The organism is Xanthomonas sp. NCPPB 3569, assembly GCF_041475645.2.
Lineage (GTDB): Bacteria > Pseudomonadota > Gammaproteobacteria > Xanthomonadales > Xanthomonadaceae > Xanthomonas > Xanthomonas phaseoli.
On sequence record NZ_CM192969.1, the window covers coordinates 803456 to 918798 of the forward strand.

Here is a 115343-nt window from a genome sequence, read left to right on the forward strand (position 1 = left end):
GCATCGTGCAGGCCGGCGGCATGCGGCGGGAAATAGTTCGGCGTGCTGAACACCGGCTTGCGTCGTAGCGCGCGGATACCGCGTTGTTCCAGCAGCGCTTCGGCCTTGCGCACCTTTTCCTGGTGGCGCTCGCGCTCGCGCTGCTTGAGCAACTGACGCCGCGCCTTCGGCTCGGGGTGATAGACCTTGGCCACCACTTGATGCAGCCGCACGCGGTCGGCTTCGGGCAGGGTATCCAGCACGCTGCGGTCGGCGTCGATGGCCTCCAGCACGTCCAGGGCCGCGCGCAGGCGGTCGGTCAGGGGCAGCTCGTCGTTGGGCACGGGTGGGACGTTGGTGTTCAAGGCAGATCCGGAATGGGCGGCTGGCAGCGGAGACAGGATGGCGGCAGCCAGCAGGCGAAGACGATGACAGGAGCGGGCGGGCAGGGCGCCGCTGCGCATGGCCGCTGGCCGGGACGTCGGCAGGCGGGCATTTTCGCCGATTGTGGGCGCTTGGCGCCAATCCGGGCGGCTGAGCGGGTCAGCCAGGCTGCTGGCGCGCGCTTGGCTGGCGCTCTTGGGCGCTGCTTGAGCGACGGGCTGTCGGTGAACGTCCCTCAAGCTGCGCGGAGGATGCGACTGGCCGAATGTTTGGGTAATCTCCCGCCACACCGGCGCGGATTGCCGCCCGGGCTTTCAAGGGGACATCGATGAAGACTTCCATGCTGGCCATCGCGCTGGCCGGCTTGCTGTGTGCGTGCACCGTTGTGTCGCCCGATCCGGGGCAGCAGGCCGTGTTGGTGGATAAGCCCATGCTTTTCGGCAAGGGCGGCATCCGCCTGGACGATGTGCGCGACCCAGGGCGCACTTACACGTGGCTGACCACGTCGGCCACCTATGTGGACGTGACGCCGCAGACCGTGCAGGTGGCGTTCGACGATTTTTCCTCCAGCGACAACATCCTGTTGGACTTTTCCACCCAGATCCAATACAGGATTACTGCGCCGGCGCTGTTGTTGTCCAGGTTCGGGCAGGATTGGTTCAAGAACAATGTTGCCAGCCAGTACGCGTCCATCGTGCGCGACCAGGTCAAGCGCTACGACATGACCAAGATGATGAGCGACCCCGACACCGCCAGGAAGATCGACGATTCGGTGACGCAAAATGTCAGCGCCTTGGTCAAGGAGCAAGGCCTGCCGATCCAGATCCAGAACATCACCCTGGGCCGCGCACGCCCGAATCCGGATGTGTTGCAACAGATGAATCTCACTGCCGCGCAGCAGCAGCGGGTCAAGACCCTGGTGGAAGCGACCACCGCAGAGCGGCAGCGAGAGCAGGAGCAAGAAGCCAAGGCCGACGCAGATAACGCGTATCGCAACCGCATGGGGCTGACGCCGGAGCAATACCTGGCCAGCCAGATCGCCGAGCTCAATGTCGAGGCCTGCAAGAAAGCGCAAGCGTGCTACATGGTGCCGTCGGGAACTGCGGTGATTGCAAGATAGGTGCGTCGTTTGCCTGCCCCAGGCGCAAGCGCAGGGTGATGTCTGCCTGCACTCTTGCACGGTGATCGCCTGCCATGCTCGCACCCCATCGCTGCTCACGCAGCCTGCAACATCGGTGGGCTACGGTCACCTGCGCGTGTCGCGGCGGGAGAAAACACGATGGGTCTGTTGGTCGATGGACAATGGCAAGACAGATGGTACGACACCAGCAAGAGCGAGGGCCGGTTCGAGCGCTCGCAGTCGCAGTTTCGCAATTGGGTCACGCGCGATGGCAGCGCCGGTCCGCATGGCCAGGGCGGGTTCCAGGCCGCTCCGGGGCGTTACCACCTGTATGTGTCGCTTGCCTGCCCGTGGGCGCATCGCACGCTGATCTTCCGGCGCCTGAAAGGGCTGGAGTCGATGATCGATGTGTCCATCGTGCACTGGCTGATGCGCGAGAACGGCTGGACCTTCGCCGATGGGCCGGGCGTCGTCGGCGACACGGAGCATCACGCGCGGTATCTGTACGAGGTGTACCTCAAGGCCGACCCGCATTACTCGGGCCGGGTCACGGTGCCGGTATTGTGGGACCGCGAACGCAAGACCGTGGTCAGCAACGAGTCGGCCGACATCATCCGCATGTTCAACAGCGCCTTCGACCAGATTGGCGCCGCAGAGGGCGATTTTTACCCGCAGCCGCTGCGCGCGCAGATCGATGCGGTGAACGCGCGTGTCTATGACACCGTCAATAATGGCGTCTACAAGGCGGGCTTTGCGACCACCCAGGCGGCCTATGAAGAGGCGGTGGTGCCGTTGTTCGAAAGCCTGGACTGGCTGGAGGCGCGTTTGCGCACACAACGCTATCTTTGCGGCGACCGGCTCACCGAAGCCGATTGGCGCCTGTTCACCACGCTGGTGCGGTTCGACGCGGTGTACGTCGGGCACTTCAAATGCAATCTGCGGCGCATTGCCGACTACCCGCAGCTGTCTGGATTCTTGCGCGAGCTCTACCAGATGCCGGGCAATGCCGACACCGTGAACTTCCAGCACATCAAGGGTCATTACTACCAGAGCCACGACACCATCAACCCCACCGGTATCGTCCCGAGGGGGCCGCGACTGGATCTGGATGCGCCTCATGGGCGTGGTGGCTGATGCGCATGGTCGACATGGCGCGGCCGGTGCAGTGGCGTATGCTGCGCACCCACGCAATCAATAGGGCGACGTCATGCTCAATCATGTCGTGGTAGGAACGAACGATATCGCGCGTGCGCGAGCGTTCTACGATGCATTGCTGGGAGGCGTCTTCGGTGCGCCTGCGCCGTTCGTCAATCAGGCAGCGAGTGGGCATACGCGCCTGTTCTACCGGCATGCGGGCAGCACCTTTTGTGTGAGCGAGCCGATCAACGACGAACCCGCCAGCCCGGGCAACGGTGCAACGGTTGGCTTCAAGTGCGACTCGCCGGAACAAGTGCAGCACTTCCACGACAGCGCGGTCGCTGCCGGCGGCATCTCCATCGAAAAACCGCCCGGTCTGCGTGAGAGCAGCATGGGTCCGACGTGGTTGGCCTACGTGCGCGACCCCGATGGAAACAAGCTGTGTGCGATCTATCGCCCGGCGTGAACGTGGCGTGTGGCGCAGTTTGTCGCAGGCATCGCTGGCTGGTTGGTGACCCGCGCGCTCAAGATGGCGCCCAAGCGCTGTGCGGCCATGGCCTGCGCAACCAGTGGCAGGCCGTTAGGCACCGCGCGTGAGCCAATGGAGATGCGTTATCGCTTGGCCGCATCGCGCATGATCAGCGTCGCCGCACCCACCGTGATCGCGTCTTCGACGACGCCGGTGCTGGTTTGGCCATAGCGCTCGATCGCGTGCATCCGCGCATTGAAGGTGAGATAAGCGGCGGCAACCGCGGTCGTCGCGCCAAGTAGCGCAGCGATGCCACGTTGTTGGCGCGGCGCCAATGCCGTGCCGACGATCACACCGGTGGCAATGCGGGCGATCATGCCAGGCAGCACGATGCGGTCGGGAGCGGTCTTCATCTTGTCGCCGGCCAGCTCGCCGCCAGCCAATGCCAGCATGCCGGCCGACGCCAGTGGATTGGCGAGCAAGGCGGGCGCGCCATTGTCGGCAGGCAGCTTGCCGGTGCGTGCAGCATTGGCGACGGCGGCCAGCGGCGTCATCGAGCGCATGCCGGCAACGGCGCTCATCAGGATGGAGTGGATCAAAGCCATGTGCACCTCTGCATGTGCTCGACCATCGCAGGCGAGATGCCTGCGCGTGGCACGCTGTTGTCGATCTGCGCAGACTAGGGCGGGGCGTGTGTGGGAGTTGGCAAGATGTTGTGCACGCCGCGCATCGGTTGTGCTCGCATGCCGGTGGCTGCCGCGGGCAACACGCTGCCGCAGCAACGTGTGGTGTTGGTGGCTCACCTCTGAGCTGCATGCCATCGCCTTGGCGCTTCAATCTCCAGGCGGTACGCCTTGCGTCAGCGCCCGCCCAGGTCGGCCGCCTTGCGCCCGAGTAGCACCTTCAAGCCGTGGGTGATGCCAAGTGGCCCGATGTTCCGGTGATCCTCATCGTGGAAATCTCAAGCGTGAGATGCAACGACGGATCGCCACGCGCCCGCAACGCATGCGCCATGTTCTGGTGTCGATGACGCTGTCTTCGTCTGGCGATAGCGTGCTTGTTCGTACTCGCCGATGTGCATGCACACCGGGGCCGGCAAATCGCCATGCGCGGCGGCAAAGGTTTTTCCTGCGCCGCGATGGCATGTTCGCCATGCCAATCCGACGGGCTGCCCAGGATGTCGCCGGAAACATGTTCGGGCTGCTCAACAGGCGAGGTGATCCGCACCGAGCAACAAGATCGGCACAGAGCCTTCAGTTCAGCCGCCCGATCGCACTTAACGCAGGTGTCTTGGCGATGTCGTTCGGGTTGGTGCCTGGCATGTCTTGTGGCACGGGCATGCCCTTGCTGCGGTAGAAATCGATCCAGTACGGTGAGATCTTGCCGGTCTGCAGGTTCTTGAAGTTCATCGGTTGCAGGGCAAACACGTGATGCGCGCGGAAGGCGCGCTCGATGAAATCCGAGCAGTAATAGCTGTTGTCGTTCTGCACGTAAGTATCGTTATACGGCTTGCCGAGCATGCGCCGTGCCTGGGCGATGGCATCGGGAATCGCAGGGCGATGCGCGCGGCCCAGCCGGTACACGACGATCTGCCGCTGCTTGGCGGTGGCCTCGTCGATGAATGCCTGCAGTGGTTGCTCGCGCGAGCCGTGCTCGTCGGCGTGCAGGACCACTGCCGCATCGCCTGCATGCGCCACCAGCGCGACATGGTCGAAACTGGGTTGGCCCTGTACGCCAGTTGCATCGTCGATGGCGCCACTGAGGCCGGTGCGCGCCGCGGTGACGAACAGCAGATAGCCATCGTGCACCTTCAGAGCCAGCGCCGTGGCGGGCAGTAGGGCGATGAGCAGTAACAACAGCGGTGCGATGCGCATGATGCGAGGCTTCATGACAAAGGGGCCGACATTATCGCTTGCATGTGGGCTTGGGGCGCCAACCGACGCGTGGTCCGCTTGTCGTCACCCACATCGAGCACCGACATGCAGGTGCTTGCCAGTCCTTGGGCCTGGGTTTTGCTGATGCGGGCTGTAGACTGGCCATGCCAGCGGGCGTCGCCGTCGCCATCGCGTCGCGGCAACCCTGTCCGTCTGGAGTGTTGTATGCGTGTGTCTTCTGCGTTGTCGCCGATCGGCCGGCTGTTTGCGTTGGCTGCATTTTTCGAAGGGCTGACCTGGGCCGGATTATTAGAGCTGCTAACAAAACGTAGCGAGCAGCCGTCAGGTGGGCGCGGACGGCGCGCAGGAACCGCAGTGTACGAGTGGTACATGCCGATTCCGAGCACCGGCCGCGCCCGCCTGGCGGCTGCGCAGTAGCTTTGGTAGCTGCTCTTAGTCGGCATGTTTCTGAAGTACTGGCTGCACAGCACCGAGCTTGTGGTCTGGGTGTTGGGGCGCCTGCATGGCGCGGCGTTCCTGTTCTATGTCGCGGTCAGTCTGATTGCCGCCTTGCGGTTGCGCTGGCCGTGGTGGGCATGGGTGTTGAGTCTGCTGGCGGCGTTGCCACCGCTGGTGACCGGTGCCGCTGGAGATGTGGTTCCGGCGTATTGGCTTGCTGGGCCAGCGACAACCTGCGCACTGATCCATTGCGCGCTCGGCGCGCACAGCATCCTTCCAGCACGTTGGCCGGTGACGCTGGCCAAGCGGATCAAGCTGCCGGTGTTTCTTGCGGCCGGTGGCAAGGAGGAGCACGCCGATCGAACACACCAAATGGGTGGGGCGGGCACTCAAGGGTGCCGGCGTGCCGGCGGAATCTCTGTACTTCCCCAAGAAGGGCCACGGGTTCTACACCGAGCCGCATCGACGCGGGGAACCCACGCGCGTGCTGGCGTTTTTGAGTAGACAAGCGAGTGGCAGCACGGCCAAGCCTGTGGCCGCCGTGTCATCCGGGTCTGCCCGGATGACACGTGTGGTCCGGCAACTTGGCGCGGTGACGCATTAGCCACGGACATGGCGCAGCATCGGCCGCCGCACCCTGCACGCCGCTCAATTGGCCGGCATCGGCTTCATCTGGTACTGCGCCGGCGGGGTCGCACCGAGCAGGTACTGCACGAAGTAATCCCAGCGACGGCGGGTGACGTACGGGGTGAGATCGCCGTAGCCGTGCTTGGCGTTGGGCAGCATCAGCATGTCGAAGTCCTTGTTGGCCTTGATCAAGGCATCGGCCACCAGCAAGGTGAGGTACGGCGGCACGTTGTCGTCCAGGGTACCGTGCACCAGCATCAGCCGGCCCTTGAGTTTGCTGGCGTGGTTGGCGTTGGCCTGATCGTCGTAGTTGGAAGTGCCATCCTTGTTGACGATGTGCTCGCCGTGATACTTCTCGGCCCAATCGTCTTCGTAGCCGCGATTGTCGTGGTTGCCGCTTTCCGACCAGGCGACCTTGAAGAAATCCGGATAGCGCAGCATCGCGCCGGTCGAGGCGTTGCCGCCGCCGGAATGGCCCCAGATGCCGACGCGATCCAGATCGATCCAGGGATAGCGCCGACCCAGCTCCTTCAAGCCGGCGACCTGGTCGGGCAAGGTGTTGTCGCCCATGTCGGCGTACCAGGTGTCGTGGAAGGTCTTGGAGCGCCACGGCGTGCCCATGCCATCGATGGCGACCACGATGAAGCCCAGTTCGGCCAGCGACTGGTTGTCGCCGTGGCCGGCCAGGAAGCTGCGCCCGCGCACCGAGCCGGTTTGCGGGCCCGGGTAGACGTAGTCGATGACCGGATACGTGCGCGTGGGGTCGAAGTTGCTGGGCTTGAACATCAATCCGTACAGCGTGGTCTTGCCGTCGCGTGCCTTTACCGTGATCGGTTCCGGCGGTACCCAGCCGGCCGCCTTGAGGCGCGTGATATCGGCGGTGGCCATCGCGCTCACAGTGCGGCCGTCGCCGGCGTCGCGCAGCAACGTGACCGGCGGCGTGACCGAGGTGGAATAGGTGTCGACAAAGCGTGCGCCATCGGGCGACAGCGCGATGCTGTGATTGGCCGGTTCGGGCGTGAGCAACACCGGCTCGCCGCCATCCAGGCTGACTTTCCACAGCTGCTGGTAGTACGGGTCCACGCCTGCGCTGCGGCCGACGCCGACAAACCATGCGGTACGCGTGACCGGGTCCACGCGCAACAATTCGGTGACGTTGCCTTCGCCGGTGGTGATGGCGCGCTTGGGCTTGCCGGTGGCCAGATCGTAGAGATACAGCTGGCCCCAATCGCTGCGTTCGGAGAACCACACGGCCTCGTTGCTGGCCGGCAGGTACGCCCAGTTGGCGGCGACTTGGCCGCTTTCGTAATAGGTCTTGACGGTTTCGTCGAAGGCTGTGCGCACCGCGCCCGTGCCGGCATAGGCAATGCGCAACCAGGTCTGCTTGTGGAAGCGCGAGGTGGAGGCGAACGCCAGCGTCTTGCTGTCCGGTGCCCACTTCACGTCGTCCCACAAGCCGGGCGAGCAACTCACATCGTCGCACAGCGTGGAGCGATGTTGGTCCGACGGTGTTTTCAGGCGCAGCACGCTGCGGGTGGGCACGTCGATGATGACGCGCTCGATCATGGTCACGTCCTTGTCGCCGGCCAGCGGATATTTCCAGGCCTGCAGCTCCGGATGGCCAAGCTTGGTGCTGACCAGGTACATGTCGCCGGTCTTGCGCTGGTCCTGCTGGAAGGTGGCGATCTTGCGGGAGTCCGGCGACCACGCCACGATGGCATTGTCGGTGTGCTGCCAGCCGGCGTTATCGGTGGCGTAACCGAAGTTCTCCACGCCATCGTGGGTGAGCTGGGTTTCCTGGCCACTGGCAAGATCGCGCACCCACAGGTTCCAGTCGCGGATGAAGGCTTCGCTGCGCTTGTCCGGCGACAGCACGCCCGGTTCCGCTTTGTCCTTGGCGTACAGCTTGCTGCAACGCGCACGCGCATCGCAGACCACGGCGGTGTCGCGCACGGTGAGGCGGTAGCGACCATCGGCGGTGCGCTTGACCACCGGTGCGAAGGTGTCGGCCTTGAGCGGCTTGTCGCCGGTCTTCAACAGCGTGTTGAGCGAAGCGACCAGCGCCGCCTGTTTGAAGAGCGGTGCGGTCTTGCCGGTGCTGGTGTCCAGCTGCAGCAGCCGGTTGCCCTTGGCATCGTGATCGACATACACCACGTGCGTGGCGTCCAGCCAGTCGATGCGGGTGAGGGCATGGTCGACCAGCGGCTGTGCGGCGTAGCTGATCAGCCGTTCGGCGCGCGCGTAGTCGGCCTCGGTGACGGCAGGGGCTTGCGCGCTGGCAAGTGCCGGCAGGGCGGCCAGGGCGATGGCGATGAACAGGTGCCGCGGTGGCAGCGGGGTGGTGGGCATGAAGACTCTCCGGGACGAAAGGAGCGCGCAATGCGGTCGGCGCGACCGTGCGATGCTACCGGCCACGTGGGCCGGGTGCCTCTGCCAGAAGTCGTGCCTGCGTGGGGGCGTCCGTCGCGGGCCACACCCGGCTAGGGGGAGGACACCGCGCGGCCCAGAAAGCAGGCCGGCAATCGAGCGGTTGCCCAGTGGGTCGCCCAGGCCCGGCACTGCGTGGGGCCAGCCCGGCCCCCGTCCTGGGCGAAGACACCCACGGCACGTGCGTCGCGACTCGGTCAGCCACCGACTACGCGGCGACGCGACCCGTGCGCGATGCACTACGCTTCTCGCATGTCCCTGCAAGGCCATGCGGCCCGCTGCGGGGTGTCGAATCCACGCAACGTCGACTGGAGGCCGCCCGATGTCCTGGTTTCGCCGCTTGGCACTGTCCCGCTTCCTCAAGGCGCATCCGCCAGGCAAGACGCAGCCTGCCGCAACGGATCTGATTGCCGCATATGCGCCGGTGCTGCCTGCCAGCCTGCTTGAGCTATGGCGCAAAAAAGGGCTGGGGCACTATGGACGCATGCAATTGGCGCTGATCGACCCGCGGCACTGGCAGCCGGTGCTGGATCGCTGGATCGTCTCGCCACCTGACGCGGTGCAGCGTATTCCGATCGCGCTCACTCCCTTCGGCGCACTGCTGTACTACCGCAAGCTCACCGCCACCGACGAAGACGTGGTCTATGTGGATCCGGTCTCCAAGGCCACCGGCGATCTGAGCTGGAACCTGGAGGACTTCTTCAACAAGTCCCTCTGCGATGCGGCATTTTGCGATTCCCTGATCCCATCGGCCCTGCTTGCCGCCGCGCGCAAGGAGTGCGGCCCGCTCGCTGCGGGCGAGGTCTATGAGATCGATCAGTTGCTGTTCTCGATGCAGATGCTGCGGGTCACCAAGGTCGATGCGTTGGCGCTGCACACCCGGCTGCGCGACGCTGTCGACCGCCCGGCACCGGTGGCCGATGTGCCCACCACCAATGCCGATGCATTGCCCGCAGAGCAGCGCTCCGTGTTCGAGGGCATCTTCCCGCAACCACGGGCGAGCGACGACCTGCACGGCCTGTATCTGTCCTCGTATATCGATTGGCATCGCATGCTGGCGCTGGAGCCCGACGGGCAGTATCGCCTGCTGTTTTGGAAGATCGACCATCGCAGTCTTGCACGCTGCGATGTGCGTGCGTATTCGGGGCGCTTCGAGGTGACGCACACCGAGATGGGCGATCAATACATCACGCTGGACATCCGCCTGCGCCGCGATTCGAGCGGTAGCGATGCCAACGATGCGCAACTGCTGGTGATGCGCTCGGGTACCGACATGTTCCTGCTGCGCAGCGACGAACTGGCAGACATGGCCACGGCCATGGATGGCTCGAAAACACTCGGACGCAGCGAGTACTACTTCCGCAAGGTGAAGCTGACCGATGCGTTCGTCCAGGAGCCATCCGGCGGGCGCGCCGCGCCACCGCTTGCCGATCTTCCAAACGTGTTGCAGCAACAGGTGAATGCCGAGCCGATCATCGCCACCATCACCCATGTGGACGAAATCGACCCGGACGCCGAAGACGACGGCGCCGGCACCGTCATGTGCACGCTGGACCGCGGCCAGGACGATGGCCTGCGCATGAACATGCCGCTACGCTCCCCACCAGCGACAGGGCGCGCCCTGTATGGATGGGTATGGGAGATGGACCCTGCCGCGTGTCGTGCCGGCATCAGGTATCAACGCGGCAGCGATGGCAAGCTGGACCATGGCCCGGTGGTCGGCGATGTGTTGACCAGTCGCCTGAGCGGCGAATGAGGCGACAGAGCGCAGCGCCGGCGGCGCGGCAGCCCGCGCGCCTACTTGCTCATGCAGCGCTTCCAGCGCTCGTTCACCCGCTGTGCAAACCAGGCGGTGGTGAGCGTGCGGGTGATCTTGGGGCTTTCCAGGGTGATGCCGGGCAACACGGCACGCGGCAGCGGCTTGCCGGCGCTGCGCTCTGCCAACGCGAACACCTGGCGATACAGGTCGGAGTCGGCGAAATCTGCGCTGTTGCCGTCCTCCAGTGCGCGGCGGAGCTGGCGGTCGCTCATCGCCAACTGGTTGCCCAGGCTGCGTGCGGCACGCTCGGTGCTGCCGGGCGCGTCCAGGCTGGCGCCCGGCGTAAGCAGGTCGCCGTCCAGGGCTAGCGCGATGCCGCTGGCGGTGCTCAGCGCGGCCTGGAAGGCGGCATTGCGGCTGGCGTACCAGCCGGCGTTGAAATCGGCGAAGCGATACAGCAGCGCGTCGTAGTTGGCCGGATAACCCAGCAGATGCTGCGTACCGAACCACAGCCCGCCACGGCGGCTGAAGACGTCGTGGCGGATCGAGTCGCCAGGCGGGTAGGGGTAGCGTTGCGCATGCTGCTCGGCGAAGGCGATGCTCACCTGCATCGGCCCGGCGGTATGCACCGGGTTGAATCCGTCGAACAGGCGCGCGCCCAGCGGCACGCTGCCGGTGAAGTCTTCGAAGATGCGGCTCAGTTCCTGCTCGGTGCGCGCAGCAGCGATGCGCGTGGCATAGCTGCGCCCATCCGGGGAATTCAGACGCAAGGCGGCATCGACCATGAAGCCGGGAATGTGATGCGCACTGGCGCGGCGGTCGATCTCGGCACGCGAGATCTTGCCCAGGTTGGGCACGATCGGGTTGGCCTGGTAGCTCGATTCCTGCTCGGTCACCGCCAGCACTGCGCAGATGTGTTCGGCGCTGGTGTCCAAGGCCTGCGAGGACAGCGCCACATACACATCGCTGGCCCAGCCGGCGCGGTCGGGCAAGGTTGCCGGCAGGCGCCGCGCGATATCGGCCTTGACCGCATCGGGCGAGCGCTGCGGGGCACGCGGGGCCTGTGTGGCGCAGGCCGACAGCAAGGCGATGGCGAGCAGCGTGAGCAGGCGGGGCAGGGGTGAGATCACGGCGTCTCCGGAAAATCGAGGGGCGGCAGCTGCCGTGCGGCAGTTTACGCGGCCACCCCGTGGGAGCTTCACCCCGCTGGCGCGCAAGGCTGCCATGTCCTGGCATACCGAAACCACGGCGATCGGGACAGATGGGTTGGGTTGCTGTCGTGGTGCGTCGGGCGCATGGACCAAGCAAAGCGATCAAGCGGGTCTGGTTGCCTTCTGCGCGCCGGTGCGATGGGCTGCGCTCTATCGTCATCCGAATTCAAGAGTGGCCCGCCTGGGCCGATAACGAACGCGAGCGCTTGGGCCTTGATCGCGTTGGCGGCCGTGTGCGTTGGTCATCATGACGCTCGCATCACATCGGAAGACGGGCGTTTGGCCTGAAATTTCGGTGGATTCCATCGCCATCCAACCGTGGGAGTGCTTGAAATGCCGCAGCAACCAGCAAGCCGCCACGTCTGCGCAGATGGCATCGGCCTGGCGTGCGCACGTTACGGCCCGTCGTCGACGTGATGACGCGATGAGCATGTTCGTGGTCCGGTGGCGGCATGGGCTCGCCGCGTTCGCCTTGCTGCTGGGCAGTGGCATGGTGTCGGCGCAGCCGCAGCCGTGGAAGACGATCGAAGCGGCGACCATCGACGACCCGGTGATGGCGTTGCAGATCGCACAAGGCGCACTGCAGCGGGCAAGCCGCGACCACGACGTGGATGCCGAGTTCTGGGCCTTGCTGGCGCAGGCACGCGTGCTTATTTCACTGGAAGACAGCGAACGCCGCCAGGCGGTGCTGACGCAGGCGCGCGGAAAGCTCGACCAGCTGCACGGCAACACCCCGCAGGCACGGCTGTGGCTGGATATCGTGCAGGCGCTCAGCGATGTGCGCGAAAACCCCAATCGCGTCATGGTGGCGCGGCTGGAAGCGCTGCGCCAACGGGCCAGCGCGCTGGGCCGCAACGATCTGCTGTGCGAAGTGGAGGCGGTCGACATGTGGAGCATGCTCGCCTCCGGCAGCAGCGATGAATCCTGGAGCGCGGCGCAGGCCAGCTATCAATGTGCCGCGCGCGAAAACCTGCTGGGGCTGGAGCTGGATGCGTTGACGCAACTGGGAGCATTGGCCAGCCGCGTCGGTGGTCGCGCCGCCGAAGACAACGAAACCGAAGACTACCTGCAGCGTGCGCTGGCACGCCTGCACGACCAGCCGGCGCGCTTTCAGCGCAGTCTGGTCGAACACGAGTTCGGCACTGCCTTGGCAACACGGCAACCGGAAGCGGCGCTGCCGCATTTCAGGCGCGCATTGGCGCTCAGCCGCGAACTGCGCGACCAGGCGGGCGTGGCTGCAGCGCTGACCAGTGCCAGCGAGGCCCTGATCGAAACCGGCGATGCCGCTTCTGCATTGACGATGGCCCGCGAAGCCCTGCCGCTGATGCAGCAACAAGGCAATATCGGGCGTGTTGCGGCATGTCACGCCGTCTTGCTGCAGGCCTTGATCGCGTTGAAGGCGCAGGGCCTGGACGCGGAAATCGTCGCTGCCAAGGCCGCAGACGATCCCAATCTGACCTTGAACCGTCGCGCGCAATTGGTCGACGCCATCGCCCAGGCACTTGCATTCCAAGGCCGCCATGCCGAGGCCTACCAGGAACTGCAACGCGCCAATGCGCTGCGCGCGCAGAGCCTGGACCGCCAGCGCGATACGGTGATGTTGCGCTTGCAGGCGCGCTACGAAGATGCACGCCGCGGCGCCGAAACGGCCGAGCTGCGCCGCCGCAGCGAGACCGCGCAGCTGGCACTGCAGGCGCGCGAAGCCGGCCAGCGGACGCTGTGGATCGCGTTGTGCGCAGCCTGCCTGTTGCTGCTCGGGGCACTGGTGGTGCTGGCCTTCGGCGCACGGCACCGGCGCCAGTTATCGCGGCTGGCGATGCGCGATGAACTCACCGGCCTGCCCAACCGGCGCGCCATTCGCACCGAGGCGCAGCAGCAGATCGAGCAGGCCTTGCGCTCGCACACGCCAGGCATGCTGGCATTGATCGATCTGGATCACTTCAAGCAGATCAACGACGTGTACGGGCACGCCACCGTCGATGCGGTGCTCAAGGCGCTGGCCAATGCATCGCGGCTGGCCCTGCGTGGGCAAGACCGCCTGGGCCGCCTGGGCGGCGAAGAATTCCTGCTGGTGTTGCCGGGCTGTGGCGAAGAGGAGATTTCCACGGTCTTTACGCGCCTGCGCAGTGCGGTGGCAGCGATCGATATCGCCGGCCTGCCGCCCGACCAACCGGTGCGCTTTTGCATGGGCGCGGTGCGCATCGTCGCCGACACCGGGCTGGATGCGTTGTTGAGCCAGGCCGATCTTGCGCTGTACGCCGCCAAGACCGCTGGGCGCGATCAATGGGCGGTGTGCTGATCCTGGTGCATGCACCTGCGCTGGGACACCGAGGCGATGCTGCGGCACAATCTGCCGGCCGATGGCGACCACCGGTTGCCGTGAACCGATCGAACGAACCCAGGACCGCATGCGCACCGATAGCCGCCTTTCCCGCATGTTGCACGTGCTGCTCCACATGGCCAGAAGCCCGCAGCCGATGACCTCCGAGCAGATCGCCAGCATGCTGTCGACCAATGCGGTGGTGGTGCGCCGGACCATGGCCGGGCTGCGCAGTGCCGGCTATGTGCAATCCAGTCGCGGCCACAACGGCGGTTGGCAGATCGGCTGCGATCTGGCGCAGGTGACGCTGCTGGATGTGCATCGCGCGGTTGGCGGCCCGCATCTGTTCGCGATCGGTGCCGATCACCCGAATCCGCAATGTGGGGTGGAGCGAGTGGTCAACGCGGCAATCGCCGATGCGCTGGCCCACGCCGAAGCGCTGCTGTTGCAGCGCCTGGGCACGGTGACGCTTGCCGCACTGGCGAGCGAGTTCGATGCCTTGTGTAGCGCGAGGGCCCCATCTGGCGGCAACGCGACGGGCAAGCGCACGCGGCAGCGCTGAATCGCGTCACTCGAGACGCAGCACGATGCCCGTGGTGTCTCAGCTGTCAATTAATGTAACATCGAAAGATACATTATTCGACATCGATACCCGGGAGCGACCATGCAGTACGAGGTGATCATCATTGGCGGCAGTTATGCAGGGCTATCTGCCGCCCTGCAGTTGGCGCGGGCGCGACGCCGCGTCTTGCTGGTGGACAGCGGCCGGCGGCGCAATCGTTTTGCCGACACCTCGCATGGCTTGTTGGGCCGCGATGGCGCATCGCCCGCGCGCATTGCCGATGAGGCGCGCGCGCAGGTGCTGTCGTATGCCAGCGTGCAGTGGGCCGACGGCGAGGTGGTCCAGGTCCGCGGGCAGGCAGATGGGTTCGAGGTCGTCTTTGCCGACGGCAGCGTGCATGCGGCCCGGCGGCTGATTCTGGCCATGGGGGTGGTCGATCGCCTCCCTGCGCTGGCCGGTCTGGCCGAACGTTGGGGCAGGCAGGTGTTCGTGTGTCCGTATTGCCATGGCTACGAACTGCAGCAGGGGCGCATCGGTGTGATCGCGACCTCCGCGCTTGCCGCGCATCAAGCCGCCATGCTGCCGGATTGGGGCGCCACCTGGCTGTTCTTGAACGACGCGCTGGTGCCCGATGAAGCCCAGCGGGCCCAGCTGGAGGCACGCGCGGTGCGTGTGGTGGCTGGCGCAGTGGCGGCGCTGCAAGGCGAGGGCGACACGCTGGAGCTGGTGCTGCACGACGGCCAGAGGTTCGCATTGGACGGGGTATTCATCACCACCCAGACCCAGATCAGTCCGTTAGTGACGCAGCTTGGATGTGCCACCAGCGATGGGCCATTCGGTCGCCTTGTGGCCGTGGACGCAATGCAGGCGACGACAGTGCCGGGCATATTTGCCTGTGGCGATATCGCAAACCCGGCCGCATCGGTGGTGTTGGCGGCAGCCAGCGGCGCGATAGCTGGCGTCGCAACGCATCGCAGCTTGATCTTCGGCCTGGGTAGCTGACCGCTGCGTGCGTGGTGATCGCCCCGCACGCCGCTTGGTCTGCGGGATGCTACCCGGCGCCGCATCGTTAACCGACGCAGGTTCTGCATTGGAATCTTGTACCCGGCGAACACCAGAGTGCGAGAGAGATACAGCCGGTGGCGACGACCGCGACGCCCATCTGACGACCGCGCAGAAGTTGGCCGGTCTGACGTTGCGCGGCGTAAACTTCACTGCCATGTCGATCCAACTTCATGCTTGAAAAAACTTCGTCGATCATCGCTGCCGGCCTCTGAACGCAAGAGTTCACGCCTGACCGACTGGCTAGTGCGCGGCGTGGTCGGTATCGCGGTGATCGCATGTTGCGGACGTTTTTGGCTATTGGGTGAGGCAGTCTTCGAAGGACGCTATGTCAACGTGATACGTGGCCGGCCGGCACGGATCTTCCTGGTGGACAGCGACCCGCATCGCTTCTGGATTGCTGTGGGCTGGGATGCGCTGCTGAGCTGCGTGCCGTTGGTGATCGTCGGCGGGTTTGCATATGCGGGTTGGAGGGCGCGCCGTCACTTGCGGTGATGGCACGGTTGGTGGCGATTGCAGTTTTCGTGCTTCATGGCCCGGCGTGTGCCTTGCCGCCGATCATGCGACGCCTATCCATTCGATACGCAGCAGTTGAGGCGGCGGTGCCAGGCAATCGCATGCAACGTGCAATCGCTGGTGTGCAGCGCGAAAGGCGTATTGCGAACGCGCGCTGACCAACACAGGCCAGATTCGTGCCGCTCCCACGGCGCCCGCACAACGATCAATGCGCTTGTTGCTTGCGCGCAGGTCGCCGCGCAGCGTGCCTGGGCCAGGTGTCGTAGCTAGAGACGAACTGCTTCTGGTCGGCCCCTGCGGTCGGGTCGCAATGCCAGGAGCCGGCGACACCGCCGGGTTCCAGCACGCCGCCGATCTCGCGTACCGCTTGCGCTTCGAAGGCGCAGATGGGCCCGTAGACGGCCACGTCCCAGTCCGGTCGCGACGTCGGATGCGCATGCTGTACCAGCACGACGTCGCTGCCATGGAAGCGATGGACCTGCGCGGCATGCCGACGATCGGTGCTGAAGTAGCAAGGTGCGCCGATGCCCAGCACAACGACCTCGTCATCGCGCACTACCGCGCACTTGCCCTGGTGTTCGCCCAGGTGGATCACACGCCCGCCCACCGTTGCGGTAGTCACCGGATAGCGCGTGGTCACTTCCGACATCGGCTGCGATGGTGCGCTTGCCGTTACCGATGCCGTCTGCGCGTGTGCTGGTGCCGCAGTGACCAGCAAGAGCGAAACCAGCAGGGCAATGATCACGTGGGCGCGCATGCAACATCCATGTCGAGGGCGCGGCAGTATCGCAGATCCCTTCGGCGGCACGCTGCAACTGCCGCGGCACCCGTCATGCTGGCCTCGCGCACGCTTCGCGTGATCATGCAGTGCGCATGCGTGCTGTGAGTGCACGCTGCCTTGCATCTGCCGCTCGGTGATCGCACGGAGCGTGTCGCCAGCGTCAATGGCACGGAGGCACCATTCAGCGCCGTGCCGGCAAGTTCGCCAGCACGCCATCCAGGGCAAGTTGCGTGGTGAAGCCGGCCTTGGCCAGACGCTTGCTCACTTCGTTGGGCACATCGCGCCCACTGGTGAGCTTGTTGGGCGCGCCGGTGTAGTGAAACAGCCGCCCGCCTCGGCGCAGCACGCGTGCCAGCTGATCATAGAAGACCTGCGAATACAGCTCGCCAGCAATGCCGAAGCGGGGCGGGTCATGCAGGATGGCATCGACCGAATCGTCGGCCAGCGTGACGATGTGCTGCGCAATATCGGCATGGGTCAGCTGCAGGCGCCCGCCGGCAGCAGCGCCCTCCGGATCCGGCGACCACGGGTTGAGCGTGCGCAGCCACAGCACGTCGGCATTCTTTTCGAACGAGCGCAGCTGCGCGACCCCGGCCTCCAGGCAGCAGGCGGCGAAGTAGCCCAGCCCGCCGCAGGTGTCCAGCACGCTCTTGCCGCGCGGGTCCACCAGCGCCACCTTGCGCCGCGCATCCTCGAACGGCGACAGCTGCGCCGAGGGCAGCATCTTGATGCCATCGATCTCGAACGTGGGCGCGCCCCATTCGGTCGGCACCAGCTTGATCAATGCGCCGCTGTAGCGCGAGATCGGCGCGAAATCCTCGCCATCCCAGAAGTACAGCGTGCGCTCCTTGAGCTTGCCCGGATAGGGATAACCGCGGCCGCGCCATTGCCAGGTCTGTGCATCGAGCTGGGCGGTGTCGGTGCTGCGGCCCAGGTCGAGCGAGCCGGTCCAGTAAGCCAGACCACTGCCGCGCGCGGCAAGCAGCGCTTGGGCATCGGCGAGAACGAGTAAGGGAAGGTCTGAACAACGCGATCGGAGGATGTGGTAAGCCATATCGGTCGCGGTGACCGCGCTCAGATCCTCGGTTTTTCGCCGTTTTTGGCGCTTTTTCGGGGTATCGTCCCGATTACGGGCGCACCTACCCCGCGGCGGTAATGAACTCTTTGCGCTTCAGCCACAGATTCGACAGCGCAAACAGCATCAGCATCTGTGCGGTGTTCTTCGCCAAACCGCGATAGCGCACCTTGACGTAGCCAAACTGGCGCTTGATCACCCGAAACGGGTGTTCCACCTTTGCACGCAGGCTGGCTTTTGTGTGCTCCCAGCGCTTGGCCAACTTCAGTTCGCGCTTGTTCTTAATCTGCTTCAGCTTCGAGGGCTTCTCCGCGATCAGGTAGCGCAGTTTGCGCTTGCGCTTCATCTCCTCGCGTTTCTCAAGCCCGGTGTAGCCGCTGTCCGCGCACAGCGTGTCCTCCTTGCCGTGCAGCAGCTTGTGCGCTTGTGTGATATCGGCCACGTTGGCCGCCGTGCACTCCACGTGGTGCACCAGCCCGGAGTCATCGTCCACCCCGATGTGCGCCTTCATCCCGAAGTAGTACTGGTTGCCCTTCTTGGTTTGGTGCATCTCCGGATCGCGCTCGCCATCCTTGTTCTTGGTCGAGCTGGGCGCAGCGATGATCGTGGCGTCCACGATCGTCCCGCCGCGCAAGCTCTGCCCCTTGCGCGACAGGTGCGCGTTGACCCGATTGAACAGCTTGCGCGCCAAATCGTGCTGCTCCAACAGATGGCGGAAGTTGAGAATCGTCGTCTCGTCCGGCACCTCATCCAGCCCGCCGATCTTGGCGAAACGGCGCATCGACACCGTGTCGTACAGCGCTTCTTCCGCCGATGGATCGCTCAGTGCATACCACTGCTGCAAAAAGTGGATGCGCAGCATGGTCTCCAGCCGATACGGCTGTCGCCCCGGCTGCCCCGACTTCGGGTAGTGCGGCTCGATCAGCGCCAGCAGGTCCTTCCACGGCACGACCTGGTCCATCTCGGCCAAGAACACCTCACGCCGCGTCCGCTTGCGCTTGCCGTTGTACTCCGCGTCGCCGAAGGTCAGCTGCATCGAAATCGTCTACTCGGGTCGTTGATCGATTGTGGCAGATCACGATGGATTGTTCAGAGTTTCCTAAGGGGCCGGAGTAGTGGGGCACGGCTGACAGCTCTGTGTGCGGCGTGCGGAACATGCCGCAGCGCTGCAAGGAAGGGAGCGGCATCGTAACCGACCTGTTGCGGCCAGGCATCTGCCGCCGGGGCGCCCACCGCATGCGTCTGCCACCGAGGTCGACTGCCTGCGCCGTTTCGCTGACACACGCCGCATCGCATACTGCAGGCAGTCCGTATCGACACCTCGTCGGATCGGCGTCAACCGAGGAGCGTGGGTCATGCTGAAGGGTGTGTTGTTGGGGTTCGCCTGTTATGCGGCTTATTCGATCAGCGATGCGTTCGTGAAGCTGCTCGAAGGCACGCTGCCGGTCTATGAAGTGCTGTTTCTCGGCGCGCTGCTGATACTGCTGGCGGTGCCGTTCCTGAAAAAGCCAAACGACCAGCTGCGCGAGCTGGTGATGGCCAAGCAGCCGGCACTGTGGTTGCTGCGTACGCTCACCGGCGCCATCGGCAATCTCACCTCGGTGATCGCCTTCACCACCTTGCCAATGGCCGAAGCATTCGCGCTGATCTTCCTGATGCCGATCTTCGTCACCGTGCTGTCGGTGATCTTCCTCAAGGAAGAAGTGCATTGGCGGCGCTGGTCGGCGGTGATCGTCGGGTTCATCGGCGTGTTGATCGTGCTGCGCCCGGGATTTCGCCATCTCACCCACGGGCATGTGGCGGCAATCGTGTGCGGCCTGGTCGGCGCCATCTCGGTGATCGCCTTGCGCATGGCCGGCCACAGTGAAAAGCGATTGACCTTGTATGGCGCTGGGGTGATCGGCCCGTTGGTGATGGGCGGGATCATGATGTTGCCGAGCTTCGTCTGGCCCACGCTGTCGCAGTGGGGCTTGTTGGCCGGCTACGGCTTGCTCGCCGGGCTGGCGGCCATCTGCATGATGTACGCCACGCGCATGGCCCCGGTCAGCGTGGTCGCACCAACCCAATACAGCCAGATGCTATGGGCCATCGCCTTTGGCTACCTGCTGTTTCATGATCATCTGGACTGGCCGATGGCCGTGGGCATCGCGCTGATCCTGGGCGCCGGTTTGTTCACCCTGGTGCGCGAGGAACAGGTGTCGCGTTGGTGGCGGCGGACGAAGATCGTGTGAGTGCTGCGCAGTACCGGCCGGTTGGCTGGCAGTGGGGCGGGATTCAAAAAAGCCTCGGTCCGTCAGGGGTCCAGACAGCGAGGCAGTTGCGATCCAATCCTGCATCCGGATCCATCGCTGACCAGAACCCGGTGCCGCACGCCGAACGCGCCAGCGCTCGATGAGGCGGGCATCGTCGCCGGCCTTGTTTCGATGCAGTCGCCGCGATAGACGTTTTGCCAATGTGGCCGCAGCGCGCCAGCGTACCGGCCGTTCTCGGGTCGGCGGCGTACCTCAGGGAAATTGTACGTTGCCGGGCTCGAAATACGGCTCGGAGCTACTGTATTCCGTCAGCGCGGGAATCTTGTCCGCGATGACCTTCCCGCGGATATCGGTGATGCGGATGGACAGCGGCTTGTTGCCGAGGTTTGTGCCTACGAAATGGTTGTAATCGGTCTTCGGCAGACTGGTCCAGGTGCTGCCTTGTTTGACTTCGAACTTGACCACCGGATAGGTGTGGTGTCGCACCTGGATCGCGGCCCAGTAGCGTGAACTGCCTTCTTTGATGCGGTACTGCACGTTGCCGGTAATCGGCGCGCGGACGACCTTCCAGCTGATCGGAATGCGCCCGTCTGCCGTGTTGCCGATCGCCGCGAAGGCATTGGGCGACAGATCCAGGCCGCCAGAGGCGCCCCCCGGATACAGGTCGGTGACATAGACGATGGTCTTTCCCCTGGGGCCGGTCACTTCCAGATAGGCGCCAGCCAGCGCGGCCTTGATCCCGCCGAAGTTCAGCTGCGTGGAGTTGAGCGCGGTGATGAAGGCATCGCTCGGAATGGGGTCCAGCAGGAGCGCGCCGCCAGAGTAGCCGGAGCCGGTCATGGTGGCAGTGCCGCTGAAAGTACTATTCCACGACTTCTTCCCGCTCGCATTCTTCGTGCTGTCGCCAGTTGCTGTGGCAATGGCGGGCATGACGGGCAACATGCCCCAGGCATGACGCAAGATCAGCAGTTTGTCTGCGCGGGGGCTGCCATCCGGCGCCAACAGGCCGCCGTTGTTGGCATTGCCAGTTTCCCAACTGCCGAGAAATGCGCTGCGCATTCCAGCGTTTGCCAAATAACCGCTCAATGCGGTTTGCCATGCTGGGTCGCGCGGGTCGCCATCGCCCAGTCCACCGCCGAGGCTGACGGGTACCACTGCATGGTCGAGTGCGAATTGGCCGAAGTCGCGTTGCCACATGGCGGGCAGTGCCTGCGCAAATCCGGGTGCGGCGAAGGCACCGGTCGTATCGCGGTCCGGGCCCGCCAACTTCGGCATCAACACCAGGTGTCGGCGAGCGATGTCCAGCGGCACGCACGCGAACGGCTGAAGATTGCTGCCAGGCGCTTTGCGCCCCGGGTCACTGCACACCGCATTGCTGCCCACACCTTCCACACCCACGAACCAACGCGGTGCCTGCGCCAGCACCGTTGCAGCTGCGCGCGACGCTACCCGGTTCCAATCCTGATCCGCCGCGTTTCCTGTCCAGCTGGCATTGCGGTAGCCGCTGCTGCCAAGGTCGATACCCAGGACATTGGCGTTGCCGCCATAGCGGCGTGCCAGCGTGACCAGGCCGCGCGTCCATGCCTGCCGCTGTGCGCCCAGGAGCGGTGCGCGGTCATCGCAACTTCCATCTGCAAAAGCGAACATCACCTGCATCCCGCGCTGGGTTGCGGCATGCACCACTGTGTCGAGCAGTTGCAAGGAATCTAATCCGCGCAGCGTGGAATCGCCGGCAACTTCTGCAGCTGCCACAGGGGCGCGTTGCAGAACAGCGGCGCAGACCGGCACCCGCACGGCATTAATGTCTGACGCCTGCATCCGATCCAGCAGTTGCGCCAGTGTGTTGTTGCGCATGCCGACGGCCGCCAACCCGGCGCGATCGAAGCCGGGCCAGGTGACCCCGCGAATGTGCAGCGTCTGACCCGTTGCATCGACAAGGGGAGCTTGCGTACTGACCTGCATCGCCGGCGCGGTGAGCGGGACGAGCGTTGCGAGCGCGATCAAGAAATGGATGTGTGACAGCATGGACGTTTCCTAGAGTGTGTCATGTACGTTGAGATGCCTACGAAGCGGCCTGTGCGGTTGGAGACAAAAGGGCACAGCGCCCCGGCAACGCGCGCGATGCAGTCCCGGCGTGCCACAGGCCACTTCCCGCCGGGTTGGCCGGCAGAAGCACGGAGTGGGCGCTGCGCCGCTTGCCGTGGCGCTACCGAGCCTGTGCCATGCAGCGCCCGTTCCGCCGCCGACGGCATCTGCTCCGATGTCATCTCATTCGAAGCGCATGCCGCGTTCCAGACAGAGGTAGAGCAGCACGACAGCGATTGAACTGGCGGCCGCTAGGCGCCGCATCGTTGTTGCAGCGCTCCTCCCGCAGCCGAGGAGCGGTAGAGCACACTAGCCTCTACCGCTCTGTGGCAACGCAGTTATCGCATCACCGATGCGGCGTCGCGCTCACGGTGACCGAGCTCGCGCCTGCACCCGATGGGCCGTTGGCCGTTACCTTGTAGTAGTACGTGGTACCGTTGGTGAGCGCCTGGTCCACATATGAGGGCGAGGTCAGGCCCGATGCGACGGTGATGGGAGCAGCGGCTGCGCCGGCAACACGTTGCACCGTGTAACCCGTGGCACCGGCAACGGGCGACCAGCTGAGCCTGACCTTGCCGTCCGCTGCATTGGCGGTCAGCCCCTTCGTTGCCGTCGGCAAACTGGCGGGCACCGCGTCGGTCGAAGCCGACTGCAGCGCCACCTTGGTCGAGGTGCCGATAGCGGGATACGCGTTGGCGACCAACTGGACGAACTGCGTGTGGAACCAGTTACCGGCGATCGGCGCGTTCGGCAAGGCGCCCGTCAACGTGCCGTCCGGCGTCGTATAGGTCGGGTCGCAGTATCTGTCGAAGCCCTTGCCCTGGTTGTTGGGGATGTACTTGCTGGAGCCGTCGGATTCGCCCGCTCCCTTGCCCCACACATAGGCATGGATATGCCCGCCGGGTGCCGCGGTCGGCGGCATGCCGATCCCCGCACCGCTCTGATTGCACCAGTTGCCGCGATGGAGACGACGGTCCACGCGTCCGGAGTCCACGTAGGTGTTGATGTCATTGCCGCTGGCAGATGCAGGGCGCGCGCTGCCGCCCCAGCCGTTGCGACCGGTGTCGATCAGAAAGCCGATCTTGCTGGGCCAACCCGCGCCGACGAAGCCGTTGTAGAGCGCTTCCGCATAGGTCGATTCGTCGAAGAAACTGTTCCATTGATAGAAGTTGGACGAGCGAATGGGCTGGCCACCGATCGTCAGGTCCGGATTGGGCAGGTTCGGCTCATGAAGCGGCGTGTAATTGGCGGTGTTGGTGATGAAGCCATCCGCACTGGCCAGACCGGCTGCCGTTCCCTGCACGACCCGTGTGTACAGCGAAATCGCAGGGCTACGGTTATTGTCCCACCCCAGCCAGCCGGAATGGGCGATATCGAGGTAATTGTAAACATTGGGAATGGCATGGAGCTTGTCGAGCGCGTACTTGATGGCGGCCTCGTAAATGCCGCTGGATGCCGCCTGGCCGCAGGCGGGCGTGCTTTGATTGGTGACAAGATTCGGAAGGCTGTCCGGCTCGATGATGTTGACGATCCGAAGATCCTTGTATTTCGGATTGGCCAGCGTCGATGCGATGACGTCGATGTATTCGGTCTTGTAGCGCTGCAAGCCGGCTTGCGTCAGTGGCAGCTCGCCGTTGGAGGCCAGCGCATGGCAGTCGCGCCCCGGCATGTCGTAAATGACAAAGCCGACCGTGATCGGCGTGTTGGCCTTTTTCTGCGCCAATGCCGCATCCAAGTGGCCTTGCAGACTTAGGCGGCCGGCGTTGCGCGAGCCGCCATAGATCGCGTTGATCGAATCCAGCCAGACGGAGGTCGGATAGGACTTGACGACCTGCATCTTGGCTTTCAGTTGCACATCCTTGACCTTGACGATCGACGAGTTGACTTCCTTCGAATAATCGGGATTGACATACCCGCTCGCGCCGACGAACGGGTTGTCGACATGGCTCTGGGCGGATGCCGCAACGGGAATGAGCAGCGCGCCGGTCAGCAACGAAACGGCGAGCTTGGACGTGACGCAGGGTCGGAGGTTTGTCAAAGATGACATTGAATTTTGCCTTGGGATGGGAAGTGGTGAAACGGTGTGTAATAGCGAGATATCAAGATGTCGCGTGATTCGCTATGACTGGTGGCTTCTCTCGATTGATGTCCGCTCGGGGTGAGTGATGCACGTGCGCAACCGAACGCGCCCCAGATGCGCGTGTGCATCGGTGGTCCTGCGCCGGGGCGATCGGCGCAGAAGATGGTGCGGCGTGTCGCATTCAAGCGGCTCGCCGTATTCGCGCATCGGTCGGCGCAATGCGTCGATTCCGTTGCCCGTTTGAGCGCAGCTGCAGCGGGGCTTACGCCCACGCGCACTGTGCGATTGTGTGCCGCGTCGTTGCGGCTCATGACCGGTTTCGTCTACCTGCCTGCCACGACCATCGAACGGCATGGTCGGCGCATCGATCGACAATGGCAGCAGGCCTTGCAGGCGGGGTGTGGCTGAAGATGCATGGGAAGCTTTCTGGCGAGACTGAGAACGTAGAAGGCCAGCATTGATGGCACGAATCCGTGCGCGTGCTCTAGAAAGCGAGCGCTACCATAAAAGCAGATGCTGGAACTGTGGACGACTACGCTCACCATCCGAGAAAGGTGTGGCGTTATTGCAGATGCCGATTATGTGGAGAAGAAAACGAAGACGGATACCGATGATTCGGAAATTATATTTACAAAGATAATCTCGAAAGTTATTTAATTCTGACAAAAATGGTTTGTTTTTTATTTTAGGAGAAGGGTGTAAAAGTATATTTTGATGCATTATGTTGGATGTCAGTCTCGGCTGGGGTCGTGGTTCCAGGGCATTGCGCCACAGCTCCAGATGGCCGGTGCCTGGCGGTGAACGTGAACCAGCGCGTCTGACCTAGATGCCGGTGTCAGAAGAACTCGGGACGGTTCGATGCGAGGTCGCTACGGTGGAGATGGCAGGCGTGAGCAGGTACCGGCAGACTGAGCTGCATGCAGTGCGAATTGCCGCCGCCGGGAGTGCGGTACGGCCTGGACGCTGGTTGCGGTCTTGGGGCGGTGCAGGTCTGCGACGCGGGTCTTGCCCAGGTCGTTGCAGAGGACGTGCCCACCGCAGCCTCGCATCAGGCGCCCACTGGCACGCATGGGCGTGATCTCGTATGTTGACCAGCTTGCCCACTCCTCCGGTGCCGTGCCCATGTCTGACCCGTCCGCGCCCGATCATCTGCAACGCAGCCTGTCCAATCGCCACCTGCAGTTGATCGCCATCGGCGGGGCGATCGGTACCGGCCTGTTCATGGGCTCTGGCAAGACGATCAGTCTGGCCGGGCCGTCGATCCTGTTCGTCTATCTCATCATTGGCGCGATGCTGTTCTTCGTGATGCGCGCGATGGGCGAACTGCTGCTTTCCAACCTGGAATACAAGTCGTTTGTCGATTTTTCCACCGACCTGCTCGGGCCATGGGCCGGGTTTTTCTGCGGGTGGACGTACTGGTTTTGCTGGATCATCACCGCCATTGCCGATGTCATCGCGATTGCGGCCTATGCGCAGTTCTGGTTTCCGGGATTGGCGCCGTGGATTCCGGCGTTCTTGTGCGTGTTGTTGCTGCTGAGCCTGAATCTGGTCACGGTGAAATTGTTCGGCGAGATGGAATTCTGGTTTGCGCTGATCAAGATCATCGCCATTGCCGCGTTGATCGTCACTGGCGCCGGGCTGGTGGCCTGGGGCTTCCGCTCGCCCTCGGGCAACGTGGCCTCGCTGTCGAATCTGTGGAACGACGGTGGCATGTTCCCGATGGGCATTGGCGGGTTCTTTGCCGGCTTTCAGATCGCGGTGTTCGCTTTCGTCGGCATCGAGCTGGTCGGCACCACGGCTGCAGAAACCGCCGACCCGCGCCGTAATCTGCCCAAGGCGATCAATTCGATTCCGGTGCGCATCTTGATTTTCTATGTGCTTGCGCTGATCGCCATCATGGCGGTGACGCCGTGGCGGCAGGTGGTGGCCGACAAGAGCCCGTTCGTGGAGTTGTTCGTGCTGGCCGGCGTGCCGGCGGCGGCCAGCCTGATCAACTTCGTGGTGCTGACCTCGGCCACCTCGTCGGCCAATAGCGGCATTTTTTCCACCAGCCGCATGCTCTACGGCCTGGCCGAAGAACAGCATGCGCCCAAGGGCTTTGCCAAGCTCTCGCGTGCGGCAGTGCCGGCGCGCGGCCTGCTGTTTTCCTGTCTGTGCCTGCTGCTGGGCGCGATGCTGGTGTATCTGATTCCCAACCTGGTCACCGCGTTTACGCTGGTCACCACGCTGTCGGCGGTGCTTTTCATGTTCGTGTGGTCGCTGATCCTGTGCGCCTACATCGCCTACCGCCGCAAGCGCCCGGAGCAGCACGCCGCCTCGGCGTTCAAGATGCCCGGCGGCGTGCTGATGTGCTACGTGTGCCTGGCTTTCTTCGCCTTCGTCATCGTGCTGCTGACCCTGCAGGACGACACGCGTCAGGCATTGCTGGCCAGCCCGGTCTGGTTCCTGCTCCTGGCCATTGGCTATGCGGTCAAACGCCGTGGGAACCGGCAGCGCTGAGCGATGGGTGCGGCACGCATCGTGTGCAGCGTGCGGCAGTGACCGCACGCTGCGAGCGGTCATGTCGATGCGCGTGTACGCCGGATCAGTCGCCGTTCGGGTCAGAATGCGCCGCTTCGCCTTCCTCTGCCGGGCGCGGCGGCATTACAGCCGCGCCGGCGGGCAGACGCTGCAACGGGATCTGTTTCTTTGCTTTCCATTGCGGCGTGACCGGTAGACCGTAGTATTGAAAGAGCTTGGCGACGTTTTCGAGATGCTGTGATGTTCGGTCGGCATATTCGCTGAATCGCCCCGAATCGTTGTCGATGCACAGCTCGCCGTCCGGGTTGTAGTACAAGGTACCGCCGAGGCGCGCTTCGGGCAGCATGCGATTTTCCTGCCAGGGAGTCTTGTCCCATGGTTGGCCGCCCACGAGGGTGACATGGCCTTGCGCGTATGGCTGTTTCTTCTTTCGCGCCTGCTTGCTTGTCATCGGCTCGTCCAGGACCACGCCAGGATGCCCTTCGCCGATGACCAGGCTGCCATTACCGGCGATGTTCCACTTGTACTCCACCTTCTTGTTGCGCAGATCGTCCAGGCGCAGCCGCTGAGCCAGTGGCGTACTGGAAGGAGCGCCGGTTTCATTCTGTTCGTGGAACGTGGGGGTGTTCCTGATGCGATCGATGTCGTCCTCGCTCAGCCCGAGATCGTTGGACAGCTTGGCTGGATCGAGACGATGCGGCATCTCCAGTGCCGGAGCAGTGGAGACGAACAGGCGTGTTGGATTGATCTTGACGTGCGCTTGGCCGCCAGCTGGCGTTTCTATTTCCTGAGACTGGCTCGGCGTCGGCTGGACATCTTCTTCCAAGCCGCCAGCGGGCGCTTCTTCTACCTGGGACTGGCTCGGCGTTGGCTGGCTACCTCCTTTCAAGCTGGCAGTGGGCGTGTCTATTTCCTGAGACTGGATCGGCGTCCGGTGGACACCTCCTTCCAGTTGCTTTCCGCGCGCGGGCTGGGTGCTGCCGAACAGCGCATCGAGATGGCGGTTGTCTGCGACGAACGCCGGCGATCGCGCCTTGGCTGATGCGCTCCGGCGCAGGGGAGGCAGCCCGTGGAGCTGGGTGTGGCCGCGGAGTTGGATGTCGTCGCACAGCGATGGAGCAGGTGGCAGATCACCATGGCCAATAGGCTCGTGTAGGCCGCCAGACGCCGAGCCGGAGATTTTCATGCGCGTACTCCTGGGATGCGTGAGCGGAAAATGTAAGGCAGCCAGAACGTGCAGACCGCTCACAGCAGAATCGATGTGCGATTTGGCGAAAGCTGTCGCTGCCTTGCAGGAACCGCACGGCGATTGCGTGACCAGGTACGGCCATCGTCCGTCGCGGCCATCGCCGACGGGCACGTGTCGGCGTTGACGCCATGGTGGACGCGGAGGATGCTTGGGCTCTTTCATCCCACCGTCGATGCATGATCACGATCCACCCGATTGCCGGAACCCGGCACACCCCAGGTTGCTGGGTCGACCTGTGCCAGCCAAGCCCGCAAGAGCTGGCGCAAGCCGCCGAGAAAGTGGGGTTTGCCTTGCCCGATCGTGCGGCGATTGGCGAGATCGAATTCAGTAGCCGGGTGCGTCGCCAGGGCGATGTGTTGTTTCTCAATGTGCCGCGTTTCCAGGACGAGGACGGCCCCACCGCGCCGTTGGGATTCGCGCTGTCGCCCACCATGCTGGTGACCTTGCGCGAGCAGCGCATCGGCTCGTTGGAGGCGCTGACGACGCGGCTGGAACACGAACCCTGCCACAGCTCGGACGACTTGCTGCTACGCATGTTCGACCAGCTGGTCGGGCGTCTGGCGGACCGGCTCGAGGGACTGGAAGCGGCAGTCACCGAAACCACGCGACAAGTGTTCGACAGCCCGCACAAGACCAAGGACCTGGAGCGCATGTTGCACCAGGTCGGCGACATGGGCCGACAGCTTGGCGGCCTGCACAACGCCGGGCAAGGCATGCTGCGCCTGGTCACCTATCTGGATGGCGCCGCCCCGGACTGGTTCGGGGCCGATGCAGCCAAACGCATCACCCTGCTGCACAAGGACCTGACCACCTTGAGCGAATTCCAGCAGCACATGGACGATCGCATCGAGTTCCTGCTCGACAGCGTGCTGGGCATGATCAACATGGACCAGAACAACGTGATGAAGGTGATGGCGGTGGCGTCGGTCGTCGGCATCCCGCCCACCGTGCTGGTTGGCATCTGGGGCATGAACTTCTCCTACATGCCCGAACTCAAGGGGCACGACCACTACTTCTGGGCGCTGGGCATCATCGCGCTGAGCGTGGTGGTACCGCTGGCGTGGTTTCGCAAGCGTGGTTGGGTGTGATGCGCTTTATGCCGGTGCGATGGGGTGATTGGGTGTGAGCGATAGGTGCGTGGTTACAAGTGGCCAGGGCTCGGGAAGCGGCCTGTGAGGCGTTGAGGCTGCTTTGTGCATATACCGCGCGTCACCTGGTGTTTCGCATGTCTTCGACAGTCTTGCTCGCTTCAATAGGGTGATGTGCTCATACGCGTTGCGCGTGTGGCGCTGGATGAGGGGGCATCGCACGGCTGTGTTGGTACTGTGTCGAAAGCGGCCCCCATCCGCCCTTCGGGCACCTTCCCCCGCCATGCGGAGGAAGCGATGCTGATCGTTTGGTTTGAGGGGTATCGTGCGGTCGCACAGCGCGTCGACGGGTACCAGGTATCAGCGTAATCAGCTGCGCCAATTCCCAATCCCCAATCGCAGCCATCAGCCCTTGGACTGCTGGAAGCTGGCTTCTTCGTAAGGCTGCACCACCACCCAGCCTTCGCCGGCAAAACGCATCTGCAGGCTTTCGCCCGAGCCGCGGCCGAATAGCGTGCCGATCGAGACGTCGGTGACCAGCTCCGGCGTCAGCGTGCCGGACCAGGCGACGGTGGCATTGGGGTCGGTGAACACCGGGCCGCTGGCGGCGGTGACCGGCAAGGTCAGCGGCTCGTAGTGCGAGGTGATCGCCACGATGCCGTGGCCACTCAGGCGCACGTTGAACAGCCCGCCCGAGAGCATTCCGGCCACTTTGCGCATCATGGTGATCTTGTGTTCGACGCCCGATTCGAACGCCAGCACATCGTTGCCGTTGACGAAGATCGCCTCGCCGTTCAAGCGCAGCAGCGTGACCATCTTGCCGACATCGGCCAGATACACGCGGCCCTGGCCTTCGGCCTTCATCAACTGCATGCCTTCGCCGCTGACGGCTTTTTTCAGCAGGTTGCCCAGGCCCTGTTCCAGCAGTCCCTCGCGGGTGAACTTGACGTTGCCGGTGCGCGCCACCATGGCGCCGGCCTTGGACCACACCATGCCGTTCAGGCGCACTTCCAGCAGATGCGGGTTTTCCAGTTCGAACGGATCGGGGCTGACGTCCTTTTCCTTGGAATGGGCGAGAAATTCATTGAGCGTGCGTACGGCCATGGGTCCGTCCTGGAGTGAAAGAGTGCGCATGATACGCGGCCGTCTGCGGTGCAGTCGCGGGCTGGCACCGCGAGCCTAAGAGCGGCTAACAAAACGTCGCGAGCAGTTGTCAGGTGGGTGCGGACGGCGCACAGGATCCGGAGTGTACGAGTGCTACATGCCGATTCCGAGCACCGGCCGCGCCCGCCTGGCGGGTGCGCAGTCGTTTGGTTAGCTGCTCTAGGTGCTGCGTATCAGCACACGCGATGACAGCGGCAATCTGGCGATCGGCAAACGCGCTCGACGCATGCGGGCGCACCAGGCGCGGATCGAAGCGCTGCGCTCCACGCGGCGTACACCAGCAGAACGCGTCGCCAGTGCGCAGGATCGCCATGGTGGCCCGTCTGCCACGGCTCGTGCGGGCAATGCCTCATTGCGCGCCTGCTCGCGACGTGTCGCCAGCAAAGGCAGAACGCGTCATATCGCCGCGACGGCGGTGCTGCGCATCGAAGACGTGCGCCGTCCGACGCCCCACGTCCGACACCCGACGCCAATGATCCGACCCCGCCGCTGCCACGCACTGCGCAGCAGCGGCCCCGTCCTCAGCGCGCGGCGGCCTCGGGCTTGCGCACACGCTTGGCAGGGGCGGCGTTGGCATCCTTGCCGGGATACAGGTTCAGCAGCATCAAGGTGACGCCGTTGGTCCAGCCGAAGCCGTCCTGCAAGGCGTATTCGCCGCCGCCGCCGCCGGCCGCATCGGTTTCCAGGCCGTACTTTTCGACCAGCTTGTGCTCGCGTGCGAACAACGCCTGCACCTGGGCGAGGAAACGCTCGCCGATGGTGCGTGCCAGCGCGTCTTCGCCGTAGCGGCGCAGGCCGTCCACGGCCACCCATTGCAGCGGTGCCCAGCCGTTGGGTTCGTCCCATTGCTGGCCGGTCTTCACCGCGGTGGTGGCCAGGCCTCCCGGGCGCAGCAGTGTCTTGCGCACGGTGCTGGCGGTGCGCTTGGCATGATCGTCCGAGGCCAGGCCGGCGAACAGCGGGTACAGCGCGGCGGCGGTGACCTGGTTGCTCAGCGTGCGCGTCTGCCAGTCGTAGTCGGCGTAGTAGCCGGCGGCATTCCACAGATGCGCGTCGATGGCCTGCTTGCGCTGCTGTGCGAGTGCGGCGTAGTCGCGCGTGCAGTCTGCGCCCGGTTGCGCACAGGCCTGGGCCAGGGTGCGCTCCAGATGGTAGAGCAGGCTGTTGAGGTCGATCGGGAGGATGGCAGTGGTGCGGATGGTGCGCAGGTTCTGGCCGTCGGCCAGCCAGCGGCTGGTGTAGTCCCAGCCGCTCTCTGCGCCGGCACGCAGGTCGCGGTAGACCTCGGCGGCCGGGCGGTCTTTCACCTCGGCAGCCGTGCGGGTGTCGTGCAGCCAGGCTTCCGGGCGCGGGGTGTCGCGCTCGTCCCAATAGCGGTTGAGCACGCTGCCATCTTCCAGGCGCACCACGTGGCGCGCGGCCTGGCCGGGCTGCAGGTCATCGCTGCCCTGCATCCAGTAGGCGTATTCCTTTTGCAACTGCGGCAGGTAGCGCTGATACACCGCCTCGCCTTCCACGCCGGCCTGCAGCTCCACCATGTAGGAGAAGAACGGCGGCTGCGAGCGGCTGAGGTAGTAGGTGCGGTTGCCGTTGGGAATATGCCCGTAGGTGTCGATCAGGTAGGCGAAGTTGTCCAGCATCTGGCGGCTGAGCGTGGTTTCGCCGCTCTTCACCAGGCCCAGCATGGTGAAGTAGGAATCCCAGTAATACACCTCGCGGAAGCGTCCGCCCGGCACCACGTACGGGTGCGGCAGCGCCAGCAGGCTGCTGTGCGGCGGCACGCGGTTCTGGCTGCGCACCAGCTTGGGCCACAGCAGGTCGATGTGCTCGCGCAGCGCGGTGTCCTGGCGGATCGCATCGGTCTGCACTGGCGGCGATTCTTCGAAATTGGCATCCACGAACTTGCGCAGGTCGAAGCCGGGGTGATCGTGCTGCGCCAGATAGTCGGCGTTGATCAGCGCCGGGTCGCGCAGCGGCAGGAAGTCGACAAAGTGCTTCTGGTCATCGAACAGCTCACCGCGCTGCACGGCCTGGAACAGTTCCGGGTAGGCCAGGTCGGGCGTGGGCGGCGTGGGCGCCGGCGCATTGACGACCGGAGGCTCCAGCGGCGCGGCGGTCAGCGTGCCCGGCGCAACAAACATGCTCAGCGACAGGCCAAGCAGCGACGTGCAGCACGGGGGCGCGGCAGAACTCATGACATCTCCAGAACGGGCAGTGGCGTAGGGCATGGTAAACGACCGATGTGGCGGGCGGGACCGAGCGAGGTGCCGGCACGCCGACAGGCTTCGCACCGGGACGACTGAATTCAGCAAGCTGATCGGCGTGGTGCCGCAACGTGCGTCGATCCAGGCATATCGGCGCGGCACTCAGGCAGCTTGAATGGTGGTGCGCCGGCGTCCCTGCAGCCTGGCCGTTGCAAGATGCGCGCCACTGGCGTGCCGGAAGACCGCCACCTGCCCGCGTTTGCGTTAGCGCTCCTTCTTGAGCAGGCGCTGCAATTCCAGCGCATTGGAGGTGGCGCACCCGGCTGCGGTGTTGTCGAAGATCACCCAGCGTTCGGGCGGTGGCTGCGTACTGCCCGGATGGCTGGCGCGCACCGCCGCGGCCAGCGCCTGCAGTGCGGTGTGCGGGTAGCTGCTGTAGTAGATGCGCGGGGCGCCATGCCAGCGCCAATACAGCGGTGCAGCAGTCGGGCTCGGCAGCGAGGCTGCGGGCACTGGCGCCGGGTCGGCGGCGCAGTGTGCAATGCGATGGCGCGCCAGCAGCGCCTGCGCAGGTGCGGCGAACCAGCTGGAGTGGCGCGGTTCGCAGACCACGCCGCCGTCCCAGCGCCGGCGCAGCATCGCGAAAAACCGCGCGGCCACCGCGGCATCGAAGGCGGCGCTGGGCGGCAGTTGCAGCAGCAGGCAGCCCAGTCGTGTTCCCAGCGCGCCGGCCTGCGCCAGGAAGGCATCCAGCAGCGGCCCGGTGCCGTGCAGGCGCGCGTCGTGGCTGATGCTGCGCGGCAGCTTGACCGAAAAACGAAAATCCTCCGGGACGCTGTCGGCCCATCGCGCATAGGTGCTGGCGCGGTGCGGGAGATAGAACGAAGAGTTGATTTCCACCGCGTCAAAACGCGTGGCGTAGCGCTGCAATACGCTGGCGCCTTGGTCGAACTGTGCGCGGTCGGCGGCAGGAATCGACCAGCCTGCGCAACCACAACGCACACGTGCAATGGCAGCGGATGGACGAGCTGGCATGGCAGGCAAGCCGAGAGTGGCAGCACTCTATGCATGCGCGTGCGTCAGGATGCCGTGTGCATCGCACTCACGGGCGACTCACGCAGCGCTTCGATACTGGGCGCATGCCAGAAGGTCCCTCACTTGTCATCCTGCGCGAAGACACCCAAGCGTTTGTCGGTCGCAAGATCGTGCGCGTGTCCGGCAACAGCAAGCAGGACATCGCGCGGCTGGACCAGCAAAACGTGCTGGCACTGCGCAGCTGGGGCAAGCACTTTTTGATCGAATTTGCGCATTTCAGCGTGCGCATCCATTTCCTGCTGTTCGGCAGCTACCGCATCAACGAAGACAAGCCCAACGCGGTGCCGCGCTTGTGCCTGGAATTTTCCAAAGGCCAGCGGCTGAACTTTTATGCCTGCTCGGTGCAGTTCATCGAGCGTCCGCTGGACGAGATCTACGACTGGACGGCGGACGTGATGAACCCGCTCTGGGACCCCGCGCAGGCGCGCCGCAAATTACGCGCCGCCCCGGCATTGCTGGTGGCCGATGCACTGCTCGACCAGACCATCTTTGCCGGCGTGGGCAACATCATCAAGAACGAAGTGCTGCATCGCATCCGCGTGCATCCGGAAAGCACAGTGGGCGCGTTGCCGGCGCGCAAGCTCGGCGAACTGGTCACCCAGGCACGCGACTACAGTTTCGACTTCTACACCTGGAAAAAAGCCTTCGTGCTGAAGAAGCATTATCAGGTGCACACCAAGACCAGTTGCCCGCGCGACGGCGCACCGCTGCAGTACCGCAAGCACCTGGGCAAGGCCGGACGTCGCGCGTTTTTCTGCGAGGTCTGCCAGCGCCTGTACCGCGCCGACCAGGCCTGATGGGCGCCGTGCCGTGGCCAGGAAAGCGCTGGTCAGATCGGCGAGTGCCTGCTGATGGACTGCGGTCTGATGGATTGCGGTCACCAAGCAGCGGTCCGTGCGCGCCGAGCTATGTGATCCTGTCGTTGGCCTGCCAGTGATCGGATGGCGATGCGTCGTCGGCGAGCGTGCTGGCGTGACGGTGCATCAGCGTTCGAGGATGTGCATGGCGGTCTCGGATCGCGCGCGGGGTAGGCCGTTTTCGCGGTGCTGGCGCTTGGCCTGCCCATCGCATGGCCAAACGAGTTGCCCGCCATGTTCTCGGAGGCTGTTGTCGAATCCGCTCACCGGCGCGCCCTCTATTCGGCCCGTGGCGCACTGGCAATTCGCTCGCGCCCACCTGCGGCGCAATGTGAATGGCGGCTGGCCCTTCCCAGCCAAACAACGAATTACAAACGCGCGCCGTCGCGCCGCCCGCTAGATTTGCGCGTCGCACACCAGGGTTCGCTGTGTGCGGCGTCGGCACTCTCATCTCATCGGTCTACCGCATTGTGATTACCCGCAGGAAGGAAGCGCTTGTCCCGCATGTCGCCGCTGTCGCATGCACGGGCGCCATCCTGTTCTTTCTTGCCTGCCTGTTGCTGTACATGCCGCCGCCACGCGAAACCCCGCAACACGACGACACGTTGCAGGTGTATTTCGTGCCGCGGCCACAACAGACGCCGCCGACACCGCAGCAACCGCCGCAGGAGCCCGAGCGCAAGCCGCGGGTTGCCTCGGCCGCGCGTGCGGCGCCGCCGGTCACGCACACGCCGCCACCGCCGCGGCAGTCAGCCGCCGCCACTGCGCCTGTCAGCGATTCGATGTCGGCCCAGCTGTATACCCGCGACGGGCGCCTGCGCATGGCGCAGGTGGACCCGATGGCGCAGACCGGCAGCGCGGTGCCACCGGGGATGGCCGACGAACGCGCGCAGGCCAAGGCGCGCAAGATCATGGAGCGGGTCAACCCGGTGCAGTACCAGGAAACCCGCGTCGCCAAGGACTGGAAGAGCGATGGCACCTTGGGCGATGTGGCGGTGCAGGAAATGAATCGCGGCATGAAGAAGTTCAACGACATGCTCAACGGGCCGCAGACCCAGGTCGCCAAGGCGCGTCCGCCGCCGGACGTGCGCTTCAATCCCGCGCTCGCCGGCAATCAGGGCGAGATGGGCAGCGAGGCGACGGGCGATGCCTATAAGTCAGCGCCGATTGCGCATGAAACGCTGCCCGACCTCAAGGGGGAAGCCAGCCGTCGCATCCGCGAGGCACTGGCGGCGCTGGAACAGCGCAGTGCGCGTTGCGACGCCTCCAGGCGCACATCGCTGTTGTCGCCGGTACGCACGCACCTGTCGGATCTGGAACGTGCCGAGCACGCCTTGAACAACGGCGCCGATCCGGTGATGGCCGCACAGATGCTGCCGCGTCAGGCCGACAGCGCCTACGACCTGGCCCGCCGCGCGCTGTGGTACGCCGATCGCCAGTTGAAGCAGTGCGCGCTGGGGTGAAGGGTGCATTTGTGCTGTGGTGCAGACGCAGCTGGGGATGCGGCAGTGTCATCGCGAGATTCGGCGACTCGGTACCGCCGTACCCTTACCCCAACCCCCGTTCCACGCCCCGGCCCGCGCCTGCAGCACGGGCGCTCCAAGGCACGCACGCCAGTGACCTGCAAGCGGTGCGTTTGGAAGGGGGCTTACATCGTTTCCGCCTTGCCTTGCAGTTCAAACCAAGCGGCGAGGATGAATCCACCGCGGAACAGCTGACCGCGGGCGCTTCGCTTCAAGACCCCTCTTCTAGCGGAGAGGGATTCGGGTGAGGGTACGTCTGCGAAGCAGCAGATCGATTCGCAGGCCTCAGGCCAGGCTCTGCCGGTAACGGTCCTTCTCTGCGCTCAGCGCGACTTCGGCGCGCAGAAATACCTGGCCGATCGGCTCGTCAGGGCGTGTGGATTGCGCCTGGCCCAACAAGACGGTCAGGCCCAACGCATGTTGTTGCTGGGCGATCTCGCGCAGGCTTTGCAAGGTGCGCTCGGCGTCGGGGCCGCGCAGCACGGCGATGAATTCCGCACTGTCGGTGACACGGTCGATGCTGTTGCCTGGCCCCTGCACCAGTGCTGCAAGGGCCTGGTCGAGCTGCTGCAGGTTGCGCCCGAGCAAACGTTCGCTCTGGCGTTCGGCCAGTGCGGCCAATTCCTGTACTTCCAGAATCACCAGGTGATAGCCGGTGTCGGCGACGGCCTGGCTGGCGACCGGGGCGACCGGCTGCAGGATGGCGTCGCGTTCGAGTTGCAGCTCGCGCTTGCGCTCGTCGAGCAGCCGCATGGCCACCCGTGCAAGCGCCTGCAGGCCGGTGCGCTGCAGCTCGGTGAGCGTGCGTGGCTCGGTGTCGAGCACGCAGACCGTGCCCAGTGCCACGCCGTCGGAGGTGACCAGCGGCATGCCGGCATAGAACCGCGCACCGGTGTCGCCGGTGACCACCGAAATATCGGCAAATCGCGTGTCCTTGCGCAGGTCCGGCACTTCCATCAGTTGCTCGGGGCTGCGGATGGCGTGGTCGCACACTGCCTGGCTCCGTTCGGTCTGCTGCAGGCCCAGACCCAGCTGCGCCTTGAACCATTGGCGGTCGCGGTCCACCAGCGACATCAGCGCGATGGGTGTGTCGCACAGGGACGTGGCAACCTGCACGACGTCTTGATAAGTGTCCTCCGGCAGGCTGTCGACGATGCGATAGCCATCCAGGACCTGTTGGCGAGAGGCTTCGTCAGCTACGGGCATGTCTTTCATCGAATAAGCCAGGCAAGCGCGAACGCGAAAGCGGCAAGCATACCGGCAGCGCCGGTAATGCGGCGTGGATGCCGCCCTGCGGACAGCGCGAGGTGAGACGCCAGCGCCGCGTGCTGGCAGCGACCGCATGGGTCGTGTTTGCGAGGCGATCAGGCAGGGGATCGGGCAGGGCCACGATGGCGAACGACAGGCGAGGTGTTGGACATGCGCTGCGTGTAACGCACGCTGGCGAATGCGCCTGGACCATCTGCACCACACATTGCATGGTGCCGGCGGTGTCCACCCGGCAGTTGCGCGCCAGGGTCATCGCTGTTTCAACACGACGCGCACGAAGCACGCCCTGCTGTGTCCTTGCTGCTGTCGAGCACGCCTGCAGGCAGCGATCACAGGGCAGCAGGTGCATGTGCGTTGCTGCTGTAGCGCCGCAGCCACGCGGGGGAATACTGCGGTGGCGACGAGCATTCGGGCAGCGACTGACGCGCCGAACCACCACACGCTGCATCAAACATGACCCCTGCCCGCACCGGCAACGCTGCGTGCAGCAGCGCAGCCGGTGTGGCAGGTGCGATCAGCGCTTGACCGGCTTGCCGTCCACGTCCAGCACCTGCACGTCACCCAGCTTGAGCGCACGCACGGGAGCTTCGATCTTCTTCAGGTCGCCGACGATCACCCAGGTCATCGCCTCCGGCTTGATGATTTCCTTGATGGCCTTCTGCGCGGCCGGCTGGTCGATCGCTTCCAGGCGCGGCTTGAGCGTCTGCACGTAGTCGTCGGGGCGGTCGAACTGCACGATGCCCTCGATCGCCCCGAGCACCGCGCCGGTGGTTTCGAAGCTGCCGGGCAGGGCGCGGATGCGCTGGTTCTTGATCTTCTCGATCTCGTCGGTGGTCAGCGGCTTGTCGCCGATGATGGCGGTGGCTTCCTTGAAGATCTCGTTGGCCGATTCGGCGGTCTTGTCGGTCTGCACCGGTGCCGAGAACAGGTAGGGCCGCTGGCCCTGCGCATCCATCATGCGGGTGCCGGCGCCGTAGGCCCAGCGCTTGTTTTCGCGCAGGTTCATGTTCAGGCGCGAGGTGAAGGTGCCGCCGAAGGCGCCGTTGGCCACACCAATGGCCAGGTTGTCCGGCGCCTTGGTGGACGGAGCCAGCAAGCCGGCCAGGATCACCGATTGCGGCGCATCCTGGCGGTTGATCAGGTACACGCGCGGCTTGGGCTGGGCGGCGACGTTGGCCAGGTTCTTCTTCGGCAACGCCGTGGTCGGGACCTTCCAGTCGCCGAAGGTGGCATCGAGCTGGGGAATGATCTGCGCCAGCGTGGTGTCGCCGGCCACCAGGATGCGCAGGTTGTCCGGACGTAGCCACTGGCTGTGGAAATTCTGCAGATCCTGCGCGTTGAGGCTCTTGATCGCCGCCTCGGTCCCGCTACCGGTGAGCGGGATGCCGTACGGGTGCTGGTTGCCGAACAGCAACGGCGGCAGCGCCCGCAGCGCCAGGCTGTTGGGCTGGGTCTTTTCCTGCGCGATGCCGGACAGCCACTGGCCGCGGACGCGTTCGATGTCGGCAGCCTTGAAGGCTGGATTGCGCACGATATCGGAGAACAACTGCAGCGAGGGCTGCAGCTGGTCGTTGAGCGCGTCCAGCGAGGCGCTGCAGCTGTCCAGATCGCAGCCGACCGCCGTGATCGCACCCAGGCGCTGGCGGCGCTGCGCCACTTCCACCGAGTCCAGCGCGGTGGTGCTTTCGTTCATCAGCGCGGCACTGAAGCTGGCGGTGCCGAGCTTGTGGCCCTGGTCGGCGGCGTAGCCGGCGTCGAACAGCAACTCCACCTGGGTGACCGGGATGGTGTGGCGCTCGGCCAGGATCACCTCGATGCCGTTCTTCAACTTGCCGCGCTGCAGCGTCGGAAAGCTCAGGTCCGGGAATCGATCGGTCTGCGGCACGCCCTTGCTGCGGTCCAGCGTGGAGGCGGTGACCTTGAACGCGCCCGCGGCCGGCAGCTTGGGCGCCGGCTTGCCGGGTTCTTCGCCACGTGCCACCACCGCCTTGTCTTCGGCGGCCGGGTCGAAGTCCTTGCCGGCCGGCAGCACGGTGAGCAGGTAATCGCCCTTGCCGAACCATGTGGCCGAGGCCCGCTTGACGCTGTCGGCGGTGGCGGCCTGGGCACGCTGCAGATCCTTCTTGTAGGCGCCCAGGTCGCCGCGATAGACCTGGCCCTCGGCCAGGATCACCGCCTTGCCGGTGAAGCCGCCGACCTTTTCCAGCCCGCGCACGAAGCCGGCGCGGTAGACCACCTGCGCGCGCTGCAGTTCGTCGGCGGTGGGGCCCTGGGCGATGAACTTCTTGAGTTCTTCGTCGATGATCGCCTCGACCTTGGCCGGGTCCACGCCGTCCTTCACGTCGGCCTGGATCTGCATCTGGCTGGACAGCGCGAACGGCTGCACCGAGGCGGAGACGTCGTCCACCAGGTTGTCCTGGTAGACCAGGCGCTGGTACAGCCGCGAGGTCTTGCCGCCGCCGAGCACGGTGGTGGCCAGATCCAGCTGGATGAGGTCGTCGGTGCCCAGCTGCGGTGCAACCCAGGTGCGGTAGATGCGCGGCTGCGAGACATGGTCGTGCTGCACGCCGCGCTTTTGTGTTGCCAGCGGGGTCACCCACGGCTGCTGGCGTGCCACCGGCTTGCCGGACGGGATATCGCCGAAGTACTGCAAGGCCTTGGCGCGCGCCTGCGCCACGGTGATGTCGCCGGCCAGCACCAGGGTGGTGTTGGCGGCGCCGTAATTGTCGTTGAACCACTGTTTGACGTCCGCCAGCGAGGCCGCGTCCAGATCTTCCATCGAGCCGATGGTGTCGTGCTGGTAGGGGTGGTTGGCCGGGAACAGGTTGGACAGGATGTTCTGGTCCACACGGCCATACGGGCGGTTCTCGCCCTGGCGCTTTTCGTTCTGCACCACGCCGCGCTGGGTATCGAGTTCCTGCTGGCCGATCGCGCCGAGCAGGTGGCCCATGCGGTCCGATTCCAGCCACAGCGCGGTATCCAGCGCGGTGGTCGGCACGGTCTCGAAATAGTTGGTGCGGTCGAACCAGGTGGTGCCGTTCATGTCGGTGGTGCCGACCTTTTCCAGCGGCGCGAAGAAGCTGCCCTTGTTGTTCTCCGAGCCGGAGAACATCAGGTGCTCGAACAGGTGCGCAAAGCCGGTCTTGCCGGCCGGCTCGTCGCCGGAGCCGATGTGGTACCAGATGCTCACCGCCACCACCGGCGCCTTGTGGTCTTCGTGCACCACCACGGTCAGGCCGTTGGGCAGGGTGAAGCGGGTATAGGCGATGTCGGGAATGGCGCTGCTGGCCGCGCTCTTGGACAGGCTGGCCGGGGCGGCCGCGACGGCGGGGGCAACGGAACCGGCAGCGACGCCAAGCACACCGGCGATCAACAGGGACAGCGGACGCAGCATGTGACACTCCAGGACAGGGCAATCGGCCGAGGGTAGTGGCTGCTTGCCGGCGCCGCAAATGCGGATGGGCAGGGAACTGGCCTGGCGTCTGGCCGCGTTCAGTGCCGGGCAGGCGCCAGCGCGGGGCTCGCCAGCGCATTGCCACGGCGCGACGGCCAGGCGAACGCAAGCGCCAGCCTCAAGTTGCCCGTCGCCTCGCCGTTACCTGGGTCGACCTATCTTGACCAGACGCCGCCTGCCGATCACCCCATGACCGACCTGTTGCCGCCCGTGCCGATTCCCGTCGACGACGCCTTGCGCGTGGACGCGGTGCGCCGGCTGCGCGTGCTGGACACCGAGTCCGAGGCCGAATTCGACGATATCGCCTGGCTGGCGACGCACGTCACCGGCGCCACGATGGCGCTGGTGTCGCTGCTGGACGCCGATCGCCAGTGGTTCAAGGCGCGTTGCGGCACCGATCTGGAAGGCACACCACGCAGCGCCTCGTTTTGCGCCCACGCGATCATGGGCACCGAGTTGATGGAAGTGCCCGATGCCGAAGCCGACCCGCGCTTCGTCAACAACCCGTTGGTGATTGCTGCCCCCGGCGTGCGCTCGTATGCCGGGGTACCGTTGATCGGGCGCGAAGGCTACGCCTACGGCACCTTGTGCACGCTCAGCACCCAGCCGCGCGTGCTCGACGACAGCCAGAAGCAGGCCCTGATCCGCCTGGCACGCCAGGCCGTCAACCAGTTGGAAGCACGCCGCGACCGGCTGGACGCGCAGGCGCAGCGGCAGACCTTGAGCATGTTGCTGGAAGCCATGCCCGACGGCGTGGTGGCCTGCGGCACCGACGGCTTGCTGCGCGAGTTCAATCACGCCGCCCGGCAATGGCATGGCACCGACCCGCGCGTGCTGCCACCGGCGCAATGGGCGCTGCACTTCGATCTGTACACCGCCGATGGCAACAGCCTGCTGCCCACCGAGGAAATCCCGCTGCTACGCGCCTGGCGTGGCGAACACGTACGCAATGCCGAACTGCTGATTCGCGCCACCAACCAGCCGCCGCGCAGCGTGCTCTGCAATGCGGATCCGGTCATCGGCGACAAGGGCACAGCATTGGGCGCGGTGTGCGTGATGCACGACATCACCCAGCTCAAGGACGCTTCGGCCGCACTGGCCGGCGAACGCGCGCGCCTGCAGGCACTGGTGGACGCCTCGCAGGACGTGGCCATCATGGCATTCGACCCGCAGGGCCGTCTGAAACTCTTCAATCCCGGCGCCGAGCGCCTGCTCGGTTACCGTGCCGACGAGGTGCTGGGCACCTGCCCGGCGCAGTTCCACCTGCCGGCCGAACTGGAGCGGCACATGGCGACGCTGGCGTTGTCGCCCCCCTCGTATCTGAAGCTGGCTGCCGCGGCGGCTGGCAATGTGCTGGCCGAAGAACTCTGGACGCTGGTACGCAAGGACGGCGATCTGCGTCGCGTGCGCCTGTGCTTCAACGTGATCCACGATGCGCAGCAGGGTCTGGCCGGGTATCTGGCAATGGCCATCGATGTCACTGCCGAATTGCAGGCGCAAGCGGCCGCGCAGCTGGCCGCCGAACGTTTCACCGGTGCATTCGAAACCGCGCCCCAAGGCATGGCCATCGTGTCGCTGGAAGGTGAGTGGCGTGACGTCAATCCGGCGCTGTGCGGCATCCTGGGCTATGCGCGCGAGCAATTGCTGCGCACCACCTTCCAGCAGATTACACATCCCGACGATCTGGAGATGGACCTGCAATTGGTCCAGGACCTGATCGACGGCAAACGCGACAGCTACAGCCTGGCCAAGCGTTACATCAGCCAGCAGGGCGCGGTGATCTGGGCGCAGCTGTCGGTGTCGCTGGTGCGCGATAGCAGCGGTGCGCCGGTGCATTTTGTTTCGCAGATCCAGGACGTGACCGAGCGCCATGTCGCCGCCGAACGCCTGGCCGAAAGCGAAGCGCGGCTGCGGGCCATCAGCGACGCCACGCCCACCCTGGTTGCCCAGTTCGATGCCGAGCAGCGCTACCTGTTCGCCAATGAAGCGCATCGCCACTGGCTGGGCGTGGAGCCTGCCAGCCTGGTCGGTCGCCACATTACCCAGGTACTGGGCGAAGACCTCAGCACTGCAGCGCGCGCTGCGCTGGCACAGGCGGTGGCCGGGCAGCGCGCAAGTTTCGAACATCTCCTGGGCGGCGGCAGCACGCCGCGCGACGTGGAAGTCACCCTGGTGCCCGAAACGCAGACTGCCACGCCCACGCAGGGCTTTTTCCTGATGGCGCACGATGTCACTGCGCACAAGACCCTGCACCGCCTGATGCACGAGCGCGCCACCCGCGATGCCTTGACCGGCCTGCCGAACCGGCACGCATGGTCCGAAGCGTTGCAGGTGGCGGTTGCGCAGGCGCAACAGCAGCAACGCGCGGTGGCGGTGATGTTCCTGGATCTGGACGGCTTCAAGCGCATCAACGATGTCTACGGTCACCGTGCCGGCGACGCGGTGCTGGTGGCGTTCGGCAGCTGCCTGCAACGCGCGGCGGGCGAGCGCTATCTGGTGGCGCGTCTGGCCGGCGATGAATTCGTCGTGTTGCTGGACGGGTTGGAAGATGCGCAGGCCGAATGTGCTGCGGTGGCAGAGCGTATCCGCACGCTTGCCGCGCAAGGCGCCACGTTCGGCGATGAGCATCTGCCGATCCAGCCCAGCATCGGTGTGGCCTGGCAACACGGCGCACAGGCCGAGGCGTCCAGCTTGATGCATGCCGCCGACGAGGCGATGTATGCAGCCAAGCGCGCGCGGCAGCCAGAGGGGCAAGCGCCTCGCTCTTAGGCGTGGTTGGGCTGAGGGTGCAGGACAGCGCATGCGCACTGGCGGAGGCTGCTTACTGCTGCTGTTAGGTGCAATCGCACATCGCACATCGCACATCGCAAGCCGCAAGCCGCAAGCCGCAAGCCGCAAGCCGCAAGCCGCACAGCACACAGCCAGTGCCTGATTGCGTGACAGCGGGCGTAGGATCAGCGTGGTAACCAAAGGTTGCGGGCAGTCGTCAGGCAGTTGGACGACGCAGAGCACACAGATTGCCCACGCCACTGGGCGATCGCGCGGCACAGTCTCGCCCGGAAAACGCCGTGTCCGCATTGCAAAAAGGCACCGATACGCGTCCCTGCCTGGAGAATGCGCGAGAGAGCGCGCCGAAACCGACCATGGCACGTCGTACGCCGCTGTTGGTGCTCAGGTACACGGTTCAGTCGCTTTACAGCAATACACCCACGCGTCGCGCAGGCTGGCGATGGCGGGTTCGGCCCGCGATTGCGGCGGACCCAGGCGCGGACGCATGGCAGATGGCGGTGGCGTGTCCCGATCCGGAAACTTCAATCTCCATCATCGCTGCAGATGCCACCGACATCGCCTGCCGCACAGGAGCGAGCGCTCGTGTGCATGGCAGGCGATATCGCTCACGCCCGCAGCCTGTGGTCGTGCGCAGCTTGCTGGCTGGCCACCGGCTTCGTCGCGGCAAGCACGTTCGCTGCGCTGCTTGCCTGAGGCTGGCCGGCATCGGATGTCAGTCGGAACACCGCCACCGCGCGTGCCAGGTCCGCGGCCTGGTCTTCCAGGCTGCGTGCGGCTGCCGTGGCTTCTTCCACCAGTGCTGCGTTCTGTTGGGTCATTTCATCCAGCTGCATCACGGTGGTGCTGACCTGCTCGATACCGGCGCTCTGTTCGGTGCTGGCGGCGGTGATCTCGGCCATGATGTCGGTCACGCGCTTCACCGAGCTGACCACCTCGGTCATGGTGCTGCCGGCCTGTTGCACCAGGCCCGAGCCCTGTTCCACCTTTTCCACCGAGTCGGAAATCAACTGTTTGATTTCCTTGGCTGCACCGGCCGAACGCTGCGCCAGTGCACGCACTTCCGTCGCCACCACCGCAAAGCCGCGGCCCTGTTCGCCGGCACGTGCAGCTTCCACCGCTGCGTTCAGTGCCAGGATGTTGGTCTGGAACGCGATGCCGTCGATCACTCCGATGATGTCGGAAATGCGCGCCGAGGCCTGGGTGATCGCCTGCATGGTGATGACCACGTCCTGTACCACGCGCCCGCCGCTTTCGGCGACGTCGCCGGTGCGCTTGACCAGCTGATTGGCCTGGCGCGCGTTGTCGGCATTCTGGCGCACGGTGGACGTCAGTTCTTCCATCGAGGCGGCGGTTTCTTCCAGGTTCGCAGCCTGGTTCTCGGTGCGCGTGGACAGGTCGGCGTTGCCGCTGGCGATCTCGCCGGCAGCGGTATTGATCATCTCGGCCGAATGCTGGATGCCCTGCACGATGCTGGTGAGTTGGATCGCAGTGCGGTTGGCGGCATCGGCCAGGCGACCGAACGCGCCCTCGTAGTGCGACTCCACGCGCTGCGACAGATCGCCATCGGCGATCGCGGCCATGATGCGGCCCACATCGTCCAGGCCGGCATCGGCCTGCTGCATCAAGCGGTTCAAGGCCTGCACCATTTCCGCAAAGGCGAACTGATAATGCGATTGATCGCCACGTGCGGAGAAATCGCCGCGCGCAGCTGCATCGGCCAGGCGCGCGATGTCGCTGTTGATCGCAGACAGATTCTCTTTCACCGTGTCCAGCGCCTGATGCAGGGCAGCGCGCTGGCCGGGCAGGCGACGCATGTCGCGGCGCAGATCGCCACGGCCGTAGTCGCTCATCACGTCCATCGCTTCGTTGATGGCGTCCAGGTGTTCGAACACCACCGTGTTGACGCCGTGCGCCAGCGTGCCGTAGTCGCCGGGAAAATCTTCCGGAATGCGGTGCGCGATGTTCTCGCCCTGCTGCAGCCGGATCATGGTCTGCATCTCGCCGTTGAAACGCTGCAGCTGGGTCTGCATCTGCTGCATGCTGTGCATCAGCTGGCCGGTTTCATCGCGCGATTCCACGCGGATGTCGTTGTCGAAGCGGCCCGAGGCGATGGCTTCGGCAGTGCGCGAGGCGGCGCGCAGCGGCGCAGCCATGGCCGAGGCGATCAGCCAGCACAGGCCGATCACCAGCGCCACCAGGGCGCCACCGATCAAGGTCAGGGTGCGCGTGAAACCCCAGGCCTGCACCTGAATATCTTCGGCATAGACGCCCATCACCAGCACCCAGTTCCAGGCCGGAAAGGTCTTGGCATAGCTGATCTTCGGCAGCTGTTCCTTCTTGCCCGGCTTGGGCGCATCGTAATAGCTGAAGCCGTCGCCGCTATCGATGGCGGTCTTGATGTCGCGATACACGTATTGACCGGCATCGCTCTTGTAGTCGGTCATGTCGGTGCCGACCGGGCGCTTGGGATGCATCAGGATGCGCATCTGCGGGTCGACGATGAAGAAGTAATCCACCCCGTCGTTGGTGCGCATGTCGGCCAGCGTGGTGCGTGCGGCTTCCTTGGCCTGCTCAAGGCTCAGCTCGCCGGCTTTGACCTTGTCGGCATAGTGCTGCATCACCGTCAGGCCCATCTCCACTTCGGTCTTGACGCTGAGCTTGCGCGCCTCCACCAGATCCAGATATTGCAGACGCGCGGCGGCCATCGCCAGCAGGATCACGCCCACTGTCAATAGCGTGCACAACAGGACGAACTTTCGGGTGAGCGGGAGATTGGCAACAGAACGACGCAGGAGGGAAACGACAGGCATGACAACGACATCCAGAACGCGCGCACGGCGCTACATCATGGATAGCGGCTGATTCACATGCAGGTTGAATGCTAACTGCGGCAGCGTCCGCTCAGGCGATGCAACAACGTGCCAATGCAATGTCGGAGCGCACCGGCCGCGACAAGACGTTATCGATAGCGTTTCTCTGGCCCGCGCGCTGCGACGCAGGCGTTCGCAACGGTCCGCCGATGCGGCGGCGGACACGCACTGCGTGCCCGCCGCCTTGCATCAACCTGCAGCGCAGAAGCCGAACTCGGCCGTTGCACCGGGCGCCAGCGTGCGGTTGAAGTCCACGCCGCTGGCCTGGAGGGTGGTGCCGCTCTGTGACCAGGTGACGTTCCAGGCGTTGTTGACGGTGCCGGTCACTGTCAGCGAGATCGACCAGTTGCCGCTGACGGTGCCGGTATTGGTGACCTGCACGCGGTTGCAGTAGCCACCGTTCCAGGTGCTGTCCCGGATCACCTTGGTACTGAAGCCCGCGCTTGGCGTCGGCGTTGGTGTGGGAGTGGGAGTGGGAGTGGGAGTGGGAGTGGGAGTGGGGGTCGGCGTGGGCGTCGGTGTGCTGTTGCTGGCCGTTCCCCACAACGTCCGCAACAAGGTCATCTTGTCTTCGCGCACGCTGATCCAGTCGTCGCGCAGGATGCCGCCGGTATCGCCGCTATTGGGGTTCCACGACCAATAGAAGCCTTCGTTGATGCCCTTGCTGCGCAGGTACTTCACCAGCGCGTCCTGCCAGACCTTGTCGCGCGCATCGCCTTCGCCGTACTTGCCGCCGAATTCGCCCAGCAGCAGCGCGTGATTACCGGCAAACTGGCCGAAATGGCGGTCCCAGATCGCGGGCATGTTGTTGGGGAAGTTGCTGTCGTTGAAGTACGACTGCACGAACACGTCCGGGCCGTACACATGCGGTGCCAGCAACAGGCGGTTGGCCGGAATGTTCAATGGGGTGCAGGCCAGCGGCTGCAGGCTGCCACCCCAGAAGATGCCGCCATTGGTCGAACACACCGGGTTGTCGGTGATGCCTTCCACCGCAATGATCCACTTCGGCGCCACCGCAAGCACAGCGGCAGAACCGCGCTCGGCGGCCTTGTTCCAGTCGGTGGCGGCGTTGCCGGTGCCCCAGGTGGCGGCGCCGTGCGGCTCGTTCTTCAGATCCACGCCGATCACGCTCGGCACGTTCTTGTAGCGGTTGGCGACAAAGCGCAGGTCGTCCAGCCATTGCGCTTCGGAATACGCGCTGGTGTACCACAGCTCGGAAATCGCCGCGCAATCGGGCGTGTGGTGATCCAGCAGCACATACATGCCGCGTGCGTTGAATTCGTTGATCACCTTGTCGAGGATCTGCAGCGAGGTCAGACCCTGCAGATCGGCGTTGCGGCTGTAATCGATGCTGCTGGGCATCTGGCCGCTACGCAGCGTGGCCGGGCAAAACGGCAAGCGCACCGCGTTGAAGCCCAGGCCCTGCATCTGGTTGATCATCTCCTTCCAGTTGCGTGCCCACAGGCCGTGCATGACATGGTTGCCGGTCTCGAAGCCGAACACGTTGACGCCCTTGAGCTGAACCACGTTGCCGTTGTCGTCGACGATCTTGTTGTTGCTGACCGAATAGCTGAAAGCCGGTGCGGCGGTGAGCGCTAACATCGTGGCCAATGCGAGCGTACTTGCAGCCCTGAAGATGGACATGGTGGTCTCCCTGGATGACCGAGCCCGACGGCCGGGCGCGGTGAGGGGGCATTTTGGTCTTCGGCTGCGTCGTGTGGCGTGACCGCTGCCACAGAAGAGCGCAGCGGCGTACCGATCACACGCAAGCTGCGGGCGAGGTCGCTTTCCCGCACACTATCGATGCTGCGTGCTGTCTGCAGGCTGTCCTCTTTGTCCCCCGGAGTGTCTCTCAATGTCTTTGTTGCGTGCCGAAATGGCGCAATGGCGCGCCTCCCCCGCGCGCGAACTCATGGCCGGTGCGGTCGCCACATTTGCGCTGATTCCCGAAGTGATTGCGTTCGCCTTCGTCGCCGGGGTGGATCCGCAGGTGGGCCTGTTCGCATCCTTCGTGATCGGCATCGTGATTGCGTTTTGCGGGGGGCGGCCGGCAATGATTTCTGCTGCGGCCGGCTCGGTGGCGCTGGTGGCTGCACCGCTGGTGGCCGCGCACGGGCTGCCATATCTGCTGGCCGCCGGCTTGCTCGCTGGCCTGGTGCAGATCCTGTTCGGGTTGTTGCGGCTGGGCGTGCTGATGCGGTTTGTCAGCAGTTCGGTGCGCACCGGTTTCGTCAACGCGCTGGCCGTGCTCATCTTCGCGGCGCAAATGCCGCATCTGCTCGGCGCCAACCTGACCACCTGGGTCATGCTGGGCGCAGGTCTTGCCATCATCTACGGCCTGCCGCGTCTGCGTCTGCCGGGGCTGTCGGCAATTCCATCGCCCCTGCTGTGCATCCTGCTGCTCAGCGTGGCCGGCACTGCGCTGCATCTGCCGCTCAAGACGGTGGCCGATCTGGGCAAGCTGCCCAACGCGCTACCGTTCCTGCAATGGCCGGCGGTGCCGTTGACGCTGGAGACGCTGCGCATCATCGCGCTGCCGGCGCTGGCCATTGCCATGGTGGGCCTGCTCGAGTCGATGATGACCGCGCGCGTGGTCGATGAACTCACCGATACGCCCAGCAACAAGAACCGCGAATGCACCGGGCTGGGCATCGCCAATGCAGCGGCCAGCCTGTTCGGCGGCATTGCCGGCTGCGGCATGATCGGGCAAACCGTGGGCAACGTGAAATACGGCGGCCGTGGCCGGCTGTCCACGTTGTTCGCCGGCGTGTTCCTGCTGGTGCTGATGGTGCTGCTCAAGCCGTGGGTGTCGCAGGTGCCGGTGGTGGCGTTGGTGGCGATCATGGTGATGGTGTCGGCGGAGACCTTCGACTGGCGCTCGCTGCGCACCGTGGTGACCCACCCGCGCACCTCCAGCGGGGTGATGCTGGCCACCGTGGCGGTCACGTTGTTTACGCACAACCTAGCGGCAGGTGTGGCGGTTGGCGTGCTGCTGAGCGGGGTGTTCTTCACCTTCAAGGTGGCCGGGCTGCTGCAGATCGCGCATGTCGATGGCGCGGACGGGGTGCGCACCTACAGCGTGCGCGGGCAGGTGTTCTTTGCCTCGGCCGATGTGTTCATCGACGCCTTCGACGCACGCGAGGTGCCCGGCCGCGCAGTGGTGATCGATGTCGGCCGCGCGCACTTCTGGGACATCACCGCGGTGGCGGCACTGGACAAGGTGGTGCAGCGTTTGCGCCATCATGGTCTGGAGGTGCAGGTGAAAGGCTTGAATGCCGGCAGCCGACGCCTGATGCAGCGGCATGCCCTGGGCGAAGACGCGCTGGAATCGTCGCTGCCCTAGGCGGCGGAATGCGCCTGGCACGCATGCGGGGCGTCATGCCGGGCTGTGCGTGCGCTGAGCGCGGTGGCGAACCAATTCAAGTTCCGGCGGGCGACGCCGATGATTCGGCATCCTCATTGCCGGTCGTCGCTGTGATGCCAGTGGGTTTCAACCCGAGATATGTGCCTGCGTGCCAAGCCCGGCACTGCGGGTTCGTGTCCGCCCGCCGGAGGGCGCAGCCATGACCAACACGCCGTTGCTGGAACGGATGGTGGACCTGACCGCCATCCGCGATGCGGACCTGCTCGATCTGAGCCTGTTGCGCACCGTGCGCGAGGTCTGCGCGGCCGAAGAACTTTCGCTGCTGCGCATCGCCCCGGACAGCAACAGCATCGCCGAAACGCGCCTGCGCGACGACGGCCGGCTGGCGCTGACGGTGGCCGAGATCCACGATGCGCGCACGCGCATCCAGCTGGCCCAGGTGCATGGGCCGGGCGATGTGGTGCAACTGCACGAAGACGGCCGCGCCTTGCTGGTCTACCCGATGATGGAGGCGCGCGGCATCCGGACCTGCCTGCGAGTGGGCGGGACGCGTATTCCCGGCGTGGCCGAGCAAGCGATGCTGCAGGGCTTTGCGCGCTTCTTCCAGAACTACCGCAGCCTGCTCGACGACGCCCAGCGCGACGCGCTGACCGGCCTGCGCAACCGCAAGACGTTCGACGAGCTGATCTTGCGGCTGTTTGCCGGGGGGGCCGACTCCGCCGCAGAGCAGGGCGTGTGGCTGGGCATCGTGGACATCGATCACTTCAAGCGCGTCAACGACACCTTCGGGCATCTGTATGGCGACGAGGTGTTGCTGCTGGTCGCGCAGCTGATGCAGCGTGCGTTTCGCCAGGACGACCTGCTGTTCCGCTTCGGCGGCGAAGAGTTCGTGATCGTGTTGCGCGGCGTGGACCGCGACACGGCCGTGCATCTTTTCGAGCGATTCCGCCTGGCCGTGGCCGAGCACCTGTTCCCGCAAGTGGGGCAGGTCACGCTCAGCACCGGCATCGTCGCACTGACCCACGGCCGGCTGATCAGCGAAATGCTGGACGAAGCCGACAAGGCGCTGTACTGGGCCAAGCAGAACGGCCGCAATCGCGCGGCGGTCTATGCCGAGCTGATTGCCGGCGGGCACTTGCAGCAGGTTGCGCAACCGGTGGGCAGCATCGATCTGTTCTAGGCGCCGGCGCGGCGCTGAAGCAGGCCAGAGCTGTTTGCCGTGGATGCAGACACGGCGCTTCTGCAGCACTTGTCGCACTCGCATCGCAGGCATCGGCGCAGCTGCGGCTATCGGCTTGCACGCGATGCTGGCTACACTCCAGGGCTATCCAAGATCTGGGGTGTGCAATGAAGCGAGTTGCCGTAGGACTTCTGGCGATGGCGGTCTCGACCGCGCTGATGGCGGCCACGCCAAGTTTCGATGGCGCGCGCATCTCGCGCGACGTCAAGGAACTGGCCTCCGACGCCTATGAAGGCCGCGGCCCGGCCACCGCCGGTGAAGAAAAGACCATTGCCTACCTGAGCAAGCAGTTCGCCGAAGCCGGTCTGCTGCCGGGCGGCGATCTGGCCAATGGCAAGCGCGCCTGGACCCAGGCGGTGCCGTTGCGGCGCGCCGATATCGTCGGCACGCCGACCATTGCCGTGCAGAACGCCGGCAAGCCGCAAGCGCTGACCCAAGGCAAGCAAATCGCCATCCGTGCCGCGCTGGATGGCTCATCCAAGGTGGAGATCGCCAACGCGCCGCTGGTGTTCGTCGGCTACGGCGTCAAGGCACCCGAGCGCAACTGGGACGATTTCAAGGGTGTGGACCTGAAGGGCAAGATCGCGGTGGTGCTGATCAACGACCCGGACTTTGAAACCGGCAAGGGCGACTTCGACGGCACCGGCATGACCTACTACGGCCGCTGGACCTACAAATACGAAGAAGGCGCACGCCAGGGCGCACTCGGCGTGCTGGTGGTGCACGAAACCGCGCCTGCCTCCTACGGCTGGGACACGGTGGCCAGCTCCAACACCAACACCATGTTCGACGTGGTGCGCGACAACCCGCGCAGCGCGCATCCCACGCTGGAAGGCTGGATCCAGCGCGATCTGGCCACCGAGCTGTTCAAGCACGCAGGCCTGGATTTCGAGACCTTGAAGAAGCAGGCGCAGACGCGCGATTTCAAGCCGGTCGAGCTCAAGGACCAACGTTTGAGCGCCAGCTACCAGGTCAAATCCGACGTGATCACCTCGCACAACGTGGTGGCGCGGCTGGAAGGCAGTAAACACCCGAACGAGACGCTGATCTACAGCGCGCACTGGGATCATATTGGCGTGGGCAAGCCGGATGCACGCGGCGACACCATCTTCAATGGTGCATTGGACAATGCCAGCGGCACCGCCGCGCTGCTGGAGCTGGCGCGTGGTTTCGCCAAGGGACCAACGCCTGAGCGCTCGGTGGTGTTCCTGGCCGTCACCGCTGAAGAAAAGGGCCTGCTGGGCTCGGAGTTCTACGCCTCCAAGCCGCTGTACCCGCTGGATACCACGGTGGCGGTGATCAACATGGACGGCATGAATCCGTTCGTGCCCTCGCGCGACTTCGGCATCTACGGCACGGCGAAACTCGAACTGCTCGATCAACTCAAGAGCGTGGCCGCGCAATCCAAGCTGCGTTACACGCCCGATCCCAAGCCGCAGGCCGGGTATTTCTTCCGTTCCGATCACTTCTCCTTCGCCAAGCGCGGCGTACCGGCGCTGTCGTATGCAGCCGGCCAGGATTGGGAAGTGGGCGGCGTGGCGGCAGGAAAGGCGGCCGCCGACGACTACACCGCCAAGCGTTATCACCAGCAAGGCGACGAATGGAAGCCGGATTGGACCTTCGCCGGCGCCGCCCGCGATCTGGGCGTGCTGTATGCACTGGGCCAGCAGCTGGCCGACTCGCGCCAGTGGCCGAACTGGAGCCAGGATTCGGAGTTCCGCGCCACCCGCGATGCCAGCGCGGCGGCACGCAAGTAAGACCGGCGCACACCGCCATTGCGCCAGGACCAGGACGGCTGCCCTGTCGCAATGCGGCGTGTGCCATCGCGACATGCCGCTTTTGAAAAAGCCTCGCCTGCCACGTGGCGCGTGCTTCTGGTTGTCAGTCACACCAACCGGCGAACGTGCTGTGCGATGTCTTCGCCACTTACGGCATGGATGTCGCCATCGCGCCTCAGGATTGGATTTACCGCGTGTCCGCGCGCGGCGAGGGCACTGCGCACGCGACATGCAGGCTTGAAGATCGCCGAGCGCCCGCACACACGCTCGGCATCTTCAGGTGGCTAGTTGACGAAGAGTGAAGTTGTCACCAGGCGAGTCTGCGCGTTGCTGCGGGGCCCTTGCCTTTCCACCATCGCAGGACGCATTGATCGCAGGACACATTGCAATTACGTCCTAGTAAGCCCCTTGGCGGCGTCCATGCCGCCAAGGGTCCCGCGCCGGTGGGCGGGCAAGGGCCAGTCGTGTCGTCGGTGCGTACGCTAAGGGCAAGCGCTCCATGTCGGGTTTTCAACGTATCGCCCGCTCGCTCCAGCCCAAGTCCTGCAACGACGTTCATTGATGCCTCGATCAAGCGGTTGCATCAGCAAACAAAAGCCACGTGCGGTGCGCCGTTTTCCTGGCCATCGATCAACTGCCTGGAGCAGCGAGGACGCCGCACGCTCGACCAATCACGCCGTTGCCGCAGGCCTTGAGAACCTCCGACCACCGCAACGTCTGGAATTCCAGGGTGCCTTCAGCGATTCACAGCGACCAACCGATCGCTTGCCCAACCGGCTGACCGCATCGGCACGACGCAACGCCAATGCCCCGCCGCTGCAACCGATTGCACGCCATGGCACACCAATTGCAGCTCTCCTGCAGGATGGCCCGGCCAGCGGCCCGTGACAGCGTCTGCGCTAGGCTGCAATCTGTTGGGGTTGCGTTCGGTCGGTGCGGCGTAGTCTGCCGCGCGGTCCTCATGGGGGGAGGGCGAAGACCGTACGCGGCGTTCGTTCCTTTAACGGTCGATTCTTTAGGATGAGCTGCGAGGTGAGATTGCAGCCAGGAGAACTTGTGCATCGGAGTGGTTTCAGAGCGTCTTGGTCGTACACCGTCGGGCTCGCCCGCTCGGCCGCGTGCCAGGCAACATCGCACTGCATGGCGGGGATGGACCTCCCGTGTCAGCCCGCCCTGTCGTCCTCGCGCGACGGGCAGCCCTGATGGACGGCACCGTGACTCCTTCCCCGACAACGACTGCAATGCCCTCCATTTCCGCCCTCGATGCCGGCACGCCCACGCTGCCGCCGGAAGCACCGTTGGCGATGCCCGAACAGAACCTGCGCGAAGGTAGCCTGCAGGTGCGCCACCAGCGCACGTCGCCGCCCGGCATCGGCGTGCGCCGCTTCTATTTGATCGGCGGCACCTTCGCCACCACCGCCATCGCCGTGTGGGTGATGCTCAGCGTGCTGTGGCCCGACGGCATCAGCGTGCTGGAAGGCTGCCTGCTCGGCCTGTTCGTGTTGCTGTTCGCCTGGATCGCCATGTCCTTCGCCAGCGCCGTGGCTGGCTTCGTCACCGTGGTGGCGCGCGCCGGCCGCAAGCTCGGCATCGACCCGGAGCAGCCCCTGCCTACGCTGCGCTCGCGCACCGCGTTGCTGATGCCCACCTACAACGAAGACCCGCGCCGCCTGCTGGCCGGCCTGCAGGCCATCTACGAATCGGTGGCCGAGACCGGCCAGCTGGAGCATTTCGATTTCTTCGTGCTCAGCGACACCACCCGCGAGCACATCGGCCGCGCCGAAGAGCTGGTCTACAACGCGTTGTGCGATCGCGTCGGCGGGCACGGCCGCATTTTCTACCGCCGCCGTGCCGACAACGCCGCGCGCAAGGCCGGCAACGTGGCCGACTGGGTGCGTCGCTTCGGCGGCAGCTACCCGCAGATGCTGATCCTGGACGCCGACAGCGTGATGACCGGCGACACCATCGTGCGGCTGGTCGCCGGCATGGAAAACAACCCGGACGTGGGCCTGATCCAGACCCTGCCGGCAGTGGTCAACGGGCAGACCCTGTTCGCCCGCATGCAACAGTTCGGCGGGCGCGTGTACGGGCCGATCATCGCCTTCGGCGTGGCCTGGTGGCACGGCGCAGAAAGCAACTACTGGGGCCACAACGCCATCATCCGCACCCAGGCCTTTGCCGATCACGCCGGCCTGCCCTCGCTGCGCGGGCGCAAACCGTTCGGCGGGCATGTGCTCAGCCACGACTTCGTGGAAGCGGCGCTGATGCGGCGCGGCGGTTGGGCCATGCACATGGTGCCGTACCTGCAGGGCAGCTACGAAGAAGGCCCGCCCACGCTGACCGACCTGCTGATCCGCGACCGCCGCTGGTGCCAGGGCAACCTGCAGCACGCCAAGGTGGTGAGCGCCAAGGGCCTGCACTGGATCAGCCGCATGCACATGCTGATCGGCATTGGGCATTACTTCACCGCACCGATGTGGGGCCTGTTGATGCTGATCGGCATCGGCATTCCGCTGGCCGGCGGCGGTATCGACCTGGCCGGCGACCTGCCGTTCTCGCCCGCCCGTTACTGGCACGGCAGCAGCCAGGGCAATGCGATCTGGATCTTCATCTGCACCATGTTCGTGCTGCTGGCGCCCAAGCTGCTCGGCTACATCGCGCTGCTGCTCAACCCACGCGAATTGCGCGCCTGCGGCGGTGCTTTCCGCGCGGCAGTAAGCATCCTGCTGGAGACCGTGCTGGCCGCCCTGATGGCGCCGGTGGTGATGTACCTGCAGTCGCGCGGTGTGTTCGAGGTGCTGGCGGGCAAGGATTCGGGCTGGGATGCGCAGGTGCGCGACGACGGCAAGCTGTCGTGGCCGGCGCTGTTTCGCAGCTATGGCGGCCTGACCGTGTTCGGCCTGTTCATGGGTGCGGTGGCCTACGCGGTCTCGCCGGCGCTGGCCGCCTGGATGGGGCCGGTGATCGTCGGCATGGCGTTGTCGATCCCGGTGGTGGCGCTGACCTCGCTGCGTCGCACCGGCATGGCGCTACGCCGCGCCGGCATCTTCTGCATTCCCGAAGAGCTCGACCCGCCCAAGGTGCTGGTGCGTGCCTCCGAATTGCGGCGCGCCGCCGCGCTGGAACCGTCGCTGATCTGAGGGTGCATCGGCGCTGGCCTGGTGGCCGGCGCTGTGGCGGCATCGCATGCGGCAGGCCGGTGGCGATCGGCGGGCCTCGAGCCTCTGGCGCCAGCTGATCTGGCCCATCCCTCGCGCAAGGCATAATGCCCAGCCCGCAAGCGGAGCTGGATGATGCTGGAAGTGATCGAACGCGAGACCGGACCGAACCCGCAATGGAGCGTGCTGTGGCTGCATGGCCTGGGCGCCGATGGCAGCGATTTCGCCCCGATGGTGCCCGAGCTGGTACGCCCGCAGTGGCCTGCGCTGCGCTTCGTATTCCCGCATGCGCCGATCCGCCCGATCACCATCAATAACGGCATGCGCATGCGCGGCTGGTACGACATCGTCGGCATGGATTTCGCCCAGCGCGCCGACAAGGCCGGCATCGCCGAATCGGTAGCCCAGGTCGAAGCCTTGATCGCCCATGAGCAGGGTCGCGGCATCGCGCCGGAGCGCATCCTGCTGGCCGGCTTCTCGCAAGGTGGCGCGGTGACCCTGGCCGTTGGCCTGCAGCGCAGCGTGCCGCTGGCCGGGCTGATCGCCATGTCCACCTATCTACCGGATCCGGCCGCGGCCGCCAGCCAGTTGCAGCCGGCTGCCCTGCGCCAACCGCTGTTCATGGCCCATGGCACGGCCGACCCGGTGGTGCCGTTCGCGGCCGGCCAGGCCAGCATGCAGACCTTGCGCACGCTGGGCTTCGCACTGGATTGGCACACCTACCCGATGGGCCACCAGGTCTGCCTGGAAGAGATCGAGGCCTTGCGCGACTGGCTGCAGGCACGCTTCACCGCTGCCTGAGCCCATGGCCCAGCGCGCACCGCAGATCGCCTGGATGCCGGACCTGTGCCGGCTGCCGCGTTTGGGCGCGATGCTGGGCCTGGCCGAGCTGGTGGTGCTGGTGGTGACCTTGGTCCCCGATGCCGGCGCCGCGCGCAGCATCACGTTGTCGCGGTTCCTCTCCGCCAGCGGCCTGGCGCTGTGGCTGGCGTTGGCGGTCACCGTGCTGCTGTGCGTGTTGCGCCCCACCTTGTCGCGATTGCCGCCACGGCTGGGCGGTCTGAGCGCCTTGCTGATCGCTGCCGTGGTGGCGATGCTCGGTGCTGGCATCGTGCATGGCCTGTATGCGGCGCTCGGGCAGGTACCGCTGGGCACGCGGGTCGGCTTCTGGCGGTTCACGCTCGGCAGTGCGGCCACGGTGGTGCTGATCACTGCGCTGGCGCTGCGCTACTTCTATGTCAGCGACCGCTGGGAAGCGCAGGTGCAGGCCAATGCGCGCGCCGAGGCCGATGCCCTGCAGGCGCGCATCCGCCCGCATTTCCTGTTCAACAGCATGAACCTCATCGCCAGCCTGCTGCGGCGCGATCCGGTGGTGGCCGAGCAGGCAGTGCTGGACCTGTCGGATCTGTTCCGCGCCGCCCTGGGCGCCGGCGAGGGCGTGTCCACCTTGCGTGCCGAATGCGAACTGGCCGAACGCTATCTGGCGATCGAATCGCTGCGCCTGGGCGAGCGCCTGCAAGTGCGCTGGCACCGCCAGGAACCGTTGCCGTGGGAATTGCCGATGCCGCGGCTGGTGCTGCAGCCGCTGGTCGAAAATGCGGTACTGCATGGCGTTTCGCGCATGCCCGAAGGCGGTACGCTGTACCTGTCGCTGCGTCAGCGCGGCAACCAGCTGCAGATCCGCATCGTCAACCCCGCGCCGCAGCCCGGCACCCAATTGCCGCTGCTGGCAGGCGCCGGGCATGCCCAGGCCAGCATCTCGCACCGGTTGGCGTTCCAGTTCGGCGCCGGGGCACGGATGGCGGCCAGCTGGGCTGAAGGCTACTATGCCTGCGAGATCACATTGCCGCTGCCGTGAGGGGAAAGTCACTGCAGCGAGGGGGAGTCCATGACGGCCACGCAAGTGCGGGTGCTGATCGCCGATGACGAGCCACTGGCGCGCGAGCGCCTGCGCATGCTGCTGGGCGAGCATCCGCAGGTCGAGGTGATCGGCGAGGCCGAAAACGGCCAGCAAGTGCTGCAGCAGTGCGAACACCTGCGCCCGGATCTGGTGCTGCTGGATATCGCCATGCCCGGCGTCGACGGCCTGGAAACTGCGCGGCTGCTGCGGCAACGCCAGCCGCCCCCGGCGGTGGTGTTCTGCACCGCCTACGACCAGCATGCCTTGTCGGCCTTCGACGCGGCCGCGCTGGATTACCTGATGAAACCGGTGCGACCGGAACGCCTGGCATCTGCACTGGAAAAAGTCGCCACCTTCCTGGCCGGCCGCGTGCCCGGCACCGCGCCCAGGCCGCTGCGCACCCATCTGTGCGCGCGCCTGCGCGGAAGCCTGCGGCTGATCGCCATCGGCGACATTCGCTACCTGCAGGCCGAAGAGAAGTACGTCATCGTCCATCACACGCGCGGCGAGGACTTGATCGAAGAGTCGCTGAAATCGCTCGAAGACGAATTCGCCGACCGCCTGGTGCGCATCCATCGCAATTGCCTGGTGGCCCGCGATGAACTGGTGGAACTGCGCCGCAGCGGCGATGGCCAGGTCCATGCGGTGCTGCGCAACGTGCCGCAGACCCTGGAAGTGAGTCGTCGCTGCGTGGCCAACCTGCGCGATCAATTACGTCAACTGTGAGTTCGGTGCCGGCTCCGCGATAATGCCGGCATGACCACGCTCCGTATCGCCACCCGCAAAAGCCCGCTTGCCCTCTGGCAGAGCGAACACGTCGCCGCCGCGCTGCGTCAGCACCATCCCGGCCTGGAGGTGGTGCTGGTGCCGATGAGCACCCGCGGCGACGAAGTGCTGGACCGTTCGCTCGCGGCGATCGGCGGCAAGGGCCTGTTCCTGAAGGAGCTGGAGTTGGCGATGTTGCGCGGCGAAGCCGATTGCGCCGTGCATTCGCTCAAGGACGTGCCGATGGAACTGGATGCCCCGTTCGTGCTGCCGGCCATCCTGGAGCGTGGCGACCCGGCCGATGCGCTGGTGTCCAATCTCTATGCCAGCCTGCAGGCGCTGCCGCTGGGCGCGCGCGTGGGCACCTCCTCGTTGCGTCGCCAGGCGCAGTTGCGTGCCGCGCGCCCGGACCTGGAATTGATCGACCTGCGCGGCAACGTCAACACGCGGCTGGCCAAGCTCGACAACGGCGGCTACGACGCCATCGTGCTGGCCTGCGCCGGCCTGCAGCGGCTGGGGTTGGAAGCGCGCATCAGCGCGCGGCTGGACGCGCCGGAATGGTTGCCGGCGCCTGCGCAAGGCGCGGTGGCGGTGGAATGCCGTGGCGATGACGCACGCATCCACCGCCTGCTGTCGGTGCTGGATGCCGGCCGCACGCGTGCCTGCGTGGAAGCCGAGCGGGCCATGAATCGCGCCCTGCACGGCAGCTGCCATGTGCCGGTGGCCGCCTTCGCGCGCTGGGAAGGGCAGGGTTTGTTCCTGCAGGGCATGGTCGGCAGCGCCAGCGACGGCCGCCTGATCCACGCCGAGGCGCACGGCAGCGCCGAAGCGACCGAAGACCTCGGCCGCCGCGTTGCGCAAGGCCTGTTCGACAAGGGCGCCGCGCAGCTGCTGGCCGAGCTGTAATCCGGGTCTGGAAACAGGCACCTGCCTCGTAGGAGCGGACCTGGCCGCAAGAGGCGTTATCGGGAAAGCCCTTCGCGGCCAGGTCCGCTCCTACAAGCTGCGGTTGCGGATTCGAGCCTCTGACCGATCGACCGCCGGCCCGGGTAGATCTATCCGGCGGGCGCCGCTCCTACAGGGCGCGGTTGGGTTGTCGAACGTATGGCCCGATTGACCGCCACGTCGCGGGCCTGCCCTGCAAAGATTACGCTGTTCGTAGGAGCGGACCTGGCCGCGAGCGGCTTTATCGGGAAAGCCCCTCGCGGCCGGCGCCGCCCGTGCAAGTGCGCGGTACGTCGTCAGTCACCGGCGCAGTGCGTTGGTGCGGCAACGCCGCTGGCACGGCTTACTTGAACGTGTAGACCAGATTGACCGTGGTCAGCGTGTCGGTCTTCTTGTCGCCGTCGCTGACGTCGCTGTTGTGACGCATCTGCCACGCCGCCTTCAACGCAAAGTGCGAGTTCATGCTGACCTGCACGCCGAAATCGTTTTGCGCATAGGTGTTGTACTCGCCCGATTCCACCAACAGCGTGTTGATCAGATCGGTATTGTCGGTGACGGTATACTTCAGGTCGAACAGGCCGCGGCCGATCAGGCCGGTTTCGTTACGGTCTTCGTCGCTGTTGTGCGCGCGGCGCACACCCGGGCCCACCTGCGCATCCAGATAGAAGCGGTCGGCGTCGATCAGGCGCGTGCCATAGCCGATACCGAAGGTGGCCAGGCGGTCGTAGGTGGCGAAGTCGTCGTGTTCGTAGCGGCCGGTGGCAGTGAGCTGACGGTGTTCGCCCAGCTGCAGGGCGCTGCCGACGCTGCCGGTGTAACGCTCGGCGGTGGTCTGGCGCTCGCGCGTGGTGCTGCCGTCGTCGTTGGTGTTGGTGTACTCCGAGCTCGAGCGCAACGCGGTGGCATCCAGGCTATGGATCCAGTCGCCGTCGGTGTAGCGCAGGCGTACGCGGCCGTTGAGGCTGTCGGTGGTGCTGTTGCCATGCGCCGCTGCGTAGCCGAGCTCGCCGCTGCTGCCGCTCCACGGCGACGGCAGCACCACGGCGGCCGGGTCTGTCGGCGCCGGTGCGACTGCCTGGGCCCAGACGGAGGGCGTGATCAACATCAGCGGCAACAGGGCAGACAACGGGACACGGCGGGACATGGGCAGCTCGCTTTGCAAGGCGGGAGAGGGGGTGGAAGCGATTTCATGATAACGGACTGTGCGGTGACGTAATCGCCAAGTGAATATCCGCTTCATTGCCGGTTGGGACGCCGCAAGCGGCCTGGGCCGGTTCCGCTCCTGCGATGGCGCCACCGCGACGCCGATCCGAGGACGGTCGGCGATGTGGCCCAAGCGATTGGAGTGATCGGTGACCTGCGAGGTCGCGTTGTAGCGAAATAAAGGGTGGCTCTGCGCTGTGCCTGGCGTAAGCCGCAGCCACCTGCCTGGGCGCGCGTGCGCATGGCAGACGGCCTGGCGATGTCATCGGGGCTTGCGGCCCGCTGCGGGGCAGGAGCCCGAGCGACCCGACTGCGCCGCGTGCAGGTGCTGCCGGCAGTGCCTTCCAACCAAGGGCCTGGTGAACACTCGCGCCGCGCCGGCACGCTGTGAAGTTGCGACCGACCCAACAGACGCTGGGTCGCACATCCCCAGACGCTTGCCGCTGTCGGTCTACCGTCGCAGCGCGATGCTCACCCCACCGCGCAAAGACTCGGACATAATCGGCCCATGGACCGCTACGAACGCATCAACTCCCTGCATCGCTTGCTCAAATCGGCACGCTACCCTGTCACGGTGGCGCGGCTGCAGGATGAGCTGAGCTGTTCCCGTGCCACTGTCTATCGCGATCTGGCGTTTCTGCGCGACGCGCTGATGGCACCGGTGGAAGGCGACGGCGAATCGGGCTTTCGCTATCTTTCCGGCGAAAGCGACCGCTTCGAATTGCCCGGCCTGTGGCTGAGTTCGGAAGAACTGCACGCGCTGCTGGCCTCGCAACAGCTGCTCGCGCGCACTGGCGGCGGAGTGTTGTCTTCGATGCTGGCACCGCTGCAGCAGCGCATCGAAGGACTGCTGGCTGCGCAGGCCGGCGTCTCGCAATGGCCGGTGGATCGGGTGCGGGTCATTCCACACCGCGGCCGCAAGCTGGACGAAGCCAGCTTCCGCACCGTGGCCTCCGGCGTGCTGGAGCGCAAGCAGCTGAGCTTCGACTACCGTGCGCGTTCCACCGACGAATCGACCAAGCGGACGGTGTCGCCGCAACGCATTACCCATTACCGCGACAACTGGTATCTGGACGCGTGGGATCACGGGCGCGACGGCGTGCGCAGCTTTGCGGTGGACCGCATCAACCACGCGCGTCTGCTCGATGCGGCGCCGCGCGATGTGCCCGACAGCGAACTGGACGAGCAGCTTGCCGCCAGCTACGGCATTTTTTCCGGGGCGCCCAAGGGGTGGGCGACCATCGTGTTCAGTTCCAAGGCCGCGCGCTGGGTCGCCGACGAACATTGGCATTCCAAGCAGCAGGGCCGCTTTCTGCCCGATGGCCGCTACGAGCTCAAGTTGCCCTACAGCAACTCGCGCGAACTGCTGATGGACGTGCTGCACTACGGCTCGGACGCAGAGATTGTCGAGCCCATGTCGCTGCGCGAGCAGGCCAAGGCGTTGTTGTCGCTGGCGCTGAGCAATTACGACTGAGCCTGGCAGACAGATGACGCAGTGAGCAGGGCCGCGGTCGCGGCAGGCACGTGCACGCGTCTGGAAGACGCATCGGGCCTGGTCGGCGCAGATGCGGTCGGCCAGGCCCAAGGCCTGAATCAAGCCAAGTTGCGAAGCGGGTTCGTCCTTATCACGCGTCAGGCCCCATCCTGCACCGCGAGCATCTGCTGCGGCTCCAAGCCCAAGGAGTGGGAGTCAACCAGATCCTCACCCTGATGCCACTGCTTCTCTAGTCCAGGCCTGTCCCCACCGATCCACCTCGTAAACCTCGAATGTGTCGCCGACCATCGAGAAAAGTCGATCTCGTTCCAGCTGCGGCAGGTGGCAGACAGTGGAATGGTGGAGATGCAGGACTTGGACACGCGTGCCGACTCGAACGACTAGGCCTCTGCTGCCAGCGGTCGCCTGTTCCGGCATGGGGCCCCTGACACCTGCGTTAGCCGCGAAGCGGCGTCGGCCTGGACGCATTGTCAGGCCGCGCGACAGACACGATCACAGGCGCTAGAGCTGCCATAGGCCGTGATCGTTTCCACCGAGCAGGTAGATGGCACATCGACCCCGGCCGGGAAGTTCCATCGGTGGGACTGCGACCGTGCCGCCTGCCTCCACGATGGCCGAAACCGCCGACTCGATGTCTTCGACGCGCCAGTATGGGCGAACAACAGGCCGTTCCGACTCGCGCAAAGGTGCGCGAACACCGACGATGCCGCCGCCCGCCAGGTTTGCGGTGCGGGCGTTGCCCAGTTCGGGCACCGGCTCGCCGAATTGCGCGCCCTGCACCGCATAGGCGGCGCAGACCGCCTCCAGGTCGTGTGTCACGATCTCCAAGTACTGGACCTTCATGCCATACCTCCCGGGGGATGACGTTCGATCGCGCTAACGCTTGTTCGGCACTTCGAAGCCCAGGCGGTCCACCTGCTCGCGCAGCTGCGGCACCCGCTTGAGTTTGTCGGTATAGATGGAATAGTCGTCGCGCATCTTGTTGACCAGCATGCGGTACTGGTCGCGGCTCATGTCCGGCTTGCGCGAGAAGATCCAGGCCAGGTCGCGGCCGGGGTAGGAGATCAGCATCCATGAGCCGTCGGGGGCGATTTCCAGAATGCGCTGCTTGGCCGGGATGACCTTGTAGAACCACACCCGCCAGTCGCGGTTGCCGCTGTCGGCATCCACCGAGGCGCGCGCATTGACTTCCTTTTCCGGCTCGCCGAACCCGTCGCGGTACAGATAGCGCACCGCCACCTTGCCGTCTTCGACCAGGGTGTATTCGTCGCGGCTGGTGACGTGGCCACGCTCGACCGCGTTGGGCATGCGCGCAATCACGTACCAGGTGCCCATGATCTTGGACAAATCGATTGCCGGCTCCGTGGCGGGCGTGTCCTTGGCATGCGCCACGGGCAGGCCGAGGACGAGCAGAAAAGCGAGGGCGATCGTAACGGTCAGGCGCATCGCAACATCACAAAGAGGCAATCGGAGCAGCACACTACCGCATGCAGGGGGCAAGTTCGCGTCAACGGTCGGGCCTGGCATCGGCGGCCGGGGAATCTGCGGCAGACGCCGGGCGGCCGGGGCCGGCTTGCGGGTCTGGATCAGGCGCTGGCGCCGCGGCCGGCTGGCTCCGCCACGTTGCCTCGGCCCTGTGCCGCGTGCGGGTTGCCGGGCGCCGACGTCGCAGGGGGCAGCAGCACGCGTGGAGGCCCGTGACGCGCTTGGGCAGGCGCCCGAACCGCGCCCCGCAGATGCCCGCGTCAAGGTCGCAGCCTGTGAGATGGGCTGCGGCAATCCTGCGCGCCTGTTGTGATCCTTCCTGCCACGGAGTGCCGCCATGTCGCATCGCCCTGCTTCCCGTTCCGAACGTCCCGACCCGCGTGTGCTGCGCCCGGTGCGGCAGCTCGCCCTGGCCGGGCTGGCCCTGGTGCTGGTCTGGCCGGCCGCGCGCGGCAGCAGCGAGTGGATCGGCTGGTTGCCGCTGTGGCTGGTCGGCATGCCGATGCTGGCATGGTGGAGCCTGCACCGGTTTGCCCTGCCGTCTTTGGCAGCGCGTGGCGCGCGCCGTGTTGCGCCCCGGCGGCGTGGCCCGCAGGCCCAGCGCCGGCGCAGTGCTTCGCGTACGGCGACACAGGCGCGCGCAGCCTGACCTTCGGCAGGGTTGGCCGGTGGGGCGCTGTGCTACGTTCCGGGCATTCGTGTTTCCGGAAACATTCATGTCCAAGTTCGCCTCGATCTGCCTGGTTGCCGGCCTGATCACCGCTGGCGCTGTCTCTGCAGAGGAACCCCCCGTGTCCAACGATCCCTACGCCTGGCTGGAAGATGTCACCGGCGCCAAGCCGCTGGACTGGGTCAAGGCCCAAAATGCCAAGACCGAGGCGCGCCTGGCCAGCACGCCGGCGTTCAAGCAGATGGAAACCAGCATCCGCGAGGTGCTGGATTCGGACGCCAAGATTCCCGGCGTGCAGAAGATCGGCGCGTTCTACTACAACTTCTGGAAGGACAAGCAGCACGAGCGCGGCCTGTGGCGGCGCACCACGCTGGACGAGTACCGCAAGGCTTCGCCCAAGTGGGAAACGGTGCTGGACCTGGATGCGCTCAACAAGGCCGAAGGCGAAAACTGGGTGTGGCACGGTGCCGACTGCCTGCGCCCGGACTACCAGCGCTGCCTGATCGCATTGTCGCGCGGCGGTGCCGATGCCGATGTCACGCGCGAGTTCGATCTGGTCAGCAAGCAATGGGTCAAGGACGGCTTTTTCCGCCCCGAGTCCAAGGGCGGGCTGGGCTGGATCGACCGGGACACCGTCTACGTGTTCACCGATTTCGGCGCCGGCAGCATGACCAGCTCCGGCTACCCGCGTATTGCCAAGCAATGGAAGCGCGGCACGCCACTGACTGCCGCGAGCGTGGTGTACGAAGGCAAGCCGACCGATATGTACATCGCGGCCATGCATGACGACACCCCCGGCTTCGAGCGCGATTTCGTCAGCCGCACGCTGGCCTTCTACAACGACGAGCTGTATCTCAAGGGCGCCGACGGCACGCTGGTCAAGGTGGACGTGCCCAATTCGGCCAGCAAGTCGGTCAAGCGCCAGTGGCTGACGCTGGAGCTGCGCGAACCGTGGACGGTAGGCGGCAAGACCTACAAGCCCGGCACCTTGCTGGCCACGCGTTTTGACGATTTCATGGCCGGCAAGCGCAACTTCGATGTGTTGTTCGAGCCCACCGACACCACCTCGCTGGCCGGCATGGCGTGGACCAAGTCGCATCTGGTGTTGAACGTGCTCGACGACGTCAAGAACCGTCTGAGCGTGATCACGCCTTCGCGCGATGGCTGGAAAAAGAGCGCATTCGTCGGTGCGCCGAGCTTCGGCACGGTGGATGTCGGTGCGGTGGACAGCGACGACAGTGACGCGCTGTGGCTCACCGTCACCGATTACCTGACCCCCACCACCTTGTCGTGGGTGGAGGTGGGCGCTGCGCCGCAGCCGCTCAAGACCATGCCGGCGTTCTTCGATGCCGGCAAGGACACCATCGAGCAGCACTTCGCCACCAGCAAGGACGGCACCCGCGTGCCGTATTTCCTGGTACGCCCGAAGGCCTTGAAGCTCGATGGCAGCGCGCCGACCCTGCTGTACGGCTACGGCGGTTTCGAGATTTCGATGACGCCCAATTACTCCGGTGGCCTGGGACGCGCGTGGCTTGAGAAGGGCGGCGTCTACGTGGTGGCCAATATCCGCGGCGGTGGCGAATACGGCCCGCGCTGGCACCAGGCCGCGCTCAAGCAGAACCGCCACAAGGCGTATGAAGACATGGCCGCGGTGGCCAAGGATCTGGTGGCGCGCAAGATCACCTCGACCAAGCATCTGGGCGTGCAGGGCGGCAGCAATGGCGGCCTGATGACCGGCAACATGCTCACCCAGTATCCGGAACTGTTCGGCGCGGTGGTCGTGCAGGTGCCGCTGCTGGACATGAAGCGCTACAGCCACCTGCTGGCCGGCGCCTCGTGGATGGCCGAGTACGGCGACCCGGACACCGACGACTGGACCTTCATCCAGACCTTCTCGCCGTACCACCTGTTCGACCCGAAGAAGACCTACCCACCGGTGATCTTCCTGACCTCCACGCGCGACGACCGCGTGCATCCCGGCCACGCGCGCAAGATGGCCGCCAAGATGATCGAGGCCGGCAAGGACGTGACCTACTACGAGAACATCGAAGGCGGCCATGGTGGTGCGGCCAATAACGCGCAGGCCGCGCATATGGCCGCGCTGGCCTACAGCTTCCTGTGGGAGCGCTTGGCCGACTGAGTCATCAGTAACGGGTGCACTGCGTTGATCGATACCGGCCCGCTGGCATTGCACAGCGGGCCGGAGCGTTTGCGATGAGTGGCATTGGCAGTGTCTGGAGCGGCGCAATGCAACTGGATGATCTCGGTCCACGGATCTGCATTCTCGGGCCTTCCAATAGCGGCAAATCCACGATGGCGCAGGCGATCGCGTAGGCGCGTGATTGCGTGCCGGTGCATCTGGATCAGTTGCATCACCTGCCCAATACCGCCTGGACACCTCGGCCCAGGCAGGACTTCATGGCACTCCACTGCACCGCAATCGCCAAGGAGCGGTGGGTGATGGACGGCAACTATCTCGGCTGTCTTGCGCAGCGTCTGGCGCGTGCCACCGGCGTTATCGTGTTGGATGTTCCAACCATCGTCAGCGTGCTGCGCTATCTGAGGCGAAGCTGGTGCGAGTCTTACCGTTACGGTGCGCTGGAAGGCGGCAAGAATCAGGTCACCTGGGCAATGCTGCGCCATATTGCGATCGTTGAACGTCGTAAACAAACAGAACTGTCGAGGTTGATCGAGGCTGTGGCCTTGCCGACAATCGCATTGCGCACGACAAGCGCTATCGACCGGTTCTATCGCGTCGAACGATTGCAGCGCCCCGACTGGCGCACTTAGACGACTTTGCGCGCGGTCTTTCAGGCAAACGATGCGGTGCTCCGGTCAGGACCCTGCCAGGGGTAAGTTGCGCAGACGCGATGACGACCTACAGCCGCGTCAACCCACGCGCAATCCGTTCCACCGCCTGTTCCAACCGCGGCAGGCTTTGGGTGTAGGCAATGCGTACATGCTGGTTGGCGCGGTAGTGGCCGAAATCGATCCCTGGCGTAAACGCAACATGCTCGCTTTCCAGAAAATGCGCGCAAAACGCCTGCGCATCTTCAGAAAACCGGCTGATGTCGGCGTAGAGGTAGAACGCGCCTTGCGGTTCGACGGCAATGTCGAATCCCAGCGCCCGCAAGGCTGGTAGCAGGTAATCGCGACGCTGCTGGAATTCGACGCGGCGCGCTTCGAAGATGGCGATGTTCTCGGGCGTAAAGCAGGCCAGTGCGGCGTGCTGGGCAATCGTCGAGGCGCTGATGTACAGATTCTGCGCGAGCTTTTCCAGTTCCGGCACCGCGTCGGGCGGTGCGATCAGCCAGCCCAGCCGCCAGCCGGTCATGCCGAAGTACTTGGAAAAACTGTTCAAGACGAAGGCGCTGTCGTCCACCTCCAGCACGCTGTGGGCGTCCAGGCCGTAGGTCAGGCCGTGATAGATCTCGTCCACCACCAGATGGCCACCGCGCGCATGCAACGTCTGCGAAAGCGCAGCCAGTTGCGTGCGCGACAGCACGCTGCCGGTGGGGTTTGCCGGCGAGGCCACCAGGGCGCCCACGCTGTCGGCATTCCAGGCGCGCTCCACCAGCGCAGGAGTCAATTGATAATCGCTGTCCGGGCCGACCGGAACCAATTGCGCGGCGCCTTCGACCAGACGCAGAAAGTGGCGGTTGCAGGGGTAGCCCGGGTCGGCAAGCAGCCAGTGCTTGCCTGGGTCTACCAACAGGCTGCTGGCCAGCAGCAACGCGCCCGAACCGCCGGGCGTGACCAGGATGCGCTCAGGGTCGACGCGGCAGCCATAACGCTGCGCATAGAAGCCGGCAATCGCCTCGCGCAGCGCCGGCAGCCCGCGTGCGGCGGTGTAGCGGGTGTGGCCGGCTGCCAACGCCGCCTGGCCGGCAGCGACGATCGGCGCGGCAGTGGTGAAATCGGGCTCGCCGATTTCCAGGTGGATCACGTCGTGGCCGGCCTGTTCGAGCGCGTTGGCGCGTGCCAGCAGCGACATGACATGAAACGGGGCGATGTCCTGGCTGCGGCGGCTATAGCCGCCTGCGTACGGAAGTGAGCAATCCATTGGTTCGATGATAGACCAGCATGACCTAGGACACATGACGCTCGGCGACGGGCTCTTCCACACTCGGGCGCTGGGATGGCATTGCGTTCATCCAACGGACCCCAATCTGATGAAGCCCGTCCTCACTCTTCTGATCGCCAGCCTGATGACCACATCCCCTGCCTTCGCCGCCCTTCCGTCGCCGCCAGAGGTCGCCAAACGCCCGCATGTGGTCAAGGCGCCGTTCGGTGCGACCCGCAACGACGACTATTACTGGTTGCGCGACGACAAGCGCGAAGACAAGGCGATGCTGGCGTATCTCAACGCCGAGAATGCCTACACCGACAAGGTGATGGCGCCGCTGAAACCATTGGAAGAAGCGCTGTATGCCGAGATCGTCGGGCGCATCAAGCAGGACGATGCCAGCGTGCCGTACCGCGAGCGCGGCTATTGGTATTACACGCGGTTCGAAACCGGCAAGGATTATCCGATCCAGGCGCGCCGCAAGGGCAGCATGGAGGCGCCGGAAGAAATCCTGCTCGATGTCAACAAGATGGCGCAGGGCAAGGGCTACTTCAGCGTGGGCGATGCTACGGTGAGCCAGGACAATCGCATCCTCGCCTGGGCCGACGATGCCGTTGGCCGCCGGCAATACACCATCCGCTTCAAGAACCTGGAGACTGGCGAACTCTATCCGGACACCGTGGAAGGCGTCTCGGCCAATGTGGTATGGGCCGACGACAACAAGACGCTGTTCTATGTCGAAAACGATCCGGAAACGCTGCTCACCGTGCGCGTGAAAAAGCATGTGCTCGGCACGCCGTCCAAGGACGATGTGCTGGTGTACGAAGAGAAGGACGACAGCTTCTACATGGGCATCGGCCGCACCCGCGACGACAAGTACATCACCATCGAGGTCGAAAGCACGGTCTCTTCGGAAACCCGCTATGCGCTGGCCGCCAAGCCGGACAGCTTCAAGGTGCTGGCTAAACGCGAGCGCGACGTGGAGTACCACGCAGATCATTTCGATGGCCGCTGGGTGATTCGCACCAATGCCGACGGCGCCAAGAACTTCAAGCTGGTCACTGCGCCCACCGATGCGAGCACACGCACGCAGTGGACCGATTGGGTAGCGCACGAGGACAATGTCTACATCGAAAACTTCGCGTTGTTCGACGGCTTCACCGCCATCGAAGAGCGTTCCGGCGGACTGGAGCGTGTGCGCTTGCTCAAGCGCGAGGGCAGCCATGAGTACGTCAAGGCCGATGAACCGGCCTATTCGATGGGGCTTTCGGTCAACTCCGAGCCAGACACCCCCTGGCTGCGTTACAGCTACACCTCGCTGACCACGCCGGCGACTACCTACGAGCTCAATACGCAGACCGGCGAGCGCAGGTTGCTCAAGCAGCAACCGGTGCTCGGCTACGACGCCAGCAAGTACGTGACCGAGCGCGTGTGGGTGACGGCGCGCGATGGGGTCAAGGTGCCGGTGTCGCTGGTGTACAAAAAAGGCTTCAAGAAGGACAGCAGCGCAGCGCTGTTTCAGTACGCGTATGGCAGTTACGGCATGTCGATGGACCCGGCATTCAATTTGCCGGCGATCAGCTTGCTGGATCGCGGCGTGGTATACGCCATCGCGCACATCCGCGGCGGCCAGGAAATGGGTCGGCAGTGGTACGACGACGGCAAGCTGCTGCACAAGAAGAACACCTTCAACGACTTCATCGATGTGACCCGTGGCCTGGTCGCGCAGGGCTACGCTGCCAAGGACCGGGTTGCCGCATCCGGCGGCAGCGCGGGCGGCCTGCTGATGGGCGCGGTGGCCAATATGGCGCCGGAGGACTATCGGGTGATGGTCGCGCAGGTGCCGTTTGTCGATGTGGTCACCACCATGCTCGACGCCAGCATTCCGCTGACCACCAACGAATACGACGAGTGGGGCAACCCGGAAACCAAGGATTACTACGACTACATGCTGTCGTATTCGCCTTACGACAATGTGCGCAAGCAGGCGTACCCGGCGCTGTTCGTGGGCACCGGCCTGTGGGATTCGCAGGTGCAGTACTGGGAGCCGGCCAAGTGGGTGGCCAAGCTGCGCGACGACAACACCGGCACCCAGCCGATCGTGTTCCGCATCAATATGGAAGCCGGGCATGGCGGCAAATCCGGTCGCTTCCGCCGCTACCGCGAGCTGGCCGAATCGTATGCGTTCGTGCTGGACCAGTTGGGCGTGAAGTAGCTAGAAGACCGGGATTGGGGAGTCGGGATGCGGGATTGGTTGGAGCGGACGGCGTGGGCCGGCATCGCTGCAGGGCCGACTCACCAAACCGCAGCGCTGGCCGTATCATTTGCGCATGACGCGACCGACTCGATTCCGCTGGGCCTGGTGGTTGCTGGCCTACGCCAGCCTGGCCACCGGCATCGTCGGGATCTTCGTCCCGGGGCTGCCGACGACGGTCTTTATTCTGATCTCTGCCTGGGCGGCCTCGCATGGCTCCGAGCGCCTGCACAACTGGCTGCTGTCGCATCCGCGCTTCGGCCCGGCGATCGTGGAATGGCAGACCTATCGTGCAGTCAGCCGCAAGGCCAAGTGGATGGCGACGCTGACCATGACGGTCTGCGCCGCGATCATGCTGTGGTGCGTGCCGGTGTTCTGGGTCAAGTGCCTGTCGATCGGCAGCATGGCCGTGGTGGCGATCTGGCTGTGGTTGCGCCCCGAGCCACCGCCGCGCCCGCTGCCGGGCGCGCACTGAACGCAGCGCGCCAGCGAGCGCACGGCCATAACGGTGTTCTGGCTATACTTCGGCCCATGAGCATCATGTCCCGACCGTCTGTTCGCCTCGCACTGGTTGGTGCGACCTTTGTCCTGCTTGCCGCCTGCGGCAACAAGGGCCCGCTGGTGATGCCGCAAAAGCCGGTGCCGGTGGAAGCCCAGCCGGTGCCGCAGCCGCAGCCGGCGGATGCGTCGCAACCGCTGGACCAATCCACGCCTGCGCCGGTGGATGGCGACACCAAGCCCGCTTCCACCACCGACCAGCCCGCTAGCAGCGGCAATGAGCGCTGACGGTCGCAGCGGGCGTCTGCGTTTCACCAAAATGCATGGCGCCGGCAACGACTTCGTGGTGCTGGACCTGCGCGACGGTACGCCGCCACCGGATGCCGCACTGGCATCGCAGCTGGCCGACCGCCACTTCGGGGTGGGCTGCGATCAAATCCTGACCATCGAAGCGCCGCGCAGCGAAGGTGCCGTGGCAGCCTACGGCATCTGGAATTCGGACGGCTCGGCCGCGCGCCAATGCGGCAATGGCGCGCGTTGTGTCGCCGCCTGGCTGGTGCGCGACGGCACTGCCCAGGGCGAGCGCTTCATCATCGACAGCCCAGTGACCGCGCACGCGGTCGAGCGCCTCGACGGCGACCGCTCCGCGGTGGCGATGGGTATCCCGCAATTCGAGCCCACCCAGATTCCGCTGGCCGGCTTTGCGCATGCGCGCGACGAATATGCGCTGCCGGTGCACGGCGAGACCGTGCGCTTTGGCGCGGTGTCGATGGGCAACCCGCACGCGGTGGTCGAAGTCGGTCGCGTCGATGCAGCGCCGGTGGAACGGGTGGGCGCGCTGCTGCAGCAGAACGCGGCGTTTCCCGATTCGGTCAATGTGGGCTTCGTGCAGGTGGTCGACCCTGCGCATGTGCGCCTGCGCGTGTTCGAGCGCGGGGTGGGCGAAACGCTGGCTTGTGGGAGTGGCGCCTGTGCGGCCGCGGTGGTGTTGATGCAGCGCGGCCGTGTCGAGCGCGATGTGCAGGTGTCCTTGCCCGGTGGCGATTTACGCATTCGTTGGCCCGGCGAGCAGGAGCAGGTGGTGATGTCCGGCCCGGCTGTGTTCGTCTTCGATGGAGAGTGGAACCGATGAGCGAGAACACGGACAAATTCGGCGCGCACGACGTGGCCACGTGGCTGCGACGTCACCCGACCTTCCTCAAGCAGTTCCCGGATCTGGCGGTGAGCTTGCTGGTGCCGCGCGACGACGGCCCCACTGCTTCGTTGGCCACCTACCAGCTGGAAGTGCTACGCGACAAGAACCGCGAACTGTCGCGCCGCCTGCACGAACTCGGCAGCAATGCGCAGGAAAACGAGCGGCTGGCGGTGCGCACGCATCAACTCACGCTTGCGTTGATGCGCCAGACCAGCGCGGCCGACACGCTCAAGGCGATGGCGGCCTCGCTGGCCGAAGATTTCAACGGCGAACTGGTGCGGCTGGTGTTGCTCACGCCTGTCGATGCGCTGGACGCGGACTGGCTGCAGATCATTGCAATCGACGATGCACGCCTGGCCCCGTTCCGCGATTGCCTTCACGATGGCGAGCCCATTTGTGGCCGCCTGCAAGCGGAAAAGCACGCGCTGCTTTACGGCGCACAGGCAGGGCAGGTGCAATCCACCGCGTTGCTGCCGCTGCCGGGCATCGGCCTGATCGCGGTGGGCAGCAGCGATGCCAACCGGTTCTATCCCGGCATGGGCACGCTGTTCCTGCGCATGATGGGCGAATCGCTGAGCGTGGCACTGCAACGCTTCGACGCGTGAGGCCCATGGCTGCGCGTACCGACGTTGGCGACATGGGGCCGCTGGTGGCGGCGCTGCTTCCGCGGCGGGGAGGGTGAAGTGCTGGCAGTTGGTTGTCTGTGCTGTCTGCAACCGCAGGGCGCGCAGTCCGCATGCTGGCTGCACACTTGTCTGCGCAAGCAGATGACGGCAATCACGCCGCGTCATCGGGAACGCTGACATGTCATCGATCGACGAGTTCCTGACGCACCTGCAGGTCGAGCGGCAAGTATCGGCGCACACACTGGATGCGTATCGGCGCGATCTTGCTGCCCTGGTTGCCTGGGCAGCTGAGCAGACGACCGCAGATGGCGCGCAGGACGCTGCAGTGCCTGGCGATCCTGCACAGTTCGATAGTGCGCATTTGCGGCAATTCGTTGCGGCAGAGCATCGACGCGGGCTGTCGGCAAAGAGCCTGCAGCGCCGTCTGTCGGCATGCCGCAGTTATTACGCCTGGTTGCTCAAGCATGGCCGCATTTCGGCCAGCCCGGCGGCGGCGCTGCGTGCGCCCAAAGCCCCGCGCAAGTTGCCGCAAGTGCTGGATGCCGACGAAGCCGTGCGTCTGGTGGAAGTGCCAACCGATGCGCCACTAGGCCTGCGCGATCGCGCGCTGCTGGAAGTGTTCTATTCGTCCGGGCTGCGCCTGAGCGAGTTATGCGCATTACGCTGGCGCGACCTGGACCTGGACAGCGGCCTGGTGATGGTGCTCGGCAAAGGCAGCAAGCAGCGCCTGGTGCCGGTGGGTTCGCACGCAATCGCCGCCTTGCGCGAATGGCGGCGCGACAGTGGTGCAAGTGCCGACAGCCACGTCTTCCCTGGCCGCGCCGGCGGTGCGATTTCGCAACGTGCAGTGCAGATCCGCATCAAGCAACTGGCCGTGCGCCAGGGCATGTTCAAGGACGTGCATCCGCATATGCTGCGCCATAGTTTTGCCAGCCATATCCTGGAATCGTCCGGCGATCTGCGCGGCGTGCAGGAATTGCTGGGCCATTCGGATATCGCCACCACCCAGATCTACACGCATCTGGATTTCCAGCACTTGGCCAAGGTCTACGATGCTGCGCATCCGCGTGCCAGGCGCAAGAAGGCTGCAGAGTGAGTGCTAGGCAATCAAGCCGGCACGCAGGAAGCAGGAAGCATCGCGGTGCGGTGCATCAGGTAGCGCCACAGACGCAGCAAGCTACTGCACGCATCCAGTGCATCGGCCACTTCCGACCGCGCTGATCGTCCCTCTCCCGCCGGGAGAGGGGTTGGGGTGAGGGTACGTGCGCAAGCGCGGCTTGCGCGTTGCGCATGGTTTGCGGACGGTGACGTTAGGGCTGATGCGATCCCCGTAATGCGTTGCGGCAGGTGGACCTGCATGGTCGCGCGCAACCGTGTGGCTGTCTCGCAAGTGAGCGCCGCCGCACCTGCCTGCGGCGGCTGGTCGCAGCGTGCTTGAACCCGGCAGGGGCGTCCCCACCTCCTTGGAAACCCCCGGAGGATCCATGGACCCTAGCCAGAACCCCAACATCGTTCACGCCACCACCATCATCTCGGTTCGACGGGGTGGGCATGTCGCCGTCGCGGGCGATGGCCAGGTCACTCTTGGCCATACGGTCATGAAGGGCAATGCGCGCAAGGTGCGTCGGCTCGGGCGCGAGAGTCAGGTGCTGGCCGGTTTCGCCGGTGCGGCGGCCGATGCGTTCACCTTGTTCGAATTGTTCGAAGCCAAGCTCGACAAGCACGGCCAGCTGACGCGCGCGGCAGTGGAACTGGCCAAGGATTGGCGCACCGAGCGCCGCCTGGGCAAGCTTGAAGCGCTGCTCGCGGTCGCCGACAAGGAAACCTCGCTGATCATCAGCGGTACCGGCGATGTGATCGAACCGGAAGACGGCATCATCGCGATCGGCTCTGGCGGCTCGTACGCCTTGTCGGCCGCGCGCGCACTGCTGGCGCACACCGAGCTGGATGCCAAGACCATCGCCACCGAAGCGATCAATATCGCTGGCGATATCTGCATCTATACCAATCGCAACGTGGTGGTCGAAGAGCTGTGAATCGGGAGTGGGGAATCGGGAATCGCAACAGCGGTTTGGTCCCCATGTCGTCGGCCCAGGCTCTTGATCTTGCCCTTGCAATTCCCCTTTCTCAATTCTCGATTCCCCAATGCCAAATCCCGAGACTTCAACCATGACTCCGCGCGAAATCGTGCAGGAGCTCGACCGTCATATCGTTGGCCAGCACGACGCCAAGCGCGCGGTTGCCATCGCGCTGCGTAACCGCTGGCGCCGCATGCAGTTGCCGGAAGAGCTGCGCAACGAAGTGATGCCCAAGAACATCCTGATGATCGGCCCCACCGGCGTGGGCAAGACCGAGATCGCGCGGCGCCTGGCGACGCTGGCCAATGCGCCGTTCGTCAAGGTCGAAGCCACACGCTTCACCGAAGTGGGCTATGTGGGCAAGGATGTGGAGCAGATCATCCGCGACCTGGCCGATACCTCGGTCAAGCTGTATCGCGAGCAGGCCAAGGTGCGCGTGCGCAACCAGGCCGAAGAGCGTGCCGAAGATCGCATCCTGGATGCATTGCTGCCGCGCCGCGCGGCCGGGATTGGGTTCGATCCGGAAGCGGCGCGCAACGAACCCTCGTCGCAGGATAACGAAACCCGCATCAAGTTCCGTCGCATGTTGCGCAACGGCGAGCTGGACGAGCGCGAGATCGAGCTGGAAGTGGCCGTCAATGCCAGCATGGACATCATGACCCCGCCGGGCATGGAGGAAATGGGGCAGCAGCTGCGGCAGATGTTCGCCAACATCGGTGGCGGCAAGTCGCAAAAGCGCAAGCTCACCATCAAGGCAGCGCGCCCGCTGTTGATCGAAGAGGAAGCCGGCAAGCTGGTCAACGAAGACGATGTGCGCACCGCAGCCATCGAAGCCTGTGAGCAGCATGGCATCGTGTTCATCGATGAAATCGACAAGGTGGCCAAGCGCGGCGAAGCCGGCTCTAGCGGCGGCGATGTCAGTCGCGAAGGCGTGCAGCGCGATCTGTTGCCGCTGGTGGAAGGCTCCAACGTGTCCACCAAGTACGGCACGGTCAAGACCGACCATATCCTGTTCATTGCATCAGGCGCGTTTCACCTGGCCAAGCCCAGCGATCTGATTCCGGAACTGCAGGGCCGTTTCCCGATCCGGGTGGAATTGACCGCGCTGACCAAGGCCGATTTCGTGCGCATCCTCACCGAGCCCAAGGCGGCGTTGATCAAACAGTACGAAGCCCTGCTGCAGACCGAGGGCGTGCACCTGAGCTTTGGCGCCGATGCGGTGGAGCGCCTGGCCGAGATCGCCGCGCAGGTCAACGAGCGGCAGGAAAACATCGGCGCGCGCCGGCTGCACACGGTGCTGGAGCGGCTGCTCGATGTGCTGAGCTACGAGGCGCCGGATCGCGACGGCCAGAGCGTCACCGTGGATGCGGCCTATGTGGATGCCCAGCTGGGCGAGCTGGTGCAGGACCCGGACCTGAGCCGCTACATCCTCTGAGCGCAGCGCACCTGCGCGCAGATGTCGAATGCAATGCATAGGTGGCATGTCGCATCCATGCATTGCAAACATGGCACGTACGCATCACAGGACGATGCAAGCTAGCCGCATCCTGTCAGCTGCAGTCAACGCCGGGTCGGTCGCGGGCGCGGCGCCCTCGCCGCGTGCAGGCCACGCCGTCACTCCGGCCCTGGAGGCTCGATGGCGGCATCATGCCTCCACATGGTCCCGCAAGTGGCAAAGACACCGCACCACACCGTTGGTCGGCGCTCATCCAAAAAGCTGTCTGTCGTGCGGTGCGCATCAGACCTGTCGCCGATGCTGCAATGATCGAACAAGGCGCATCCAGCACTGCTCTTCCCATGCACGCCGACCATCTCGACTGGTCATTGCCCGCCCATCGTCGCGGGGCCTTACGCGGCATGGGTGCGGCGTGAGAGCTGACAGGGACGTCCTTGCAGTGTGCCCTGCAATGGTGGGCGGGCAAGGGCCCTGCAGCCAGGTTGCAGATCACTCCCTGCAACGAAGGCTCAGATCATCGGCTCTGCGATGGACCGTTACCTAGGCAGCCGTTTGCACTGCACAGCCAACCTGCGCAATCCCAGCATAGCCAACCTGCAAAATCCGGCAAACCGCTCAATCCTCGCCGATATCTTCGTTCCATACCTGCGGGTTGGCGGAGATATAGCCACCGAGCAGATCGATGCATTCCTGGCTCTGCAGATCGATCACGTTGACGCCGTGCTCGCGCAACCACGCGATGCCGCCCTGGAAGGTGACCGATTCGCCGACCACCACCGTGCCGATGTTGAACTGGCGCACCAGCCCGCTGCAGTACCAGCATGGCGCCAGCGTGGTGACCATGATGGTGTCCTTGTAGCGGCGCTGGCGGCCGGCCTTGCGAAACGCGTCGGTCTCGCCGTGGACCGAGGGGTCGTTTTCCTGCACGCGGCGGTTATGGCCGCAGCCAAGCAGGCGCCCGTCGTTGTGATACAGCGCCGCGCCGATCGGGATGCCGCCTTCGGCCAGGCCCTGGCGGGCCTCGGCAATGGCGGTGTCCAGCAATGCGCGGTAGTCGGGGGTGGTGATCATGCGAACTCCTGAGGGGCCGCGCCGGCAGGGCGCAGCATGTCGAGATGGGGAATGCCATCTTCCAGGTACTGCGCGGATGCAGGTGCAAACCCGTGCGCCGCGTAGAACGATTGCAGGTGCGCCTGCGCGCCGATCTGGATCGCGTGACCCGGCCACTGCGTGTGCACCAACCGGATGCCTTCGCGCAACAGCGCATGCGCAAGTCCAGTGCCACGAAATCCTGCGGCAACGACCACCCGGCCGATGCTCGGTTCGGAATAACTCAAGCCTGGCGGTAGCACGCGCAGGTAGGCCGCCAACGCGGCGTCATTGGCGGTGCCCAGCACATGCAGCACGGCCGGATCGGTATCTTTGCCATCCAGTTCCGGATAGGCGCATTGCTGCTCCACCACAAACACATCCGTGCGCAGCCGCAGTAGCGCATACAGCTGCGTGGTGCTCAGTTGCGCAAACCGCAGGTGCTGCCAGTGCAGGGGAGGAAGGGGCATGGTGGGCATCGTTGCATCATAGCGGCTGTGCCGCGCTTGAGCTGCCGAGTCGTGCACGTGTGGGCGTGCTGGCCGACGTCTCGCTGGCGGTATTGCCCACGCTCGGATAGAGGTTGATGCCTAGTCGACTGCGCTGTCGGTATCGACGGCCACCACCACCGACATGCCTGGCCGCAGCCGCGGCGCCAACGGCTGGTCCGCATCGACGCTGATGCGCAGCGGAATGCGCTGGGCAATCTTGACGAAGTTGCCGGTCGCGTTGTCGGCTGGCAGTACGCTGAATTCGGAGCCGGCGGCCGGCGAAATCTCCTGCACGCGGCCATGCAGACGCGCATTGTCCAGCGCGTCCACGGTGAAGCTGGCGCGCTGGCCGATCCGGATCCTGGCCATCTGGGTTTCCTTGAAATTGGCCACGATCCATAGCGTGTCCGGCACCAGCGACATCAGCTGCGTACCGTTGGTGACGTAGGCGCCCTGGCGCACGCCAAGCTGACCGAGCTGGCCATCGCGCGGGGCCAGGATGCGCGTGTTGTCCAGGTTGATCTGGGCCAGCTGCACGGCGGCCTGTGCATTGGCAACCGCCGCTTCCAACGCGGCGCGGTTGACAGTGACGCTGCGGGCGTTTTCTTCGGCGGCCTGCACGGCGGCACGTGCCTGCGCCACGCCGGCATCGGCTTGCGCACGCGCGGCAAATGCGGTGTCGCGGTCCTGCTCGGAGACCAGTTGCTGGCTGGCCAGCTGCTGCGTCCGCGCATAGGCCGAATGGGTGCGCTCGCGTTGTGCCTGGTTGCTGCTCAGCGCGGCGCGTTGCTCGGCGATCGTCGCTTCGGCGCTATGGCGTTGTTGATCCCAGTTGGCGAGATTGGCCTGCGCGGTCTGCACCTGCGCCTTGGCTTGTTCGAGTTGCTGCGCATAGATGCGGTCGTCGATGCGTGCCAGCAACTGGCCGCGTTTGACGTGCGCAAAGTCCTGCACCGGTACCTGCGTGACATAGCCGCTCACCTGCGGCGCAATCACGGTGATCTGCCCATGCACCATCGCATTTTCGGTGCGTTCGATCGCACTGACGAACGGCGGCAGGCGCCAGGCATAGAGCACCAGCGCCACGCCGATCAGGGCAAGCCCGCCGAAGCCGACGACCCCGGCAAGACGGCGACGCCGACGACGTTGCGGGTCGGCAGGCAGGGAGGAATCTGCTGGTGTATTCATGTACGCGCAGTGGGAGTAGGAGGAGGGGGCGATACCGATGGGCGCAGATAGCGGCGCCACACCAGCACGGATAGGATCCACACGCCGGTGGCGATGGCGATGCAGCCGATCAACAGGAATACGTCGTTGTACGCCAGCACATTGGCTTCGCGCGTGGCCACCGTGCCCAGCGTGCGCACGCCCTGGGCCTGACGCAGCGCCGGGTCGCCGATGCTGCGGCCATACAGGCTTGCGTAGGCCTGCACGCGCGCGGCGACCTGCGGGTCGGTCAGCACCAGATGGTCCACCAACTGGCTGGAATGGTATTTCTCGCGCACCACCTGCACGGTGCCGAGCAGGGCGCTGCCGAGCAGGCCGCCCATGTTCTGCGCCATGCCGAACAGCACGATGAAACTGATCAGGTTGCGCGGCTGCGCGATCACCCGGCCGATGCCGGCCACCATCGCCGGACCGATGAAGAACGTGCTGCCGAAGGCGAGCAGGAATTGGCTCGCATACATCTGTTCGGGGCGGGTGAGGCTGGTGGCATCGGCATCCATGAAGCAGCCCACGCAAATGGCGGCCACGGCGATGATCAGATGTTCGGCAACCCGCGCCGGGTTGATCAGCCACGCGCTGGCCGCCACGCCTACCACCGCGCCCAGCAGCATCAGCGCAAACAGGGTCTGCAGTTGCGTGTTGGCCAGGCCCAGCGTCTGGAAGAAGCCGATGGCGCCGGTGCTTTGTTCGGACAGCACCAGCCGGATCAACAGGATCGCCAGCCCCAGCCGCAGCATGTCCGCACTGGCCAGCCAGCGCGTGTTGATCATCGGATTGCGGCGGTTGTGTTCGATCCAGGCCGCCGTGCACAGCAGCACGATGGACGCGGCCAGCACCACGCCCAGCCACGGGGTACTGGTCCACCACAGCAGGCGCCCGAGCGACAGCACCGCGGCCAGGCCGGCGGCGCCGGCGGCGAACAGGCTGAAGGTGAGGAAATCCAGCGGCTCGAACACGCGATACCGGTCGCTCGGCGGTAACTTGAGCGCCAGCACGCAGGCCAGCGCAAACACCGCCAACCCGCACTCGAACAGGTACAGGCCTTGCCACTCGCCAAATTCCAGCAGGTCGGTGGAAAACACCCGCGCCAGCGGTAACGCCAGCTGGGTCATGCCCAGGCCCAGCACCACGGCCTTGAGCCGATATTTCGGTGGAAATGCCTGGATCACGTAATACAGGCCCAGCGAGCTGAGCGCGGCGCCCACCAAGCCATGCGCGGCGCGCACGGTGATCGCCGAGCTCAGGCTGTGCACGAACAGATGCGCGAAGGCGATGAGCGCGTACAGCGCCAGGAAGATTTCGGTGAACCGGCGCAGCCCGAACTGCTGGCGGAACTTCACCAGCAGCAGGTTGGCCGACATGTTGGTCATCACATAGGCCGCCGGCAGCCACGCCATTTCGGTGGCGTAGGCGCCCAAGGTGCCTTGCAGATAGGTCAGGTTGGCAGTGACCAGGGCATTGCTCAGCCCTCCGGTAAGCGCCACCACCACACCCACCAGCCCATACTGGATACGCCGCCGGATAGGGTGCAGGGGGGTGGAGGCCGACCCCGGCAGGGTGGGCCGCTCGTGGGGCTGCCAGTCGCGCTGGACGTACTTGTCGCGCACTGAATGCTCGCAGGGCCGGTCGCAGATGAAAACGCGATTGTGGTCCGGTTGCGGTCATGGTGGCGTCAGCAGTGCGATAATCCGCCCATGAGCGAATCCCCCTATACCTCCGGTACCACCCATTTCGGCTTTCGCGATGTCGCTGCCAAGGACAAGCAGAAGCTGGTCGGCGAAGTGTTCACCTCGGTCGCGCGTAACTACGACCTGATGAACGATCTGATGAGCCTGGGCGTGCACCGCGCCTGGAAACGCTACTTCGTGGCGACCGCGCAGGTGAAGCCAGGCGACCGCGTGCTGGACCTGGCCGGCGGCACCGGCGACATCGCCGTGCTGCTCAAGGAGCGCGTGGGCAACGAAGGCGCGGTGGTGCTGGGCGACATCAATGCCGGCATGCTGTCGGTGGGCCGCGACCGGCTGACCAACCGCGGGCTGGTGTCCGGTTTCGACTACGTGCAATGCAACGCCGAAGCACTGCCGTTCCCGGACCAGAGTTTCGATCTGGTGACCATTTCCTTCGGCCTGCGCAACGTCACCGACAAGGACGCCGCCTTGCGCGAGATGTACCGCGTACTCAAGGTCGGCGGCCAGGCGCGCGTGCTGGAATTTTCCGAAGTCACCGCCGAGTGGTTCAAGCCGATCTACGACTTCCACTCGTTCAAGATCCTGCCCAGGCTGGGCCAGCTGTTCGCGCGCGATGCCGATAGCTATCAGTACCTGGCCGAAAGCATCCGCAAGCATCCGCCGCAGGAATCGCTCAAGGGCATGATGGGCGAGGCCGGGTTTGCGCGTTGCCATTTCAAGAACCTGACCGGCGGCATCGTCGCCATCCACTCCGGCTACAAGATCTAGGCAGGTCGTTTCAGCCTGATGGGCGTCGGCGCGCAGAGCGTGCGCTGGCGCTCGCCCCCCGCGTGCACGGGATCGCTTGTTGCGGGGAAGCGGTGTCTCACATGTGTAGGCCAGCGAAGTTCTGAGAACTCCGTCGCGTTGGCTCCACACGCTCTCGGCGACACTAAACGCTCTTTTGCCGGAGTGTTGGATGCGCTTGTACGCCGGGCTCTCGCGCGTGTTTCCCCGCTCCTTCAGCGCCAAACTGCTGGCGGTGACCTTCCTGGGCATCCATCTGCCGTTGCTGCTGTTGATCGCCTGGTTGGCATCGCAGAGCGAACTGGACGGGCGCCCGCTGTGGTCGGTGGTCATCGTGGCATTGCTGGCCACGCTGGCTGGCACGGCATTGACCTTGGTCGCGCTGTATCGGCTGCTGGCACCGCTGCGCATCGCCGCCGATGCGCTGGATTCGTATTACGCCGATCAACGCCTGCCCACGCTTCCGGAACAGGGTGACGATGAATTGGGCCGGCTGTTGCGCGGCATCAACCGCAGCCTGCGCGGTATCGATTCCGGCATGCGCGATCTCAAGAAACACGCCTTGTTCGACCCGTTGACCGAAGCGCTGAACCGGCGCGGCTGCGAACAGGCGATGCGCGATTCGGTGATCGCCTCCCAGCGCGAAGGCTGGCCGTTCGTGCTGGACATGGACAACCTCAAGCAGATCAACGACCGTTTCGGCCACCTGGCTGGCGACCGCGTGCTGGTGCGCCTGGTGAACTCGGCCTACGGCTGGTTGGGCGCGCAGGACTGGGTCGGGCGCTGGGGCGGCGACGAATTCCTGATCGGCATCCATGCCAGCGAAGACGAAGCCACGCTCAAGCTCAACCAATGGCTCTCGATGCTCGAACGCGAGGATGCCGACGACGCGCCGCTGCATGTGAGCGCCGGCAGTGCGGTGTGCGAACAGGGGCTGGATGCCACCGAACTGTATCGCCGCGCCGATGCGGCGATGTACCGCGCCAAGTTCTCCGGTGGCCGGCGTCTGGTGCGCGACGGGCACGACGCCCCGCGCGGCCATCCGGTGACCTGACCTGGGCAAGCCGATTGCGGCAGCGCGTGGCAGGCCGTCGCGCGCATGGCCACCGATGGCACGGGCAGGCTGCGGCACGGGGCGCTAAAATGCCCAATTCTCCTTGCTGCGGTGCCGTCGATGCGCTTCCCGTTCCTGTCGCTGTCCCTGGCCGTGTCCATCGCGCTGGCCGGTTGTTCCAATGACTCCACGCCGTCGGCATCCCCCACCGCGCCGGCCGCCACTGCCAAGGCTCCCGTGAAAGCAGACGCCCGCAACCACGACGAAAGTTCCTACGCCCAGCCGCAGATGGTGGTCATCAAGGACCTGGCGCTGGACCTGAAGCTGGATTTCGATGCCAAGCAGATTGGCGGCACCGCCACCTACACGCTGGAGTGGAAGGACAAGGCCGCCAAGCAACTGGTGCTGGACACGCGCGAGCTGAGCATCGCCCAGGTGCAGGCCGACGATGGCAAGGGCGGCCTGTCGCCGCTGCAGTTCGCCCTGGCGCCGGCCGACAAGACCTTCGGCAGCAAACTCACCATCGAAACGCCGAATCAGCCGGGCAAGGTGGTGATCACCTATCACACCGCGCCGACCGCCTCGGGCCTGCAGTGGCTGGAGCCGTCGATGACCGAAGGCAAACAACTGCCTTTCATGTTCAGCCAGTCGCAGGCGATTCATGCGCGCAGCTGGGTGCCGTTGCAGGACACCCCGAGCGTGCGCTTCACCTATAGCGCGCATGTCACCTCGCGCCCGGACGTAATGGTGCTGATGAGCGCCGACAACGACCCCAAGGCGGCACGCGACGGCGATTACAGCTTCAAGATGCCCGAGCCGATTCCGTCCTACCTGCTGGCCATTGCCGCCGGCGATGTGGTGTTCAAGCCGATTTCCGCGCGCTCGGGCGTGTGGGCCGAGCCAGCCATGGCCGACAAGGCCGCCAAGGAATTCGAAGACACCGAAAAGATGATCGGTGCCGCCGAAAAACTCTATGGCCCGTATCGCTGGGGCCGTTACGACATGCTGGTGCTGCCGCCGTCGTTCCCGTTCGGTGGCATGGAAAATCCGCGCCTGACCTTCGCCACGCCCACCGTGATCGTCGGCGACAAGTCGTTGGTGTCGTTGGTCGCGCACGAACTGGCGCATAGCTGGTCCGGCAACCTGGTGACCAATGCCAGCTGGAAGGACATCTGGCTCAACGAAGGGTTCACCACCTACGTGCAGGGCCGCATCACCGAAGCGCTGTACGGCAACGAGATGGCCGAGATGGAGCGCGAGATCGACCAGGGCGATCTGCTGGCCGAAGTCAAAGACATGCCGCCGGCCGACCAGGTACTGGAGTTGCCGCCGCTGGCCCAGCGCGACCCTGACGAAGCATTGAGCCAGGTCGCCTACGTCAAGGGCGCGTGGTTCCTGCAGTTCCTGGAGCAGCGCTTCGGCCGCGAGGCCTTCGACCCGTTCCTGCGCGGCTGGTTCGACGATCACGCCTTCCAGAGCGCCACCACCGACCAGTTCGTCGATTACCTCAAGAAAAATCTGCTGGACAAGCATCCCAACACGGTGAGCGCAGCCGAGGTGGATGCATGGCTGAAGCAGCCGGGCATTCCGGCCTTCGCCGCCAAGGCACGCTCGCGCAGCTTCTCGATCGTGGATACCGCACGCATTGCCTGGAGCGGCAGCGGCACCTTGCCGAACAAGCAGGTCACCGGCGAGTGGGGCACCCAGGAATGGGTGCACTTCCTCAGCGGCATGGGCGCCACGCTCAAGCCCGAGCAGCTCAAGCAGCTGGACGATGCGTACCACTTCACCGGCACGCCGAATGGCGAGATCGCGATGCGCTGGTATCCGCTGGCCATTCGCAGCGGCTACACCGACGCGCGCGCTGCCGCGGGCGAGTTCATCGAGCGCGTCGGCCGTCGCAAGCTGGTGCTGCCGATCTACGCAGAACTGTTGAAGACGCCCGACGGCATCGCGTTCGCCGAACAGGCTTTCGAAAAGGCCAAGCCCAGCTACCACCCGATCACCACCGCATCGGTGGCCGAGATGATCGCCAAGGCGAAGGCGGCGATGCCTGCTGCGGCTCCTGCACCCGCAACCGCACCTGCAGAAAAACCGGCGCCGACGCAGCAGTAGTTCGTCGCGCAACGCAGCGTCGTCAGTTCGGCAGTACGTGCAACACACCGGGAGCCTTGTGCTCCCGGTGTGTTGTCCGAGGACCCGGCGCGAACGTCGGCCGTCGTGCATGCAGCCTGCAACGCCGGGCTGCTATCGTTGCGGTGGTGTCCCACGCCTTTCGGAGTCGACGATGAAGTATCTGCTGAGCGCGGCCTTGTGCGTCGCCGCCTTGAGTGCCTGCACCGACCGCGAGGCGCAACGTCAGGCGCAGGCCACCGCGCAGGCGCAGGCCAAGGAAACCCAGGCCGATGCGCTCGCCAAGCAATACGACGAAGCGGTCAAGGCACAGAACTGGGACATGGCACGTGCGCACGGTGCGGCCTTGATCGAAGGCTACGCCGGCACTGCGGCTGCCACGCGCATCGAACCCGGCTATGCCGATATCAAGGCCAAGGGCGAGCAGGCGCGCGAGCTGCGCCGCATGCAGGCGTTGTGGCAATACTCGCAGGTGCCGGCCAAGGGCGGCACGCAGCGCTCGGCGATGATCGATGCCAAGGAGCGCGTGGATGTGGACGGCAGCGGGCCCAAGCCGGTCAGCCTGGTGTTTCGCGATCATCCGCAGTGGAAGCGCCACAGCTACCTCGTGCTCAAGGCCGGCGATTTCAATTGCTACGGTGGCTGCAAGGTGCAGGTGGCCGCCGATGGCGGAGCACCGCGTGCCATGGCGGCGCACCGCCCGGATACCGACGAAGCCATCGCCATGTTCATCGACGATGACAAAGCGTTGTGGAAGCTCGTGCGCAACGCCAAGCGCATCAGCATCACCTTCCCGGTCAAGGCCGGCGGTACGCGCACCGCAGAGTTCGAGGTCGGCGGCCTGGACACCACGCAGATGCCCGGGTGGAAGTAGGTCGGCTCGCGGTGACATCCTGGCGTCCACCGAACGTGTGTGCGAACCGGTGCAACATGACCGGGTTTGATCGACTGTGCAGTACCCCGATGTGATGGCGCTGCAGCGTATCGGCACTGCGCGTTCGGCGCGGTCAGCGAAGCTGGTGCGCATTCGTTCGGTGGCAAGGGCGAGCGCGCGTTGGAGTGTCCGCGCAAGCACATGCCGACCGCGCGCTACACGCACCGGCTTGGCGGTGCATACAGACGCGTTGTCGAGCGCGTTGGGCGAGGTTGCCGATTGCGCACTGCAGGTTGGCCGCGCCGCCGCCCGCTGCATCGCATCGATCACTTTCATGTCTTTGCACGGATGGACAGCATGACACTCACCACGCGCGCTCCCACGTTGTCCGACTACCGCCATTGGGTCTTCGACATGGACGGCACGCTGACCGAGGCTGCGCACGATTTCGCCTTGATCCGTCGCGTGCTGGACATCCCGCCAGAGGCGGACATCCTGCACCACCTGGCCGCGCTGCCGGCCGACGAAGCAGCGGCCAAGCATGCCTGGTTGCTCGAACACGAGCGCGCGCTCGCCCAAGGCGCACGCGCCGCGCCGGGCGCAGTGGCATTGGTGCACGCGCTGCATGCGGCCGGTTGCCGGCTTGGCATGCTCACCCGCAACGCACGCGAGCTGGCAACGATCACGTTGCAGGCGATCGGTCTGGACGATGCGTTCGCCTGGGACGACATCGTCGGGCGCGACGAGGCTGCCCCGAAACCTGCGCCCGACGGGCTGCACTATTTCGCGCGGCGCTGGTCGGTGCAGGGCAGCGCGCTGGTCATGGTCGGCGATCACCACAATGACCTGGCCTGCGGCCGTGCCGTCGGTGCGTGCACTGTGCTGGTCAATACACCCGGCGACCCCTGGCCCGGTTTCGCCGACTGGCGCCTGCGCGACTGCACGCAGTTGCTCGCGCAATTGGATAGCTAGGAGCTAGGAGCGCGTTGCGCCTGTGCAACGCGGGTAATGCGCACACAGCGGGCATGGGAACGGTTGAATCGCTGCCGACACCATGACGCGTCTTTAAAGGGTGCTCGTCGTATCCGCATCCGCCTTTCGGTTACCCATCTTCTGGCGAAAGAAGACATGCGTGGCCACACCGCGCGATGTGGCCTGCATCGCGCACTGCCCTGCATCAGTGGTGCCACGATTCGAGCTGGTGACATGCTCGAGGTTACCGCGACGACATTCTCGACCGCCTGCACCACCTGTGTCACAGCACGTTCGGCGCAAACTGTGCCAAAACCGTGACAACGCGAAGTGCTCAGCTCGCCGTCATTACTCCCAACCCTTGCTGACTCGACGTGGTGCGGCGCACCAGTTGGCTGGCATGCCGTTTGCTCACGTCTCTCCCGACGTTTCCTGCGTCCGCATCGTAACGGCGGTGAAAGTGGCTGCGTTGCGGGATGTTTCAACCGACTGGTTGTTCAAACGAGAGGGGTAGACGCACATGCACCAATCTTCCTGTCGCAGCGTACCCAGCGCTGCGCTGCTCATGCTTGCGCTGAGCGCCGTTTTGTCTGGCTGCAAGAAAGAAACGCCGACCGAAACTGCAGCGCCGGTAACTGCTGCAGCACCTGCCACCGCGCCCGCCGCTGCACCTGCCGCCACGGTCGACACCGATAGCGAGTTCACCGCCACTGCCAGCAATGCGGACAACTGGGGCGGCGTGGGACGCGACTTCGCACTCACCCGGCATAGCCCGCTGGCCGAGATCAATCGCGACAACGTCAAGAACCTGAAGATGTCGTGGGAGATGAAAACCGACGCCACGCGCGGCCACGAAGGCCAGCCGCTGGTGATCGGCAGCATCATGTACATGGTCAGTGCGTATCCCAACAACGTGTTCGCCATCGATCTGGCCGCGCAGGACGACGGCGGCAAGGTGTTGTGGAAATACACTCCGCAACAGGACGAGCGGTCGGTGGCGGTGGCGTGCTGCGATACGGTCAATCGCGGCGCCTCGTATGCCGACGGCAAGCTGGTGTTCGGCAGCCTCAGCGGCGATGTGATTGCACTCGATGCCAAGACCGGCAAGGAAGTGTGGAAGCAAAAACTCGCGCATCCGGACAAGGGCGAAACCATCACCATGGCGCCGATCATCGCCGACGGCAAGGTGGTTGCCGGCATCAGCGGCAACGAGTTCGGCGTGCTCGGTCGCGTGGCCGCCTATAACCTTGCCGATGGCAAGCAGGCATGGTCCTGCGATGCGGCCGGTACCGACAAGGCGATCTGCCTGGGCCCGGATTTCAACAAGGCCAATCCGCAGCATGGCCAGCTCGGCGATCTGGGCGTCAAGACCTTTCCCAACGAAGAGTGGAAGCGCGGCGGCGGTGCAGCGTGGGGCTGGTACAGCTACGACCCGAAGTTGAAGCTGGTGTACTACGGCACCGGCAATCCGGGCCTGTGGAGCCCGTCGTACCGTTGCGGCAAGACCTCGCAGGAGGAATGCAACAACGGCGAGCATGACAACAAATGGTCGATGACCTTGTTCGCCCGCAAGATCGATACCGGCGAGGCGGTGTGGGGCTACCAGAAGACTCCGTTCGACCAGTGGGATTACGACGGCATCAACGAGCCGATCCTGGTGGACCTGAGCATCGACGGCAAGCAGGTTCCCTCGGTGGTGCAGTTCGACCGTAACGGCTTTGCCTACGTGCTCGATCGGCGCGATGGCACGCTGCTGCGCGCGCACAAGTTCGTGCCGGCCAACTGGGCCGAACGCATCGACATGAAGACCGGTCGCCCGGTCAAGGTGGCCGCGCATTCGCCGCTGGAACGCGGCAAGAAAGTGCAGGCCTTCCCCTCGGCGATGGGCGGCAAGGACCAGCAGCCGTGTTCGGTGGATCCGGCCAATGCGGCGGTGTTCTTCTGCGGCACCAATAACTGGCACATGGAGCTGGAACCGCAGGAGCGCGGCAACACCATGATGGGTCTGCCGTACGTGTTCGCCAACGTGATGATGAAGCCGAACGAGCCGGGGGCGCTGGGCATCGTCAAGGCGTTCGACGTGGTGGAAGGCAAGTCCAAGTGGGAGATCAAGGAGAAGTACCCGGTGTGGAGCGGCACCCTGGTCACCGACGGCGGGTTGGTGTTCTACGGCACGCTGGACGGCTGGTTCCGCGCCGTGGACAAGGACACCGGCAAGAAGCTGTGGGAGACCAAGTTGCCGTCCGGCGTCATCGGTAATCCCATCGCCTACAAGGCCAACGGTCATCAGTACGTGGCGGTGTTCTCCGGTATCGGCGGGTGGATCGGCTTGCCGGTCACGGCGGGCCTGGATCCGTCCGATCCGTATGGCGCGCTGGGTGCGGCGGGGCTGGCGTTCGGTGCGGGCTTCGACAAGATTCCGCTCGGCGGCATGGTCCACAGCTTCCGCATCGATGGCGCCGGCAAGACCGTGACCGCCACTGCCACTGCCACTGCGGCCGCAGGCGGCGGTACCGCCAATGCAGCAGCGAAGACGGCACGATGACCTGCATGCAAGGCGTTGGACGCGCACCTCGGCCGCTTGCTGCCGGCGTGCGCGGCATCACCCGGCACCTGCAGCAGGTGCTGGTGCTGTGCAGCCTCGGACTCGTCGCCGCAGGCTGCACACGCGAGCCGTCTTCACCGACGGCTCGCGCTTCTCATTCGGATGCGGTGCCCGCTGCGGCGCCGGCACCAACCACCTCGCCGGCAACAGCGCCGGCCGCGGCCTCTGCGCCGCCGCCAGCACCGGACCCGCATGTGCTGCGCGTCTGCGCAGACCCGGGCAACATGCCGTTGTCCAACAAGGCCGGCGAGGGCTTCCAGAACAAGATTGCGCAGGTCGTGGCCGATGCCATGGGCCGGCGCCTGGAATACGAGTGGCGCACCTATTACCAGCGCGGGCTGGCACGCAGCACGATCAACGCGGGCCGTTGCGAGGTGCTGATGGACCTCAACAGCGATTTCGAGCAAGGGCTGACCACACGTCCGCTCTATCGCTCTACCTATGTATTGGTCACACGCAAAGGCCTGAATGTGCGGCCAGCGTCGCTGGACGACCAGGCGTTGAAAAAGCTGCGACTGGGCGTGTTCCAGAGCTCGCCTGCGCGTCAGGCGCTGTACGAGCATGGCATCAGCGGTGAGGTGCAATACCTGTTCTACGATTCGGCCACCGCGCCGGAAGAACACCCCGGCAAGCTGGTCGAACGGGTCGCTGCCAACCAGCTGGATGCGGCCGAATCCTGGGGCCCTGTGGCCGGGTATTACGCACAGCGCAACAGTCTGGGAATGGTGCCCTTGAACACCATCGACGATGCGGTGCTGGAGTATTCGATGGCCTGGGCGGTGTCGCGCAAGAACGCAGACCTGCGCGATGCGTTGAACACGGCGCTGCAGCAGAGCGCGGCAAAGATCGACGAGATTCTGCGCAGGTATCACGTGCCGCTGGTGCGCTGCAGCGACTGCGTGGTGGCCGGCGATCTGGCATCGCACGGGCCGTATGTCACACCGGCACCGGCATCCACTGCCCCCAGCCCGGCGGCCTCGTCGCAAGAGTTGGCGCAGCTGCAATTGCGCATCGCCGAGGGTGCAGACCCGAACCAGGAACTTTCGCATGCACTGGATGCGGGTGACGCGGTGCGTGCGGCATGGCTGCTGCGCCATGGCGCCGATGCCAATCACGCGAACCTACTCGGGGAACCGCCGTTGCACCAGGCTATCCGCAACCAGGAGCCGGATCTGGTCGGCCTGCTGCTGGATGCCGGCGCACGCCTGGAGGCGCGCGACGCCAGCGGCTGGACCGCGCTGATGAAAGCTGCCTGGGCCAACGATGCCGGCAGTGTCGGCAGGTTGCTGGCCAAGCGCGCGCCGGTGGACACCGTATCCAGCGACGGCTGGAGCGCGCTGGAGCTTGCGGTGTCCTATGCCGACGTGGGCGTGGTGCAGGCGCTGCTGGACAAGGGCGCCAATGTGCGGCGCGCCAATCCCACCGGATTCACGCCGGTGATGTTTGCGGTGGCACGTGACGACCCGGCCATTCTGGAGGCCGTGCTGGCGCGTGGCGCCGAGGTCAACCACGCCAATCAAGCCGGCGTCACGGCGCTGATGCTGGCTGCCGCGGCCGGGCGCGAAGCAGTTGCCAAGCGCCTGCTGGCCGCAGGTGCCGACCCGTCTGCACGCAACCGCGAAGGCAAGACCGCTGCGGACCTGGCGCAGGCACGTGGCGACACCGCACTGGCCAGGCGACTCGCCGAGGCCCGGCGCCCGGCGCCCAAATGATTGCGTCACCCGTCGCGTGCACCCGGATGCGCGGCGTTCCCTCCGATCAAAAAGGTTCGTTCATGCGCACGTCCATCCAACGTTATCTCGATCGTTCCGCCCGCGCACCGCTGTGCGCTTTGATGCTCAGCGTGGTGCTGGCGGGATGCGGCAAGGACGCACCGCCGGCACCGGCCGCCGCTGCGCCGCCACCGCCACCGCCGGCCGCCAGCGCACCAGCGCCTGCGCCAGTGGCCGGCAGCGCAGCGCCTGCGTCCTCACCCGCTGCTGCGATGCCAAACCTTGCAGCCGGACCTGCGCCGGATCCGGCCACGCCGGCCACGCCGCCCGCCACGATCGTGCCGATTCCCAAGGGGCCCGAGGTCAAGGTCACGCCCGAACTGGTCGCCGAAGGCAAGAAGATCTATTTCTCGGCCGGCTGCAATGCCTGTCACGGCGGGACCGGCGGCGGTGGCATGTGCCCGCCGTTGACCAACGACATCTGGGTGTACGGCAGCGACGACGACACCCTGCGTACGCTGATCAATGAAGGCACCGCGGCCATGATCACCCACGGCAAGACCCGCGTCGGGCACGAAAAAGTCGTCGGGCAGATGCCGCCGTTCGCACCGGTGCTCAAGCCCGGCGATACCGAAAAATTGCTGGCCTTCATCCACTCGATCAATAAGACCGCGGGCAAGGCGCAATGAGGCCAGTGTGCGCTCCCTGGCCGCGCGGGTTGGCAGCAGCGCTGCTGGGCATGCTGTTGTTGGCCGGCTGCCAGCGCGACGCTGCCATGCCGGCCTCCACCGCCGCACCCGCGACGACGGGCAACGCGACACCGGCGCCGGCAACGCCGCCGGTGTTTGCGTATGTGCCCAATCAACGCAGCGGCACCGTCTCGGTGATCGATACGCACACCGATACCGTGGTGCGTACGCTCAGCGCGCAGGGCCAGCTCGGCAAGCGCTTGCAGCAGCTATTGCCCGGCCCGCAGGGGCATCTGTACCTGATCGATGCCGAGCATCACCGGTTGGTCGAACTGGATGTCGCAAAAGATGCGGTGTTGCGCAGCGTGGACATCGGCGAGAACGCCGAAGGCATCGCGTTGTCGCCGGACGGTAGGCAGTTCGCGGTCTGCGTGGAAGGCCAGAATCAGGTGACGCTGATTGATGCGGCGCACTTCATCGTGCAGCAGGTGATCGCCACGCGCGGGCAGGCGCCGGAGCATTGTGCCTACACCCCGGATGGCAAGTGGTTGCTCACCAGCAATGAAGGTTCCAACGACATGGACCTGATTGAGCTGGCCACGCATCGATCACGCGGCGTGGTGGCCACCAGCGGCCATCCGCGCGGCATGGCGTTCGCACCCGACGGGCGCAGCGTGTACATCGCCCAGGAAACCGCCAACGTGGTGGACGTGATCGACCTGCAGACACGTCGACGTCGCGCCAGTCTGCCGGCCGGCGTGCGCACCGCCGGCGTCGCGCTGTCGGCCGACGGCACGCGGCTGTATGCCTCCAATGGCGGCGCCGGCACGGTCAGCGTGATCGATCTCAATACCGCACGCAGCCTGGCCGAGATTCCGGTTGGTCAGCGCCCGTGGAATCCGGCGCTGACCCCGGCCGGCGACAAGCTCTACGTCGCCAACGGGCGTTCCAACAGCGTGAGCGTGATCGACACCGCCAGCTTGCGCGAACTCAAACAGATCCCCGTCGGCGAGCTGCCGTGGGGCGTGATCATCGCGCGCTGAGCGGCCGGCAGGCCGACGCGCGTCAGGGAGGCCGGATGAAGACACGCGCTGCGGTGGCCTGGGGTCCGCACCAGCCGTTGACCATCGAAGAGGTGGACCTGCAGCCGCCGCGTCCCGGCGAGGTGCTGGTGCGTCTGGTCGCCACCGGCATTTGCCATGGCGACGCGCATGCGTTGGCGCATGGCCCTGCCGGCAGCTTTCCGGCGATCCTGGGGCAGGAGGGCGCCGGCGTTGTCGAAGACGTCGGAATCGGCGTGACCGGCGTGCGGCCCGGCGATCATGTGATTCCGCTGTACATGCCCGAATGCGGCGTGTGCAAGTTCTGCCGGTCCGGCCGTACCAATCTGTGCCAGGCGATTCGCAGCAGCCAGGAACGTGGGCTGATGCCCGACGGCAGCAGCCGGTTCTCGTTGCGCGGACGGCCGATCCTGCATCACATGGGCACCAGCACGTTTTCCGAACACACGGTGTTGCCGGAGATTGCAGTCGCACGCATCCATCCGGATGCGCCGTTGGAGCAGGCCTGCCTGCTCGGCTGCACGGTCACCACCGGCGTGGGTGCGGTGCTCAACAGCACGCATGTGCGGCCGGGCGATTGCGTGGCGGTGTTCGGGCTGGGCGGCATCGGATTGTCGGTGATACAGGGTGCACTGCTGGCGCAGGCCGGCCGCATCATCGCGGTGGATATCGACCCTTCGAAATTCGCGCTGGCACGCACGCTGGGCGCCACCGATTGCCTGGATCCGCGCGACTACGGTGCGCCGATCCAGCAGGTGATCGTGGACCTGACCGATGGCGGCGCCGACCACAGTTTCGAGTGCGTCGGCGATGTCGGTGCGATGCGGGCGGCGTTGGAGTGCTGCCACAAGGGCTGGGGCGAGAGCGTCATTCTGGGCGTGGCCGACGACACGCAGGAAATCAGCACGCGCCCGCTCCAACTGGTCACCGGGCGGGTGTGGCGCGGCAGCGCCTTTGGTGGCGTCAAGGGCCGCAGCGAGTTGCCCGGTTATGTCGAACGCTATCTGCACGGCGACATCCAACTGGCGCCGTTGATCACGCGCACGCTGGCGCTGGACGACATCAACCAGGCGTTGGCGGACCTGCGTGCGGCACGCGGCATCAAATCCATCGTGGTGTATTGAAGGAGACGCACATGGCAGCAGGCAGAGGCAGGATAGCGACGTCGCACCGGCATGTACTGGCAGGCGCATGTACGGTGGCCTTGCTTGCACGCAGCGCCCTGGCCGTTGCAGCGGATGCACCGCAAGTCACCTGGTTGGACCGTATCGAGGTGACCGCCACGCCGATCCCCGGCACCACCATCGATGCGGCGCAACTGCCGTACATGGTGCAGTCGGCAAGCAACGCCGCGCTTTCGCGTGGACGCAGCAACAACCTGAGCGATCTGCTGCAGCGCCGCTTCGTCGGCGTGGACGGCAACGACGTGCAGGGCAGCGCGTTCCAGAACGATCTCACCTTTCATGGCTTTCGTGCCTCGGCGCTGCCGGGTGCTTCGCAAGGGGTGTCGGTGTATCTGGATGGCGTGCGCTTGAACGAACCGTTCGCCGATATCGTCAGCTGGGACATGCTGCCCGAAGCGGCGATCAGCACCGTGACGCTGATGCCCGGCTCCAACCCGTTGTTCGGGCCGAACACGCTGGGCGGGGCGGTGGTGCTGTCTACCGCGTCCGGGCTGACCGCGCCCGGATTACAGGGGGAAGCGAGCATCGGCAGCGGCGCGCGCAAGCGGCTGGATGCCAGTTACGGCGTCGCCAGCGCCACCGGCTGGCACGGCTTTGTTGCGGTGACCGGCTTCGATGAAAACGGCTGGCGGGCGGCCTCCGAAGGCCGGCTTGGCAGCGTGTTCGGCAAGGTCGGTAAGCAAGGCGAGCAAACCGATTGGAGCCTGTCGTTGCTGCACGGGCGCAGCCGTTTGATCGGCAATGGTCTGCTGCCGGATACACGCTACACCGACGAAGGTCCGGAGCAGGGCCTGTACCGCGCCGATCGGCGTTCGGTGTACACCTCGCCGGATCTCACTCGCAATCGCAACACGTTATTGACCGCGCAGCTGGATCATCGTTTCGACGAAGACACCGCAGTGCACGCCCTCGCTTACTCGCGCGCCGGGCGCCGCGACACCGTCAATGGCGATATCGGCCAGGACTACGAGGAATTCGTCGAAGAGTGCGCCTCCGGTTACGCGGCCGATGGCAGCGCACTGGATGCCGATTGCGATGTTTCTCGCACCGATGCCGAGACGCTGCACACCGGCGCGCTCAACACCACCCAGATGCGTCAGCAAGCACAAGGCGTTGCGCTCAATCTGAGCAGGCAATGGGGCGCGCATGCGCTCACCGCTGGCGTCACCTTCGATCGTGGCCATGTGCGTTATCGGCAATTCGCCCGCGATGGCTGGGTGCAGCCCGACCGCTCGGTCGTTGCAGATCCCGCGACCGACCGTGCGTTCTTTTCCGGCGTGCGCGGCAGTACGCAGACATTGGGCGTGTTCCTCGCCGACACCTGGGCGCTGGACGATGCCACTCATCTCACCGCCGCAGTGCGCTGGAATCATGTGGTGGTGGACAACATTCTTTCCACCGCCGACGACGGCGACCGCCCACGCGAGCGTTTCGTTTATGCCAAAGCCAACCCGTCGCTGGGTCTGACCCATCGGCTCGCGTCGGCGGTGACGCTCTACGGCTCGGTCGCGCAGAACAGCCGTGCGCCCACCGCCATCGAATTGGGCTGCGCCGATCCCACCCAGCCGTGTCGGTTGCCGACCGGTCTGCAGGCCGACCCACGCCTGGAGCAGATCATCTCGCGCACCTACGAACTGGGCGCGCGCTGGACGCCATCGGCCGATCGCAATGCCACGCTATCGGTCTACCGCGCCGACAATCGCGACGACATTCTGTTCTTGCGCGCACCGGACACGCAGTTGGGTTACTTCGACAATGTCGGCCGCACGCGTTATCAGGGCGTGGATGCGGCGCTGCATCTGCGCAGCGGGGATTGGCAGTGGTCGGCCGGCTACAGCTACCTGGATGCCACTTACCGCAGCGATGGCCAATTGCTGTCCGGCGAGCGTGTGATCGCGCTGCGGCCGGGACTGCGGATCGCCGCGCTACCGCGGCACAACCTCAAGCTCGGCATGGAGTGGCAACGCGATGCGCTGACGCTGGGCGTGGGCGTGCGTGCGGTCTCCGGGCGGGTGGCCAGCGGCAACGAAGATGGCCAGGTCGACAATGCCGAAGAAGGCGAGGCCGCGCCCGAGCGTCTCGACATCGGCACCGCCGGCTATGCCCTGGTCGACCTGCAGGCGCGCTGGACCATCAACGCACGGGTGTCGCTGTTCGCCCGGATCGACAACCTCTTCGACCGCCATTACGCCACCTATGCCGCGGTGGCCGAAGACGTGTTCCCCGACGGCGAACTCGCACGCCCGCAGGATGCGCCAGTGGAAACCGGCCCGGCCCGGTTTCTCGCACCGGGGGTGCCCCGGCAGTACCTCATCGGCCTGCGCTGGGCGCTTTGAAGCGGGAAATCGGGAATGGGGAATCGGGAATCGGGAATCGGGAATGGATAAAAGCAGTGCGCTGACGCTCTACGATTCCCCATTCCCCATTCCCCATTCCCGATTCACCCGGTCTCCAGCCCGTGCTTGCGCAACTTGCGATACAGGGTGTTACGGCTGATGCCCAGGGCGTCGGCGGTGCGGCTGACATTCCAGCGGTGGCGTTCGAGTTGTTGCTGCAGCACCAGCCGCTCGGCCTGATCCAATGCAACGCGGCCGGGCATATCGTCGGCCGCGACCGCACGCGCATCGACCAGGCAAGGTGCGCTGCCCGCGTCGACGATCTCCTGTGGAAGATTCGGCAGGCGAATCACCTCGTCACTGCACAGCACGGCCGCCGTGCGCAGCACATTGCGCAATTGGCGCAGGTTACCCGGCCAGGCGTAGCTGAGCAGCTTGTGCAGCGCATCTTCGCTGATGCGCACGCTGCGCTCGCTGTTTTCCTCGCGCAGCAGGGTGCGGATCAGCTCGGCCTTGTCGCTGCGTTCGCGTAGCGGCGGCAGGTGCAGCACCACACCGTTGAGGCGGTAGTACAGGTCCTCGCGGAATTCGCCGGCGGCCACCATCTGCGCCAGGTCGCGGTGGCTGGCGCTGATCACGTGCAGTTCCAGCGGCATCGCCCGGTCGCTGCCCAGCGGGGTCACGCTCTGTTCTTCGAGCACGCGCAGCAGTCGCGTCTGCAGCGGCAGCGGCATGTCGCCGATCTCGTCCAGGAATAAGGTGCCGCCGCTGGCCTGCAGCAGCTTGCCGTGGCGGCCTTCGCGCGCAGCATCGGTGAACGCGCCGCGCGCGTAGCCGAACAGTTCGCTCTCGATCAGCGCCTCGGGGATCGCCGCACAGTTCACCGCCACGAACGGCCGCGCCGCCCAGGGCGAGCCGCGGTGAACCGCCTTGGCGAACTCCTCCTTGCCGGTGCCGGTGGCGCCGCACAGCAGGATCGACACGCGATGCGCGACCAGCTTCAGCGCGTTGTCCAGGTTGTGGCGCATGCGCGGATCGGAGCCGACGTGTTCGCGTGCGTAAGTCGCCTCGCCCTCGCCGGCGGGAGTGGCGTGCGCGCCGCCAGCAACCACGTTGCGGCGCGGCGGCTGCGCCAGGGCGAAGAAGCGGCGTCCGTGGCAGGCACAGCGGATCGACCAGAGCGTGCTGGCAGCATTGCGCGCACGCTGCTCCACGGTGTCGAAATCCAGCTGCATCACCTGCGAGATGTCGCGCCCGACCAGCAGGCTGCGATCGCCCTTGCCGAGCTGTTCCAGCGCCGCTTCGTTGACGGCCAGCACGCAGCCGTCGTTGTCGATCGCCATCAGCGCCTCGTGCAGCAGGCCGGCGAACTCCGGGCGGCTGTGGAAGCGCAGGATCCACGCATGCCGGTACTGCTCCAGGAAATACGAACGCGCGATCTGTGCCGCCGACATGCGCACCAACGCGCTGGTGTGGCGCTGTACCAGCTTGGTGTCGCGCGCGTCCGGCGTGGACGCATCCAGCACCGCCAGCAATTGCCCGTGCGGGTCGAGGATTGGCGCACCGCTGCACGACAGCGGCAGGTGCCGTGCCAGGTAATGCTCGCCGCGGTGCACGCCGAGCGCGCTGCGCTCTACCGCGCAGGTGCCGATCCCGTTGGTGCCCTGGTAGCGCTCGGCCCAGCTGGCGCCGCAGAACAACCCGGTCTGGCGGAATTCGCGCAACAGTGCCGGGTCCTGCACGCTGTGCAGCAAGGTCGCCTCGGCGTCGGCGAACACCACGGCGTAGCCGCCGCCAGCGATCTGCTCGTAGAGGTTCTCCATCTCCACCTTGGCGATGCGCAGCACTTCTTCCAGCCGCTGCTGGCGCTCGCGCAGGCCGCTGCCGTCGTGGACCATCGGCAACGGGGCAGCATCCGGACTCAGCCCATACTCGTCCAGGCAGCGCTGCCACGAGCGCGCCAGCGCCGGCGGCAGCGGTTCGATCTGGCGGAAGCGGCGCATCCGCGCCAGCAACGCGGACTCGGCCTCGGCAGCGGACGTGGGCCCGGCCGTGGCCTGCAGGAGGTTGGCGACAGTCACTTCCGACACGTGGCGCTTCCTCGGTCCCTACCCGGGGCCAGAGCGGCAGTGACGCATAAACCGGGGCGCGGCTCAAACCGCGGTGCAGCAAACGCCGGGATTGCAGATGCGTTGAATCGGATCGGCAGCGAGGTGGCGCGACGAATACCGCCGCTTAGCACGGCTGCGGCATGCGCCTGCCGTCCTACGCCATTGCTGGACCACCGCGGTTGGGCACGTCCATGCCGCGTTCCAGCTCGGCTTGCCTGGCTTGTTGCAGCTCCTTGCCGATCGCCAGGTTTGCCGCCTGCAGCTTCTGGTCCGATTGCTCCACCGGAGTGTTGAGCGCCTGCTCAACGTTCACCGCGGCGCGCTTGTGCGCTGGATCGCGCGGGTCGCCCTGCACAACGACCAGGTAACCCTTGCTGCTCAACGTCACCTCGTCCGCGCGATCCAGCGCGTTGGACGCAAGCGGGAAGTCGTTGTGCGCAGACAGCCCGCGGTTGTCCCGGCAGGCGGCCAGGGCCGCTCGACTCAATCGCTCGCTGGCCTCGTCGTAGGGTTTGCCGATGTCTTTGTCGATCTTGCCGACGCCATCGCGGATCTGGTTGAGCAGGGTGTGGTTCTGGTGATCGGGATCGTTGGGGTTCGCTGGTGCCAAACGCTGTGGCGCCGGGCTTGCAGGAACCGGTGTTTCCTGCGCGTCACGCCGCTCGCGCAGTTGCGCCGGTGTTGGCACATGCAGCAACGTGTCGGTCGTGCCGTTCTTGCTCACCTTCAAGTCGACGCTTTGATCGGCATTGCCGACGCGCTTGACGTCGCCACGTTCCACCGCGCTCCACTTGCCGCCGACGAAGGCCGTGCCATGGCCGTTGCCGTCGAAGACCGCGAACTCGTTGTCCGCGCCGAACAGGCTGGACGACTGTGCAGACACCTTGCCGCTCTTGTTCTTGACGTTGTAGCCGAAGGACGTGTCCTGATCTAGCGCAACGATCAGCCTCTGCGCCTGTCCGTTTTGCAGGAACAAGGTCTTGATCGCGTCGTACTGGTGACGCGCATCGGGATGCGCGGTGTCGTTCTTCAAGTCGATCGGGCTGCGCAGCGGATCGGCAGCAACCGCATTGAATGCGTCGTGCAGCGGGTTGCCTGGCTGTGCTGCACGCAGCTTGTTGAAGACCTCGGTGCCGGCGAGCGCATGATGGACCCCGGTCTCGATGTAGTCGGGAATGTCCTTGCCGTCCTTGACCTTGTTCGGCAGCATCGCATCGACCTTGCTGACCACCTCGTCCACGCTGGTCAGGCTGCCGTCCTTGATCCCATTGATGATCTTCGGGTACTGGCCCTTGCCCGCCTGGTTCTCCAACTTCATGACCACGGTCGCGAACTTGGCTTGGTCGTCGAGGCTGGCATTCTTGTAGAGATCGGTCTGTTGCAGCTGGTGCAGCGCGCCGCCCGGGTCCTTGTTGCCGTCACCTGGACGCATCAGGCGCTCGACCTGCGTTCGGTCATGAGCGTGCACGAAGCTCACCCCGTCATCGGACGCCAGGAACTTGTCGAGGTTGCCGCGCACCGTTTCGTCCAGCGCGCGATTGTTGTCCGCCTTGATGGCCTTGCCGTCGCGTTGCAGGTCGGTGGTGGTCTGGGCCTTTTCGCTTTCCGACAGCGTCAGGCTCGGCGTCTGCTTTGCGGCCCAGGTCTGATAGGCGGACACCAGGTCGGCGGCCACCTCCGGGTGTGCGCCGAAGTCGGTCTGCAGCGTGCCGATGGTGAAGCCGCTGTTCCCTACCGGCGTCATCTTGCCGTTGGCGGTGGTGCCGGCGAAGGACAGGTGGTAGGCCACGTTCTTGGGGCCGATGCTGCCCTCGGACGACACGCCGATCGCGAAATACGCCAGCGTCTTCAGTTCGGTATCGCTTAATTGCGGCTTGGTCGTGGTCGTGCCGTTACTTGGGTCTGCCATGTCCGTTCTCCTTAACGTTGTGCACCCTTCGATGGCGATCCGCGCTAGCCCGCCGCGCCGTCGCCGCAGAGTTTGAGGTTGGTGCGCGCAGCGTGGATCACCCCCAGGTAATCGTCGATGATCGCGGGGCTCATGCCGTCGGTGATGGCCTCATCGCTGCGTCTGGCGTCGTCGCGGTAGGGCGCCAGTGCCTCCAGGCACCGGGCATCGTCGCCTAGCCTGTGCTGGGTGATGGCGTAATCGTTGCGAATCGCCCCTTCGTCGCTGAAGCTGGAAGTGGCCAGGCAACTACGGTAAAGCGGCGCCAGTGTCGTCTCTGCTTTCACATAGTCCTTTTGATCGTAGAGCGACTGGAACGCTTTGCGCGTGCGCTGCATGGCTGTCGGTTCGCAAGTCGCCGCCAGCGGCAGGTAATCGCCTTCGAAGCTGCCATTGCCGCCGCAATACTCCCGACACGCGTTTTCGCTGCCGCTCGCGGCGCGGATCGCGGCGCCTGCCCCAGCCTTGGCGATCTCCAGGGCGCAGGCGCCCGGACGATCGCCGTCGTATACCGCCGCCTGGGTGTCGCGCAACTTGCCATTGAAGCTGCAACTGGCATCGGCGTTGAGCGTTTCCAGCGAGAAGCTGGCGGTATCTTGCGCCTCGGGCACTATCGTGAGCTGCCCCCAGCCGCGCTCTGTGGCGTAGTGGCCTGGCGAAGGCAGCTGTGGCGCAGTCGTGGTGTTCGCGGGCGCAGCGGGCGAAGGGATGGCGCCAGCGTGCCCGATCTCGGTGGGGATTGAAGCAGCGGGGGAAGATGGCTGCCCGGCGTTGCCGCATCCGCACAAGGTGGCGATGCACAGCGCCAGGCAAAGGCGGACAGCGTTGTTCGCCTGGGTCAGGTTTCCGCTGGACGGAACACACACATTTCCCATGGCATCCTCCATTGACGCGAACCCGACGAGCCTATTCCCTCGTCAGCGCCTCGGCAAGCGAAGCAGGGCGCCCGGTCGGCGTTACAACGCGTAGCCGAACTGCTGCTTGAACTGGTCGTTGAACTCGGCGAAGTCGAAGCGCTGGTTCTGGGTGCCCGGGTGTTCCACTTTCAGCGCCCCCATCAGGTTGCCCATGCGGCCGATGGTCAGCCAGTCGTAGCCGCCCTGGATGCCGTAGATCAGCCCGGCGCGGAATGCATCGCCGCAGCCGGTCGGATCCACCACGCGGCGCTCGTGCGCCGGCGGAATGTCGTAGGTTTTTTCCGGCGTATGCACCAGCGCGCCCTTCGGGCCCTGCGTGGTGATGTAGGCCTGCACGCGCGAGACGATGTCTTTTTCGTCCCAGCCGGTGCGCTCCTGCAACAGGTTCGACTCGTAGTCGTTGACCACCACGTACTGCGCCTGTTCGATGAACTGGCGCAGCTCCGGGCCGTTGAACAAGGGCATTGCCTGGCCGGGGTCGAAAATGAAAGGAATGCCGCCGGCAGCGAACTCTTCCGCGTTCTGGATCATGCCTTCGCGCCCGTCCGGGCCGACCAGGCCCAGGCTCACGCCCGGCACATCCTTCACGTGGTTTTCGTAGCTGCGCATCATCGCGCCCGGATGGAAGGCGGTGATCTGGTTGTTGTCGTGGTCGGTGGTAATGAACGCCTGCGGGGTGAACAGGTCCTCGATGATCTTCACCCGCGACAGGTCGATGCCCAGCGTTTCGAAGTGTTCGCGGTACGGGCCGAAATCCTGGCCGACCGTGCCCATCGGGATCGGCGCGCCACCGAGCAGATGCAGGTTGTAGGCGATGTTGCCGGCGCAGCCGCCGAACTCGCGGCGCATGCGCGGCACCAGGAACGACACATTCAGGATGTGCACCTTGTCCGGCAGGATGTGGTTCTTGAACTGGTCCGGAAACACCATGATGGTGTCGTAGGCGAGGGAACCACAGATCAGTGCGGACATCGAGTCGGGCCTTTGCGTTGGGAAAACCCGCCAATTGCCGGGCATGGCAGCGGGACGGCGCGTGCGCCGCGGCGCAAAGGGTAACGGCTGCGGCCGATCAGGGCCAGAACCGCATGCCATGGCCGGCGTGACCGCCACATGAAAACGGGGGCGAAATCGCCGATTTTTCCTTGCTCACCCCGGGGGGGATTGCTAGGCTAGCCGATTTCGTTTTCTGCCCAAAATTTCGCCAGTCTGGCGGCGGGCACGCGACTTACCCAGGAACGACTCCCTCGATGTTCAAGAAACTCCGCGGCATGTTCTCCAACGACCTGTCCATCGATCTGGGCACGGCCAATACGCTGATCTACGTGCGCGGACAGGGCATCGTGCTGAACGAGCCGTCGGTGGTTGCGGTGCGTCAGGATCGTGCAATCGGCGGCACCCGCTCGGTCGCTGCAGTCGGTGCGGAGGCCAAGCAGATGCTCGGCCGTACCCCCGGCCACATCACCACCATCCGTCCGATGAAGGACGGCGTCATCGCCGACTTCACCTACACCGAGGCGATGCTGAAGCACTTCATCAAGAAGGTGCATAAATCGCGCTTCCTGCGCCCCAGCCCGCGCGTGCTGGTGTGCGTGCCGGCTGGCTCCACGCAGGTCGAGCGCCGCGCCATCAAGGAATCCGCGGAAGAGGCCGGTGCGCGCGATGTCTACCTGATCGAAGAGCCGATGGCGGCAGCGATCGGCGCCGGCATGCCGGTGACCGAGGCGCGCGGTTCGATGGTCATCGACATCGGCGGCGGCACCACCGAAGTGGCGGTGATCTCGCTCAACGGCATCGTGTATTCGCAGTCGGTGCGTGTGGGTGGCGACCGTTTCGACGAGTCGATCACCAACTACGTGCGGCGTAACCACGGCATGCTGATCGGTGAAGCCACGGCCGAGCGCATCAAGCTGCAGATCGGCTGCGCCTACCCGCAGGACGAGGTGCAGGAGATGGAAATCTCCGGCCGTAACCTCGCCGAGGGCGTGCCGAAGATGATCAAGATCAACTCCAACGAAGTGCTCGAAGCGCTGCACGAGCCGTTGTCGGGCATCGTCTCGGCAGTGAAGCTGGCGCTGGAGCAGACCCCGCCGGAACTGTGCGCCGACGTCGCCGAGCGCGGCATCGTGCTCACCGGTGGCGGCGCGCTGCTGCGCGACCTGGACCGCCTGATCTCCGAAGAAACCGGCCTGCACGTGCAGGTGGCCGACGACCCGCTCACCTGCGTGGCCCGCGGCGGCGGCCGTGCGCTGGAGTTGGTGGACATGCATGGCAATGAGTTCTTCGCGCCGGAGTAATGGAGCTGGGAATGGGGAATCGGGAATGGGGAATCATGAAGGCATTCCCCGCCTACGGCCCTGAGCGGTTGCGACGCGATCCCGCCCCTGTGAGTTTTCGCCTCAATCGTCTCGGGGACAGCCGACTGCTTCCCGATTCCCCATTCTCGATTCCCCATTCCCGGCCCTGACAGTGCCCTCCTACGCCGGTCCTCCCGTCGCCTCCCGTCCGGGCGAAGTCACCTCCACGCTGCGGCTGCTGGTCTATCTGGTGCTGGCGGTGGTGCTGATCGCGCTCGATAGCCGCGGTGGTTGGCTGAGCCAGGTCCGCATGCAGGCCAATCTGTTGATCCAGCCGATCTGGGCGGTGGCCGGGCTGCCGGGACGCATCGGCTCGCAGGTGCGCGACAACGCCGCAACGCATGCGCAACTGGTGGAAGAGACCCGGGATCTGCGCAATCAGCTGTTGGTCGCCAATGCGCGCCTGACCCGGTTGCAGACTGCGGCCCTGGACAACGCGCAACTGCGCGAACTGCTCAACGTGGCCGAGCGCCGCGGCCTGGATGTGCAACTGGCGCCAATCCTGAACATCGATCTGGATCCGACGCGCCAACGCCTGCTGCTGGACGCCGGCAGCCGCGAAGGGGTGGTGCTGGGCCAGGCGGTGATCGACGCTGGCGGCCTGATGGGGCAGGTGATCGAAGTCACTCCGCTGCATTCCACCGTGTTGCTGCTCACCGACCCCGACCACGCGGTGCCGGTCAGCGTGGCGCGCAATGGCGTGCGGCTGATCGTCTACGGGCGCGGCGACCGCCTGGAACTGCGCGACATCCCGCTCAGTGCCGGCGTGCAGGTGGGCGATGAAATCGTCACCTCGGGCCTGGGTGGCCGCTTCCCGGCCGGCTTCCCGGTCGGCAAGGTCTCCGAATTGCATCCCGACGATACCCACGCCTTCCTGGTCGGCGAACTGACCCCGGCCGCCAAGCTCGATCGTGGCCGCGATGTGTTGCTGCTGCGTGCCGGAAAGCCGTTGCGCGTCGTGCCCGGGGCCGAGAATGGGGAATCGGGAATGGGGAATGGCAACGGCAACGGCAACGCCGCTGCGTCAGTGAATGCGCCGGTGACCGCGACACCGCGCACTCCGGCGGCCGATGGCTCCAACGCAGTGGTCGATCCGGCCCGTACGACAGCGGGCATCGGGACCGCACCCCGCTCGCAACCGACGCCGGCACCTGCCGCGTCCGGCGCCTCAGGCGCGCAGCCAGCAGGGGTAGGGACCGGCGACTCGGGAACTAGGAACGGCAGCAGCGCGCCAGCGCCAGCGGGTCGGGCGCCAACTACCGCACCGACGCGTGGCGCTGCCTCTAACGATTCCCGACCCCAGACTTCCGATTCCCGCCCGGCGTCAACGCAGGGCTCGCGGGCGGCGGTAAATGAACAATCGGGAACAGGTAACCGCAACGCCTCACCGTCGCGGAGCACCGCTCCTGCCGATTCCCGACTCCCGATTCCCGATTCCCGTCCGGCTCCGCAGGAGACGGACCAATGACCCGCATGCGCAACACCTGGATCCTGCCAGCGAGCATCTTCATTGCGCTGGTCCTGGGCCTGCTGCCGTTGCCGATGGTGGTGCAGCCGCTGCGGCCTTACTGGCTGGCGTTGGTGCTGGCGTACTGGGTGATCGAGGAGCCGGACCGGGTCGGGCTGGGCCTGGCCTTCGTGGCCGGCGTGCTGGCCGACCTGCTGTATGGCGGGCTGCTCGGCGAACAGGCGCTGCGGCTGGTGATCATGACCTTCATCCTGCAGCGCTTCCGCGCGCGCATGCGTTTTTTCCCGGTCTCGCAGCAGGCGCTGGCCATTGGTGGGCTATTGCTCAACGACCGCATCGTGTCTTCGGCGGTGCACCTGGCCGTAGGCGAGCCGACCCTGCCCTGGAGCTACTGGTGGGCGCCGCTGCTGGGCATGGCGCTGTGGCCGCCGTTGTTCGTGGTGCTGGATGCGGTGCGGCTGGGCAAGCGGGGCAAAAAGTAAGCCATGCACGGGCGCCGTCATCCCAAGAATCCGCATGCGGAGGCCGAACAGTTCCGCCGCCGCGCGGTGCTGGGCTTTGCGATGGTGGTGATCTGCCTGGTGGGCCTGGGCGGCTGGTATTTCAAATTGCAGGTGCTCGACCACGAGGTCTACGCCACGCGCTCGGAGGCCAACCGCATCAAGCCCAAACCGGTGGTGCCCGGGCGCGGCATGATCTACGACCGCACCGGCCGGCTGCTGGCCGAAAACGTGCCGGCGTTTCGTCTGGACGTGACCCCCGACAAGGTCGCCGACATGAACGCCATGCTGGACGCGCTGGGCAAGGTGATCCCGATCGCGCCGGAGGATCTGGAGCGCTTCAACCGCGAGCGCCGCGCGCGCCGCAGCTTCCTGCCGGTGACGCTCAAGCTGCGCATGAGCGATGAAGAAATGGCACGGTTCGCGGTGGAGCGCTGGCGCTTTCCCGGCGTGGAGCTGGAGCCGTACCTGACCCGGCGTTATCCCTACGGGCCGTTGTTCGCGCACATCATCGGCTATGTGGGCCGCATCGACGAAAAAGACCTGGCGGTGCTGGGCGAGGGCAATGCTGCGCTCACCCACATGGGCAAATCCGGACTGGAGCGCTACTACGAGCAGGATCTGCGCGGGCAAGTCGGTTACGAGCAGGTCGAAACCAATGTCCAGGGCCGTGCCATCCGCACCGTCGGCCGGGTCGCGCCGCAGTCCGGTGCGGATCTGCGGCTGTCGGTAGACGCCGACCTGCAGCGCGCGATGGTGGCCGCCTTTGGCGAGCACGAAGGGGCGGCGATCGCGATGGACCCGCGCACCGGCGAGATCCTGGGCATGGTCAGCCTGCCCAGCTACGACCCCAACCTGTTCGTCAACGGCATCTCGCATACCGATTTCAAGATGCTCAACGACAACCCGTCGCGGCCGCAGTTCAACCGGCTGGTGCTCGGCGGGGTGGCGCCAGGGTCCACGCTCAAGCCGCTGATCGCGTTGGCCGGCCTGGATAGCGGCCTGCGCCGGCCGGAAGACCGGGTGCTGTCTACCGGCATGTTCTATCTTCCCGGCGTCAGCCGCGGCTGGGGCGACTCGCACCGCGGCGGCCACGGCTGGACCGACCTGCGCAAGTCGATCGCCCAATCGGTCAACACCTATTACTACCGCCTGGCGGTGGACATGGGCATCGAGCGCTTCGACCACTACATGGGCGAATACGGCTTCGGCCAGCCCACCGGGGTGGACCTGCTGGGAGAAATCGGCGGCATCCTGCCGTCGCCGGCCTACAAGTACAAGACGCGCAAGGAGCGCTGGTATCCGGGCGACACCGTCAACATCGCCATCGGCCAGGGCGACTGGAAGGTCACGCCGCTGCAGCTGGTGCGCGGCGTCTCGGCGATCGCCAGCGGTTTGCTGCTGCGCCCGCACCTGGTGCTGGAAGAGCGTACCGGTTTCGATCATCCCTGGGAGCCGATGATCCAGCCGCCCGGCAAGCCGATCAGCCAGAGCCCGGCGCATCTGCAGGTGGTACGCGAGGGCATGATGGACACCATGCGGCCCGGCGGTACCGGCTATGCGATCACCCCGGGTGCGCCGTACCAGATGGCCGGCAAGACCGGCACCGCGCAGGTGGTCAGCCGCAAGGGCGTGGCGGCGGTGGACCCGCGCAGCCTGCCGTTGCACCTGCGTCACCGCGGCCTGTTCGTCGGTTTCGCGCCGGCCGACAATCCAGTCATCGCGGTGGCGGTGGCGGTGGAAGGCGGCGGTTTCGGCACCAGCTCGGCAGCGCCGATCGCACGCAAGATCTTCGATGCCTGGCTGCTGGGCAAGATGCCCGCCGGTCTGGAGCCGCTGGACAGCGAGCTCGGCATGACCGCCGTAGGTGTCAACCAGTTCGAAGCCGGCGTCACCGACGCGCGCGCAGCCGGCGACGCGGCCGCTGCCACGCTGGACGAACTGCCGGTGGTGATCGGCCACAGCGCCGTTGCGCTGGACCCCAACACCCCCGCGCAACCGGTCGTGCCGGATGTGCCGGACGCGGTGCAGGAGACCGACCATTGAGCGACATCCTGCGCTGGTTGGTGGACATGGCCGCGCGCTTTACGCGCAGCCTGGACTGGGTGCTGTGCCTGGCGCTGGGGGGGCTGATGGCCATCGGCCTGTCGGTGCTCAAGAGCGCCGGCGGCACTGCCAATGGCGAGCATCTGATGCTGGCGCAGGGCATCCGCTTCATCATCGGGGCGGCGGCGATGTGGGGTATTTCGCGCATGTCGGTGCTGCGCCTGCGCGCCTGGACGCCGTGGGTGTACGGCTTGTCGATGCTGCCGCTGCTGGCGGTCTTCGCGCTGGGCACCGGTAAGTACGGCCGGCAGTGGCTGGACCTGAAAGTGTTCTACCTGCAGCCGGCCGAGCTGCTCAAGATCAGCTTGCCGATGATGGCGGCCTGGTATCTGCACCGCATGCCGCTGCCGCCGCGCATTTCCACCGTGCTGGTGACCGGCGTGATTATCGGCGTACCCACCGCGTTGATCATGCTGCAGCCGGACTTCGGCACCGGTGTGTTGATTGCTGCCAGCGGCGTGTTCGTGCTGCTGCTGGCCGGCCTGCCGTGGTGGTGGGTGGCCGTGGGTGTGGGCGGTGTGTCTGCGGCTGCGCCGGTGGCGTGGTTCTGGCTGCTGCGGCCGTACCAGAAGGACCGCATCATGATGTTCCTCAACCCCGAGAACGACGCGCTTGGCGCGGGCTGGAACATCATCCAGTCCAAGATCGCGATTGGCTCGGGCGGGTTGAACGGCAAGGGCTGGGGCCTGGGCTCGCAATCGCACCTGAACTTCATTCCCGAACAGACCACCGACTTTGCGTTCTCGGTGCTCAGCGAAGAATTCGGCTGGATCGGCGTCGCCACCGTGCTGACCTTGTACCTGATCGTCATCGGCCGCTGCCTGTGGATCGCCTCGCAGGCGCGCGACACTTATTCGCGCCTGGTTGCCGGCGCCACCGGCCTGGCGTTCTTCGTCTACGTGCTGGTCAACGGCGGCATGATTTCCGGCCTGCTACCGGTGGTGGGCGTGCCGATGCCGCTGATGAGCTACGGCGGCACCTCGGCGGTGTCGTTGCTGGCCGGTCTGGGGCTGGTGATGGCGGTGAAGTCGCATCGCCCGGTGCATGGTTACTGAGGCGTGCCGATTGCGTGGGTCAACGCATAAGGCGGTAGGTGCGGAGACGGCAACTGGAACTGATTGGCAGCGCTTATTTGGGGAGCCAAGCGCAAGCGATCCAATCTGAACAAATCGTCGAGCGTTGTAGCTCCTTGCAACGCCGATACACCGGCGTAGGCTTGCTTCGTTCGTGTGGCGCCGGGTTCGCGTGCGCTCTGCATGCACGGACAGTGCTCCGTAGAGTCAGCCACTCCATTGCAGCGTTGGCGTCTGCACCGAGTCGCCTGAACAAGCGCGTGCCATTCCTTTTTCGGGTGATCTCTTCCATGAAACTGCTAACCGCCGCCATCGGCGGTGTCTGTTTATCGCTCTGTGCGCAAGCCGGCGCCGTTACGTTTGCTACCGGCGATACGCGCGCGGTCGCGCAACCGGCGATTCCCGCCACTTGCCAGCCGTCCTTGAAGGCCAGCCAGACGCCGGCCGGGCGGCAATTCGACGCCGCGCTGGAAAGCGCGCCCCCTGATACCAAGGCCATCCAGGCCGCGCTCAACGCCTGCAAGAACGGAAGCGTGCTGTTGACCAGCGGCAGAGGCAACGCGTTTCTGACCGGGCCGTTGTCCATCCCGGCCAACGTCACCCTGGTCATCGACCAGGGCGTCACCTTATACGGCTCGCGCAACCCGGCCGACTACGGTAGCGGTTGCGGCACTGCCGGTTCCAAGAGCGGGGCTTGCCTGCCGTTGATCAGCGTCAAGGGCAGCAATGCAGGCGTGATGGGCATCCGCACCGGCGGGCGGCAGGGCACCATCGATGGGCGCGGCGATCAGACCATGCTGGGCAAGAGCACCACCTGGTGGGAGTTCGGCGAAAACGCCAAAAAGGCCAACCAAGTGCAGAACAGCCCGGACCTGATCAAGGTGCAGAATTCCAGCGAGTTCACGCTCTACGACGTCAACCTGATCAATGCGGCGTACTTCCATTTCTTCTCGCATATCGTCAATGGCCTCACCGTCTGGGGCGTGCGGGTCAAATCGCCCGCCAGCAGCCCCAATACCGACGGCCTGGATCTGGACAGCGTGGTCAACGCCACCATCCACGACAGCGACGTGATGGGCGGCGACGACTGCGTGGCGATCAAGACCATTGCCTCCAGGTCGGCCAACATCACCGTGCGCAACAGCCGCTGCTATGGCACGCATGGCATCTCGATCGGCAGCGAAGTGATGTCCGGCGTCAGCAACGTGCTGGTGGACAACAATGCGCTGGTGTCCACCGACGATGCAGGTAACCGCAGCACCGACAACAATGGCCTGCGCATCAAGACCAGCATCGTCAAGGGCGGGCCGGTCAGCCAGGTGACTTATCGCAACACCTGCCTGTACGGGGTGACCAGCCCGGTGGTGATCAACCCGTTCTATGCCAGCGGCAGCAGCGGTACCACGCCGACCTTCAGCGCCATCGTCGTGGATGGATTGCGCAGCGCCAACGATGCCGGCGGCAAGGGATGGATCCTGCGCGGCTACGATGCGCAGACACCGCAGGATCTGGTGCTGGCCAATGTGGCCATCGGAAGCACCTCGGTGACGGTGACCGCCAGCAATGCGCAGATCGGGCTCAGCAACAGCGCGCTGACACCGACCGGCACCGGAGTCACCACCGGCCCGGTACAGGTCAGTGGCGCGATCCCCACCTGCTCGGGCGCTCCCCGCTTCCCGGCACTGTGAGACACCCGGCGCGGCCCTCCAACGGCCGCGTCCGACCGGCGGCTACCGCGCAGCGCTGCACCCGCCGAGGTGGCGCAGTTGCGAACGCGTCTTCCGCCAATCCACCCCGCATGCGCAGCTGCCCTGCAGCTGCACGATTAGCGTGCGTGAGACGAGCCGTCGCTGCCTGAACTAGACGAGCGCAGGCGACGACCGCGCTGACGAGTTGCCGTTCCAGGTTCTGCCCATCATCCAGCCAGAGCCAATCGCACGGCCCGGCATCGGCCTAAGCCAAACCATACGACCCGGTCTTGGCCATGGCCCACAGCAACTTCCCAAGTCTGACGCTGGGTGCAGCCTCAACCGTAAACGTAAAACTCCGTTTCTATCCTCGACTCATCCCACTCCCCACTCCCCACTCCCCACTCCCCACTCCCCACTCCCCACTCCCCACTCCCCACTCCCCACTCCCCACTCCCCACTCCCCACTTCCCACTTCCCATTCCCCATTCCCCATTCCCCATTCCCCATTCCCCATTCCCCATTCCCCATTCCCCATTCCCCATTCCCCATTCCCCATTCCCCATTCCCCATTCCCCATTCCCGAATCCCGAATCCCGAATCCCGAATCCCGAATCCCGAATCCCGAATCCCGAATCCCGAATTTGCTGCAACACCCCTTGACTTGATCCAAAGTCTTTGCGTTTCATGGCCTTATTGCCAGAAGTTCATCTGATGTCTGTTACCCTCGGCCGATGATTCGACGCACCCTGACCTGCCTGCTCACCCTCGGCCTTGTCGCCTGCGCGACCCAGCCCAGCCCTCCGCCCCCGCCACCGGCTGCCAGCGCGCCGCCGGCCAAGCCGCCGATTGCGCCAGTCGCGTCAGCCACGCCGGCCAGCGCTGCCGCCGAGGCGCCCGCGCTTCCGCCAGTGGACCTGGCCCCGGTGCCGTTCGAGATCGCCCGCGCCAACTTCGTGCGCGACACCTCGGCCAGGTACGGCATCGATGCCGCGCAGATCGAAGCGACCCTGGCGCAGGCGCAGTTCAAGGACGCCATTGTCACGGCGATGTCGCGCCCGGCAGAACGGGTCAAGCCGTGGAACGAGTACCGGCCGATGTTCATCACCCAGGCGCGCATTGATGGCGGCCGCAAGTTCCTGGCCGAACACCGCGCCGAGCTGAGCAAGGTGGAGGCTGCCACCGGCGTGCCGGCGCAGGTGATCGTGGCCATCATCGGCGTGGAAACCAGCTACGGCAGCAACGCCGGCAAATACCGCGTGCTGGACGCGCTGTACACGCTGGCGTTCCGCTATCCGCGCAGCGGCGACCCGGCCAAGCTCGAACGCGAAGTGCGCCGCGAACTGTTTTTCCGCGATGAGCTCGGCCAGCTGTTCGCGCTCGGCAAGGAAGAGCAACTCGACGTCACCACCCTGATCGGCAGCTATGCCGGTGCGATGGGCATGGGCCAGTTCATGCCGTCCAGCTATCGCCAGTTCGGCGTGGATGGCGATGCCGACGGCAAGCGCAATCTGTTCACCGACTACAACGACGTGTTCGCCTCGATCGCCAACTACTTCGTCAAGAAGGGCGGCTGGGTGCGCGGCGGGCAGGTCGCGGTCCCGGCCACGCTGGCCGCCGGGCACGAAGAATTCAACCCGGCCGACTGGTCGCCGGTGTACACGCTGTCCGACCTGTCGGCACGCGGCTATCACCCGAGCGCACCGGTGGTGGCCGGCAGCACCGCCACTCCGATCAGCCTGGATGACGCCAACGGCAAGCAGTACTGGCTGGGCTTCCAGAACTTCTACGCGATCACCCGGTACAACATTTCCAAGATGTATGCGATGGCCGTGTTCCAGCTGTCCGAGGCCATCGCCGGCAAGGAGTTACCCCCGGCATGAACAGCATTGCAGGCCCCAAGTGGCTGATCTCGATGGCGCTGATGCTCGGCCTGGCGGCCTGTAGCAGTGCACCGAAGAAGACTGCCGGCGGCACCGGCAGCGGCGCGATCAAGGGTGTGAAGGTCGAAGGCAAGGGTCCGGCGTATGTCGCCACCGGCTGCCCGTCCACCTCGCCGTATGCGCCCGCCAAGGAAGACCCGTCCACGCGTGGCGACTACACCGCTGGCGGCTTGTACAAGCCAGGCGTGAAAGACTCCACGCCCGATCATGTGCCCAATGTGGCCTGCATCCCCGAGCCGCTGGTCACCAACGAGCCGCGCTCGGCGGTGGGCAATCGTTCGCCTTACGAAGTGCTGGGCAAGCGCTACGTGGTGATGGACAACCCCGGCGACTATGTCGAACGCGGCACCGCCTCATACTACGGCAACAAGTTCCATGGCCGGCTGACCTCCAACAAGGAGGTCTACGACATGTACGCCTTCACCGCCGCGCACAAGACCTTGCCGCTGCCCAGCTTTGCGCTAGTCACCAACACCGACACCGGCCAGTCGGTGGTGGTACGCGTCAACGACCGCGGCCCATTCCACGACGGCCGTGTGATCGATCTGAGCTACGCTGCTGCGGTGAAGTTGGGCATCACCGGCAAGGGCACCGGCAATGTCGAAGTCCGCGGCCTGACCGAAGCCGACAACGGCAACCTGCTCGCCAAGCGCCGCAGTGGCCAGGCAGCGGTGAATACCGCCGTTGCCACGGCGCGGCCGGCCGCCAGCGCCAGTCAGATCGATGGCCTGGTGCAGCGTCTGCCTACCCGCACCGTGCCGCCGCGTGCCGCCGCGACCGCTGCCGGCACTGCGATTGCCACACCTGCCGCTGCATCCACTGCCGGTGCGCCGGTCATTGCGGCCGGCGAGCGTTGGCGCTATCGCGTCGCCGATTCGCGCCAGCCTGGCAATGCCGACAACTTCGATGCCTGGATGAAGGCGCAGGGCGTGCGCGTGGCAACAGGCAAGCCGGCTGCTGCGGCCCCGCGCCCGGCCGCGTCAGCGTCTGCCGTCGTACCCGCCGCGGCGCCGCCCGTGGCGGTTGCGGCGGTCAAGCCTTCCGAAACCACTGCCTCGCGCCCGCTCAAGGCCGAGCCAGCGCCCGCCAAGGCACCCAGCGCGGCCGAAGCTGCGCTCGGCGACATCCTGCTGCAGGTCGCCAGTTTCGCCAGCCGCGAAAACGCCAATCGCGCACTGTCGCAACTGGCCTCGGCGGGGATTGCCGGCGCCAGCGTCAGCGACATCGTCAGTGGCGGGCGCACGCTGTGGCGGCTACGCGTGAATGCACGCGACCACGCAAATGCCTCGGAGATTGCCCAGCGCATCGCCGGTCTTGGCTTCGGTCGCCCGCAGATCGTGGCCAATTAGCGCCGGGCGAGTCGGTGACTGCGTCAGCCAATGACGCGCGCGAGCGCATGCGTCACTGGCGCGCCAGCTAGGTCACCTTGCTTGAACGCCAGCGCGCCGGTGACTGCGTTGGCCCATCAGCCACGACGCAGCAGGCGCTCGCGCTTGCTGCGCCGGCCGTCATGGAACAGCTGGGACGCGCCAGATTGGTTGGCAGACATTGCCTCTCCACAGTGCGGGCGCGGGCACGGCCGGAATTGGTACGCCCCTCGTGCATTTCGAGACCCATCGCTGTTGCATCCAGCAAACCGCTCAGCGCCACAGTCGCCTGTTCCAAGGTCGCTCCAAGCGACGCCGAAGCTGTGCGTGGCGCCTCCGGCAGCGCTCCGCAGGCGCCACGCGCATGGCGCCATCGCTGAACTGTGCAAGCGCTCGCATCTTGCAACGCGTCGCCCTGATCGCCGTGGCGCCTTACAATTTCGCATTGCCCAGCTTTCGGGCCCGTCAGGAGTCGTTCTTCAATGAAATTCCGCTTCGCCGCCGCTGCCGTGGCCACGTTCGCCTTCGGCCTGGTCTGCGCCCAGACACCTGCGCCGCAGCCGACTCCTGCCGTGGCTGCCGCCCCGGCCGCCTTGCCGGTGCCGCCGGCGCCCGCCCCGGCCGTGTCCAAGTCCTGGATCCTGATGGACTACGCCACCGGGCAGGTGCTGGCCGGTGAGAACATCCACCAGCAACTGGCGCCGGCCAGCATCACCAAGGTGATGACCTCCTACGTGGTCGCCGCCGAGATCAAGAACGGCAAGGTCAAGCGCGACGATCAGGTCATGATGAGCGAACGCGCCTGGCGCGAAGGCGGCGCCGGCACCGACGGCAGCTACAGCGGCTTCCCGGTCAACCAGACCGCGCGCCTGGAAGACATGGAAAAGGGCATGGCGATCCAGTCCGGCAACGATGCCGCCATCGCGCTGGCCGAGCACGTGGCCGGCAGCGAAGAAGCCTTCGCCTCGCTGATGAACAGCTACGCCGCCAAGATCGGCATGAAGGATTCGTACTTCGTCAACGCGCACGGACTGAGCGCCGAAGGGCATCACTCCACCGCCTACGACCTGGCCCTGCTGGGCCGCGCGATGGTGCGCGATTACCCGGAGACCTACGCCTATAACAAGATCAAGGAATTCCAGGTCGGCAGCATCAAGCAGAGCAACCGTAACCGGCTGCTGTGGCGCGATCCGGCGGTGGACGGCATCAAGACCGGTCACACCTCCGAAGCCGGCTACTGCCTGCTGAGCTCGGCCAAGCGCGGCGATCAGCGCCTGATCGCCGTGGTCATGGGCGACAGCTCCGAAGAACAGCGCGCCACCGATAGCCTGGCGCTGCTCAACTGGGGCTTCCGCTTCTTCGAAACCCACAGCCTGTACGCGCCCGGCAAGGTCGTCACCAAGCAGAAGGTCTGGAAGGGCCAGCAGGACGAAGTGCAGCTCGGCGTGGCACAGCCGCTGCTGGTCAGCCTGCAGCGCGGCCGCTACAACGATCTCAAGCCCAGCATGGAAGTGCCCAAGAACCTGCAG

Annotated in this window: 84 protein-coding genes, 2 other RNA genes and 7 pseudogenes (2 of these 93 running past the window's edge); 58 read left to right on the forward strand and 35 right to left on the reverse strand. The window is 65.4% G+C overall.

Going from position 1 to position 115343, the window contains the following annotated elements:
• Window positions 1-344 carry the beginning of an SDR family NAD(P)-dependent oxidoreductase gene (locus ACCQ03_RS03355; protein ID WP_150145487.1) on the reverse strand. Its footprint begins 1243 nt before the window's first position, so only the first 344 of its 1587 coding nucleotides appear in the window; it begins with the start codon at window positions 342-344; the stop codon falls past the left edge of the window.
• Between the two features lie 359 nt (window positions 345-703).
• Here ACCQ03_RS03355 and ACCQ03_RS03360 point away from each other — a divergent pair, with 359 nt between their 5' ends.
• The 3 genes from ACCQ03_RS03360 (at window position 704) to ACCQ03_RS03370 (ending at window position 3086) form a co-directional block, all read left to right on the forward strand.
• Entirely contained in the window at window positions 704-1483 is a 780-nt protein-coding gene (locus ACCQ03_RS03360) for an SPFH domain-containing protein (protein ID WP_057679137.1), read from the forward strand.
• 159 nt (window positions 1484-1642) lie between these two features.
• The gene (locus ACCQ03_RS03365; protein WP_057679136.1) at window positions 1643-2617 is read left to right on the forward strand and encodes a glutathione S-transferase family protein; all 975 of its coding nucleotides are present in this window, start codon (window positions 1643-1645) and stop codon (window positions 2615-2617) included.
• Between the two features lie 73 nt (window positions 2618-2690).
• Window positions 2691-3086, forward strand: coding sequence for a VOC family protein (locus tag ACCQ03_RS03370; protein ID WP_057679135.1), 396 nt, complete (start codon window positions 2691-2693; stop codon window positions 3084-3086).
• A gap of 146 nt (window positions 3087-3232) precedes the next feature.
• Here the strand turns inward: ACCQ03_RS03370 and ACCQ03_RS03375 are convergent, their stop codons facing one another.
• The 3 genes and pseudogenes from ACCQ03_RS03375 to ACCQ03_RS03385 all read right to left on the reverse strand — a co-directional run bounded on the left by ACCQ03_RS03375 (window position 3233) and on the right by ACCQ03_RS03385 (window position 4978).
• Entirely contained in the window at window positions 3233-3694 is a 462-nt protein-coding gene (locus ACCQ03_RS03375) for a DUF4126 family protein (RefSeq protein ID WP_057679134.1), read from the reverse strand.
• A 254-nt stretch (window positions 3695-3948) separates the two neighbouring features.
• A pseudogene (locus ACCQ03_RS03380) lies at window positions 3949-4312 on the reverse strand (alpha/beta hydrolase); the annotation flags it as partial.
• Between the two features lie 30 nt (window positions 4313-4342).
• Window positions 4343-4978 carry a YiiX/YebB-like N1pC/P60 family cysteine hydrolase gene (locus tag ACCQ03_RS03385; protein ID WP_209227616.1) on the reverse strand — a complete coding sequence of 212 codons (636 nt, stop codon included), beginning with the start codon at window positions 4976-4978 and terminating at the stop codon, window positions 4343-4345.
• A 210-nt stretch (window positions 4979-5188) separates the two neighbouring features.
• Between ACCQ03_RS03385 and ACCQ03_RS03390 the strand changes: the two are divergent.
• Window positions 5189-5269 (forward strand): annotated as a pseudogene (locus ACCQ03_RS03390) (DUF3817 domain-containing protein); the annotation flags it as partial.
• 10 nt (window positions 5270-5279) lie between these two features.
• Here the strand turns inward: ACCQ03_RS03390 and ACCQ03_RS03395 are convergent.
• A non-coding RNA gene (locus ACCQ03_RS03395) (sX9 sRNA) lies at window positions 5280-5355 on the reverse strand.
• Window positions 5356-5410: 55 nt separating this feature from the next.
• Here ACCQ03_RS03395 and ACCQ03_RS03400 point away from each other — a divergent pair.
• Window positions 5411-5666: pseudogene (locus ACCQ03_RS03400) on the forward strand (DUF3817 domain-containing protein).
• A 47-nt stretch (window positions 5667-5713) separates the two neighbouring features.
• Window positions 5714-6026, forward strand: a pseudogene (locus ACCQ03_RS03405) (alpha/beta hydrolase family protein).
• Window positions 6027-6070: 44 nt separating this feature from the next.
• Here the strand turns inward: ACCQ03_RS03405 and ACCQ03_RS03410 are convergent.
• A complete protein-coding gene (locus ACCQ03_RS03410) occupies window positions 6071-8398 on the reverse strand; it encodes a S9 family peptidase (RefSeq protein ID WP_209227618.1) in 2328 nt (775 codons plus the stop codon).
• 400 nt (window positions 8399-8798) lie between these two features.
• On the opposite strand from ACCQ03_RS03410, the gene ACCQ03_RS03415 reads away from it, so the two are divergent.
• Window positions 8799-10232, forward strand: coding sequence for a GAD-like domain-containing protein (locus tag ACCQ03_RS03415; protein WP_057680123.1), 1434 nt, complete (start codon window positions 8799-8801; stop codon window positions 10230-10232).
• Window positions 10233-10273: 41 nt separating this feature from the next.
• Here ACCQ03_RS03415 and ACCQ03_RS03420 read toward each other — a convergent pair whose 3' ends face one another.
• A complete protein-coding gene (locus ACCQ03_RS03420) occupies window positions 10274-11365 on the reverse strand; it encodes a DUF1615 domain-containing protein (RefSeq protein WP_057687034.1) in 1092 nt (363 codons plus the stop codon).
• 505 nt (window positions 11366-11870) lie between these two features.
• On the opposite strand from ACCQ03_RS03420, the gene ACCQ03_RS03425 reads away from it, so the two are divergent.
• From ACCQ03_RS03425 to ACCQ03_RS03440, 4 genes are all read left to right on the forward strand, one after another.
• The gene (locus ACCQ03_RS03425; RefSeq protein WP_209227620.1) at window positions 11871-13745 is read left to right on the forward strand and encodes a GGDEF domain-containing protein; all 1875 of its coding nucleotides are present in this window, start codon (window positions 11871-11873) and stop codon (window positions 13743-13745) included.
• 61 nt (window positions 13746-13806) lie between these two features.
• Window positions 13807-14328 (forward strand): Rrf2 family transcriptional regulator, encoded by a 522-nt coding sequence (locus ACCQ03_RS03430; protein ID WP_017159129.1) that lies wholly within the window; start codon window positions 13807-13809, stop codon window positions 14326-14328.
• Between the two features lie 102 nt (window positions 14329-14430).
• On the forward strand, window positions 14431-15330 hold the full coding sequence (locus ACCQ03_RS03435) for an NAD(P)/FAD-dependent oxidoreductase (protein ID WP_057680032.1): 900 nt from the start codon (window positions 14431-14433) through the stop codon (window positions 15328-15330).
• Window positions 15331-15690: 360 nt separating this feature from the next.
• Complete coding sequence (locus tag ACCQ03_RS03440; RefSeq protein ID WP_057680033.1) at window positions 15691-15885, forward strand: hypothetical protein; 195 nt, start codon at window positions 15691-15693, stop codon at window positions 15883-15885.
• Between the two features lie 226 nt (window positions 15886-16111).
• Here ACCQ03_RS03440 and ACCQ03_RS03445 read toward each other — a convergent pair whose 3' ends face one another.
• The 4 genes and pseudogenes from ACCQ03_RS03445 to ACCQ03_RS03460 form a co-directional block, all read right to left on the reverse strand.
• Window positions 16112-16663 (reverse strand): hypothetical protein, encoded by a 552-nt coding sequence (locus ACCQ03_RS03445; RefSeq protein ID WP_209227622.1) that lies wholly within the window; start codon window positions 16661-16663, stop codon window positions 16112-16114.
• 205 nt (window positions 16664-16868) lie between these two features.
• On the reverse strand, window positions 16869-17741 hold the full coding sequence (locus tag ACCQ03_RS03450; RefSeq protein WP_209228343.1) for a class I SAM-dependent methyltransferase: 873 nt from the start codon (window positions 17739-17741) through the stop codon (window positions 16869-16871).
• 85 nt (window positions 17742-17826) lie between these two features.
• Window positions 17827-18798: an IS5 family transposase gene (locus tag ACCQ03_RS03455; RefSeq protein ID WP_150147813.1), complete on the reverse strand. Its 972-nt coding sequence runs from the start codon at window positions 18796-18798 to the stop codon at window positions 17827-17829.
• A gap of 64 nt (window positions 18799-18862) precedes the next feature.
• Window positions 18863-18949, reverse strand: a pseudogene (locus ACCQ03_RS03460) (SAM-dependent methyltransferase); the annotation flags it as partial.
• A 168-nt stretch (window positions 18950-19117) separates the two neighbouring features.
• Between ACCQ03_RS03460 and ACCQ03_RS03465 the strand changes: the two are divergent.
• On the forward strand, window positions 19118-19993 hold the full coding sequence (locus ACCQ03_RS03465) for a DMT family transporter (protein ID WP_209225785.1): 876 nt from the start codon (window positions 19118-19120) through the stop codon (window positions 19991-19993).
• Window positions 19994-20266: 273 nt separating this feature from the next.
• Here the strand turns inward: ACCQ03_RS03465 and ACCQ03_RS03470 are convergent, their stop codons facing one another.
• On the reverse strand, window positions 20267-22039 hold the full coding sequence (locus ACCQ03_RS03470; RefSeq protein WP_057679886.1) for an expansin EXLX1 family cellulose-binding protein: 1773 nt from the start codon (window positions 22037-22039) through the stop codon (window positions 20267-20269).
• 406 nt (window positions 22040-22445) lie between these two features.
• A complete protein-coding gene (locus tag ACCQ03_RS03475; RefSeq protein ID WP_170922313.1) occupies window positions 22446-24092 on the reverse strand; it encodes a glycoside hydrolase family 6 protein in 1647 nt (548 codons plus the stop codon).
• Between the two features lie 201 nt (window positions 24093-24293).
• On the opposite strand from ACCQ03_RS03475, the gene ACCQ03_RS03480 reads away from it, so the two are divergent.
• Together ACCQ03_RS03480 and cycA are read left to right on the forward strand one after the other, a co-directional pair.
• Window positions 24294-24587 (forward strand): hypothetical protein, encoded by a 294-nt coding sequence (locus tag ACCQ03_RS03480; RefSeq protein WP_057661407.1) that lies wholly within the window; start codon window positions 24294-24296, stop codon window positions 24585-24587.
• Window positions 24588-25247: 660 nt separating this feature from the next.
• Window positions 25248-26678, forward strand: coding sequence for a D-serine/D-alanine/glycine transporter (gene cycA / locus ACCQ03_RS03485; protein ID WP_209225783.1), 1431 nt, complete (start codon window positions 25248-25250; stop codon window positions 26676-26678).
• A gap of 85 nt (window positions 26679-26763) precedes the next feature.
• Here the strand turns inward: cycA and xopV are convergent, their stop codons facing one another.
• Window positions 26764-27756, reverse strand: a complete 993-nt coding sequence (gene xopV, locus ACCQ03_RS03490) for a XopV/AopV family type III secretion system effector (RefSeq protein WP_412566726.1) — start codon at window positions 27754-27756, stop codon at window positions 26764-26766.
• 368 nt (window positions 27757-28124) lie between these two features.
• Between xopV and ACCQ03_RS03495 the strand changes: the two genes are divergently transcribed.
• Complete coding sequence (locus ACCQ03_RS03495) at window positions 28125-29036, forward strand: CorA family divalent cation transporter (protein ID WP_057679885.1); 912 nt, start codon at window positions 28125-28127, stop codon at window positions 29034-29036.
• Window positions 29037-29441: 405 nt separating this feature from the next.
• On the opposite strand, the gene ACCQ03_RS03500 is transcribed toward ACCQ03_RS03495, so the two are convergent.
• The 4 genes from ACCQ03_RS03500 to ACCQ03_RS03515 form a co-directional block, all read right to left on the reverse strand.
• Window positions 29442-30140: an AIM24 family protein gene (locus tag ACCQ03_RS03500; RefSeq protein WP_057661472.1), complete on the reverse strand. Its 699-nt coding sequence runs from the start codon at window positions 30138-30140 to the stop codon at window positions 29442-29444.
• 83 nt (window positions 30141-30223) lie between these two features.
• Window positions 30224-30299: non-coding RNA, sX9 sRNA (locus ACCQ03_RS03505), on the reverse strand.
• A 422-nt stretch (window positions 30300-30721) separates the two neighbouring features.
• Window positions 30722-32395 carry an alpha,alpha-trehalase TreA gene (gene treA, locus ACCQ03_RS03510; RefSeq protein ID WP_057679884.1) on the reverse strand — a complete coding sequence of 558 codons (1674 nt, stop codon included), beginning with the start codon at window positions 32393-32395 and terminating at the stop codon, window positions 30722-30724.
• A 273-nt stretch (window positions 32396-32668) separates the two neighbouring features.
• Entirely contained in the window at window positions 32669-33439 is a 771-nt protein-coding gene (locus ACCQ03_RS03515; protein ID WP_209225781.1) for a DUF72 domain-containing protein, read from the reverse strand.
• Between the two features lie 104 nt (window positions 33440-33543).
• On the opposite strand from ACCQ03_RS03515, the gene ACCQ03_RS03520 reads away from it, so the two are divergent.
• Together ACCQ03_RS03520 and ACCQ03_RS03525 are read left to right on the forward strand one after the other, a co-directional pair.
• On the forward strand, window positions 33544-34296 hold the full coding sequence (locus tag ACCQ03_RS03520; RefSeq protein WP_057678779.1) for a DNA-formamidopyrimidine glycosylase family protein: 753 nt from the start codon (window positions 33544-33546) through the stop codon (window positions 34294-34296).
• Between the two features lie 617 nt (window positions 34297-34913).
• On the forward strand, window positions 34914-35819 hold the full coding sequence (locus tag ACCQ03_RS03525; protein WP_209225796.1) for a hypothetical protein: 906 nt from the start codon (window positions 34914-34916) through the stop codon (window positions 35817-35819).
• A gap of 345 nt (window positions 35820-36164) precedes the next feature.
• Here ACCQ03_RS03525 and ACCQ03_RS03530 read toward each other — a convergent pair whose 3' ends face one another.
• The gene (locus ACCQ03_RS03530) at window positions 36165-37094 is read right to left on the reverse strand and encodes a GAF domain-containing protein (protein ID WP_209225779.1); all 930 of its coding nucleotides are present in this window, start codon (window positions 37092-37094) and stop codon (window positions 36165-36167) included.
• 568 nt (window positions 37095-37662) lie between these two features.
• Window positions 37663-40542 carry a M16 family metallopeptidase gene (locus ACCQ03_RS03535; protein ID WP_209225776.1) on the reverse strand — a complete coding sequence of 960 codons (2880 nt, stop codon included), beginning with the start codon at window positions 40540-40542 and terminating at the stop codon, window positions 37663-37665.
• Window positions 40543-40680: 138 nt separating this feature from the next.
• Between ACCQ03_RS03535 and ACCQ03_RS03540 the strand changes: the two genes are divergently transcribed.
• Window positions 40681-43371, forward strand: coding sequence for a PAS domain S-box protein (locus ACCQ03_RS03540; protein WP_335338815.1), 2691 nt, complete (start codon window positions 40681-40683; stop codon window positions 43369-43371).
• A gap of 626 nt (window positions 43372-43997) precedes the next feature.
• Here the strand turns inward: ACCQ03_RS03540 and ACCQ03_RS03545 are convergent.
• On the reverse strand, window positions 43998-46184 hold the full coding sequence (locus ACCQ03_RS03545) for a methyl-accepting chemotaxis protein (protein WP_209225794.1): 2187 nt from the start codon (window positions 46182-46184) through the stop codon (window positions 43998-44000).
• 267 nt (window positions 46185-46451) lie between these two features.
• Window positions 46452-47906 carry a cellulase family glycosylhydrolase gene (locus tag ACCQ03_RS03550; protein WP_209234571.1) on the reverse strand — a complete coding sequence of 485 codons (1455 nt, stop codon included), beginning with the start codon at window positions 47904-47906 and terminating at the stop codon, window positions 46452-46454.
• Between the two features lie 211 nt (window positions 47907-48117).
• On the opposite strand from ACCQ03_RS03550, the gene ACCQ03_RS03555 reads away from it, so the two are divergent.
• From ACCQ03_RS03555 to hemC, 8 genes are all read left to right on the forward strand, one after another.
• Window positions 48118-49605: a SulP family inorganic anion transporter gene (locus tag ACCQ03_RS03555; protein ID WP_209225774.1), complete on the forward strand. Its 1488-nt coding sequence runs from the start codon at window positions 48118-48120 to the stop codon at window positions 49603-49605.
• A gap of 220 nt (window positions 49606-49825) precedes the next feature.
• Entirely contained in the window at window positions 49826-50806 is a 981-nt protein-coding gene (locus ACCQ03_RS03560) for a GGDEF domain-containing protein (RefSeq protein WP_057678785.1), read from the forward strand.
• A 167-nt stretch (window positions 50807-50973) separates the two neighbouring features.
• Window positions 50974-52623, forward strand: a complete 1650-nt coding sequence (locus ACCQ03_RS03565) for a M28 family metallopeptidase (RefSeq protein ID WP_209225771.1) — start codon at window positions 50974-50976, stop codon at window positions 52621-52623.
• A 1262-nt stretch (window positions 52624-53885) separates the two neighbouring features.
• Window positions 53886-55784, forward strand: a complete 1899-nt coding sequence (mdoH, locus tag ACCQ03_RS03570; RefSeq protein WP_237377079.1) for a glucans biosynthesis glucosyltransferase MdoH — start codon at window positions 53886-53888, stop codon at window positions 55782-55784.
• Between the two features lie 150 nt (window positions 55785-55934).
• Window positions 55935-56603: an alpha/beta hydrolase gene (locus ACCQ03_RS03575; protein WP_017159119.1), complete on the forward strand. Its 669-nt coding sequence runs from the start codon at window positions 55935-55937 to the stop codon at window positions 56601-56603.
• Window positions 56604-56607: 4 nt separating this feature from the next.
• Window positions 56608-57660, forward strand: coding sequence for a sensor histidine kinase (locus ACCQ03_RS03580; RefSeq protein ID WP_057678789.1), 1053 nt, complete (start codon window positions 56608-56610; stop codon window positions 57658-57660).
• 30 nt (window positions 57661-57690) lie between these two features.
• Complete coding sequence (locus ACCQ03_RS03585; protein WP_017155438.1) at window positions 57691-58428, forward strand: LytR/AlgR family response regulator transcription factor; 738 nt, start codon at window positions 57691-57693, stop codon at window positions 58426-58428.
• Window positions 58429-58458: 30 nt separating this feature from the next.
• Complete coding sequence (hemC, locus tag ACCQ03_RS03590) at window positions 58459-59373, forward strand: hydroxymethylbilane synthase (protein ID WP_017155437.1); 915 nt, start codon at window positions 58459-58461, stop codon at window positions 59371-59373.
• Between the two features lie 382 nt (window positions 59374-59755).
• Here the strand turns inward: hemC and ACCQ03_RS03595 are convergent, their stop codons facing one another.
• Complete coding sequence (locus ACCQ03_RS03595; RefSeq protein WP_057678790.1) at window positions 59756-60556, reverse strand: DUF481 domain-containing protein; 801 nt, start codon at window positions 60554-60556, stop codon at window positions 59756-59758.
• A gap of 567 nt (window positions 60557-61123) precedes the next feature.
• Here ACCQ03_RS03595 and ACCQ03_RS03600 point away from each other — a divergent pair.
• Window positions 61124-62089 (forward strand): helix-turn-helix transcriptional regulator, encoded by a 966-nt coding sequence (locus tag ACCQ03_RS03600; protein WP_005916857.1) that lies wholly within the window; start codon window positions 61124-61126, stop codon window positions 62087-62089.
• 158 nt (window positions 62090-62247) lie between these two features.
• Here ACCQ03_RS03600 and ACCQ03_RS03605 read toward each other — a convergent pair.
• The 3 genes and pseudogenes from ACCQ03_RS03605 to ACCQ03_RS03615 all read right to left on the reverse strand — a co-directional run bounded on the left by ACCQ03_RS03605 (window position 62248) and on the right by ACCQ03_RS03615 (window position 63556).
• Window positions 62248-62527: pseudogene (locus ACCQ03_RS03605) on the reverse strand (hypothetical protein).
• An 84-nt stretch (window positions 62528-62611) separates the two neighbouring features.
• Window positions 62612-62953, reverse strand: coding sequence for a VOC family protein (locus ACCQ03_RS03610; RefSeq protein ID WP_057661440.1), 342 nt, complete (start codon window positions 62951-62953; stop codon window positions 62612-62614).
• Between the two features lie 33 nt (window positions 62954-62986).
• The gene (locus tag ACCQ03_RS03615) at window positions 62987-63556 is read right to left on the reverse strand and encodes a lipocalin family protein (protein WP_017155433.1); all 570 of its coding nucleotides are present in this window, start codon (window positions 63554-63556) and stop codon (window positions 62987-62989) included.
• 376 nt (window positions 63557-63932) lie between these two features.
• On the opposite strand from ACCQ03_RS03615, the gene ACCQ03_RS03620 reads away from it, so the two are divergent.
• The 3 genes and pseudogenes from ACCQ03_RS03620 to ACCQ03_RS03630 all read left to right on the forward strand — a co-directional run.
• A complete protein-coding gene (locus ACCQ03_RS03620; protein ID WP_057678792.1) occupies window positions 63933-64244 on the forward strand; it encodes a hypothetical protein in 312 nt (103 codons plus the stop codon).
• A 67-nt stretch (window positions 64245-64311) separates the two neighbouring features.
• Window positions 64312-66405, forward strand: coding sequence for a prolyl oligopeptidase family serine peptidase (locus ACCQ03_RS03625; RefSeq protein WP_057678793.1), 2094 nt, complete (start codon window positions 64312-64314; stop codon window positions 66403-66405).
• A gap of 206 nt (window positions 66406-66611) precedes the next feature.
• A pseudogene (locus tag ACCQ03_RS03630) lies at window positions 66612-66854 on the forward strand (P-loop NTPase family protein); the annotation flags it as partial.
• Window positions 66855-67143: 289 nt separating this feature from the next.
• Here the strand turns inward: ACCQ03_RS03630 and ACCQ03_RS03635 are convergent.
• The gene (locus ACCQ03_RS03635) at window positions 67144-68328 is read right to left on the reverse strand and encodes a pyridoxal phosphate-dependent aminotransferase (RefSeq protein WP_209225769.1); all 1185 of its coding nucleotides are present in this window, start codon (window positions 68326-68328) and stop codon (window positions 67144-67146) included.
• Between the two features lie 109 nt (window positions 68329-68437).
• Here ACCQ03_RS03635 and ACCQ03_RS03640 point away from each other — a divergent pair, with 109 nt between their 5' ends.
• The 8 genes from ACCQ03_RS03640 to hslU all read left to right on the forward strand — a co-directional run bounded on the left by ACCQ03_RS03640 (window position 68438) and on the right by hslU (window position 76417).
• Window positions 68438-70546, forward strand: coding sequence for a S9 family peptidase (locus tag ACCQ03_RS03640; protein WP_209225767.1), 2109 nt, complete (start codon window positions 68438-68440; stop codon window positions 70544-70546).
• Window positions 70547-70661: 115 nt separating this feature from the next.
• Window positions 70662-71060, forward strand: a complete 399-nt coding sequence (locus tag ACCQ03_RS03645; RefSeq protein WP_003482768.1) for a YbaN family protein — start codon at window positions 70662-70664, stop codon at window positions 71058-71060.
• 56 nt (window positions 71061-71116) lie between these two features.
• The gene (gene lptM / locus ACCQ03_RS03650) at window positions 71117-71371 is read left to right on the forward strand and encodes an LPS translocon maturation chaperone LptM (RefSeq protein WP_017155427.1); all 255 of its coding nucleotides are present in this window, start codon (window positions 71117-71119) and stop codon (window positions 71369-71371) included.
• Window positions 71361-72215, forward strand: coding sequence for a diaminopimelate epimerase (dapF, locus tag ACCQ03_RS03655; RefSeq protein ID WP_057677621.1), 855 nt, complete (start codon window positions 71361-71363; stop codon window positions 72213-72215). The genes lptM and dapF overlap by 11 nt, the downstream gene beginning before the upstream one ends.
• Window positions 72212-72883 (forward strand): DUF484 family protein, encoded by a 672-nt coding sequence (locus ACCQ03_RS03660; RefSeq protein ID WP_017155425.1) that lies wholly within the window; start codon window positions 72212-72214, stop codon window positions 72881-72883. Before dapF ends, ACCQ03_RS03660 begins: the two co-directional genes overlap by 4 nt.
• A 199-nt stretch (window positions 72884-73082) precedes the next feature.
• Complete coding sequence (gene xerC / locus ACCQ03_RS03665; protein ID WP_057677620.1) at window positions 73083-74000, forward strand: tyrosine recombinase XerC; 918 nt, start codon at window positions 73083-73085, stop codon at window positions 73998-74000.
• Window positions 74001-74388: 388 nt separating this feature from the next.
• Complete coding sequence (gene hslV / locus ACCQ03_RS03670) at window positions 74389-74940, forward strand: ATP-dependent protease subunit HslV (RefSeq protein ID WP_057677619.1); 552 nt, start codon at window positions 74389-74391, stop codon at window positions 74938-74940.
• 109 nt (window positions 74941-75049) lie between these two features.
• A complete protein-coding gene (hslU, locus tag ACCQ03_RS03675; RefSeq protein ID WP_039568072.1) occupies window positions 75050-76417 on the forward strand; it encodes an ATP-dependent protease ATPase subunit HslU in 1368 nt (455 codons plus the stop codon).
• A gap of 636 nt (window positions 76418-77053) precedes the next feature.
• Here hslU and ACCQ03_RS03680 read toward each other — a convergent pair.
• From ACCQ03_RS03680 to ACCQ03_RS03695, 4 genes are all read right to left on the reverse strand, one after another.
• Complete coding sequence (locus ACCQ03_RS03680) at window positions 77054-77509, reverse strand: nucleoside deaminase (RefSeq protein WP_017158520.1); 456 nt, start codon at window positions 77507-77509, stop codon at window positions 77054-77056.
• Window positions 77506-78006 (reverse strand): GNAT family N-acetyltransferase, encoded by a 501-nt coding sequence (locus ACCQ03_RS03685; protein WP_057677618.1) that lies wholly within the window; start codon window positions 78004-78006, stop codon window positions 77506-77508. The genes ACCQ03_RS03680 and ACCQ03_RS03685 overlap by 4 nt, the downstream gene beginning before the upstream one ends.
• Before the next feature lie 111 nt (window positions 78007-78117).
• Window positions 78118-79206, reverse strand: coding sequence for an HlyD family secretion protein (locus ACCQ03_RS03690; protein WP_057687030.1), 1089 nt, complete (start codon window positions 79204-79206; stop codon window positions 78118-78120).
• The gene (locus ACCQ03_RS03695; protein WP_057687029.1) at window positions 79203-80852 is read right to left on the reverse strand and encodes an MFS transporter; all 1650 of its coding nucleotides are present in this window, start codon (window positions 80850-80852) and stop codon (window positions 79203-79205) included. The genes ACCQ03_RS03690 and ACCQ03_RS03695 overlap by 4 nt, the downstream gene beginning before the upstream one ends.
• A gap of 87 nt (window positions 80853-80939) precedes the next feature.
• Between ACCQ03_RS03695 and ubiE the strand changes: the two genes are divergently transcribed.
• The 11 genes from ubiE to ACCQ03_RS03750 all read left to right on the forward strand — a co-directional run bounded on the left by ubiE (window position 80940) and on the right by ACCQ03_RS03750 (window position 96339).
• Window positions 80940-81701, forward strand: coding sequence for a bifunctional demethylmenaquinone methyltransferase/2-methoxy-6-polyprenyl-1,4-benzoquinol methylase UbiE (gene ubiE, locus ACCQ03_RS03700; protein ID WP_017155416.1), 762 nt, complete (start codon window positions 80940-80942; stop codon window positions 81699-81701).
• Between the two features lie 190 nt (window positions 81702-81891).
• Window positions 81892-82773: a GGDEF domain-containing protein gene (locus ACCQ03_RS03705; protein WP_209225765.1), complete on the forward strand. Its 882-nt coding sequence runs from the start codon at window positions 81892-81894 to the stop codon at window positions 82771-82773.
• A 120-nt stretch (window positions 82774-82893) separates the two neighbouring features.
• On the forward strand, window positions 82894-84888 hold the full coding sequence (locus ACCQ03_RS03710) for a M1 family metallopeptidase (RefSeq protein WP_057679446.1): 1995 nt from the start codon (window positions 82894-82896) through the stop codon (window positions 84886-84888).
• A gap of 172 nt (window positions 84889-85060) precedes the next feature.
• Window positions 85061-85780, forward strand: coding sequence for a hypothetical protein (locus ACCQ03_RS03715; protein WP_057679445.1), 720 nt, complete (start codon window positions 85061-85063; stop codon window positions 85778-85780).
• Between the two features lie 348 nt (window positions 85781-86128).
• A complete protein-coding gene (locus tag ACCQ03_RS03720; RefSeq protein ID WP_057679450.1) occupies window positions 86129-86752 on the forward strand; it encodes an HAD family hydrolase in 624 nt (207 codons plus the stop codon).
• Window positions 86753-87272: 520 nt separating this feature from the next.
• A complete protein-coding gene (locus ACCQ03_RS03725; protein WP_342343551.1) occupies window positions 87273-89297 on the forward strand; it encodes a methanol/ethanol family PQQ-dependent dehydrogenase in 2025 nt (674 codons plus the stop codon).
• On the forward strand, window positions 89294-91069 hold the full coding sequence (locus ACCQ03_RS03730; protein ID WP_209225762.1) for a quinoprotein dehydrogenase-associated putative ABC transporter substrate-binding protein: 1776 nt from the start codon (window positions 89294-89296) through the stop codon (window positions 91067-91069). The genes ACCQ03_RS03725 and ACCQ03_RS03730 overlap by 4 nt, the downstream gene beginning before the upstream one ends.
• Before the next feature lie 26 nt (window positions 91070-91095).
• Window positions 91096-91758, forward strand: coding sequence for a c-type cytochrome (locus tag ACCQ03_RS03735; RefSeq protein ID WP_057679449.1), 663 nt, complete (start codon window positions 91096-91098; stop codon window positions 91756-91758).
• A complete protein-coding gene (locus ACCQ03_RS03740) occupies window positions 91755-92801 on the forward strand; it encodes a beta-propeller fold lactonase family protein (protein ID WP_057679443.1) in 1047 nt (348 codons plus the stop codon). Before ACCQ03_RS03735 ends, ACCQ03_RS03740 begins: the two co-directional genes overlap by 4 nt.
• A gap of 35 nt (window positions 92802-92836) precedes the next feature.
• Entirely contained in the window at window positions 92837-93943 is a 1107-nt protein-coding gene (locus ACCQ03_RS03745; RefSeq protein ID WP_057679448.1) for an S-(hydroxymethyl)glutathione dehydrogenase/class III alcohol dehydrogenase, read from the forward strand.
• Window positions 93944-93954: 11 nt separating this feature from the next.
• The gene (locus tag ACCQ03_RS03750) at window positions 93955-96339 is read left to right on the forward strand and encodes a TonB-dependent receptor (protein WP_209225760.1); all 2385 of its coding nucleotides are present in this window, start codon (window positions 93955-93957) and stop codon (window positions 96337-96339) included.
• A gap of 104 nt (window positions 96340-96443) precedes the next feature.
• Here the strand turns inward: ACCQ03_RS03750 and ACCQ03_RS03755 are convergent, their stop codons facing one another.
• The 4 genes from ACCQ03_RS03755 to ACCQ03_RS03770 all read right to left on the reverse strand — a co-directional run bounded on the left by ACCQ03_RS03755 (window position 96444) and on the right by ACCQ03_RS03770 (window position 102287).
• Complete coding sequence (locus ACCQ03_RS03755) at window positions 96444-98429, reverse strand: sigma-54-dependent Fis family transcriptional regulator (RefSeq protein ID WP_209225758.1); 1986 nt, start codon at window positions 98427-98429, stop codon at window positions 96444-96446.
• A 175-nt stretch (window positions 98430-98604) separates the two neighbouring features.
• Window positions 98605-100359, reverse strand: a complete 1755-nt coding sequence (locus tag ACCQ03_RS03760; protein ID WP_150145511.1) for an XVIPCD domain-containing protein — start codon at window positions 100357-100359, stop codon at window positions 98605-98607.
• Between the two features lie 44 nt (window positions 100360-100403).
• Window positions 100404-100931 (reverse strand): hypothetical protein, encoded by a 528-nt coding sequence (locus ACCQ03_RS03765; protein ID WP_057678715.1) that lies wholly within the window; start codon window positions 100929-100931, stop codon window positions 100404-100406.
• 423 nt (window positions 100932-101354) lie between these two features.
• Complete coding sequence (locus ACCQ03_RS03770; RefSeq protein ID WP_057678714.1) at window positions 101355-102287, reverse strand: carbohydrate kinase family protein; 933 nt, start codon at window positions 102285-102287, stop codon at window positions 101355-101357.
• Window positions 102288-102562: 275 nt separating this feature from the next.
• On the opposite strand from ACCQ03_RS03770, the gene ACCQ03_RS03775 reads away from it, so the two are divergent.
• The 9 genes from ACCQ03_RS03775 to ACCQ03_RS03815 all read left to right on the forward strand — a co-directional run.
• Window positions 102563-103609 (forward strand): rod shape-determining protein, encoded by a 1047-nt coding sequence (locus ACCQ03_RS03775; RefSeq protein WP_003482734.1) that lies wholly within the window; start codon window positions 102563-102565, stop codon window positions 103607-103609.
• A gap of 172 nt (window positions 103610-103781) precedes the next feature.
• The gene (mreC, locus tag ACCQ03_RS03780; protein WP_057679951.1) at window positions 103782-105137 is read left to right on the forward strand and encodes a rod shape-determining protein MreC; all 1356 of its coding nucleotides are present in this window, start codon (window positions 103782-103784) and stop codon (window positions 105135-105137) included.
• Complete coding sequence (gene mreD / locus ACCQ03_RS03785; protein ID WP_005911183.1) at window positions 105134-105619, forward strand: rod shape-determining protein MreD; 486 nt, start codon at window positions 105134-105136, stop codon at window positions 105617-105619. The genes mreC and mreD overlap by 4 nt, the downstream gene beginning before the upstream one ends.
• Before the next feature lie 3 nt (window positions 105620-105622).
• On the forward strand, window positions 105623-107683 hold the full coding sequence (gene mrdA, locus ACCQ03_RS03790) for a penicillin-binding protein 2 (RefSeq protein WP_057679950.1): 2061 nt from the start codon (window positions 105623-105625) through the stop codon (window positions 107681-107683).
• Window positions 107680-108798: a rod shape-determining protein RodA gene (gene rodA, locus ACCQ03_RS03795; RefSeq protein WP_017155401.1), complete on the forward strand. Its 1119-nt coding sequence runs from the start codon at window positions 107680-107682 to the stop codon at window positions 108796-108798. Before mrdA ends, rodA begins: the two co-directional genes overlap by 4 nt.
• Window positions 108799-109106: 308 nt before the next feature.
• The gene (locus ACCQ03_RS03800) at window positions 109107-110504 is read left to right on the forward strand and encodes a glycoside hydrolase family 28 protein (protein WP_209225756.1); all 1398 of its coding nucleotides are present in this window, start codon (window positions 109107-109109) and stop codon (window positions 110502-110504) included.
• Window positions 110505-111238: 734 nt separating this feature from the next.
• Window positions 111239-112387: a lytic murein transglycosylase B gene (gene mltB, locus ACCQ03_RS03805; protein WP_057687025.1), complete on the forward strand. Its 1149-nt coding sequence runs from the start codon at window positions 111239-111241 to the stop codon at window positions 112385-112387.
• A complete protein-coding gene (locus ACCQ03_RS03810; protein WP_209225752.1) occupies window positions 112384-113796 on the forward strand; it encodes a septal ring lytic transglycosylase RlpA family protein in 1413 nt (470 codons plus the stop codon). The genes mltB and ACCQ03_RS03810 overlap by 4 nt, the downstream gene beginning before the upstream one ends.
• 500 nt (window positions 113797-114296) lie before the next feature.
• Window positions 114297-115343 carry the 5' portion of a D-alanyl-D-alanine carboxypeptidase family protein gene (locus tag ACCQ03_RS03815; RefSeq protein WP_017155354.1) on the forward strand. Its footprint extends 159 nt past the window's final position, so 1047 of the gene's 1206 nt are visible here — the first part of the coding sequence; the start codon lies at window positions 114297-114299; the stop codon falls past the right edge of the window.

What these genes read in the sequence shown, in the direction of transcription:
- ACCQ03_RS03360 (WP_057679137.1), top strand. Translation starts at nt 704, where the DNA reads ATGCTGGCCATCGCGCTGGCCGGCTTGCTGTGTGCGTGCACCGTTGTG.
- ACCQ03_RS03365 (WP_057679136.1), top strand. Translation starts at nt 1,643, where the DNA reads ATGGGTCTGTTGGTCGATGGACAATGGCAAGACAGATGGTACGACACC.
- ACCQ03_RS03370 (WP_057679135.1), top strand. Translation starts at nt 2,691, where the DNA reads ATGCTCAATCATGTCGTGGTAGGAACGAACGATATCGCGCGTGCGCGA.
- ACCQ03_RS03375 (WP_057679134.1), bottom strand. Translation starts at nt 3,694, where the DNA reads ATGGCTTTGATCCACTCCATCCTGATGAGCGCCGTTGCCGGCATGCGC.
- ACCQ03_RS03385 (WP_209227616.1), bottom strand. Translation starts at nt 4,978, where the DNA reads ATGAAGCCTCGCATCATGCGCATCGCACCGCTGTTGTTACTGCTCATC.
- ACCQ03_RS03410 (WP_209227618.1), bottom strand. Translation starts at nt 8,398, where the DNA reads ATGCCCACCACCCCGCTGCCACCGCGGCACCTGTTCATCGCCATCGCC.
- ACCQ03_RS03415 (WP_057680123.1), top strand. Translation starts at nt 8,799, where the DNA reads ATGTCCTGGTTTCGCCGCTTGGCACTGTCCCGCTTCCTCAAGGCGCAT.
- ACCQ03_RS03425 (WP_209227620.1), top strand. Translation starts at nt 11,871, where the DNA reads ATGAGCATGTTCGTGGTCCGGTGGCGGCATGGGCTCGCCGCGTTCGCC.
- ACCQ03_RS03430 (WP_017159129.1), top strand. Translation starts at nt 13,807, where the DNA reads ATGGCGACCACCGGTTGCCGTGAACCGATCGAACGAACCCAGGACCGC.
- ACCQ03_RS03435 (WP_057680032.1), top strand. Translation starts at nt 14,431, where the DNA reads ATGCAGTACGAGGTGATCATCATTGGCGGCAGTTATGCAGGGCTATCT.
- ACCQ03_RS03445 (WP_209227622.1), bottom strand. Translation starts at nt 16,663, where the DNA reads ATGCGCGCCCACGTGATCATTGCCCTGCTGGTTTCGCTCTTGCTGGTC.
- ACCQ03_RS03450 (WP_209228343.1), bottom strand. Translation starts at nt 17,741, where the DNA reads ATGGCTTACCACATCCTCCGATCGCGTTGTTCAGACCTTCCCTTACTC.
- ACCQ03_RS03455 (WP_150147813.1), bottom strand. Translation starts at nt 18,798, where the DNA reads ATGCAGCTGACCTTCGGCGACGCGGAGTACAACGGCAAGCGCAAGCGG.
- ACCQ03_RS03465 (WP_209225785.1), top strand. Translation starts at nt 19,118, where the DNA reads ATGCTGAAGGGTGTGTTGTTGGGGTTCGCCTGTTATGCGGCTTATTCG.
- ACCQ03_RS03470 (WP_057679886.1), bottom strand. Translation starts at nt 22,039, where the DNA reads ATGCTGTCACACATCCATTTCTTGATCGCGCTCGCAACGCTCGTCCCG.
- ACCQ03_RS03480 (WP_057661407.1), top strand. Translation starts at nt 24,294, where the DNA reads ATGCGCGTGTGCATCGGTGGTCCTGCGCCGGGGCGATCGGCGCAGAAG.
- cycA (WP_209225783.1), top strand. Translation starts at nt 25,248, where the DNA reads ATGGGCGTGATCTCGTATGTTGACCAGCTTGCCCACTCCTCCGGTGCC.
- ACCQ03_RS03495 (WP_057679885.1), top strand. Translation starts at nt 28,125, where the DNA reads ATGATCACGATCCACCCGATTGCCGGAACCCGGCACACCCCAGGTTGC.
- ACCQ03_RS03500 (WP_057661472.1), bottom strand. Translation starts at nt 30,140, where the DNA reads ATGGCCGTACGCACGCTCAATGAATTTCTCGCCCATTCCAAGGAAAAG.
- treA (WP_057679884.1), bottom strand. Translation starts at nt 32,395, where the DNA reads ATGAGTTCTGCCGCGCCCCCGTGCTGCACGTCGCTGCTTGGCCTGTCG.
- ACCQ03_RS03515 (WP_209225781.1), bottom strand. Translation starts at nt 33,439, where the DNA reads ATGCCAGCTCGTCCATCCGCTGCCATTGCACGTGTGCGTTGTGGTTGC.
- ACCQ03_RS03520 (WP_057678779.1), top strand. Translation starts at nt 33,544, where the DNA reads ATGCCAGAAGGTCCCTCACTTGTCATCCTGCGCGAAGACACCCAAGCG.
- ACCQ03_RS03530 (WP_209225779.1), bottom strand. Translation starts at nt 37,094, where the DNA reads ATGAAAGACATGCCCGTAGCTGACGAAGCCTCTCGCCAACAGGTCCTG.
- ACCQ03_RS03535 (WP_209225776.1), bottom strand. Translation starts at nt 40,542, where the DNA reads ATGCTGCGTCCGCTGTCCCTGTTGATCGCCGGTGTGCTTGGCGTCGCT.
- ACCQ03_RS03550 (WP_209234571.1), bottom strand. Translation starts at nt 47,906, where the DNA reads ATGTCCATCTTCAGGGCTGCAAGTACGCTCGCATTGGCCACGATGTTA.
- ACCQ03_RS03555 (WP_209225774.1), top strand. Translation starts at nt 48,118, where the DNA reads ATGTCTTTGTTGCGTGCCGAAATGGCGCAATGGCGCGCCTCCCCCGCG.
- ACCQ03_RS03560 (WP_057678785.1), top strand. Translation starts at nt 49,826, where the DNA reads ATGACCAACACGCCGTTGCTGGAACGGATGGTGGACCTGACCGCCATC.
- ACCQ03_RS03565 (WP_209225771.1), top strand. Translation starts at nt 50,974, where the DNA reads ATGAAGCGAGTTGCCGTAGGACTTCTGGCGATGGCGGTCTCGACCGCG.
- mdoH (WP_237377079.1), top strand. Translation starts at nt 53,886, where the DNA reads ATGCCCTCCATTTCCGCCCTCGATGCCGGCACGCCCACGCTGCCGCCG.
- ACCQ03_RS03575 (WP_017159119.1), top strand. Translation starts at nt 55,935, where the DNA reads ATGATGCTGGAAGTGATCGAACGCGAGACCGGACCGAACCCGCAATGG.
- ACCQ03_RS03580 (WP_057678789.1), top strand. Translation starts at nt 56,608, where the DNA reads ATGGCCCAGCGCGCACCGCAGATCGCCTGGATGCCGGACCTGTGCCGG.
- ACCQ03_RS03585 (WP_017155438.1), top strand. Translation starts at nt 57,691, where the DNA reads ATGACGGCCACGCAAGTGCGGGTGCTGATCGCCGATGACGAGCCACTG.
- hemC (WP_017155437.1), top strand. Translation starts at nt 58,459, where the DNA reads ATGACCACGCTCCGTATCGCCACCCGCAAAAGCCCGCTTGCCCTCTGG.
- ACCQ03_RS03595 (WP_057678790.1), bottom strand. Translation starts at nt 60,556, where the DNA reads ATGTCCCGCCGTGTCCCGTTGTCTGCCCTGTTGCCGCTGATGTTGATC.
- ACCQ03_RS03600 (WP_005916857.1), top strand. Translation starts at nt 61,124, where the DNA reads ATGGACCGCTACGAACGCATCAACTCCCTGCATCGCTTGCTCAAATCG.
- ACCQ03_RS03610 (WP_057661440.1), bottom strand. Translation starts at nt 62,953, where the DNA reads ATGAAGGTCCAGTACTTGGAGATCGTGACACACGACCTGGAGGCGGTC.
- ACCQ03_RS03615 (WP_017155433.1), bottom strand. Translation starts at nt 63,556, where the DNA reads ATGCGCCTGACCGTTACGATCGCCCTCGCTTTTCTGCTCGTCCTCGGC.
- ACCQ03_RS03620 (WP_057678792.1), top strand. Translation starts at nt 63,933, where the DNA reads ATGTCGCATCGCCCTGCTTCCCGTTCCGAACGTCCCGACCCGCGTGTG.
- ACCQ03_RS03625 (WP_057678793.1), top strand. Translation starts at nt 64,312, where the DNA reads ATGTCCAAGTTCGCCTCGATCTGCCTGGTTGCCGGCCTGATCACCGCT.
- ACCQ03_RS03635 (WP_209225769.1), bottom strand. Translation starts at nt 68,328, where the DNA reads ATGGATTGCTCACTTCCGTACGCAGGCGGCTATAGCCGCCGCAGCCAG.
- ACCQ03_RS03640 (WP_209225767.1), top strand. Translation starts at nt 68,438, where the DNA reads ATGAAGCCCGTCCTCACTCTTCTGATCGCCAGCCTGATGACCACATCC.
- ACCQ03_RS03645 (WP_003482768.1), top strand. Translation starts at nt 70,662, where the DNA reads ATGACGCGACCGACTCGATTCCGCTGGGCCTGGTGGTTGCTGGCCTAC.
- lptM (WP_017155427.1), top strand. Translation starts at nt 71,117, where the DNA reads ATGAGCATCATGTCCCGACCGTCTGTTCGCCTCGCACTGGTTGGTGCG.
- dapF (WP_057677621.1), top strand. Translation starts at nt 71,361, where the DNA reads ATGAGCGCTGACGGTCGCAGCGGGCGTCTGCGTTTCACCAAAATGCAT.
- ACCQ03_RS03660 (WP_017155425.1), top strand. Translation starts at nt 72,212, where the DNA reads ATGAGCGAGAACACGGACAAATTCGGCGCGCACGACGTGGCCACGTGG.
- xerC (WP_057677620.1), top strand. Translation starts at nt 73,083, where the DNA reads ATGTCATCGATCGACGAGTTCCTGACGCACCTGCAGGTCGAGCGGCAA.
- hslV (WP_057677619.1), top strand. Translation starts at nt 74,389, where the DNA reads ATGGACCCTAGCCAGAACCCCAACATCGTTCACGCCACCACCATCATC.
- hslU (WP_039568072.1), top strand. Translation starts at nt 75,050, where the DNA reads ATGCCAAATCCCGAGACTTCAACCATGACTCCGCGCGAAATCGTGCAG.
- ACCQ03_RS03680 (WP_017158520.1), bottom strand. Translation starts at nt 77,509, where the DNA reads ATGATCACCACCCCCGACTACCGCGCATTGCTGGACACCGCCATTGCC.
- ACCQ03_RS03685 (WP_057677618.1), bottom strand. Translation starts at nt 78,006, where the DNA reads ATGCCCACCATGCCCCTTCCTCCCCTGCACTGGCAGCACCTGCGGTTT.
- ACCQ03_RS03690 (WP_057687030.1), bottom strand. Translation starts at nt 79,206, where the DNA reads ATGAATACACCAGCAGATTCCTCCCTGCCTGCCGACCCGCAACGTCGT.
- ubiE (WP_017155416.1), top strand. Translation starts at nt 80,940, where the DNA reads ATGAGCGAATCCCCCTATACCTCCGGTACCACCCATTTCGGCTTTCGC.
- ACCQ03_RS03705 (WP_209225765.1), top strand. Translation starts at nt 81,892, where the DNA reads ATGCGCTTGTACGCCGGGCTCTCGCGCGTGTTTCCCCGCTCCTTCAGC.
- ACCQ03_RS03710 (WP_057679446.1), top strand. Translation starts at nt 82,894, where the DNA reads ATGCGCTTCCCGTTCCTGTCGCTGTCCCTGGCCGTGTCCATCGCGCTG.
- ACCQ03_RS03715 (WP_057679445.1), top strand. Translation starts at nt 85,061, where the DNA reads ATGAAGTATCTGCTGAGCGCGGCCTTGTGCGTCGCCGCCTTGAGTGCC.
- ACCQ03_RS03720 (WP_057679450.1), top strand. Translation starts at nt 86,129, where the DNA reads ATGGACAGCATGACACTCACCACGCGCGCTCCCACGTTGTCCGACTAC.
- ACCQ03_RS03725 (WP_342343551.1), top strand. Translation starts at nt 87,273, where the DNA reads ATGCACCAATCTTCCTGTCGCAGCGTACCCAGCGCTGCGCTGCTCATG.
- ACCQ03_RS03730 (WP_209225762.1), top strand. Translation starts at nt 89,294, where the DNA reads ATGACCTGCATGCAAGGCGTTGGACGCGCACCTCGGCCGCTTGCTGCC.
- ACCQ03_RS03735 (WP_057679449.1), top strand. Translation starts at nt 91,096, where the DNA reads ATGCGCGGCGTTCCCTCCGATCAAAAAGGTTCGTTCATGCGCACGTCC.
- ACCQ03_RS03740 (WP_057679443.1), top strand. Translation starts at nt 91,755, where the DNA reads ATGAGGCCAGTGTGCGCTCCCTGGCCGCGCGGGTTGGCAGCAGCGCTG.
- ACCQ03_RS03745 (WP_057679448.1), top strand. Translation starts at nt 92,837, where the DNA reads ATGAAGACACGCGCTGCGGTGGCCTGGGGTCCGCACCAGCCGTTGACC.
- ACCQ03_RS03750 (WP_209225760.1), top strand. Translation starts at nt 93,955, where the DNA reads ATGGCAGCAGGCAGAGGCAGGATAGCGACGTCGCACCGGCATGTACTG.
- ACCQ03_RS03760 (WP_150145511.1), bottom strand. Translation starts at nt 100,359, where the DNA reads ATGGCAGACCCAAGTAACGGCACGACCACGACCAAGCCGCAATTAAGC.
- ACCQ03_RS03770 (WP_057678714.1), bottom strand. Translation starts at nt 102,287, where the DNA reads ATGTCCGCACTGATCTGTGGTTCCCTCGCCTACGACACCATCATGGTG.
- ACCQ03_RS03775 (WP_003482734.1), top strand. Translation starts at nt 102,563, where the DNA reads ATGTTCAAGAAACTCCGCGGCATGTTCTCCAACGACCTGTCCATCGAT.
- mreD (WP_005911183.1), top strand. Translation starts at nt 105,134, where the DNA reads ATGACCCGCATGCGCAACACCTGGATCCTGCCAGCGAGCATCTTCATT.
- mrdA (WP_057679950.1), top strand. Translation starts at nt 105,623, where the DNA reads ATGCACGGGCGCCGTCATCCCAAGAATCCGCATGCGGAGGCCGAACAG.
- ACCQ03_RS03800 (WP_209225756.1), top strand. Translation starts at nt 109,107, where the DNA reads ATGAAACTGCTAACCGCCGCCATCGGCGGTGTCTGTTTATCGCTCTGT.
- mltB (WP_057687025.1), top strand. Translation starts at nt 111,239, where the DNA reads ATGATTCGACGCACCCTGACCTGCCTGCTCACCCTCGGCCTTGTCGCC.
- ACCQ03_RS03810 (WP_209225752.1), top strand. Translation starts at nt 112,384, where the DNA reads ATGAACAGCATTGCAGGCCCCAAGTGGCTGATCTCGATGGCGCTGATG.